Source organism: Nocardia sp. NPDC052001 (assembly GCF_040680615.1).
In the GTDB taxonomy this organism is placed as follows: Bacteria; Actinomycetota; Actinomycetes; order Mycobacteriales; family Mycobacteriaceae; genus Nocardia.
This window is the reverse complement of sequence record NZ_JBFAXC010000007.1, coordinates 226,767-342,109: the sequence shown is the minus strand read 5'-3', so window position 1 is coordinate 342,109 and position 115,343 is coordinate 226,767. Positions and strand designations below refer to the sequence as shown.

At 67.1% G+C, this 115,343-nt stretch carries 106 protein-coding genes (2 of these 106 cut by a window edge); 68 read left to right on the top strand and 38 right to left on the bottom strand.

All coding sequences use genetic code 11. The features are described from left to right. The 7 genes from AB0L82_RS30550 to AB0L82_RS30520 all read left to right on the top strand — a co-directional run. Positions 1 to 2, top strand: partial view of a glycosyltransferase family 4 protein gene (locus AB0L82_RS30550; protein WP_364643767.1) — a 2-nt sliver only. It extends 1,162 nt beyond the left edge of the window; a 2-nt sliver of its 1,164-nt coding sequence is all that appears in the window; its start codon lies beyond the left edge, outside the window; its stop codon straddles the left edge of the window (only 2 of its three bases are visible, at positions 1 to 2). Positions 3 to 68: 66 nt separating this feature from the next. Beyond that, positions 69 to 458 (top strand): polyketide cyclase / dehydrase and lipid transport, encoded by a 390-nt coding sequence (locus AB0L82_RS30545; protein WP_364643764.1) that lies wholly within the window; start codon positions 69 to 71, stop codon positions 456 to 458. Between the two features lie 44 nt (positions 459 to 502). Next, positions 503 to 940, top strand: coding sequence for an SRPBCC family protein (locus tag AB0L82_RS30540; RefSeq protein ID WP_364643761.1), 438 nt, complete (start codon positions 503 to 505; stop codon positions 938 to 940). Positions 941 to 972: 32 nt separating this feature from the next. Then, the gene (locus tag AB0L82_RS30535) at positions 973 to 2,235 is read left to right on the top strand and encodes an ArsA family ATPase (RefSeq protein ID WP_364643758.1); all 1,263 of its coding nucleotides are present in this window, start codon (positions 973 to 975) and stop codon (positions 2,233 to 2,235) included. After that, on the top strand, positions 2,232 to 3,209 hold the full coding sequence (locus AB0L82_RS30530; protein ID WP_364643755.1) for a hypothetical protein: 978 nt from the start codon (positions 2,232 to 2,234) through the stop codon (positions 3,207 to 3,209). The genes AB0L82_RS30535 and AB0L82_RS30530 overlap by 4 nt, the downstream gene beginning before the upstream one ends. Next, positions 3,206 to 4,210 carry an ROK family protein gene (locus tag AB0L82_RS30525; protein ID WP_364643752.1) on the top strand — a complete coding sequence of 335 codons (1,005 nt, stop codon included), beginning with the start codon at positions 3,206 to 3,208 and terminating at the stop codon, positions 4,208 to 4,210. Before AB0L82_RS30530 ends, AB0L82_RS30525 begins: the two co-directional genes overlap by 4 nt. Before the next feature lie 164 nt (positions 4,211 to 4,374). Then, entirely contained in the window at positions 4,375 to 5,100 is a 726-nt protein-coding gene (locus AB0L82_RS30520) for a lysophospholipid acyltransferase family protein (protein WP_364643749.1), read from the top strand. A gap of 86 nt (positions 5,101 to 5,186) precedes the next feature. Here the strand turns inward: AB0L82_RS30520 and AB0L82_RS30515 are convergent, their stop codons facing one another. Further along, positions 5,187 to 5,555, bottom strand: a complete 369-nt coding sequence (locus tag AB0L82_RS30515) for an Rv2175c family DNA-binding protein (RefSeq protein WP_364643746.1) — start codon at positions 5,553 to 5,555, stop codon at positions 5,187 to 5,189. A 106-nt stretch (positions 5,556 to 5,661) separates the two neighbouring features. Here AB0L82_RS30515 and pknB point away from each other — a divergent pair, with 106 nt between their 5' ends. Beyond that, positions 5,662 to 7,671, top strand: a complete 2,010-nt coding sequence (gene pknB, locus AB0L82_RS30510) for a Stk1 family PASTA domain-containing Ser/Thr kinase (protein ID WP_364643743.1) — start codon at positions 5,662 to 5,664, stop codon at positions 7,669 to 7,671. A gap of 91 nt (positions 7,672 to 7,762) precedes the next feature. On the opposite strand, the gene AB0L82_RS30505 is transcribed toward pknB, so the two are convergent. Continuing rightward, on the bottom strand, positions 7,763 to 9,151 hold the full coding sequence (locus tag AB0L82_RS30505) for a class II 3-deoxy-7-phosphoheptulonate synthase (protein ID WP_364643741.1): 1,389 nt from the start codon (positions 9,149 to 9,151) through the stop codon (positions 7,763 to 7,765). Between the two features lie 213 nt (positions 9,152 to 9,364). On the opposite strand from AB0L82_RS30505, the gene AB0L82_RS30500 reads away from it, so the two are divergent. Beyond that, entirely contained in the window at positions 9,365 to 9,877 is a 513-nt protein-coding gene (locus AB0L82_RS30500) for a polyadenylate-specific 3'-exoribonuclease AS (protein ID WP_364644225.1), read from the top strand. Between the two features lie 112 nt (positions 9,878 to 9,989). Further along, positions 9,990 to 10,274 carry a hypothetical protein gene (locus AB0L82_RS30495; protein ID WP_364643738.1) on the top strand — a complete coding sequence of 95 codons (285 nt, stop codon included), beginning with the start codon at positions 9,990 to 9,992 and terminating at the stop codon, positions 10,272 to 10,274. A 21-nt stretch (positions 10,275 to 10,295) separates the two neighbouring features. Here the strand turns inward: AB0L82_RS30495 and AB0L82_RS30490 are convergent, their stop codons facing one another. The 4 genes from AB0L82_RS30490 to AB0L82_RS30475 form a co-directional block, all read right to left on the bottom strand. Beyond that, positions 10,296 to 11,210: a phytoene/squalene synthase family protein gene (locus tag AB0L82_RS30490; RefSeq protein WP_364643735.1), complete on the bottom strand. Its 915-nt coding sequence runs from the start codon at positions 11,208 to 11,210 to the stop codon at positions 10,296 to 10,298. After that, positions 11,207 to 12,817 carry an alpha-(1->6)-mannopyranosyltransferase A gene (locus AB0L82_RS30485; RefSeq protein WP_364643732.1) on the bottom strand — a complete coding sequence of 537 codons (1,611 nt, stop codon included), beginning with the start codon at positions 12,815 to 12,817 and terminating at the stop codon, positions 11,207 to 11,209. Before AB0L82_RS30485 ends, AB0L82_RS30490 begins: the two co-directional genes overlap by 4 nt. A gap of 63 nt (positions 12,818 to 12,880) precedes the next feature. Further along, positions 12,881 to 14,494, bottom strand: coding sequence for a phytoene desaturase family protein (crtI, locus tag AB0L82_RS30480; protein WP_364643730.1), 1,614 nt, complete (start codon positions 14,492 to 14,494; stop codon positions 12,881 to 12,883). A gap of 47 nt (positions 14,495 to 14,541) precedes the next feature. Continuing rightward, on the bottom strand, positions 14,542 to 15,588 hold the full coding sequence (locus AB0L82_RS30475; protein ID WP_364643727.1) for a polyprenyl synthetase family protein: 1,047 nt from the start codon (positions 15,586 to 15,588) through the stop codon (positions 14,542 to 14,544). Between the two features lie 454 nt (positions 15,589 to 16,042). Here AB0L82_RS30475 and AB0L82_RS30470 point away from each other — a divergent pair, with 454 nt between their 5' ends. Beyond that, the gene (locus AB0L82_RS30470; RefSeq protein ID WP_364643724.1) at positions 16,043 to 17,041 is read left to right on the top strand and encodes a methylenetetrahydrofolate reductase; all 999 of its coding nucleotides are present in this window, start codon (positions 16,043 to 16,045) and stop codon (positions 17,039 to 17,041) included. A gap of 89 nt (positions 17,042 to 17,130) precedes the next feature. Then, positions 17,131 to 18,018, top strand: a complete 888-nt coding sequence (locus tag AB0L82_RS30465; RefSeq protein WP_364643721.1) for a hypothetical protein — start codon at positions 17,131 to 17,133, stop codon at positions 18,016 to 18,018. Between the two features lie 23 nt (positions 18,019 to 18,041). Here AB0L82_RS30465 and AB0L82_RS30460 read toward each other — a convergent pair whose 3' ends face one another. From AB0L82_RS30460 to AB0L82_RS30440, 5 genes are all read right to left on the bottom strand, one after another. Further along, positions 18,042 to 19,325, bottom strand: coding sequence for a glycosyltransferase (locus AB0L82_RS30460; protein WP_364643718.1), 1,284 nt, complete (start codon positions 19,323 to 19,325; stop codon positions 18,042 to 18,044). Continuing rightward, complete coding sequence (locus tag AB0L82_RS30455; protein WP_364644222.1) at positions 19,322 to 20,011, bottom strand: DUF3153 domain-containing protein; 690 nt, start codon at positions 20,009 to 20,011, stop codon at positions 19,322 to 19,324. The genes AB0L82_RS30460 and AB0L82_RS30455 overlap by 4 nt, the downstream gene beginning before the upstream one ends. An 87-nt stretch (positions 20,012 to 20,098) precedes the next feature. Continuing rightward, positions 20,099 to 20,917: a carotenoid biosynthesis protein gene (locus AB0L82_RS30450; RefSeq protein ID WP_364644219.1), complete on the bottom strand. Its 819-nt coding sequence runs from the start codon at positions 20,915 to 20,917 to the stop codon at positions 20,099 to 20,101. Between the two features lie 395 nt (positions 20,918 to 21,312). Further along, positions 21,313 to 22,881 (bottom strand): NAD(P)/FAD-dependent oxidoreductase, encoded by a 1,569-nt coding sequence (locus AB0L82_RS30445; protein ID WP_364643715.1) that lies wholly within the window; start codon positions 22,879 to 22,881, stop codon positions 21,313 to 21,315. After that, entirely contained in the window at positions 22,878 to 23,489 is a 612-nt protein-coding gene (locus AB0L82_RS30440) for a GNAT family N-acetyltransferase (protein ID WP_364643712.1), read from the bottom strand. Before AB0L82_RS30440 ends, AB0L82_RS30445 begins: the two co-directional genes overlap by 4 nt. A 217-nt stretch (positions 23,490 to 23,706) precedes the next feature. On the opposite strand from AB0L82_RS30440, the gene AB0L82_RS30435 reads away from it, so the two are divergent. From AB0L82_RS30435 to AB0L82_RS30320, 24 genes are all read left to right on the top strand, one after another. Further along, positions 23,707 to 24,147: an SAV_6107 family HEPN domain-containing protein gene (locus AB0L82_RS30435; protein ID WP_364643709.1), complete on the top strand. Its 441-nt coding sequence runs from the start codon at positions 23,707 to 23,709 to the stop codon at positions 24,145 to 24,147. A gap of 125 nt (positions 24,148 to 24,272) precedes the next feature. Beyond that, the gene (locus AB0L82_RS30430; protein ID WP_364643707.1) at positions 24,273 to 24,698 is read left to right on the top strand and encodes a DUF3040 domain-containing protein; all 426 of its coding nucleotides are present in this window, start codon (positions 24,273 to 24,275) and stop codon (positions 24,696 to 24,698) included. A gap of 438 nt (positions 24,699 to 25,136) precedes the next feature. Continuing rightward, positions 25,137 to 25,568, top strand: a complete 432-nt coding sequence (gene mraZ / locus AB0L82_RS30425; RefSeq protein ID WP_364643704.1) for a division/cell wall cluster transcriptional repressor MraZ — start codon at positions 25,137 to 25,139, stop codon at positions 25,566 to 25,568. A 162-nt stretch (positions 25,569 to 25,730) separates the two neighbouring features. Then, a complete protein-coding gene (rsmH, locus tag AB0L82_RS30420) occupies positions 25,731 to 26,732 on the top strand; it encodes a 16S rRNA (cytosine(1402)-N(4))-methyltransferase RsmH (protein WP_364643701.1) in 1,002 nt (333 codons plus the stop codon). 115 nt (positions 26,733 to 26,847) lie between these two features. Further along, positions 26,848 to 27,513, top strand: coding sequence for a hypothetical protein (locus AB0L82_RS30415; RefSeq protein WP_364643698.1), 666 nt, complete (start codon positions 26,848 to 26,850; stop codon positions 27,511 to 27,513). A 131-nt stretch (positions 27,514 to 27,644) separates the two neighbouring features. Beyond that, the gene (locus tag AB0L82_RS30410; RefSeq protein WP_364644216.1) at positions 27,645 to 29,444 is read left to right on the top strand and encodes a penicillin-binding protein 2; all 1,800 of its coding nucleotides are present in this window, start codon (positions 27,645 to 27,647) and stop codon (positions 29,442 to 29,444) included. Positions 29,445 to 29,596: 152 nt separating this feature from the next. Beyond that, positions 29,597 to 31,231: a UDP-N-acetylmuramoyl-L-alanyl-D-glutamate--2,6-diaminopimelate ligase gene (locus tag AB0L82_RS30405; RefSeq protein ID WP_364643695.1), complete on the top strand. Its 1,635-nt coding sequence runs from the start codon at positions 29,597 to 29,599 to the stop codon at positions 31,229 to 31,231. After that, positions 31,228 to 32,724, top strand: coding sequence for a UDP-N-acetylmuramoyl-tripeptide--D-alanyl-D-alanine ligase (murF, locus tag AB0L82_RS30400; protein WP_364643691.1), 1,497 nt, complete (start codon positions 31,228 to 31,230; stop codon positions 32,722 to 32,724). The genes AB0L82_RS30405 and murF overlap by 4 nt, the downstream gene beginning before the upstream one ends. Continuing rightward, the gene (gene mraY, locus AB0L82_RS30395; RefSeq protein WP_364643688.1) at positions 32,721 to 33,797 is read left to right on the top strand and encodes a phospho-N-acetylmuramoyl-pentapeptide-transferase; all 1,077 of its coding nucleotides are present in this window, start codon (positions 32,721 to 32,723) and stop codon (positions 33,795 to 33,797) included. The genes murF and mraY overlap by 4 nt, the downstream gene beginning before the upstream one ends. Before the next feature lie 49 nt (positions 33,798 to 33,846). Continuing rightward, positions 33,847 to 35,289 carry a UDP-N-acetylmuramoyl-L-alanine--D-glutamate ligase gene (gene murD, locus AB0L82_RS30390; protein WP_364643684.1) on the top strand — a complete coding sequence of 481 codons (1,443 nt, stop codon included), beginning with the start codon at positions 33,847 to 33,849 and terminating at the stop codon, positions 35,287 to 35,289. 26 nt (positions 35,290 to 35,315) lie between these two features. Next, the gene (gene ftsW / locus AB0L82_RS30385; RefSeq protein ID WP_364643681.1) at positions 35,316 to 36,857 is read left to right on the top strand and encodes a putative lipid II flippase FtsW; all 1,542 of its coding nucleotides are present in this window, start codon (positions 35,316 to 35,318) and stop codon (positions 36,855 to 36,857) included. Next, a complete protein-coding gene (murG, locus tag AB0L82_RS30380; protein WP_364643678.1) occupies positions 36,854 to 38,035 on the top strand; it encodes an undecaprenyldiphospho-muramoylpentapeptide beta-N-acetylglucosaminyltransferase in 1,182 nt (393 codons plus the stop codon). Before ftsW ends, murG begins: the two co-directional genes overlap by 4 nt. A 79-nt stretch (positions 38,036 to 38,114) precedes the next feature. Then, on the top strand, positions 38,115 to 39,554 hold the full coding sequence (murC, locus tag AB0L82_RS30375) for a UDP-N-acetylmuramate--L-alanine ligase (RefSeq protein WP_364644213.1): 1,440 nt from the start codon (positions 38,115 to 38,117) through the stop codon (positions 39,552 to 39,554). Positions 39,555 to 39,560: 6 nt separating this feature from the next. Beyond that, positions 39,561 to 40,409, top strand: coding sequence for an FtsQ-type POTRA domain-containing protein (locus AB0L82_RS30370; protein WP_364643675.1), 849 nt, complete (start codon positions 39,561 to 39,563; stop codon positions 40,407 to 40,409). Between the two features lie 317 nt (positions 40,410 to 40,726). Beyond that, complete coding sequence (ftsZ, locus tag AB0L82_RS30365) at positions 40,727 to 41,998, top strand: cell division protein FtsZ (protein WP_364643672.1); 1,272 nt, start codon at positions 40,727 to 40,729, stop codon at positions 41,996 to 41,998. A 134-nt stretch (positions 41,999 to 42,132) separates the two neighbouring features. Continuing rightward, positions 42,133 to 42,873 carry a peptidoglycan editing factor PgeF gene (pgeF, locus tag AB0L82_RS30360; RefSeq protein ID WP_364643669.1) on the top strand — a complete coding sequence of 247 codons (741 nt, stop codon included), beginning with the start codon at positions 42,133 to 42,135 and terminating at the stop codon, positions 42,871 to 42,873. Then, positions 42,870 to 43,652, top strand: a complete 783-nt coding sequence (locus AB0L82_RS30355) for a YggS family pyridoxal phosphate-dependent enzyme (RefSeq protein ID WP_364643666.1) — start codon at positions 42,870 to 42,872, stop codon at positions 43,650 to 43,652. The genes pgeF and AB0L82_RS30355 overlap by 4 nt, the downstream gene beginning before the upstream one ends. Before the next feature lie 104 nt (positions 43,653 to 43,756). Continuing rightward, positions 43,757 to 44,551: a cell division protein SepF gene (gene sepF, locus AB0L82_RS30350; RefSeq protein ID WP_364643663.1), complete on the top strand. Its 795-nt coding sequence runs from the start codon at positions 43,757 to 43,759 to the stop codon at positions 44,549 to 44,551. A 242-nt stretch (positions 44,552 to 44,793) separates the two neighbouring features. Then, on the top strand, positions 44,794 to 45,096 hold the full coding sequence (locus AB0L82_RS30345; protein ID WP_364643659.1) for a YggT family protein: 303 nt from the start codon (positions 44,794 to 44,796) through the stop codon (positions 45,094 to 45,096). A gap of 71 nt (positions 45,097 to 45,167) precedes the next feature. Beyond that, entirely contained in the window at positions 45,168 to 45,992 is an 825-nt protein-coding gene (locus AB0L82_RS30340) for a DivIVA domain-containing protein (RefSeq protein ID WP_364643656.1), read from the top strand. A 91-nt stretch (positions 45,993 to 46,083) separates the two neighbouring features. After that, a complete protein-coding gene (locus AB0L82_RS30335; RefSeq protein WP_364644210.1) occupies positions 46,084 to 46,287 on the top strand; it encodes a hypothetical protein in 204 nt (67 codons plus the stop codon). A 284-nt stretch (positions 46,288 to 46,571) separates the two neighbouring features. Beyond that, positions 46,572 to 49,727, top strand: a complete 3,156-nt coding sequence (gene ileS / locus AB0L82_RS30330) for an isoleucine--tRNA ligase (protein ID WP_364643653.1) — start codon at positions 46,572 to 46,574, stop codon at positions 49,725 to 49,727. Between the two features lie 172 nt (positions 49,728 to 49,899). After that, complete coding sequence (locus AB0L82_RS30325) at positions 49,900 to 50,706, top strand: carboxymuconolactone decarboxylase family protein (protein ID WP_364643650.1); 807 nt, start codon at positions 49,900 to 49,902, stop codon at positions 50,704 to 50,706. A gap of 229 nt (positions 50,707 to 50,935) precedes the next feature. Beyond that, positions 50,936 to 51,475 carry an NlpC/P60 family protein gene (locus AB0L82_RS30320; RefSeq protein WP_364643647.1) on the top strand — a complete coding sequence of 180 codons (540 nt, stop codon included), beginning with the start codon at positions 50,936 to 50,938 and terminating at the stop codon, positions 51,473 to 51,475. 6 nt (positions 51,476 to 51,481) lie between these two features. Here the strand turns inward: AB0L82_RS30320 and AB0L82_RS30315 are convergent, their stop codons facing one another. Beyond that, positions 51,482 to 51,895, bottom strand: a complete 414-nt coding sequence (locus AB0L82_RS30315; protein ID WP_364643643.1) for an organic hydroperoxide resistance protein — start codon at positions 51,893 to 51,895, stop codon at positions 51,482 to 51,484. A gap of 75 nt (positions 51,896 to 51,970) precedes the next feature. Here AB0L82_RS30315 and AB0L82_RS30310 point away from each other — a divergent pair, with 75 nt between their 5' ends. Continuing rightward, positions 51,971 to 52,513 carry a TetR/AcrR family transcriptional regulator gene (locus AB0L82_RS30310; protein ID WP_364643640.1) on the top strand — a complete coding sequence of 181 codons (543 nt, stop codon included), beginning with the start codon at positions 51,971 to 51,973 and terminating at the stop codon, positions 52,511 to 52,513. Between the two features lie 3 nt (positions 52,514 to 52,516). Here the strand turns inward: AB0L82_RS30310 and AB0L82_RS30305 are convergent, their stop codons facing one another. Then, positions 52,517 to 53,566, bottom strand: a complete 1,050-nt coding sequence (locus tag AB0L82_RS30305) for a hypothetical protein (protein ID WP_364643637.1) — start codon at positions 53,564 to 53,566, stop codon at positions 52,517 to 52,519. 53 nt (positions 53,567 to 53,619) lie between these two features. On the opposite strand from AB0L82_RS30305, the gene AB0L82_RS30300 reads away from it, so the two are divergent. Together AB0L82_RS30300 and AB0L82_RS30295 are read left to right on the top strand one after the other, a co-directional pair. Then, on the top strand, positions 53,620 to 54,084 hold the full coding sequence (locus AB0L82_RS30300) for a MarR family transcriptional regulator (protein ID WP_364643634.1): 465 nt from the start codon (positions 53,620 to 53,622) through the stop codon (positions 54,082 to 54,084). Positions 54,085 to 54,232: 148 nt separating this feature from the next. Next, a complete protein-coding gene (locus AB0L82_RS30295) occupies positions 54,233 to 55,192 on the top strand; it encodes an SMP-30/gluconolactonase/LRE family protein (RefSeq protein ID WP_364643631.1) in 960 nt (319 codons plus the stop codon). Between the two features lie 4 nt (positions 55,193 to 55,196). Here the strand turns inward: AB0L82_RS30295 and AB0L82_RS30290 are convergent, their stop codons facing one another. Together AB0L82_RS30290 and AB0L82_RS30285 are read right to left on the bottom strand one after the other, a co-directional pair. Further along, positions 55,197 to 56,249 (bottom strand): alpha/beta hydrolase family protein, encoded by a 1,053-nt coding sequence (locus AB0L82_RS30290; protein ID WP_364643628.1) that lies wholly within the window; start codon positions 56,247 to 56,249, stop codon positions 55,197 to 55,199. 131 nt (positions 56,250 to 56,380) lie between these two features. Continuing rightward, on the bottom strand, positions 56,381 to 57,259 hold the full coding sequence (locus tag AB0L82_RS30285; RefSeq protein ID WP_364643625.1) for a UTP--glucose-1-phosphate uridylyltransferase: 879 nt from the start codon (positions 57,257 to 57,259) through the stop codon (positions 56,381 to 56,383). A gap of 222 nt (positions 57,260 to 57,481) precedes the next feature. Between AB0L82_RS30285 and AB0L82_RS30280 the strand changes: the two genes are divergently transcribed. The 5 genes from AB0L82_RS30280 (at position 57,482) to AB0L82_RS30260 (ending at position 65,347) form a co-directional block, all read left to right on the top strand. Next, on the top strand, positions 57,482 to 58,822 hold the full coding sequence (locus AB0L82_RS30280) for a DNA polymerase IV (protein WP_364644207.1): 1,341 nt from the start codon (positions 57,482 to 57,484) through the stop codon (positions 58,820 to 58,822). Positions 58,823 to 59,025: 203 nt separating this feature from the next. Next, positions 59,026 to 59,526, top strand: a complete 501-nt coding sequence (locus AB0L82_RS30275) for a hypothetical protein (protein WP_364643622.1) — start codon at positions 59,026 to 59,028, stop codon at positions 59,524 to 59,526. A 223-nt stretch (positions 59,527 to 59,749) separates the two neighbouring features. After that, positions 59,750 to 60,070 (top strand): hypothetical protein, encoded by a 321-nt coding sequence (locus AB0L82_RS30270; protein ID WP_364643619.1) that lies wholly within the window; start codon positions 59,750 to 59,752, stop codon positions 60,068 to 60,070. Between the two features lie 5 nt (positions 60,071 to 60,075). Further along, positions 60,076 to 62,013: a hypothetical protein gene (locus AB0L82_RS30265; RefSeq protein ID WP_364643616.1), complete on the top strand. Its 1,938-nt coding sequence runs from the start codon at positions 60,076 to 60,078 to the stop codon at positions 62,011 to 62,013. A gap of 43 nt (positions 62,014 to 62,056) precedes the next feature. Next, the gene (locus AB0L82_RS30260; RefSeq protein ID WP_364643613.1) at positions 62,057 to 65,347 is read left to right on the top strand and encodes an arabinosyltransferase domain-containing protein; all 3,291 of its coding nucleotides are present in this window, start codon (positions 62,057 to 62,059) and stop codon (positions 65,345 to 65,347) included. Positions 65,348 to 65,394: 47 nt separating this feature from the next. On the opposite strand, the gene AB0L82_RS30255 is transcribed toward AB0L82_RS30260, so the two are convergent. Then, entirely contained in the window at positions 65,395 to 66,120 is a 726-nt protein-coding gene (locus tag AB0L82_RS30255; RefSeq protein ID WP_364643610.1) for a hypothetical protein, read from the bottom strand. 34 nt (positions 66,121 to 66,154) lie between these two features. Continuing rightward, complete coding sequence (locus AB0L82_RS30250) at positions 66,155 to 67,156, bottom strand: hypothetical protein (protein WP_364643607.1); 1,002 nt, start codon at positions 67,154 to 67,156, stop codon at positions 66,155 to 66,157. A gap of 89 nt (positions 67,157 to 67,245) precedes the next feature. Between AB0L82_RS30250 and lspA the strand changes: the two genes are divergently transcribed. The 7 genes from lspA (at position 67,246) to AB0L82_RS30215 (ending at position 72,098) form a co-directional block, all read left to right on the top strand. Beyond that, positions 67,246 to 67,980, top strand: a complete 735-nt coding sequence (lspA, locus tag AB0L82_RS30245; protein ID WP_364643604.1) for a signal peptidase II — start codon at positions 67,246 to 67,248, stop codon at positions 67,978 to 67,980. Next, positions 67,977 to 68,903: an RluA family pseudouridine synthase gene (locus AB0L82_RS30240; RefSeq protein WP_364643601.1), complete on the top strand. Its 927-nt coding sequence runs from the start codon at positions 67,977 to 67,979 to the stop codon at positions 68,901 to 68,903. The genes lspA and AB0L82_RS30240 overlap by 4 nt, the downstream gene beginning before the upstream one ends. 23 nt (positions 68,904 to 68,926) lie before the next feature. Continuing rightward, positions 68,927 to 69,619, top strand: coding sequence for a hypothetical protein (locus tag AB0L82_RS30235; RefSeq protein ID WP_364643598.1), 693 nt, complete (start codon positions 68,927 to 68,929; stop codon positions 69,617 to 69,619). A 268-nt stretch (positions 69,620 to 69,887) separates the two neighbouring features. Next, on the top strand, positions 69,888 to 70,280 hold the full coding sequence (locus AB0L82_RS30230; RefSeq protein WP_364643595.1) for a hypothetical protein: 393 nt from the start codon (positions 69,888 to 69,890) through the stop codon (positions 70,278 to 70,280). Continuing rightward, positions 70,270 to 71,157 carry a hypothetical protein gene (locus tag AB0L82_RS30225; RefSeq protein ID WP_364643592.1) on the top strand — a complete coding sequence of 296 codons (888 nt, stop codon included), beginning with the start codon at positions 70,270 to 70,272 and terminating at the stop codon, positions 71,155 to 71,157. Before AB0L82_RS30230 ends, AB0L82_RS30225 begins: the two co-directional genes overlap by 11 nt. Before the next feature lie 120 nt (positions 71,158 to 71,277). After that, complete coding sequence (locus AB0L82_RS30220; RefSeq protein ID WP_364643589.1) at positions 71,278 to 71,715, top strand: roadblock/LC7 domain-containing protein; 438 nt, start codon at positions 71,278 to 71,280, stop codon at positions 71,713 to 71,715. 11 nt (positions 71,716 to 71,726) lie between these two features. Then, positions 71,727 to 72,098, top strand: coding sequence for a hypothetical protein (locus AB0L82_RS30215; RefSeq protein WP_364643586.1), 372 nt, complete (start codon positions 71,727 to 71,729; stop codon positions 72,096 to 72,098). A 9-nt stretch (positions 72,099 to 72,107) separates the two neighbouring features. Here AB0L82_RS30215 and AB0L82_RS30210 read toward each other — a convergent pair whose 3' ends face one another. Next, positions 72,108 to 72,695 (bottom strand): hypothetical protein, encoded by a 588-nt coding sequence (locus tag AB0L82_RS30210; RefSeq protein ID WP_364643583.1) that lies wholly within the window; start codon positions 72,693 to 72,695, stop codon positions 72,108 to 72,110. A 312-nt stretch (positions 72,696 to 73,007) separates the two neighbouring features. On the opposite strand from AB0L82_RS30210, the gene AB0L82_RS30205 reads away from it, so the two are divergent. Beyond that, complete coding sequence (locus tag AB0L82_RS30205; protein WP_364643580.1) at positions 73,008 to 73,919, top strand: ADP-ribosylglycohydrolase family protein; 912 nt, start codon at positions 73,008 to 73,010, stop codon at positions 73,917 to 73,919. Positions 73,920 to 73,955: 36 nt separating this feature from the next. On the opposite strand, the gene AB0L82_RS30200 is transcribed toward AB0L82_RS30205, so the two are convergent. Together AB0L82_RS30200 and AB0L82_RS30195 are read right to left on the bottom strand one after the other, a co-directional pair. Further along, entirely contained in the window at positions 73,956 to 74,783 is an 828-nt protein-coding gene (locus tag AB0L82_RS30200) for a PhzF family phenazine biosynthesis protein (protein ID WP_364643577.1), read from the bottom strand. 147 nt (positions 74,784 to 74,930) lie between these two features. Next, the gene (locus AB0L82_RS30195; protein WP_364643574.1) at positions 74,931 to 77,387 is read right to left on the bottom strand and encodes an HAD-IC family P-type ATPase; all 2,457 of its coding nucleotides are present in this window, start codon (positions 77,385 to 77,387) and stop codon (positions 74,931 to 74,933) included. Positions 77,388 to 77,596: 209 nt separating this feature from the next. On the opposite strand from AB0L82_RS30195, the gene rarD reads away from it, so the two are divergent. Further along, positions 77,597 to 78,457, top strand: a complete 861-nt coding sequence (gene rarD / locus AB0L82_RS30190) for an EamA family transporter RarD (RefSeq protein WP_364644204.1) — start codon at positions 77,597 to 77,599, stop codon at positions 78,455 to 78,457. Here the strand turns inward: rarD and AB0L82_RS30185 are convergent. Then, a complete protein-coding gene (locus AB0L82_RS30185; protein ID WP_364643571.1) occupies positions 78,414 to 78,884 on the bottom strand; it encodes a GtrA family protein in 471 nt (156 codons plus the stop codon). The genes rarD and AB0L82_RS30185 overlap by 44 nt on opposite strands. A 96-nt stretch (positions 78,885 to 78,980) precedes the next feature. Here AB0L82_RS30185 and AB0L82_RS30180 point away from each other — a divergent pair, with 96 nt between their 5' ends. Both AB0L82_RS30180 and AB0L82_RS30175 read left to right on the top strand, forming a co-directional pair. Beyond that, positions 78,981 to 79,637, top strand: coding sequence for an SRPBCC family protein (locus AB0L82_RS30180; RefSeq protein ID WP_364643567.1), 657 nt, complete (start codon positions 78,981 to 78,983; stop codon positions 79,635 to 79,637). Further along, positions 79,637 to 80,041, top strand: a complete 405-nt coding sequence (locus tag AB0L82_RS30175) for a metalloregulator ArsR/SmtB family transcription factor (protein ID WP_364643564.1) — start codon at positions 79,637 to 79,639, stop codon at positions 80,039 to 80,041. The genes AB0L82_RS30180 and AB0L82_RS30175 overlap by 1 nt, the downstream gene beginning before the upstream one ends. Before the next feature lie 87 nt (positions 80,042 to 80,128). Here the strand turns inward: AB0L82_RS30175 and AB0L82_RS30170 are convergent, their stop codons facing one another. From AB0L82_RS30170 to AB0L82_RS30160, 3 genes are read right to left on the bottom strand one after another with little or no spacing between them, the layout of a single operon-like run. After that, positions 80,129 to 81,181, bottom strand: a complete 1,053-nt coding sequence (locus AB0L82_RS30170) for an ABC transporter substrate-binding protein (RefSeq protein WP_364643561.1) — start codon at positions 81,179 to 81,181, stop codon at positions 80,129 to 80,131. 2 nt (positions 81,182 to 81,183) lie between these two features. Beyond that, on the bottom strand, positions 81,184 to 82,068 hold the full coding sequence (locus AB0L82_RS30165; RefSeq protein WP_364643558.1) for an ABC transporter permease: 885 nt from the start codon (positions 82,066 to 82,068) through the stop codon (positions 81,184 to 81,186). Beyond that, positions 82,058 to 82,864 carry an ABC transporter ATP-binding protein gene (locus AB0L82_RS30160; protein ID WP_364643555.1) on the bottom strand — a complete coding sequence of 269 codons (807 nt, stop codon included), beginning with the start codon at positions 82,862 to 82,864 and terminating at the stop codon, positions 82,058 to 82,060. The genes AB0L82_RS30165 and AB0L82_RS30160 overlap by 11 nt, the downstream gene beginning before the upstream one ends. Positions 82,865 to 83,026: 162 nt before the next feature. Between AB0L82_RS30160 and AB0L82_RS30155 the strand changes: the two genes are divergently transcribed. From AB0L82_RS30155 to AB0L82_RS30140, 4 genes are all read left to right on the top strand, one after another. Further along, positions 83,027 to 84,808 (top strand): sensor histidine kinase, encoded by a 1,782-nt coding sequence (locus AB0L82_RS30155; RefSeq protein WP_364643552.1) that lies wholly within the window; start codon positions 83,027 to 83,029, stop codon positions 84,806 to 84,808. Next, on the top strand, positions 84,790 to 85,467 hold the full coding sequence (locus AB0L82_RS30150) for a response regulator (RefSeq protein WP_364643549.1): 678 nt from the start codon (positions 84,790 to 84,792) through the stop codon (positions 85,465 to 85,467). The genes AB0L82_RS30155 and AB0L82_RS30150 overlap by 19 nt, the downstream gene beginning before the upstream one ends. Before the next feature lie 30 nt (positions 85,468 to 85,497). Then, the gene (locus AB0L82_RS30145; protein WP_364643546.1) at positions 85,498 to 85,743 is read left to right on the top strand and encodes a hypothetical protein; all 246 of its coding nucleotides are present in this window, start codon (positions 85,498 to 85,500) and stop codon (positions 85,741 to 85,743) included. Positions 85,744 to 85,953: 210 nt separating this feature from the next. Further along, positions 85,954 to 86,355, top strand: a complete 402-nt coding sequence (locus AB0L82_RS30140; protein WP_364644201.1) for a VOC family protein — start codon at positions 85,954 to 85,956, stop codon at positions 86,353 to 86,355. Between the two features lie 25 nt (positions 86,356 to 86,380). On the opposite strand, the gene AB0L82_RS30135 is transcribed toward AB0L82_RS30140, so the two are convergent. Further along, positions 86,381 to 87,022 carry a methyltransferase domain-containing protein gene (locus AB0L82_RS30135; RefSeq protein WP_364644198.1) on the bottom strand — a complete coding sequence of 214 codons (642 nt, stop codon included), beginning with the start codon at positions 87,020 to 87,022 and terminating at the stop codon, positions 86,381 to 86,383. A 16-nt stretch (positions 87,023 to 87,038) separates the two neighbouring features. Next, the gene (locus tag AB0L82_RS30130) at positions 87,039 to 88,433 is read right to left on the bottom strand and encodes an alpha/beta fold hydrolase (protein WP_364643543.1); all 1,395 of its coding nucleotides are present in this window, start codon (positions 88,431 to 88,433) and stop codon (positions 87,039 to 87,041) included. 129 nt (positions 88,434 to 88,562) lie between these two features. Between AB0L82_RS30130 and AB0L82_RS30125 the strand changes: the two genes are divergently transcribed. Then, positions 88,563 to 89,813 carry a serine hydrolase domain-containing protein gene (locus AB0L82_RS30125; protein WP_364643540.1) on the top strand — a complete coding sequence of 417 codons (1,251 nt, stop codon included), beginning with the start codon at positions 88,563 to 88,565 and terminating at the stop codon, positions 89,811 to 89,813. 23 nt (positions 89,814 to 89,836) lie between these two features. Here the strand turns inward: AB0L82_RS30125 and AB0L82_RS30120 are convergent, their stop codons facing one another. Then, entirely contained in the window at positions 89,837 to 90,358 is a 522-nt protein-coding gene (locus tag AB0L82_RS30120) for an STM3941 family protein (RefSeq protein WP_364643537.1), read from the bottom strand. 96 nt (positions 90,359 to 90,454) lie between these two features. On the opposite strand from AB0L82_RS30120, the gene AB0L82_RS30115 reads away from it, so the two are divergent. From AB0L82_RS30115 to AB0L82_RS30105, 3 genes are all read left to right on the top strand, one after another. Then, complete coding sequence (locus AB0L82_RS30115; RefSeq protein WP_364643534.1) at positions 90,455 to 91,336, top strand: DMT family transporter; 882 nt, start codon at positions 90,455 to 90,457, stop codon at positions 91,334 to 91,336. 101 nt (positions 91,337 to 91,437) lie between these two features. Then, positions 91,438 to 94,986, top strand: a complete 3,549-nt coding sequence (dnaE, locus tag AB0L82_RS30110; RefSeq protein ID WP_364643531.1) for a DNA polymerase III subunit alpha — start codon at positions 91,438 to 91,440, stop codon at positions 94,984 to 94,986. A 79-nt stretch (positions 94,987 to 95,065) separates the two neighbouring features. Beyond that, the gene (locus AB0L82_RS30105; protein ID WP_364643528.1) at positions 95,066 to 96,238 is read left to right on the top strand and encodes a beta-mannosidase; all 1,173 of its coding nucleotides are present in this window, start codon (positions 95,066 to 95,068) and stop codon (positions 96,236 to 96,238) included. Here AB0L82_RS30105 and AB0L82_RS30100 read toward each other — a convergent pair whose 3' ends face one another. The 6 genes from AB0L82_RS30100 to AB0L82_RS30075 are packed head-to-tail and all read right to left on the bottom strand — an operon-like array spanning position 96,239 to position 103,780. Continuing rightward, complete coding sequence (locus tag AB0L82_RS30100) at positions 96,239 to 97,906, bottom strand: ABC transporter (protein ID WP_364643525.1); 1,668 nt, start codon at positions 97,904 to 97,906, stop codon at positions 96,239 to 96,241. Then, entirely contained in the window at positions 97,903 to 99,375 is a 1,473-nt protein-coding gene (locus AB0L82_RS30095) for a glycosyltransferase (protein WP_364643522.1), read from the bottom strand. Before AB0L82_RS30095 ends, AB0L82_RS30100 begins: the two co-directional genes overlap by 4 nt. Then, entirely contained in the window at positions 99,372 to 100,877 is a 1,506-nt protein-coding gene (locus AB0L82_RS30090; RefSeq protein ID WP_364643519.1) for a hypothetical protein, read from the bottom strand. Before AB0L82_RS30090 ends, AB0L82_RS30095 begins: the two co-directional genes overlap by 4 nt. A gap of 5 nt (positions 100,878 to 100,882) precedes the next feature. Then, complete coding sequence (locus tag AB0L82_RS30085) at positions 100,883 to 102,817, bottom strand: hypothetical protein (RefSeq protein ID WP_364643516.1); 1,935 nt, start codon at positions 102,815 to 102,817, stop codon at positions 100,883 to 100,885. Between the two features lie 36 nt (positions 102,818 to 102,853). After that, positions 102,854 to 103,480 carry an MspA family porin gene (locus AB0L82_RS30080; protein ID WP_364643512.1) on the bottom strand — a complete coding sequence of 209 codons (627 nt, stop codon included), beginning with the start codon at positions 103,478 to 103,480 and terminating at the stop codon, positions 102,854 to 102,856. Between the two features lie 60 nt (positions 103,481 to 103,540). Then, on the bottom strand, positions 103,541 to 103,780 hold the full coding sequence (locus AB0L82_RS30075) for a hypothetical protein (protein ID WP_364643510.1): 240 nt from the start codon (positions 103,778 to 103,780) through the stop codon (positions 103,541 to 103,543). Between the two features lie 86 nt (positions 103,781 to 103,866). Between AB0L82_RS30075 and AB0L82_RS30070 the strand changes: the two genes are divergently transcribed. Together AB0L82_RS30070 and ilvA are read left to right on the top strand one after the other, a co-directional pair. After that, the gene (locus AB0L82_RS30070) at positions 103,867 to 104,304 is read left to right on the top strand and encodes a nitroreductase family deazaflavin-dependent oxidoreductase (protein WP_364643507.1); all 438 of its coding nucleotides are present in this window, start codon (positions 103,867 to 103,869) and stop codon (positions 104,302 to 104,304) included. 75 nt (positions 104,305 to 104,379) lie between these two features. Further along, a complete protein-coding gene (gene ilvA / locus AB0L82_RS30065; protein WP_364643503.1) occupies positions 104,380 to 105,744 on the top strand; it encodes a threonine ammonia-lyase IlvA in 1,365 nt (454 codons plus the stop codon). Positions 105,745 to 105,828: 84 nt separating this feature from the next. On the opposite strand, the gene AB0L82_RS30060 is transcribed toward ilvA, so the two are convergent. Further along, entirely contained in the window at positions 105,829 to 106,506 is a 678-nt protein-coding gene (locus AB0L82_RS30060; RefSeq protein ID WP_364643500.1) for a response regulator, read from the bottom strand. Between the two features lie 147 nt (positions 106,507 to 106,653). On the opposite strand from AB0L82_RS30060, the gene AB0L82_RS30055 reads away from it, so the two are divergent. After that, positions 106,654 to 107,829 carry a DUF2235 domain-containing protein gene (locus AB0L82_RS30055; RefSeq protein WP_364643498.1) on the top strand — a complete coding sequence of 392 codons (1,176 nt, stop codon included), beginning with the start codon at positions 106,654 to 106,656 and terminating at the stop codon, positions 107,827 to 107,829. 97 nt (positions 107,830 to 107,926) lie between these two features. Further along, entirely contained in the window at positions 107,927 to 108,163 is a 237-nt protein-coding gene (locus AB0L82_RS30050) for a hypothetical protein (RefSeq protein ID WP_364643495.1), read from the top strand. 35 nt (positions 108,164 to 108,198) lie between these two features. Here AB0L82_RS30050 and treY read toward each other — a convergent pair whose 3' ends face one another. The 3 genes from treY to AB0L82_RS30035 are packed head-to-tail and all read right to left on the bottom strand — an operon-like array spanning position 108,199 to position 113,711. Then, complete coding sequence (gene treY, locus AB0L82_RS30045) at positions 108,199 to 110,607, bottom strand: malto-oligosyltrehalose synthase (protein ID WP_364643492.1); 2,409 nt, start codon at positions 110,605 to 110,607, stop codon at positions 108,199 to 108,201. 11 nt (positions 110,608 to 110,618) lie between these two features. After that, positions 110,619 to 112,736, bottom strand: coding sequence for a glycogen debranching protein GlgX (gene glgX / locus AB0L82_RS30040; RefSeq protein ID WP_364643489.1), 2,118 nt, complete (start codon positions 112,734 to 112,736; stop codon positions 110,619 to 110,621). A gap of 9 nt (positions 112,737 to 112,745) precedes the next feature. Next, on the bottom strand, positions 112,746 to 113,711 hold the full coding sequence (locus AB0L82_RS30035) for a bifunctional helix-turn-helix transcriptional regulator/GNAT family N-acetyltransferase (protein ID WP_364643486.1): 966 nt from the start codon (positions 113,709 to 113,711) through the stop codon (positions 112,746 to 112,748). 107 nt (positions 113,712 to 113,818) lie between these two features. On the opposite strand from AB0L82_RS30035, the gene AB0L82_RS30030 reads away from it, so the two are divergent. Then, positions 113,819 to 115,087 carry an adenosylmethionine--8-amino-7-oxononanoate transaminase gene (locus AB0L82_RS30030; RefSeq protein WP_364643483.1) on the top strand — a complete coding sequence of 423 codons (1,269 nt, stop codon included), beginning with the start codon at positions 113,819 to 113,821 and terminating at the stop codon, positions 115,085 to 115,087. A gap of 4 nt (positions 115,088 to 115,091) precedes the next feature. Here the strand turns inward: AB0L82_RS30030 and AB0L82_RS30025 are convergent, their stop codons facing one another. Further along, on the bottom strand, positions 115,092 to 115,343 hold the 3' portion of the coding sequence (locus tag AB0L82_RS30025) for a hypothetical protein (RefSeq protein WP_364643481.1). 60 nt of this gene lie beyond the right edge of the window; the window shows 252 of its 312 coding nt (coding positions 61-312); the start codon falls outside the window, past its right edge — the gene reads right to left on this strand; the stop codon is at positions 115,092 to 115,094.

Genomic DNA, 115,343 nt, shown 5'->3' with positions numbered 1-115,343 from the left:
GACCTCGGCCGAGCGATGACAGGCGGAGGCGAATCGAGCGTGGGCGGACTCTGGGTTAGGCTCACCGCGTGAGCAGTATCCAGGTTGCCGACCAGACCTTCATCGCCGCGCCCGGCACCGTCGTCGGCGAGATGCTGGCCGATCGCGGCCGGTGGCGGCAGTGGTGGCCGGATCTGCAGTTGCAGGTGCGGGAAGACCGGGCCGACAAGGGGATTCGCTGGACCATCAGCGGGGCGGCCACCGGCACCATGGAGGTGTGGCTGGAACCCATGCTGGACGGGGTGATCCTGCACTACTTCATGCACGCGGAACCGCAGCGCCTCGAAGGTTTGTCGCCGCGGGATCTGCTGGCGCTCAATCGCACCCATCGGGTTGCCGGAAAGAAGATGTCCTTCGAGGTCAAGGCCCGGCTCGAGGCCGGTCGCAAGGCCGGGGTCGCCCCCGCGGCCGCGCAGTAGACCACTCGTAGTTCCGCCCCCTCCGAAAGGAAGCGTTGCCACCCATGGCCGATCGCACTCAACGGTCGATCGTGATCGACGCCCCCACTGATCGGGTGCTGGCCGTCATCGCGGACCTGGAGTCGTATCCGGAATGGGTCGCCGCGGCCCGCTCGGTCGAGGTGCTCGACAAATTCCCGGACGGCCGCGCGCGCACCGCGCGTTTCGTACTGGACGCGGGCGTCGTGAAGGACACCTACACGCTGTCCTACAACTGGCGTCCCGACGGTAAAGCCGTCAGCTGGACCCTGGTCAGCGGTGATCTGCAGAAGGCGCAGGACGGCAGCTACGAGCTGATCACCCTGCCCGAGGGCGGCACCCAGGTGGTGTACGAACTCACCGTGGACCTGAACATCCCGATGATCGGCATGTTCAAACGCAAGGCCGAGAAGGTCATCACCGATACGGCGTTGAAAGAACTCAAGAAACGGGTCGAAGGCTGACCGCGAGCAGGCCCGAGCGACCTGCCACCCGTGTGGAACTGTTCGTCGGCAAGGGTGGGGTGGGAAAGACGACGCTGGCGTGCGCGACCGCACTCGCCTACGCGCGCGCCGGACAGCGAGTGCTGCTGGCATCCCTCGATCAGGCCCATTCCCTCGGTGACGCACTGGGATTCCGGTTCGCGCATCAGCCGGGCAGTGTGCCCGGAGTGGCGGCGGTACAGCCGGGCCTGGATGTGATCGAAGTGGATTCCCTTGCGCTGCTGGAGGATCGCTTCCGCACCGTGGTGCTCATGCTGTCCGGATCCGGGCACGACCACGGAATCGATATCGGCGCACTGGATCCCGCCGAACTCACCGGCCTGCCCGGCGTACAGGAACTGCTGGCACTGCTGGAGATCACCGAATTCAGCAAGACCCGGCAGTGGGATGTGATCATCCTGGATTGCCCGCCCTCGGCGGATATGCTGCGCATTCTCACCGCCCCCGACACCCTGCTCGGCTATCTCGAACGCGTCTGGCCAGCGCATTCGCGCACGCTCACCGCGGTCGGCGGGGATCTGCGGCGCGCGGTGCTCGCGGTCACCGTGGAGCAGATCGTGGCGTCGGTGACCGCGGCCCGCGATCTCATCGCCGATCCGGCCCGCACCAATGCCCGCCTGGTCACCGCGCCCGAACAGGTCGCCGTCGCCGAATCCGCGCGGGTGCGCTCGGCCGCGGTCCTGCTCGGCCTGCGCCTGATCGCGGTGCTGGTCAACAAAGTCCTCCCGGAGACCGCCGCGCCCGACTACGGCGCGAATATTCATCCCGCCGTGCAGTGGTATTTCAACCGTCGCGGGGAACAACTGGATGTGATCGCCGATCTACGCAAACGCATGGGTGGCATCCCCGTGCAGGTGGTGACCCACGCCGGATCCGAACCCGTGGGCCTGAGCTCGTTAACGGCACTGTCCTATGCGGTCGATCCGAGTGGTAACTGGGTGGGACCGGGTCCGGTCCCTATGCTTGGCTCAGATGTGGACGGGATGCCGTCCGTTTCGGCCGGGCCGGTAGTGCGGCTGGAAGCGGGAACGGGTGTGCATTCGGTGTTCGCCATGCGCATGCATCTACCCGTGGTCGATCCGTCGACCCTGCAGCTGGGACGAGTGGAGGACGATTTGATCGTGGGAGCGGACGGGGTCAGGCGCCGGCTGCGGCTGGCGCCGGTATTGCGGCGGTGCACGGTCGATGCCGCCGAACTCGACGGCGATCAACTGGTGATCCGTTTCCGTCCCGACCCCGAGGTCTGGCCGAAATGACCGCGACGCAGGGCCATCCGCGATCCGGCCACCCCGAGGACAATTTCAGCGAATTCGCCGAGGAACTCCGGTTGCTCGCCGAGGCCGTCCTCGAACGCGTCGAACCGGTATTGCGCCGCACCGCCGCCGACGGCCGCACCCAATGGTCCAGCTGCGCCTGGTGCCCGGTCTGCGCGGCGGCGGCCGTGGTGCGCGGTGAACACCATGACGTGGTGGCGGCCATCGCCGATCACGGCACCGCCATCGTGACGGTGCTGCGCGAAGCGCTCGCCGGTGTCCCCGTGGAACCGGTCCTGCCACCGGATCTGGATCCCGAATCACCGGAATACCAAGCCTGGCTACATCATTCCTTCGGTCACGGCAGCGACCCCGCGCATTCCGGCGGCGGCGCGACCGGCGGGCACCCGCGGGCCGGTGGTGTTGCGGGCGACGAATTCGGCACTGCCGCAGACGATTCCGCCGGAAATGACGAAGCTGTGCAACCTGATTCCACCGCATCGCGCGCCCACGCCGCCGGTGCGCACACCGGCGCGAGCGCCGCGCTGGCCACCCTCATCGCCCGCTTCGCCGCAGGCGCCCAAGGCATTCGGTCCGAGCGTGCCCGCGCCGGACATTCCGCCGCGCCGGAGGATCGGCCGGATGGCGATGTCACCGGCGGCGCGAGCGCCGAGACCGGCCCGGACACCGGATTCCGGGCATCCGGCGCCAACTCCGGTGCGGGCGTTGACGGTGGTGACCCCGGCGGGCGTGCGGACGGGACCGCCGGGCGCAGGGCGCGTGGCGATGATTCCGGCTCGGGCACACAGAGCGGGGTGAGCGCGGGTCGTCGCGAGCGTGAGACCGCGAGCGGCAGCCGATCTTTCGGACGCGGGCCGGATGCGGCCGGGCGACCGGGGGATGCGAGCGAGCCGGGTCGCGGGCGGGGGGCGACGCGGGCAGGGTATGTCCCCATCGACGTGACCATCAAGGCATGAGGGGCGGTGGACAGGTGCCGCTGACTGTCGGAATCGATGTGGGCGGCACCAATATTCGTGCGTCGGTCGTGGACGGGGCCGGTGAGGTGCTCGATACCGTGACCGCCTCCACACCGCAGTCCGCGCGGGCCCTGGAGGACGGGCTGGCGCGAGTGGTGCGCGAACTGTGCGGCCGCCATGCCATCGGCGCGGTCGGCCTGGCCGTCGCCGGGTTCGTCGACGAAGACCGTGCGACAGTGCGTTTCGCGCCCCATCTGCCCTGGGAGGACGCCCCGGTCGCGCGGCGGCTCACCGATCGGCTCGGGCTGCCCGTGGTGCTCGAACACGACGCCAATGCCGCGCTGTGGGCCGAATACCGATTCGGCGCGGCGGCGGGCGGGCGCAATGTGGTGCTGGTGGCCATCGGCACCGGTATAGGAGCCGCGCTGCTCATCGATGGGCGGCTGTATCGCGGAAGTTACGGCGTCGCACCGGAACTGGGTCATCTCCAGGTGGTGCCGAACGGTCGCGCCTGTGCCTGCGGTAAGCGCGGCTGCTGGGAAAGGTATTGCAGCGGAACGGCTCTGGTGGATACCGCGCTGGAGATGCTGGCCACCGATCCGGTCCGCTCCACCATGCTGGCGCGGGACGCGGGCCGCGATCCCGGTTCGCTCACCGGTCGCCGGGTGGCGGGCGCGGCACAGGACGGCGATCCGCTGGCCCTGGACGTGATGGCCGATTTCGCGCGCTGGCTGGGTCTGGGGCTGGCGTTCGTGAGTGACATCTTCGATCCGGATCTGATCGTGGTCGCCGGTGGCGTGAGCTCCTCGGCCCCGTTGTTCCTGGACGATGCGCGCGACCATTACGCGGCGTCGATCACCGGTGCCAGGCATCGCCGTCTGGCGCGCATCCGGACCGCGCAACTCGGTGAGGCGGCGGGCATGATCGGTGCGGCCGAACTCGCGCGGGCCGCGCTCGAGGCGCAGCGTGATGCGGTGCCCGCGGGTCCCTCGGGTCGGTGACACTCCCGGGCGAATCGCCGTCCTTGACGTAAATACTCGGTGAACCGGACACATCGGGCAGTAGGCGGTTGGTCACCGGCTTGTCTCGGCGGTAGAGTCGCCAAAGAGAGTGTGGTGCCCGCAACGAGGCCGGTCCCGGGTATCGAAACAGGGGAAAGGACGCAATGTTCTACTGGCTGCTGAAGTTCGTCTTGGTGGGACCATTCATCTCGCTCATCAATCGGCCCAAGGTCGAGGGCGTGGAGAATATCCCCCCGGATGGCGCCGCGATTCTGGCCGGTAACCACCTGTCGTTCACCGACTGGCTGTTCACCCCCCTCGCGAGCCCGCGCCGCATCACCTACTTGGCCAAGGCCGAGTACTTCACCACCCCCGGTCTCAAGGGTCGCCTGCAGAAGTTCTTCTTCTCCGGCACCGGGCAGTACCCGATCGACCGCTCCGGCGCCGATGCCGCCGAATCCGCCCTCAACACCGCGCGCAAGCTGCTCGACGAAGGCCGCCTGGTCGGCCTGTACCCCGAGGGCACCCGCTCCCCGGATGGCCGCCTGTACAAGGGCAAGACCGGTGTCGCGCGCCTCGCCCTGGAAACCGGCGTCCCGGTGATCCCGGTGGCCCTGATCGGCACCGACGAGGTCTGCCCGCCCGGACCGTTCCGCTGGCGTCCCCGCAAGGTCACCGTGAAATTCGGTAAGCCCATCGACTTCTCGCGCTACGAGGGCATGGGCGGCAACCGTTTCGTCGAGCGCGCCGTCACCGACGAGATCATGTACGAACTGATGCGCATGGGCGACCAGGAATACGTGGACGTCTACGCCGCCAGCCTCAAGAAGAACGTCCCCTCGGGCACCCGCCCCGACGCGGACCGCATCCCCCAGACCATGGCGGGCTGAGTCACCTCAGCCAGACACGGGCCCCGAGAGCAACTCTCGGGGCCCGAGCCATATCCGGGATGCGACTTCCAACTATTACCGGCGGCTCAGAACGGGTCGGCGGCGGCGCGGCGGATGACCTCGCGGGCCAGATCGCCGTGCAGGGCGTCGATGGGACGGCCCGGCAGCGAGGGATCCTCGGTGTAGATCCACTCGAGGATTTCCTCATTGGTGTATTTGCCGTCGCGCATGACGGTGATCAACCCGGTGAGATGCTTGGCGATTGCTCCGTGGGAGTCGAAGAACTCCTCGGGGACGGCGATAACGCCGTCGCGGCGAACCGCGATCAGCTGATGTTCGCGCAGCATCTGGTGTACGCGGGTGACCGACTCGCCGAGCAGCTCCGCCACGTCGGGGAGGGGGAGCACGGTGACCGATTCCGGCAGGACATCATTGCTGTAGGGGATGGCACTCACGGGGATTACGGTAGTCGGTCGCGCCGCGTCCGCCGCATCACACCCCGACCCGACTACCATCGGGTCACAGTCGCACCGGGCGGCACGGAAGTCGGAAGGGTTGCAGTTGATCGGCCAGATGCTGGAAGGGCGCTACCGCATCGACGCGCCGATCGCGCGCGGCGGTATGTCCATGGTGTTCCGGGGGGTGGACACCCGGCTGGACCGACCGGTCGCCATCAAGGTGATGGACCCCAAGTTCGCCGCCGACCCACAATTCCTCACCCGCTTCGAATTGGAGGCCCGCGCGGTCGCCAAACTCAAGCATCCGGGCCTGGTCGCGGTCTACGACCAGGGCGTGGACGGTGATCATCCGTTCCTGATCATGGAACTGGTCGAGGGCGGCACACTGCGCGAGTTGCTGCGCGAGCGCGGGCCCATGCCCCCGCACGCGGTGCGCGCGGTTGCCGAACCGGTGCTCGCGGCGATCGGCGTCGCGCACGCGGCGGGACTGGTGCATCGCGATATCAAGCCGGAGAATGTGCTCATCTCCGATTCCGGCGAAGTCAAGATCGCCGACTTCGGTCTGGTGCGCGCGGTCGCGGCCGCGAATATCACCTCCGACAGCGTGATTCTCGGCACGGCGGCGTACCTGTCGCCCGAACAGGTCACCAGCGGCAGCGCCGATTCGCGTAGTGATGTGTACTCCGCGGGCATTCTCATCTTCGAAATGCTCACCGGGCGTACGCCGTTCACCGGCGACACCTCCATTTCGGTTGCGCTGCAACGGGTCGAGAAGGATGTGCCGAGCCCGAGCCGCCTGATCGGCGGGGTGCCACCGGAATTCGACGAACTGGTCGCGCATGCCACCGCGCGCGAACCCGCGCACCGGTTCAGCGATGCCACCGAGATGGCGCGCGAACTACGCCGGATCGCCCGCGAATTGCAGCTACCGGACTACCGGGTGCCCTCGCCGACCGAATCGGCCGAACATCTCAGCGCGCGATACAAGGTCGCCACCCCGGCGGCGCCCGCGCGGCAGCCGCACACCCCGGCACCGGCCCGGCACGCACCGTACGGGGCCGCCGATCTCACCACGCGCATCCCGGCCGATCCGCCGACGCAGCACATTCCGCCGCCGCATCAGCAGACCCGGGTCATGACGGCCGCGCGTGAGATTCCACCGGACTACGCGCCGCCGACCACCCAGTACGACACGCGCGAACCCGAGCGCGCCAGACGCTCGGACCTGATCGAGGATCGCGGCAGATCCCGGCGCACCGTGATCATCTGGCTCAGCATCGTGGTCGCCCTGGCCCTGCTCCTGGGTATCGGCGGCTGGTGGGTGGGGGTGGGCAGATACTCGGCGGTGCCGTCGATCGCCGGGCTCGACACCCAACGGGCGATCACCACGCTCACCGACGCGGGCTTCAAGACCGAGACCAGACAGAAGGCGTCGGACATCATTCCGACGGGCAATGTGGTCGGCACCGATCCGGCCGCCGGGACCAAGGTCACCAAGGGTTCGACGGTCGCGGTGCTGGTCTCCAGCGGTAAGCCGAAGGTTCCGGACGTCAAGGCCGGACAGGATGTGAACAGCGTCAAACAGGCGATCAAGGATGCGGGGCTGACACCGGTCGATTCCGGCGAGATCGGCAGTACGGCCCCGAAAGGCTCACTCGCCAAGGTGGATCCGGCCCCCGGGACCGTGCTCCCGGCGGGGGCGAACGTGAAGGTCTATCGCAGTAAGGGTTCCGCGCCGATCAAACTGCCCGATGTGAGCGGCAAGACCGAGGACGAGGCCCGGGATGTGCTCACCAAGGCCGGAATCACGGTGCGGGACACCAGATCCGAGTTCAATACCAAGGTCAAGGGCGGTCAGGTGATCGGCACCGATCCGGCCGCCGGGGCCACCGTCGACGCCGGGGACGGGGTCACCCTGATCATCAACAGCGCCGTGGATGTCCCCAGTGTGCTGGGCTCCAATGTCGCCGCCGCCCGGGTCAAACTCGAGGGACTCGGGTTGAAGGTGACGGTGCGGCAGCTGGCTTCCAATGAGAGTTCGATCGTCATCTCGCAGAGCAGTCTGGGCAATGTGGAGGCGGGCTCCACGATCACCCTCGTCGCTATCCCTTAGGCAGATAACGCTGAACCCTGACGGACGAAAACGCGGCCCGGTCCACTGGACCGGGCCGCGTTCTATTTCGTTGTGAGCCCGAGCGGTTCGCTCAGCGCAGCATCTCCGCGACCAGGAAGGCCAGTTCGAGGGACTGCTGGGTGTTCAGGCGCGGATCGCACGCGGTCTCATAGCGATCCACCAGATCCAGATCCGAGATGTCCTGTGCGCCGCCGAGGCATTCGGTGACGTTCTCACCGGTGAGCTCGATGTGCAGGCCGCCCGGATGGGTGCCCAGCGCGTGGTGCACCTCGAAGAAACCCTGCACCTCGTCGACGATGCGGTCGAAGTGGCGGGTCTTGTAACCGTTCGAGGTCTCATGGGTGTTGCCGTGCATGGGATCGCACTGCCAGATCACCTGGTGGCCGGTGGCCTGCACCTTCTCGATGATCGCGGGCAGCACCTCGCGCACCTTCTGATTGCCCATGCGGGCGACCAGGGTCAGGCGGCCGGGCTCATTGTTGGGATCGAGACGCTCGACGTATTCCACGGCCATTTCGGGTGTGGTGGTCGGGCCGATTTTGAGGCCGATCGGGTTGGCGAGCAGTTCGGCGAAGGCGATATGCGCGCCGTCGAGCTGACGGGTGCGCTCACCGATCCACAGGAAGTGCGCGGACAGGTCGTAGAGGGTCGGCTCACCGGTGGTGGGGTGCGCGCTCAGGCGCAGCATGGCGCGCTCGTAATCGAGCACCAGGGCCTCGTGCGAGGCGTACAGGCGGGCCGAGGACAGGTTCGGGTCGTTGACGCGACAGGCCTTCATGAAGGCGAGCGCGCGATCGATCTCGGCGGCGAGGGCTTCGTAGCGGGCGCCGGCCGGGGACTGGGCGACGAATTCGCGGTTCCAGTCGTGCACCTTGTGCAGATCGGCCATACCGGCGGAGGTGAGGGCGCGCACCAGGTTCATGGCGGCGGAGGCATTGGCGTAGGCGCGCACCAGGCGGGACGGATCATGTACGCGCACAGCGGGATCGGCGACCAGGGAGTTCACCATATCGCCGCGGTAGGAGGTCAGGCCGAGGGAATCGGTATCGGAGGAGCGCGGCTTGGCGTACTGGCCCGCGATGCGCGCGACCTTCACGACCGGCAGGCTCGCGCCGTAGGTGAGCACCACGGCCATCTGCAGCAGGGTGCGGATATTGCCGCGGATATGCGGTTCGGTGTTGTCCGCGAAGGTCTCCGCGCAGTCACCGCCCTGCATGAGGAAGGCCTCGCCGCGCGCTACCTCGGCCAGGCGCGCCTTGAGTTCCTCCACCTCGGCGGGCACGCAGATGGGCGGCACCGATTCCAGCACGGTGCGCATCTTGGCGGCCTGCTCGGGATCCCAGGACGGCTGCTGCAATGCGGTGCGAGCCAGCGCGTCATCGAGTCGCCGGCGTAGCTCGGCGGGCAGCGGCGGAAGTTCCGGCAGGCGATCGATCGGTACGTCGACGGTCCAGTTCACGAGTTCAGAATACGGACCGCGACAAACCGCTCGGACTACACCCAGGGCTGGAATACCCAACACCATATGAACCGATCTTGACGTAACCCCAGACCCGGCCGGTGTGAACCGGGAACCTAGGCTGGAGGGGCGGAGGATCTGCCCGGATCGTCCCCAGTCCCCAGCGTCGAAGGCATAGGCCCCGGCCGCGAACCCGAGGAGAGACCGATCTCTCTGCGATATTTTTATGATTCGGAATTCATCGAGGATGGGACAACCATCGACCTCGTCTCCATCGCGGTGGTGTGCGAGGACGGACGCGAGTATTACGCGGTCTCAACCGAATTCGACGCGGACAAGGCCGGGCCGTTCGTGCGCCGCAATGTGCTGCCCAAGCTGCCGCCGCCCGCCTCACACCTGTGGCGCAGCCGCGAGAAGATCCGCGAGGACCTCTACAAATTCTTCGTCCCCCGCCCCGGCGTAGAACCGGAGTTGTGGGCCTGGGTCGGCGCGTACGACCACGTCGCCCTGTGCCAACTCTGGGGTTCCATGGTCGACCTCCCCAACGCCCTCCCGCGTTTCACCAATGAGCTCCGCCAGCACTGGAACCAGCACGGCCAGCCGCCGCTGCCGCCGATCCCGAAGGACGCACACGACGCCCTCGCCGACGCCCGCCACAATCTGGCGAAGTTCGAGGCCATCGAAGCGCACCGCCGGCAGACATCGGACGCTCGGCGGGTGCACTGAGGAATCGCCTGGCCCCCGCTTCGGGGGCAAGGTAATCACGGGCTGCCGGTGACGGGCTGAAGTTTGAAAACGTCTCGGGTTGGATTACTTCCCGAGTAGAGGACACAACTTGATGCGCGCACTTGTTCCCGCCCTGCGTACCGCCGTCGTGATGATCGCCCTTGCCGGGGCGGGGGCGGCCAGCTCCGCGATCGCCGCTGCGGCTCCCATCGTCGGCTCTCCCACCGAGGTCGCGGCACCGGCCACACTGGTACCCGTTGACAATCCATACGGCCCCAATACGGGTAGCGCGGCGCTCGATTGGGGGACTATCTTCCTCGGCCTGCCCACCGGGAGTCTGCAGAAGCCCTGTGTTCCGACAGGCAAGCCGTTCGGAAATTGCTCACTATTGGGCTGAGTTGAGTGGTACGCAGGGCTTTCACCGAGTCTCGGCGAACGCGAATTCCGTTGCGGCGACGCGTAGTCGGCGGTGCCGGGGGACCGTTGCCCGGCGGGTGAAGACGGCGTAGTCGGTGTGTTCGATTTCGTCGAGGATCGCGGCGTAGAGGGTGGCGGCGGTGCGGATGGCGGGGCGCACGCGCGGGGTGAGCAGGTCGATTCCGGGGGTGGCACGACGGTAGATGCCCCGGTTCACCGCTATGAGGTGGGCCAGGGCGCGGCGGACTCGGGGGTCGGTGCGGCCGGTGTCGTTGCAGTGCTTCAGGAGATCGTCGTCCACGCCGAAGGCCGCCAGTTCGTCGGCGGGCAGGTAGATGCGGCCGCGGTCCAGGTCTTCGGCGATATCGCGCAGGAAATTGGTGAGCTGGAAGGCTTCGCCGAGTGCGGCCGCGGCCGGTTCGGCCTCGGCGATGGGAACCACGGTGCCCAGCACCGGGAGCAGTTGCAGGCCGATGGCGGCGGCGGAGCCGCGCATGTATTCGCGCAGGGCGTCCATGCTGGGGTAGCGGTCGCGGTATTGCGGGCCGCCGGGGATATCCATGCGCATGGAGTCCAGGAACACCCAGAAGTGTTCGGGCGCAATGTCATAGCGCGCGATGGTATCCGAGACCGCGAGCAGGATGCGGTCCGCGCCGCCCAATCCCGGTGCGTGTGCGAGTCGTCCACGCAGTTCGTGCTCGATCCGATCCAGTTGTGCCGCCGAGTGTTCCGCGCGCATCGCGGCGGTGCTGTCGTCGACGATATCGTCGACCATGCGCGCGAACGCGTACAGCGCGTGCACGGCCGGTCTTCGTTCCGGCTCCAGCAGCCGGGTCGCGAGGAAATAGGTGCGACCGTGTTCGGCGGCGATGCGGCGGCAATCCCGGTATGCGAGTTGGAGTTCGGCCGAGCTCATGCCGCGCTGGGCGGCGCGCTCACGCTCGCCGGGGGATGGACGTGCGAACTCGCGCTCAACTTGAGCGGATCGATGGTGCGCAGCGATACCGCCGCCACCACGGCCGCGAAGGTCGCCAGTGCGACATGCCAGAAGCTGTACAGCCCGATCGAACCGTCCGGCTGGAAGACCAGCATCAGCCAGGTACACAATCCGACCAGCACCTGAAGTGTGGTGGTGGACAGCGCGAATCCGGCGGCCAGCGCCAGCGGCCACGAGTAGTACCAGGGCAGCGCGGCGGGGGACAGGATCACGATGGCCACGAACGCCACGGTGATACCGAAGACCGCTTCCCGCTCGGTATGCCGGAACCGCCACCACGCCCACACCAGAATCACGACAAGCGCTATCGCGCACAGGAATCGGGTCACCGACAGCACCGATTCCATCCGCAGCGGTGTCACCCAGGTGGTCATATGCGCCATGATGGTCGGCAGCGACAGCCAGTTGATGATCTTCTTCGAACCCGACAGCGCGGTCAGCCAGCCGATACCGACATCGGCCAGCGCCGACGCGGCGGCGAAGACGAGCCCGAAGACCGCCACACCCAATCCGGCGATCTTGGCGAACATCAGCGCGGGATGCGGCAGCTCGCCCTCACCCTGCGCGGCACGCCGCTCACGTTCGTGAATCATCCAGATCCACACCAGGAATGGCAGTGCGATACCGGCCGTGGCCTTCACGCCCACACCGACCGCCACGACCACGATTCCGGCCACGTGATGGTGTTCGAGCACCAGCGCGATACCCGCCGCCATCAATCCGACCATGAGCATTTCGTTGTGCACGCCGCCGATGAGATGAATCAGCACCAGCGGATTGAGCACCGCCAGCCACAGCGCGGTGGTCGGCCTGCCGCCGAGATGTTTGGTCAGATGCGGTACCGCCCACATCATCAGCGCCAGTCCGGGCAGCATGACTAGGCGCAGCGCGATCGTCCCCGCCACCACGTTATCGCCGGTGATGGAGGTGATGCCGCGCGCCAGCAGCAGGAAGATCGGCCCGTACGGGGCGGTGGTGGTGGTCCAGACCGGGCTCACATTGTCCAGCAGCACACCGGGATTCACCACCGGGCCGACCTGGTACGGATTGAAGCCGTCGCGCAGTAGCGCGCCCTGCGCCAGATACGAGTAGGCGTCGCGGGAGAACATGGGCACCGCGAACAGCAGCGGGAAGATCCAGATGCCCACGATGGCGCGCAATTCGTTCAGCGTCACCTTGGCATTGGGGATCGTGCCGAGCGTCGCGCGACCCAGCCGCACCCACGCGGTGATCATGGCGAGCACACCTATCCAGACGAACACCGTCGACAGCGCGTACCCGTGCCCGAAGCGCAGCCACGACAGGTGCGCGGCCTCGAGCAGTGGATCGTTGCGGCGCACACTGCCCGCCCCGAAACCGCCGAAGGTGATCATGACCGCGCCGAAGAAGCCGAGCAGTGCGGCTTTACCTTCGGGACTGCGCACGAAGTCGGCCCAGTTGCGCACCCAGCGATGCTCGGTGTTCGCGATGACGGCGGGTTGCGGGTCGAGAGTGGTAATGGTGACGTCCATATCGGGGGTCGGCATCGGTGGTCGTTCCCCCCGGAAAGGTCAGCGGCGCCCGCCGCAGTGGTTCAGGACGCGGTCAGTCTAGTGCTTGTGCGGCGGTGCCACCGCCCCGGCGGGGGAGGTTCCGGCCCGGGCATGTCGTAGATCACCTGTGATGCGGGTCGCGGCGAGTTTTCCGGACAGCAGCACGGTCGGCACGCCGACGCCGGGAACGGTGCCCGAACCCGCCAGCACGACGTTGTCGCGACCCGGAACCAGGTTCCTGGTCCGGAAGGGACCGGTCTGGCGGAACAGGTGCGCGGCGGAGAACGGGGTGCCCGCGAGCATGCCCCTGTTCTTCCAGGTCTGCGGGGTGTCCACGATATCGATGCGGAAGTGCCGCGAAATGCCTTGATAACCGCGCGCTTCCAAGGTTTGCAGCAGTTCGCGCAGGTAATAGGGGGCCAGCTGATCCCAATTCAGGGGTGCGGCATCGAGATTGGGGCAGGGTGCCAGCAGCGACAGCGGCTCGTACCGGGTGGTGTCGGACAGGTGCCCGGCCTGGTCGATATGCGGTTCGACCCGGTCGATGTACAGCGCCGGATCGGTGAGGGCGGGGCGGGTGAGCAGCAGCGATGGGTCCGTCATCAGCTTGCCCCGGCCCGGGCGGGCGGCGATCTCGGTGAAGGTGCGATCCCATTCCCCGCCGAAATCGATGGTGTGATGCGCTTGAATCGGCCAGGCGGCGGCGATATCGGCGGGAATGGTGCCGTGCGCGACCACGGCGGAGGGGGAGGCGCGCAGGCCGCGGCGGCGGCGCAGGCCGAAAGCGGGGAGTGCGCCGATATCCGCGGTGAGCACGACCGCGTCACACGGGATGGTGCGGCCGTCGGCGATTCGGACGGCCGTCGCCCGGCGGCCGGTGTAGTCGATACCGGCGGCCTCGGTATTGAATTCGAGCGTGCCGCCCGCGTCGGTGAAGGCTCGTGCGAGCGCTTCGGCGATGGCGCGCATTCCGCCTTCGGGATACGACACGCCCAGGCAGGTGTCCATATAGGGAATCGCGCCGTACACGGCGAGCGCCTGATTCGGCGCGGTACCCGCGAACAAAGCCTGAAAGCTGAACAGTCGCGACAGTTGCTCATCGCCCATGAGCTTGCGCACGCGCGGCCCGAGCCGTCCGAAAGCGCCCAGCCGCACCAGTTTCAACAGCGCGCCGCGCTTATCCGGGTACCGCACCATATCGAGCGGTGAATCGAAATTGGTGTCCATGAAATGCCCGAACTCGGACTCGTACACCCGTCGCAACCAGTCGCGCAGCCGCCGATACCGTTGTCCCGCAGCGGCATCGCGCACCCGGGTGACCTCGGCGGTCATCTCGTCCGGATCCGAATACACCCCGACGCTCGTCCTGTCCGCGAACCTGGCCTGATACGCCGGTGCGAGATCGATGATCCGCAGCCCGACCGACTCCCGGGTCCGGCCGACCGCCGCCAACGCCTCGTCGACCAGTCCGGGCACGGTCAAAATGGTTGCCCCGGAGTCGATCTCGTAATCGGGTCCGCGATACAACCCGACCCGCCCGCCCGGATGATCGGCCCGCTCGAGCACCGTCACCTGCCGCCCCGCACCCACCAGATGCAGCGCCGCCGCCAGCCCGGAGAGCCCCGCGCCCACCACGACGACCCGATCGGTAGGTCCCGCAACAGTTTTCATATCGGTACTGCTTCCTCGTCGGTATCTCATCCGCGCCAGGGGCAGGATCAGTAGGCGCGGGCGGTGGCCGCCAATGCCATGGATCGCAATTGCCGTTTGGCGTCGGCTGTGGCGGTGCTCGCGTCCAGGGCCTCGAGCGCCCGATCGGTGAGATCGGTGATGCGCGCCTCGACCGCGTCCACCGCGCCGAGATCGGTGAGTATGCCGCGCAATTCGGCGACCTGCTCGGGGGTGACATCGGTGCCCAGGCTGCTGCGCAGCAGTGCGGCGGCAGCGGGTGCGGTGACATCGGCGCGGCTCAGCGCCTCCGCGATGAGGACGGTGCGCTTACCTTCGCGCAGATCGTCGCCGGACGGCTTACCGGTCACGGCCGGATCGCCGAAGACGCCGAGCAGATCATCGCGCAGCTGGAAGGCGATGCCGATATCGGTGCCGAATTCCCGGTACGCGGCGATCAATTCATCGTTCGCGCCCGCGAGCGCCGCACCCAGGTGCAGCGGTCGTTCGATGGTGTACGCGGCGGTCTTGAATCGGTTGATCAGCAGTGCGGCCTCGACGGATTCATCCCCGCCCGCCTCGCCGTGGATATCCAGGATCTGCCCGCTGAGCACCTCGGTGCGCATGGCCGACCACACCGGTGCGAATCGATGCTCGGCGTCCGCGTCCAATCCGGCGCTGCGGGTCATGTCATCGGCCCAGGCCAGCGCCAGATCGCCGATGAGCACCGCGATACTCGCGCCGTAATGCGCGGAGTCGCCCGCCCACGCGCCACTCAAATGCCGGGTCTCGTAATCCACGTGCACGGTGGGGAATCCGCGCCGGGTGCGCGAGGAATCGATGATGTCATCGTGAATGAGCGCCGCGGCCTGCACCAATTCCAGTGCGGCGCAGGCGGTCAGCACCGCATCGGCCTGCGGGTCGGTGGCAGAACGCCCCGCGCCCAGCCAGCCGGTCCACGCGAACGCGGGCCGGGTGCGCTTCCCGCCGCGCAGTACGAAATCCTCCAGCGCCCGCGCGGCGTCGGCCACGATCGGCCCGAGCGGTGCGATGGTCTCCTGCCGGGTGACGAAGAAATGCGCGAGTCGTTCCTCCACGGCGGCGACGAGCGATCCCGCGCCGACCGGCTGACGTGTCGGGGTACCGGGTCCGGCGGACAGAGGATCCTCCTGTGGTGGGGCCGCACCCTCGGCGCGACGCGTGCACGTCCCCGCCCGGGGTTCGGCGACGATTTCCGAGGCGAGCGCGAACGCTCGAACTCAGCTGAGAAGTCGCCGACCACCGACGCCGCGAGACCTACAGTGGCCCGCTCGGGGGTTCGCCCCGACTCTACCGAGCCACCCGGCACACCGACCCAACCGGTCAGGCGGTCCGAACCGTCCGGGCCGGGGCGTCGCCAACCGCGGCGATGTGGTGTGCGTCGCTTCGGTACCGGGGCGAGGGCTTTGCGCTGGTCGTATTGTCCGCTTCGGCGCGGGAAATAGGTGTCGTCGCAGCGTGTGAGGCCGGGTCTCGGCAGGCCATCGGCTCGAATGCCCTTAAACTGGGGCCGTGAGTTTCGACAATGTACGGGGATATTCGACCCCTGGCCGAGTTTCCCGCACACCGCAAGGGTCCGGAACTCGCTCCATCATCCAGCAGCTCGGGCCGCGCCCGGACGGGTCGGTGCCGTTCTCCGTCGAATTCAATCCGCCGCGCGACGCGGCCGGTGAGGCGCGGTTGTGGCGGGCGGCACGGGAGTTCGAACGCCTGCATCCGGCCTTCGTGTCCATGACCTACGGTGCGGGCGGATCGACCCGCGATCGCACCATTCGGGTCACCGGTCAGCTGGCGCGCGAGACCACGCTGCTGACCGTCGCGCATCTGACCGCCGTGGATCACAGTGTCGGCGAACTGCGTTCGATCGTCGGGGCGTACGCGGATTCGGGTATCCGGAATCTGCTGGTGCTGCGCGGCGATCCGCCCGGTGATCCGCTGGGGGAGTGGGTCAAGCACCCCGAAGGCGTGGAGTACGCCGAGGAACTGGTGCGCATGGTGCGCGATCTCGGTGACTTCCACGTGGGCGTCGCCTCATTCCCGCAGGGGCATCCGCGGTCCACCGACCTGGATCAGGACACCGGGCATCTGATCGCGAAACTCCGTGCGGGCGCGGAATATTCGATCACCCAGATGTTCTTCGATCCGGAGCACTACTTCCGGCTGCGCGAACGCGTCGCCAAACTCGATCCGGTCGAGGGCGATAAGCCGATCATTCCCGAGCTCATGCCGATCACCTCGCTGCGCACGGTGGAGCGCGCGGTCGAACTCTCCGGACGTGAACTCCCCGCCGGGGTCCTCGAGCGCCTCCGCAAGGCCGCGGGTGACGGTCCGGAGGAGAACCGGGCGGCCGTGCGCGCCGCGGGTATCGAGATCGCCACCGAAATGGCCCAGCGGTTGATCGACGAGGGCGCACCCTGCCTGCACTTCATCACCCTGAACTTCGCCAAGGCCACCAGCGAAGTGCTGGCGAACCTCGGCTACACGGTCACCGCCGCTCCCGTGCACGCCTGATTGTCGTCCGGCATGCCGGGCGAAATGTCGGAATTGCACTGGTCAGCCGAGTAGCGTCCACCCTCGACCGCGATGTTGAGGAGCCCGCTATGCCCGTGTCACGCAATCTCGTCCGCATAGCAGGCGCGCTATCTGCCTGCGCACTGCTCGCCGCAGCCGGACCGGCAAACTCCGAGCCACCCCACCCCGTGCAGCCACCGGCCACGGCCGACGGCGGTGCGATATCGAACGGCGGTGCGGTCACGGCGAACGGGCAGGGCGGGGTGCCGGCGAGCGGGACCGCCGATCCGAGCGGTGAGGGGCTCGGTGCCGCGCTCGCGCGGGGTGCGGCCGCCGCCATGGCGCACGGACTGAGTCCGCGGGACACCGCCGCGGCGGTGAGCACCATCGCACGCGCGACCCGGATCGCCGGGCCCTCCGACTGGTTCGCCGCCTACGGCGAAACCCTGGACGGCCTACAGCAATTGGGGGTGCAGCCGTTCCTCTACCCGACCGCGGCCCCCTTCTGTCTCGGCGGCACCGCGCTCGGTATGGCCCCCGCCGTCGCGGGCGCGATTCCCGGCCCGTGGCCCAAATACGCCGTTTCGATTCCCGGCCTTGATCTTTCGGCCGTGAAGGCGGGGCAGACCATGTTCGCCTTCGTCCCCTACGGTATGAGCCCCGACGGTGCGGACACCTCCGGTATGCAGGTCGTCTGGTTCAATCTCACCTCGGGTAAAAGCGGTTTCGCCCCCATGGGCTCGCTCTCCCATGTCCTCAACGGCATGCTCCCGCCGCAGATCCCGAATGAACTGCGCCCCATGGTGGAACAGGCCGTCCACGACTTCTTCCTCAGCGCCCTCCCGGCGGGCGGCGTCCGGGCCGTCCCCGTCGACACCGGCTCCGGCACCGTCCTGGCCACCATGTTCGGCGTCGTCAACAACGCGGGCCGCTCCTGCTTCTTCCTCCCGACCATCGGCATCACCCCGGTCCCGTAGCCCGGGCCGAATACCGCGGTCCGTCAACGGCTGTCGTCGAGCCCCCGGCCCTTCCACACGAGCGCACCGGTCCGGTGTGCCCGATGCGACCGCACCGACAGGACCGAGTAGGCCGCCACCGACAACGGATGTGCCACCGCCGAAACGACATTCGCACCGGTAGGACCGGTGAGCCGCCCGCCGTCCTCGCCGGAACGAGCCAGCAGCCTGCCGGCGACGGCGGCGGCGTACCCGAGGAGACCTATTCGGCGAACCCGTCCTCGCCCCGTCAGCGCGGCCAGGGGAGGTATCCAGTAGGTGAGAGCGGCGTAACCGCCGACGGCGATGCTGCCCGCGACTCCGCCGTAGGCCGTCCACAGCCAGCGGCGGTAGCCCTCATCGAGTTCCCTTGCGTCCCGGTACATCCGGGTCGAGGCGATGTGACCGCCCGCCACCAGTGCGGTGCGATGACCGGTGCGGCGGAGTTCGCGCGCGATGGCGAGGTCCTCGGTGATTCGATCGGCCACCGAGGCGTGGCCACCGATCGATCGGTAGGCGGCGGCGTCGAACACCAGGAACTGGCCGCACGCCACCGCCATCGAGGGAAACGGCATCGCATTGCCCAGTGCGACAGGCAGTGTCGATGCCCAGGACCAGGCCAGCAGGGGCTGCACCAGTCGTTCGGCCGCCGTTTCGGCCCGCTGTGCGGGCCATGGGCAGACCAGACTCGACCCGGTTCGGCGCAATTGGTGAATGCCCGCCGCGAGTGCGCCGGGGCTCAGCCGCACGTCCGCGTCGAGGAAGATCAGGACTCCGGAATCGGTGCTGCCGTGCCCACTTTCGAACGGGCGGGGGGTATACCCGCCGTCGGGGCCGGGGCCGGGGCCGGGGCCGGGGCCGGGGCCGGGGCCGATCGGGTCGGCGACCCCGTCGAGATCGTCCGCGTTGGCGGCCAATAGCGCGCACGCGGCGTTCTTGCCGGTCCAGCCGGGCAGGGGTGGAATATCGTTGCGCAGCAGCGTGAATCGATCGTCTCCGCCGATCGCGTCGAGCGCCGCACGGTAGGTGTCATCACCGGAGTCGTCGTCCAGGATCAGCACCCTGAGCCGTGGAACCCCCTGCTGCGCACGCAGATCCGCGATCAGATCGGGCAGGCGATCGGCCTCGTCGCGGGCGGGAACGCATACCGTGACCGGTTCGGTCACCTCGCCATCCCCATCGCGCAACTGCCGCAGCGTGATTCGGTTCACCAGTGCGGTGCCCGCGCCCACGACGGCGAGCACCGTTCCGGCCCGCACCGCGAATTCCCAGGTGCGGTGGGCGTTCACACCCGGGTATCGGGCTTGTTGCGCAGCCAGCGCGCGGCGCGCACGTACTTCGGCGGATCCGGATTCCGGGTCATGTACGCCAGGACCGCGACGACCGCGGCCACCGCGAGGGTGATGCCGCCGACGATTCCGGCCCAACCGGCGAACGAGCGCGTATTCGGGTCGGAATAGCCGACTTCGGCGCGCAGGGTGGACACATCGCCCGCGGGCAGTTTCCACGTCACCACCGAATCACCCTCGCGGGTGCCGTTGGTGGTGGCCACGCGTGCCGGGAACGCCACGGTGAACTGCACATCCGAACCGTGCGGGGGCAGGCTCTTCAAATCCACCCGCCCGGTCAGGGTGACCAGATCGCCGACCCGGTTGAACTGCAGCGTGAACATGCCCTGCGTCTGATCGGACAGCGAGCCGAGCTGCTGCACCTCACCAAAGGTCAGATCGTCGAAATACACCTGGCTGCCGACGTACCCGTCCTGCGAGTAGCTGTCGACGCGCACCTTGCCGGACAGTGCGTCGGGCGCTTTGAGCTGCGGCCCTTTGTCCTTGTCGTTCTGCGGTACCGCGGCGGCCACGATGCGCCCGGATACGCGGTCATTGGAGGAGACGCCCATCGACACCTGTACGCGCAGGCATCCGGTCAGCATGACCGCGAGCGCCGCGAACAGCATGACGGCTGATATCCGCATCCATCGGCGCGGTCGCCGAGTCTCCGGTTCCGGCGTCGCGGATTCGAGCGGGTCGTCTGCTGTGGAGGTGATCGGACTCGGCACGGCTCACATCGTGCCATGGCCCAGGGGCCGCAGTGTGATTCGACGGGCCATCAGCCCCCGAACCAGCGGAATCCCGAGCACCCCGAGCCCCGCGAACCCGTATATCGCCGATATTGGTAGCGCCAGGAACACCGCGTGCGCCAGCGCCGACCCGAGCCAGGTCCACAGGAATACCGCCACCGGCACCACCCGCGCCGCACCGGTGTCGATCGCGGTGCGATCCCACACCTCCAGCAGCACCGCCATCAACGCGGCCACCGCCAGCCACCCCAGATAATTCGTCAGCGGAATCTGCCCCAGCCCCGGTAACCCGACCGCCCCGGACTTCCACTCCCACTGCCCATCCGCCACCATTTGCGGATCCAGAAACAGATCCCATCCCACCGCTCCGAGCATCGTGAGCCACACCCGCAGCATCATCAGCCGAACTTGTGGCACCGTGCGCGAAACCTGCTCGCCCACAGCCGAACTCAGTAGCCCCGACACGATCCACACCGGATAGATTCCGCCGGTCCAGGCCAGGGGAACCACCAGCGGCACCCCCGCGAACTCCGGACCCAGCCGTCCCACCGCGTATTCATAGGCCCCGAACGGCACCCCCGTAGCCGTCCCCACCACCTCCGCCGCCAGGCCGATTCCGGAAACGATCACCAGAAAACCCGCGGCCCAGCGCACCCCGCGCGTCAACCCGGCATGCACCAGCGCCGTCACCGCCGACAACCCGACCACCGCGACGGTCACCCGATCCCGAGCCACGCCGCCCGTCAGCGGATAGGCGATCTGCACCAGCACCAGCAGCACGGCGGGCACCGCCGCCACCACAGCCGTGCGACTGGCCCGTTTGTGCGCGAACAGCTGCCCGTATCGCGCCCCCACGCGTGCCGCCTCCCGCAGTCGACGTACCCGGTTCCCCGAGCCCCGCCGCGTCGTTCCAGGCTCGCTACGCACGGCAATTCGCGAATCCCGCTCCACGCCAACCGCTTCGATGTCCGACACCGTTGTCGAGCGGCTGCCGTGCCGGGCAGGCGAGGTGGATCGCCCGCCCGGGCCGCCTTCGATTCCAGGGCCGTCCGGACCGGTCTCATGTCCGTCGAGCCGATATGCCATCCTTTTCGAAGGTGTGGCAATGGAAGTGGCGGCAGGTCGTTCGTGGTCCGGTTCATCGGCACCGGTGGTGGTCCGGCTGGAACCCGTGCGTGCCGGGGATAGGTCGCCGCTCATCGGCGGGGCAGGCGCAGCCGTGCGGGTCGGATGTCGCGCTGGACCACGCGGGCGACGCTGCGGCCGCTCGCGCCGGACACTCCGCCGCCGGGGTGGGTGGACGCGCCGGTGAGGTACAGGCCCGGCGCGCCCGGGACTTTGTGATGCGAGAGTTCGGGGAGGGGGCGCCACATGAACATCTGGTCCAGGGACATTTCGACGTGCATGACGTTGCCGCCGAGCAGTCCCATTTCGCGTTCCAGGTCGGCGGGGGTCTGCACGAAGCGGTCGCGGACGGTGGCGGCGAAACCCGGTGCGTGCGCGTCGACTTCGGCGATGATGCGGTCGCCTTCGCGGTCGGCGTGGTCGCTCCAGGAGCTGCCGTCGGCCAAGGCGTAGGGATGCCATTGCGCCCAGAGCGAGAGTTGATGTTCGCCGGGCGGGGCGATACTCGGGTCCAGGGCGCTGAAGCTCATGGCGAGCACGACCGGGCGCGGTGGGAGGTCACCGGCGAGTGCCGCACCGTGGGCGCGGCGCAGGTGACCGCGATCGGTCACGAGAAGTTGCAGGCCGTGGGCGGATTCACCGGATTTCGCGCCCGGATACTCGGGCAGTGCGGTGGTGGCGGCGCGCACGACCATGCCGATGCCCGGCCCGACCCGGATCCGGCGTCGCCAGTCGTCGAGGGTGTCGGCGTCGAAGCCGCCCTGCTCCAACAGGTTCAGCGTGGTGAGAATGTGCGATCCGGCGATCACGGTGTCCGCGTACAGATTTCGCCCGTTCGCGGTCTCCACCCGCCAGCCCTTACCGGACCGCGCCAGCGAAATCGCGGCATCTCCGGGACTGATCACTCCGCCATCGGCCCGCAATCGCGCGGCTAGTGCGGTCGTCAAGGCCCCACTACCGCCGACCGCCCGTCCGGGCGGCAGCGTATGCATGAGCGCCGCGAACCCGACCATGGGCGCGGACCCCGGCTCGGACATGGGCGGCCCGGATTGCGCACCCCACCACGCGAGCGCCGCTTTGAGCCGCTCATCGTCGAAATAACTGTCCAGCAGTGCGTCTCCGCTCTGCAGGAACTCCCGCGACAGCGCGCTCCCGCCGCCTTTCGCGTCCAGCCCCCAGAACGACTTCAATAATCGTCCCGGAGTGGGCGCACCGGAAAAACTCCGCATGACCCGCGCGGTCCGCGGTCCCCACACCCGGACGAATTCTCGATAGGCGGCGGCATCGCGCGCCCCGCACGCGGCCGCGATGGACGCGCAGGTCGCCTCCACATCGCGATGGAACACGATCGGCGGCACGTCGGCCCCGGGCGGCGCGGGCGCGAAAGCCCAAGGATCACAGTCGATATACCGCAGCCCGAACCGCGCCAGCTCCAGCTCCTCGATGATCCCGGTATGCCGGATCATGATGTGCGCCGACGACCCGCGATCCACCTGATGTCCGGGAAACCGCTCCACCGTCGACACGGCCCCGCCGAGCACGGTATCGCGCTCGAGCACCTCCACCCGATGCCCGTCCCGCGCCAGATAACAGGCCGCGACCAGTGCGTTGTGCCCCGACCCGATGATCAGCACACTCACAGCGGCAGCCGCCGCCCGAGCACCGCGAACTTGCGCGTGTCACCCGAGAAGATGAAATGCCTGACGACGTCCCCGAATCCCTGCCGGCGATACAGCTTCCACGCCCGGTTCGCCTCGGCGTCGACCTCCGGGGTGGACAGCAGCACCATGCGCTCGGGCCGGTTCTGCAGCAGCCGGGTGAGCAATATCTCCCCGACGCCGCGCCCCTGCGCGGCCGGATGCACATGCAGTTCGGTCAATTCGAAGTAGTTCGAAAGCAGTTCGCGCGCAGCGTGTTCCGGCCATCCGGTGCGCCGCATGCCGCTGTACACCTGCTGATGCCACCACTGGTGCGCGGCACCGTGATATCCGTAGGCGATGGCCACGATCGGCGCGGTGCGCAGGTCCAGGCGCCCGTCGTCATCGGGTAGCACCGCCGCCACGGCCTGCCAGCCGGGCCGGGTGGTGTGCTCGGTCCACATGGGCGCGCGCTGATGTTCGGTACCGCGAGGATAGTCCATGGCCGCGACGTATACCGAGAGGGCGTCATGCAGCCGGACGCGCATGGTCGCCGCCGACAGATCGACGACGACGGGTGCGGGCGTGGTGTTGGGGGTGACGGCGGTCATCGGGCAGGCGCAGCTCTCGTTGGCGCGGACGGATGGTCCGACGATAGCGCCGTTCTCGCCGGGCGTTGCCGCGTGGTCGAGCGCCGGAACTTGTCGGTGGGTGTCTTTAGAGTCAGACTCAATTGAAACCTTCGAATACCTGTTCGATCTTTCTGGAGGCTCTTCTCGCCCTGAGGGGGTCCCGTGGAGTCGGGGTATGCGAGTGGGGAGGTACCCGATGTCCGGTAGAAACCAACGTCCGGCCCATCCCGGGCGCGCCGGTGAACTGCTACGGCGTGCGGACGGCCTGTTGATGCAGGCCGCGGGGGAACAGGATCCGGCCGAGCGCTTCCGAACGGCCTATCTGGCGGCATTGCGCGGGGCGGGCGCGGTGCTGGCGCTCACGGGCGCGGATCGCGCGCCCCGGGCGCGTTCCCGCAATGCCTGGGTCATGATGCAGGCCGCCGCACCGGAATTCGTCATGTGGGCCGACTACTTCAGCGCGCAGTCCGAAACGCGGGCCGCTTTGGAGGCCGGATTGCCTCGTCCGGTCGATGATCGGCGCGCCGACGAGTTCTCTTCGCGGGTAGGCGCATTCCTGCACGATGTGGAAGATCTGCTGGCCCAGGCATCACGATTGGGTCCCGGTACGGGCTGGGTTGCCGGAATGCTGGCATGACTATCGGCGAGTAGGTGGTAGGTACCTGATCGAACTCGTATTATTGGTGGCAGACAGCCGCCAACGCCGGCTATCTGTCGCTTACCCGGAGGCGACCGCCACCACCTAGTGCCGGGGGAGGTACCGTGCCACTCTCCGAGCACGAGCAGCGCATGCTCGAACAAATCGAGAGCGCGCTCTATGCTGAGGACCCCAAGTTCGCCTCGACGGTTCGGGGCGGACGCTTACGATCCGCCACCGGCCGGCGCAGACTTCAGTCGGCGGCTTTGTTCGTCCTTGGTCTGTTCCTGCTCGTGGCAGGCATCGCCGCGCCCATCAAGCTGGGCGACTTCCCGATCATCAGTTTGATCGGATTCATCGTCATGTTCGGCGCGGGTGTGCTGTTGCTGACCGGTGGCCCTGGGATGAAGTCCCAGGGTGGCCGCGGCAGTGATGGTCATCCGTCGTCGGGCAACGGTCCTGGCGGCGGCCAGGGCCGGCCGAAGAAGTCGGGCGGGTTCTCATCTCGTATGGAAGACCGGTTCCGCCGCCGGTTCGAGCAGGACAACTGATCGGTCCGCTCCTTACTAATAGGGGCGGCTGTTCGGCTAACTGAAACAAGAGCGACACGCCGTGGCGCCACACCGATTTGAGGTGTGGCGCCACGGCGTTTCTTGTGGAAGTTGAACGGCGTGTCGATGCCCTCCCGGCCTTCCCCACCTCCCCCCACGGGTTTCCCCCACGCTCACCCACACTCGCCGGAAATGCGCGCTATCTGCGGGTTTGCTGACTGTTGTCGGGTCCTGCCCGCCGCGTGCCGCGCGTGTCGGGGGAACTGCGGGGAAAGTTCCCCACCCGTGTGATAGCTGGTGTGACCTGCGAAGTTCGCCAAGCGGGGACCGAGATCACCGCCGCTTTCGATTGAAAGTGGGGGAAAGTGGGGTAATGTGGAGCGCGCACTACAGGAGGCCGAACAGTCGAGAGGGTGATCCGGTAGGAGGTGCTGGGACTTGTTCCTCGGTACCTATACCCCTCGACTGGACGACAAAGGGCGACTCACGTTGCCTGCGAAGTTCCGGGACGATTTGGCGGGAGGGTTGATGGTCACGAAGGGTCAAGACCACAGCCTTGCCGTGTATCCGAAGGAAGAGTTCACCGCGCTCGCGCGGCGAGCCGCCGCCGCGTCCCGAAGCAATCCGCAGGCCCGCGCGTTCGTCCGGAACCTGGCCGCCTCCTCGGATGAACAGCGTCCGGACGCACAGGGACGCATCATGTTGTCGGCTGAGCATCGTCGCTACGCGAACCTCTCGAAGGATTGCGTGGTGATCGGCTCGGTCGACTTCCTCGAAATTTGGGACAAGACGGCGTGGGAGAGCTACCTCGCCGAGCATGAGGAGGATTACTCGCAGGCCAGAGACGAGTCGCTGGGCGGAATTTTCTAGCCCACAGCGAGGCGAGTGCCCTGCGGCCTCTGCCCGACGCGGACCCTGACGTACTTCCCCAACGCCAGGTGCCGCGCTTCGGTCAGAGACCCTGGGGCATTGGCCATCGATTCAGTGCTTAGTCCGAATCGCAAGCGACCCGTCAGCGGCCGTGCGACGAATGTGAGGTCCGGGAGGTCGAAGGTGCACCCAGGCAATGACGGCCCCCGCCATGTCCCGGTTCTCCTCGATCGCGCCGACGAAATCCTCGGTCCCGCTTTGGGTCTCGACGGAGCCGTCTATGTGGACTGCACGCTGGGCCTCGGTGGTCATGCCGAACACTTCCTGCGCACCTACCCCAATATCCGCCTGGTCGGACTCGATAGAGATACCGAGGCGCTGAAACTGGCGGGGGAGCGACTAAGCCCGTTCCAGGACCGAATCACACTGGTGCACACCAGGTATGACGGTATCGCCGACGCCCTCGAAGAGGCCGGGCTGCCGCCTACCGGTTCCGTGCGCGCGATTCTGATGGACCTCGGCGTGTCCTCCATGCAATTGGATGAGGCCGATCGCGGTTTCGCCTATTCGATCGACGCCCCGCTGGATATGCGGATGGATTCCAGCACCGGCCCCACCGCGGCCGATGTGCTCAATACCTACAGCCACGGCGATCTGGCCCGGGTGCTGAAGGTCTACGGTGAGGAACGCTTCGCGGGCAAGATCGCCTCGGAAGTGTTGCGCCGCAGGCAGAAAACACCGTTCACCACCAGTGCGCAGCTGGTGGAGGTGCTGTACGCCACCATTCCGGCCGCGGCCCGCCGCACCGGCGGTCATCCCGCCAAGCGCACGTTCCAGGCGCTGCGCGTCGAGGTGAATCGCGAGCTGGAATCCCTCGAAGCCGCGGTGCCCGCCGCGCTGGACGCGCTCGCGCCCGGCGGCCGGATCGTGTTCATGAGCTACCAGTCCCTGGAGGATCGGGTGGTCAAGGCGGAGCTGGCCAAGCGCACGGCTTCGCGCACCCCCATTGACCTGCCGGTCGAATTGCCCGGAATGGGACCGGAATTCAAGCTGCTGACCCGGGGCGCGGAAAAAGCCACCGAGCAGGAGATCGAAGACAATCCGCGGGCCGCTCCGGTGCGCATGCGGGCGGCGGAGCGTATCGCAGGGGAGGTTGCGCAATGAGCGGGCAAGTGCGGAATCGGCGAGCGGACACGGCCGGGGAGTGGCGGGCAACGCCCGTCCGGGAATACCGGACTCGGAGGTGGCACGCACGCCCGTCGTGGAACGGGGCCGCCCTATGACCATCAAGACGCAGAGCACCGGCCGGGGGGCGCGCCGGGCACAGGCCGCCGAACACGTGAAATCGGGTGCGGCACAACGCGCCTATGCCCGTCGTAAGAGCCGGGAGCGCGCGGAATTGCCGCCGGTGCTGCGGCGGATGGGCGGTGCGGACGCACCGCGCGGACGCATGTCGTTCGTGGCCACCATTATCGCGCTGCTGGGCTGCGGGCTGGCGCTGACGCTGCTGCTCACCACCCGCGCCACCGAGGACAGCTATCAGCTGGGCGCGGCCCGGCGCGGCAATGAGCAACTCTCCGATGAGAAGGCGGCCTTGCAGCGCGAGGTGGAAGCGGCCGATTCGGCCCCCGAATTGGCCCAGCGCGCAGCCGAACTCGGCATGATCCCGGCCAAGGATCCGGCCCGCCTGGTGGTGGGGCCCGATGGTCAGGTCATCGTGATCGGTGAGCCCAAGCCCGCACAGGGTGGTCCGGTGCCGCCGTTGAACACCACACCTTCGGCCCCGCCCCCGACCGCGCCGCGTGCGGTGCAGACCCAGGGTGAGCGTCCGGTGCCGGTGACCACGACACCGCCGACCACCGCGCCCAATCCGGCTACCGCGCCGCAGAATCCGGCGTCGCAGTCCCCGGCGCTGCAGGCCGCGCCGAATGGAACGCCTCGATGAGTTCTTCCCGCGCGGTGCGCGGCGGTCGTGATTCCGGCCGGGGACGGGCGGCCGCCGCACGCAGCCGATCCGGCTCCGGCCGTGCGGGTTCCGGGCCGGGGCGCAGCGCCAGACCGCGCACCGCCGCGGGTATGGACGGCTCCACGCGGTTCCGGTTCGGGGTGGGCCGGGTGCTCATGCTGCTGGCCCTGCTGGTGACCGCGGGCCAATTGCTCTGGATCCAAAGCTTTTCCGCGCCCATGCTGTCGGCGCAGGCGGCCAGTCAGCGCACCGTGAAGCTGCCGGATCCGGCCAAGCGCGGTCCGATCACCGATCGCTACGGCAATTCGCTCGCCTTCACCATCGCCGCGAAGGCGCTGACCTTCCAGCCGGTGAAGGTGCGCAAGGATCTGGCCGAGGCGCATGACAAGGATCCGAAGAAGCCCGAACCGGATGATCGCCTGCAGGCGATCGCGAAATACATTCACGACAAGCTCGGCAACGCGGCGCAGGAGAAGGATCTGCTGACCAAGCTGCGCAGTGATGAGCCATTCGCGTATCTGGTGCGCAATGTGGATCCGCGCATCGCTGCCGATATCAATCTCCAGTTCCCGGAGGTCGGCACCGAGCGCCAGGATATGCGTGAGTATCCCGGTGGTTCGCTGGCCGCCAATATGATCGGCGCGACCGGCTGGGACGGGCACGGGCAGATCGGCCTGGAATCGGCGATGGACGCGATCCTCGCCGGTTCGGACGGTTCCATGACCTACGACCGCGGTTCGGACGGCGCGGTCATTCCGGGCAGTTGGCGTGATCAGGTGCCCGCGGTGAACGGTTACGGCGTCGAGCTCACCCTGGATCAGGATCTGCAGTACTACGTGCAGCAGCAGGTGCAGCAGGCCAAGGATATGTCCGGTGCGCAGGCCGCGTCGGCGGTGGTGCTGGACGCGCATACCGGCCAGGTGCTGGCGATGGCCAATGACAACACCTTCAATCCCGCGATGGGCCCGCAGTCCTGGGCGCAATCGGATCTGGGCAATCCCTCGGTGGCCGAGGTGTACGAACCCGGTTCGGTGAACAAGATCGTCACCGCGGCCGCCGCCATCGAATACGGACTCACCAATCCCGATGAGGTGCACGAGGTTCCGGGCGCGATCAGCCTGGGCGGCGTCACCGTGCACGATGCCTGGGAGCACGGGGTGGCCCCGTATACGACGACCGGCATCTTCGGTAAGTCCTCCAATGTGGGCACGCTCATGCTGGCGCAGCGCGTGGGTGAGGACCGCTATTTCGACATGCTCAAGAAGTTCGGCCTCGGTCAGCGCACCGGTGTCGGCCTGCCCGGTGAGAGCGCCGGCGTACTGCCGCCGCGTGATCAGTGGTCCGGTTCGACCTTCGCGAATCTCCCCATCGGCCAGGGTCTTTCGATGACGACGCTGCAGATGACGGCCATGTACCAGGCCATCGCCAATGACGGCGTGCGGATTCCGCCACGCATCGTCAAGGCCAAGATCGCTCCGGACGGTCGTCGCACCGAGGAGGAGCAGCCGGACGGGGTCAAGGTGGTGAGCCCGCAGACCGCGCAGACGCTGCGGCAGATGTTCCAGTCCGTGGTGCAGAAGGATCCGCGCGGAATCCAGTCGGGTACCGGCAGTCCGGCGGCCATCGAGGGCTATCAGGTGGCGGGCAAGACCGGTACCGCGCAGCAGATCGATCAGAAGTGCCGGTGCTATTCGACCGACCGCTACTGGATCACGTTCGCCGGTATGGCCCCCGCCGACAATCCGCGCTATGTGATCGGCATGATGCTCGACGCACCCGTGCGCAGCTCCGACGGCAGCGGTGGCGGATCGGCCGCGCCGCTGTTCCACGCCATCGCGTCCTGGGCGCTGCAGCGCGATCGGGTGCCGCCGTCACCACCGGCCAAACAGCTGATTCTGCAGGCGAGTTAGAGCGGATAGGCGATGGACGTGACGTACACCGCGCCCGGCTCATGCCGGGGCGGGTGACCGAACTCCGGCGTGCCGATCGCACGGTGACCGAACACAGGTAACCTGACACGTCGATCCGAGTCCGAGTACCGGATTCGCACCTATGACCTTCGATGAACACCGTCCCGGAGAGGAGCTTCGTGCCCGCGCAAGACAGTCCGCAGGTACTTCGGCCCGCCGCACCGCCGGTGACCGCCCTGCGCACGGTCGCCGAGCTCACGAACGCCCGTCCGGCCGGTGCGGCCGGAATTCCGGCGGATGTGCAGATCACCGGTATCGAGCAGCGTTCGAACGCGGTCCGGCCGGGTGATCTGTTCACCGGGCTGGCCGGTGCGCAGGCGCACGGCGCGCGTTTCGCGCACGATGCGGTCGAGCGTGGCGCGGTCGCCGTGTTCACCGATCCGGCGGGCGCGGAACTGATCGGCGAGATCGGCGTGCCGGTGCTGGTGCACGATGCCCCGCGCTCGGTGCTCGGCGAATTGTCCTCGGCCCTTTACGGTGATCCGTCTCGCACGTTGCGCATCATCGGCATCACCGGCACCTCGGGCAAGACCACCACCTCGTATCTGGTGGAGGCGGGACTGGCCGCGGCCGGATTCCGCACCGCGCTGATCGGCACCATCGAAACGCGTATCGGCGGGCAGCGGGTGCCGTCGGCGCTGACCACCCCCGAGGCCCCGCAATTGCACGCCATGTTCGCCGTCATGGTGGAGCAGGGTGTGCAGGCGGTCGTCATGGAGGTCTCCAGTCACGCGCTGGCGCTGGGCCGGGTGGACGGGGTGGCGTTCGCGGTCGGCGCGTTCACCAATCTCTCCCAGGATCACCTCGACTTCCACGCCGATTTCGAGGATTACTTCGCCGCCAAGCGCCGCCTGTTCGTATCCGGTGATTCGGCCGTCGTGCCCGCCGCGACAGCGGTGCTGTGCATCGATGACGAATGGGGCGTCCGGCTGGCCGGTGACGTGACCGTGGCCGCGCTCGCGGACGGCCGCCCGGAACTGGTGACGGTGACGACAACCCCTGGCGTACAAGCGGATTGGGTGGCCGGTGCGGCCGTCCCGGGCGCGGCGAGCCAGCGGTTCGAGGCATCCGGCCCGGGCGTGAAAGCCGATGTGAGCCTGCGACTTCCGGGCGCGTACAACATCGCCAACGGGCTGCTCGCACTCGGCGTCTGCGCCGCCGCCGGAGCCGAAGTCGGCACCGCCGCAGCGGCTTTGGGCGAAGTCGATGTGCCCGGCCGGATGCAGCGGGTGGAGCGCGGACAGGATTTCCTGGCCGTGGTCGACTACGCGCACAAGCCCGCGGCCATCGAATCGGTGGTGGCGACCCTGCGTGCGCTGCTGGCCGAACAGGGACACGGACGCCTGGCCGTGGTGGTCGGCGCGGGCGGTGATCGCGATGCCGGTAAGCGACCCCTCATGGGTGCGGCCGGAGCGCGCGGCGCCGATCTGCTCATCATCACCGATGACAATCCACGCAGTGAGGAGCCTGCGGCCATCCGCGCCGCGGTCCGTGCCGGAGCCGATGCGGTTGCGCCGGATGAACGCGGAGAGGTCCGGGAGGTCGGGGACCGGGCGCAGGCCATTGCCGCCGCCGTCGACTGGGCGCGGCCCGGTGATGTGCTGCTGGTCGCGGGCAAGGGACATGAAACAGGGCAGGAGATTTCGGGAGTGAAGTATCCGTTCGACGACCGCGAGGTGCTCGCGGCGGCCTTGTCGCGAAGGACGAGGGACCTGACACATTCATGATCGAGATGACTTTGCGGGAGATCGCGGACATTGTCGGCGGCACGCTGCACGACGTCCCCGACCCCGATGCGACGGTTACCGGAGCGGTCGAATTCGATTCGCGCCGAATCACTTCCGGTGACCTGTTCCTGGCGCTGCCGGGTGAGAAGGCCGACGGTCACGATTTCGCCGAACGCGCGGTGGCGGCCGGAGCGGTGGCCGTGCTGGCCGCGCGCCCGGTCGGTGTTCCCGCCATCGTGGTGACGCCGCAACCGCATGCCAGCCGCGCCATCGCGCTGGCGTACGACACCGACGGTTCCGGTGCGGCGGTGCTCGGCGCGCTGGCCAAGCTGGCGCGCGCCAGCGTCGATCGGCTCGCGGCGGCGGGCACGCTCACCGTGGTGGGTGTGACCGGTTCGGCGGGCAAGACCTCCACCAAGGATCTGCTGGCGGCCGTGCTGGCCCCGCTCGGCGAGGTCGTCGCCCCGCCCGGATCGTTCAACAATGAGCTCGGCCACCCGTGGACCGCGCTGCGCGCCGATGCGAACACCCGCTATCTGGTGCTGGAGCTCTCCGCGCGCGGACCCGGACATATCAAGGCGCTCACCGAGATCGCGCCGCCCGCGGTCGGCGCGGTGCTCAATGTCGGCACCGCGCACCTGGGCGAATTCGGCAGTCAGGAAGTCATCGCCCAGACCAAAGGCGAACTGGTCGAAGCCCTTCCGGCCGACGGCCTCGCCGTGCTGAACCTCGACGACCACCTCGTCGCCAAGATGGCCGCACGCACACAGGCCCGCGTGGTGACCGTCGGCATGGCCGCGAACGCCGATGTGCGCGCCACCGACGTCCAGATGGACGAGCAGGCGCGGGCGCGATTCACGCTGCACCACAACGGCGAATCCATCGAGATCCAACTCGCCGTGCACGGTGAGCACCAGGTCGGCAATGCGCTGACCGCCGCCGCGGTGGCCCTGAACCAGGGCGCGTCGCTGGAGACGGTGGCGCAGGCGCTCTCCGGTGCCAGCGCGGCCTCGGCCCGCCGCATGGATGTGCGCACCCGCGCCGACGGTGTGACCGTCATCAACGACTCCTACAACGCCAATCCGGATTCGGTGCGCGCCGCGCTCAAGGCGCTGGTCACCATGTCCCGCGCGGCCGGTGCGGACGGGCAGGGCCGTGAGATCGGCCGCCGCCGCAGCTGGGCCGTCCTCGGCGAAATGGGTGAACTGGGCGACGATTCGGTGATCGAGCACGATCGCATCGGCCGTCTCGTCGTGCGCTTGGACGTGGACCGGCTCATAGTGGTCGGGACCGGGCGGCCCTCGCACGGTATGCATCAGGGGGCGGTGATGGAGGGTTCCTGGGGTGAAGAGTCGATACTGGTGCCCGACCTGCGAGCCGCGATCGAGATTCTCGACGCCGAACTGGAACCGGGTGATGTGGTGCTGGTGAAGGCGTCGAAGTCGGTGGGGCTCTGGACCGTTGCCGAGCATCTGCTGGAGGCCGCGCGATGACTCAGATTCTCTTGTCGGCGGCCATCGCGCTCGCCGTCTCGATTCTGCTCACCCCCGCGGTGATCAGCTGGTTCGCCAAACAGGGCTTCGGCCAGGAGATTCGGGTCGACGGCCCGGAGAGTCACAAGGCCAAGCGCGGCACCCCCACCATGGGCGGCGTGGCGATCCTGGCCGGTATGTGGGCGGGTTACCTTGGCTCACACCTGATTTCGATGAGCTACGGCGAACCCGGCCCGTCGGCGTCCGGTCTGCTGGTCATGGGCCTGGCCACCGCGCTGGGCGCGGTCGGCTTCCTGGACGACATGATCAAACTGCGCAAGCAGCGCAACCTCGGGCTCACCGCGGCGGGCAAATACATCGGACAGCTGGCCTCGGCGGTCATCTTCGGTGTGCTGGCACTGCAATTCAAGGGCGCGAACGGGTTGACCCCGGCCAGCCGGCATCTGTCGTACACCCGCGATATCGCCACCGTGTCGATGAGCGTGGTGGTCTTCCTGCTGTTCGTCAGCCTGGTGGTGGTGGCCTGGTCCAACGCGGTCAATCTGACCGACGGCCTGGACGGTCTCGCGGCCGGTTCCATCTCGCTGGTGCTGGGCGCGTACATGATCATCACCTTCTGGCAGTGGCGCAATGCCTGCACCACGCATCCCGAGGCGGGCTGCTACAACGTGCGCGATCCGCTGGATCTGGCGCTGGTCTGCGCCGCCGGCGGTGCCGCGTGCATCGGCTTCCTCTGGTGGAATGCCGCGCCCGCCAAGATCTTCATGGGTGATACCGGTTCGCTGGCGCTGGGCGGTCTGCTCGCGGGCCTATCGGTGACCACCCGCACCGAACTATTGATGATCGTGATCGGCGCGCTCTTCGTCGCCGAGGCCGCCTCGGTGATTCTCCAGGTGGCGGTATTCCGCACCACGCGGAACCGATTGTTCAAGATGGCGCCGTTCCACCACCACTTCGAATTATCAGGGTGGGCGGAAACCACGGTGATCATCCGGTTCTGGTTGCTGGCCGGCATGGCGTCGGCGATCGGTCTGGGCCTGTTCTACAGCGATTACCTCTCCGCGGTCGGGTGAACATCTGATGGTCGAACATTCTCCGAGGGTCCTGCGTTCGCCAGGCCCCATGCTCGAATTCCTGCGCGGTCGTGACGTGCTCGTCGCCGGTTGGGGGGTGTCCGGGCGCTCCCTGGTGGAGCCGCTACAGGACATCGGCGCCCGCCCGGTGGTGACCGACGGCGGCGGTAAGGCCCTGGCCGAGGCCGCCGAACTGGGCTTGCAGACCGCGACCACCGCGGATCTGCTGGAACCCGATGCGCTGCAACGGTTCGCGCTGGTCATCACCAGCCCGGGCTGGCGGCCCGATTCCCCGATACTGGTCTCGGCTGTCACCGAGGGCATTCCGGTCTGGGGCGATGTCGAATTCGCCTGGTGGGTCGATCAGGCGCGCATCTACGGTCCGGTGCGCAAATGGCTGGTCATCACCGGCACCAACGGTAAGACCACCACCACGCAGATGACGCATTCGATTCTGCGGGCCGCCGGGATCCCCAGCGTGGCCTGCGGCAACATCGGACTGCCGATTCTCGACGCGCTGCGCCGCAATCCGGGACCGCAGGTGCTGGCGGTGGAACTGTCCTCGTTCCAATTGCATTGGGCCCCTTCGGTGCGACCCGAAGCCGGTGTGGTGCTGAACGTCGCCGAGGATCACCTGGACTGGCACGGCGGGCTCGACGCCTACGCCGCGGCCAAGGCGCGTGCGCTCACCGGCCGCGTCGGTGTGGTCGGCCTGGATGATCAGGTCGCGGCCGCGCTGGCGCGAAAGTCCAAGGCGCGCCGCACCGTCGGGTTCCGCATCGGCGTGCCCGCCGACGGTGAACTCGGTGTGGTGGACGGCAAACTGCTCGATCGCGCCTTCACCAAGGCCGCGATTCTGGCCGAGACGAGCGATATCAGCCCGCAGGGTCCGGCCGGTGTGGCCGATGCGCTCGCCGCCGCCGCGCTCACCCGATCCATCGATGTGGCACCGCAATTCGTGAAAGAGGGATTGCAGGAGCACAAGGTCGGCCCGCATCGCGCCGCGCATGTGCGGGAGTTGTGCGGTGTCGATTTCGTGGACGATTCCAAGGCCACCAATCCGCATGCCGCGCGCTCCTCGATCCTGGCGCACCAGTCGGTGATCTGGGTGGCCGGTGGTCAGCTCAAGGGCGCGAGCGTGGAGGACCTGGTCGAAGAGGTCCGCGAACACCTCGTGGCGGCCGTGCTCTTCGGCGTCGACGCCCCGGTGATCGCCGCCGCACTGGCGCGACACGCGCCGGATGTCCCCGTGGTGGAGCTGAATTCGGGGGACGATGCAGGGATGGGTGACCCCTTCACCGAAATCGAACCCGAAGCGGTGATGGCTCGCGCGGTCCGCGTGGCCGCGGGCTATGCCACCCGAGGCGACACCGTGCTGCTGGCTCCGGCCGCGGCATCCCTGGACATGTTCGCCGACTACACCCACCGGGGGCGGAGCTTCGCCACCGCGGTGCAGGCCCTGGACGAGAAGGACATCGGGAGATCGGAATGACGGGGCCGCGCCGCGCCGGAGACAGGATGCCGTCCCGAACGGCGCAGACCCCGGCGCGTGCGGCCACCGATTCCGGTCGCACGGCCAAGGATTCGGCGGCGACCGCGCGGTTCCGCAACACCTGGTTCGCGGCCTGGCTGGCGCGGCCGCTGGCCTCGTTCCATCTCGTGGTCGCCATCGCGGTGCTGCTCACCGTGCTCGGCCTGGTGATGGTGCTGTCCGCGTCCAGCGTGGAATCGTATGCCGTTGGCAAATCGGCGTATTCGCTGTTCATCCAGCAGGCCATGATGGCGTTGTTCGGTGCGGTGCTGTTCTATATCGCGCTGCGGATTCCCATGCGTGTGATGCGCCAGCTCTCGTTCCCGGTGTTCGCGCTCTCGGTGGTGCTGCTGGTGCTGGTGCTGATTCCGGGCATCGGCCTGGAGGTGCAGGGTTCGCGGCGCTGGTTCGACCTCGGCTTCGTCTCGGTGCAGCCGTCCGAGATCGCCAAGGTGACCCTGGTGGTGTGGGGCGCGCACCTGCTGGCCTCGCGGCAGACCGAAAGGGCCGGGTACAAGGACATTCTCATGCCACTGGTGCCCGCCGGGCTGCTGGTGTGCTTCCTGGTCGTGCTCGAACCGAACCTGTCCACCACCATCGCGCTGGGCATCGTGCTGTCCGCGCTGCTGTGGTTCGGTGGGCTGCCGCTGCGCATGTTCGTCACCATCGCGGTATCGGGTGCGGTGGCGGCGGGCATTCTGGCGCTGTCGGCCGGATATCGCTCGGACCGCATGCGCGCGTTCTTCAGCCCCGGCGATGATCCGCAGGGCATCGGCTATCAGGCCCGCCAGGCGCTGTATTCGCTTGCGGACGGCGGGATCTGGGGTCGCGGGCTCGGACAGTCCCGGGCCAAGTGGAGCTATCTGCCCAACGCGCACAACGACTTCATCTTCGCGATCATCGGCGAGGAGCTCGGTTTTCTCGGATGTGCGCTGGTGCTGGGGCTTTTCGCATTGTTCGTGTATGCCGGTCTGCGCATCGCCACCCGGTCGGTGGATCCGTTCATCCGGCTGCTGACCGCCTCGGCGACCACCTGGATCACCGCGCAGGCGCTCATCAATGTCGGCTACGTGGTGGGACTGCTGCCCGTGACCGGTCTGCAGCTGCCGCTGGTGTCGGCGGGCGGTTCCTCGCTCGCCATCACCCTGCTCATGTTCGGCATCATCGCCAATGCCGCCCGGCACGAACCCGAGGCGGTGGCGGCGCTGCACGCCGGACAGGACGGCCGCTTCAGCCGTCTGCTGCGGCTGCCGGTGCCCGAAATGTATTCGCCCGCACGGGCACAGGCCGCCCGCGCGCGCAGCACCGCCAAAGCCAAGCCCAAGCCGAAATCCGGTGTGAAACCCGCACCGCAGCGCCGCGCGCTACCGCCATCGGGCCGGGGCCGCTCCGAACCGCCGCGCCGCCGGTCCGTAGATTCCGATACCGCCCGGCGCACCAGCCGCTCCACCGAATCGTGGCGCAGCACCCGGGCCTGGGAACCCAGCTATCCGACGAAACACGATAGGGACAGGGGACATTCGAGGTGACAGTGGAGCGGCCGCTCTCGGTGATCGTGGCGGGCGGTGGCACCGCGGGACATATCGAACCCGCCCTGGCGGTGGCCGACGCGCTGCGCCGCCACGACCCGGCCATCCGGATCACCGCACTGGGCACCCAGCGCGGCCTGGAAACCGAACTGGTGCCCGAACGCGGGTACACCCTCGAGTTGATTCCCCCGGTGCCCCTACCGCGAAAGCCCACCGCGGACCTGCTCCGCCTGCCGGGCCGAGTGCTGGCCTCGATGCGCCGCACCCGCGAAATCATCGACGCGGTCGACGCCGACGTCATCGTGGGCTTCGGCGGCTATGTCGCGCTGCCCGCCTATCTGGCTGCCGGACGCGGACTTTCGCCGTTGGCGTACCTGCCGGGGCGCGGTCGCCCATCGGGCAGCCGAGCACGCGGGCGGCGTCAGGTACCCGTGGTCGTGCACGAGGCCAACGCCATGGCCGGTATCTCCAACAAGATCGGCGCGCGCGTGGCCGCCAGAGTGCTGGCCGCGGCGGCGAATTCGGGCGTGCACGCGCGCGGTCGGGGCGATGCCGAGGTTGTCGGTATCCCGGTGCGGTCGGCGATCACCACACTGAACCGTCCCGCGCTGCGGGCGCGGGCGCGCGAGCACTTCGGCCTGCCCGCCGAGGGGCCGGTGCTGCTGGTGTTCGGCGGGTCGCAGGGGGCGCGCAGTCTCAATGAGGCCGTATCGGCCGCCGCGCCGCAGTTGACCGCGGCCGGGATCTCGGTGCTGCACGCGCACGGGCCGAAGCACAGCCTCACCCTGGACGGGCTGCACGAGCCCGCGAAATACATTGCGGTGCCGTATCTATCGCAGATGGCGCTGGCCTATGCCGCCGCCGACGCGGTGGTGTGCCGTTCGGGTGCGATGACCGTCGCCGAGGTGTCGGCGGTGGGACTGCCCGCGTTCTATGTTCCGCTACCGCATGGCAATGGCGAGCAGGAGCTCAACGCGCGGCCCGTTGTCGCCGCCGGCGGTGGCAGAATCGTGGCGGACGCGGAGCTGACTCCGAAATACGTGATCGACGAGGTGATACCGCTGCTCAGGGATATGGATCGGCTGACAGCCATGGGTCGCGCGGCGGCGGACGCCGGACATCGCGACGCCGCGGACGAGGTAGCGCGAATTGTGCTGGAGGTGGCAGGTCGTGACTGAAGCAGCCGATACCCAACAGGCCGTGAATACGCCCGTTGAGCAGCAGACGGACCTACCGGAGCTGCTGCGCCGGGTGCATATGATCGGCATCGGCGGGGCCGGAATGTCGGGTATCGCCCGAATTCTGCTGTCCCGCGGCGGTATGGTGTCCGGCTCCGACGCCAAGGAAAGCCGCGGTGTGCTGGCACTGCGGGCCCGCGGCGCACAGGTGCGCATCGGCCATGACGCGAGCGCCCTGGACCTGCTGCCCGGCGGCCCGACCGCCGTGGTGACCACCTTCGCCGCCATCCCCAAGACCAATCCCGAACTGGTGGAGGCACATCGGCGCGGTCTGCCCGTCCTGCTGCGCCCCGCCGTACTGGCCGAACTCATGCAGGGCCATAAGACACTGCTGGTCTCGGGCACGCACGGTAAGACCTCCACCACCTCCATGCTGGTGGTGGCGCTGCAGCACTGCGGTGCGGATCCGTCCTTCGCGGTCGGCGGTGAGCTGAACGAATCGGGCACCAACGCCCACCACGGCACCGGCGGCATCTTCGTGGCCGAGGCCGATGAGAGCGATGCCTCACTGCTGCAGTACGCGCCGGATGTGGCCGTGGTGACCAATATCGAATCCGATCACCTGGACTTCTTCGGCACCGATGACGCGTACACCAAGGTCTTCGACGATTTCGTCGATCGCCTGCAACCGGGCGGCCGCCTGGTGGTGTGCCTGGACGATCCCGGCTCGCTCGGCCTGGCCGAACGCTCGGTGGCCAGGCTCGCCGATGATCCGCGCGGTATCGAGGTAATCGGTTACGGTTCCGGCGATTTCGCGGGTGTGCCGATCGGCGCGCACCTGCTGTCCTGGGAACCCCGCGATGTCGGCGGCGTCGCGATCTTCCAGCTGTCGGAGGAGCCCGCGCCGCGCACCCTGCGGCTCTCGGTGCCCGGCCGTCATATGGCCCTGAACGCGCTCGGCGCACTGCTGGCCGCCCGCGCCGCCGGAGCCGATATGGGCGAAATCATCCAGGGCCTGGAGGGTTTCGGCGGTGTGCACCGCCGCTTCCAGCTCACCGGCCGGGAGAACGGCGTGCGCGTCTTCGACGATTACGCGCACCATCCGACCGAGGTGCGCGCGGTGCTCAGCGCCGCCGCCGAACTGGTGGCGCAGGAGGCCCGCGATGGCGCGCGCTCGCGCCCGGGCCGGGTGATCGTGGTCTTCCAGCCGCATTTGTACAGTCGCACCGCCACTTTCGCGACCGAGTTCGGCACCGCCCTCTCGCTCGCCGACGAGGTCGTGGTGCTGGACGTGTACGGCGCGCGCGAGGAACCGCTGCCGGGGGTGAACGGTGCGCTGGTGGCCAATTCGGTCACCAAACCCGTGCACTATCAGCCGGATATGTCCCGGGTGGGCCGTCAGGTGGCCGCGCTCGCGCGTCCCGGCGATGTGGTGATCACCATGGGCGCGGGCGATGTCACCATGCTGGGCAGCCAGATTCTGGACGGTCTGCGCGCGCGACCCTCGCACGGGCGGTGAGCGGAGATGAGCCCGGGTGGGGGAGCGAAGAACTCGGCTGACGGCTCCGGCCGCACGCGGGGTGCGGCGGACGCGGCGCACGACGCGGACGACCGGGCGGACGAGCCTGCCGCCGAAGACGATTCGGCGGTGCGCGCGGCCCGGCGCGCCCGGCTGCGCCGCGGCCGGTCCCGGGACGATTCGACGCTGCTGAACTCGTGGCGCTCACCGCGGGTGCGAATCGGCGCGGCGATCGCTCTGGTGCTGATCCTGGCGCTCGGGATCGCGGCCTGGTTCACGCCGGTGCTGTCGGTGCGCACCGTGCGCGTCGACGGACTGTCCGTGGTGCCGCAGGAGCAAGTGCTGGACGCACTCCAGGTGCCGGACGGGCTGTCCATGATCCGCCTGGACACCACCGCCATGGCCGAACGGGTGGCGCAGTTACCCAAGGTCCGCAGCGTGCGGGTGCGGCGCGAATTCCCGTCCACCGTGCAGGTGACCGTGGTCGAGCGCACCCCCGTGCTCTACTACGACGCCCCGGACGGCCCGCATCTGCTCGATTGCGACAGCGTGGAATTCGCGATCGAACAGCCCCCGGGCACCGCGCCCAAACTCGTCACCGACCATCCCGGCGGCAATGATCCGGCCACCCGGGCGGCCGTCGCGGTGATGGCGCTGGTGCCGCCGAGCCTGGGCGTGGGAGAGGTTGTGGCCAGATCGGTTTCGGATATTGCTCTCGAGTTGCGAGATGGGCGTACCGTGCTGTGGGGTGGGACCGGTGATTCACAGAAGAAGGCGGCGGTGGTGGGACCTCTACTCACCCAGCCCGGCAAGGTGTTCGACGTTTCGAGTCCGAATCTCGTCACGGTAAAGTGAGCGATACCCATTGGGCCACCGAAAGTTTCGGTGGCCTGCAGGAACGCTCCAGCGCCGTCCCGGCACCGGAGGGCAACCGTCCACGATACGATGCCAGGTGGACCGGACGAGGTGGATCACACAAGATTCTGATTCTCGTCTCGGCGCGCCTGCGCCCGTAACGCGGTGGCTGCGAATACCGTTCCGCACCAGTCGGATACTTGACATAAGGCTAAACCTATGGTTGAGGGTTCATCGAACTGAGACCATCCGGAACTGGCATACGGCGAGCATCCGTTAGACGACAAGCTTTTTGGATCTAAGGAAGGCGAGAGCCCATGACGCCCCCGCACAACTACCTTGCTGTGATCAAGGTCGTCGGCATCGGCGGCGGCGGCGTGAATGCCGTCAACCGGATGATCGAACAGGGACTCAAGGGAGTCGAGTTCATCGCGGTCAACACCGACGCGCAGGCGCTGCTGATGAGTGATGCGGACGTCAAGCTCGATGTCGGTCGTGAACTGACCCGTGGCCTCGGCGCCGGCGCCGATCCGGAAGTCGGCCGCAAAGCCGCCGAGGACCACAAGGACGAGATCGAAGAGGTGCTCAAGGGCGCCGATATGGTCTTCGTGACCGCGGGCGAGGGCGGTGGCACCGGTACCGGTGGCGCCCCGGTCGTGGCCAGCATCGCGCGCAAGCTCGGCGCGCTCACCATCGGTGTTGTGACGCGGCCCTTCTCGTTCGAGGGCAAGCGCCGCAGCAATCAGGCCGAGGCGGGCATCCAGGCGCTGCGCGAATCCTGCGACACCCTCATCGTCATCCCGAACGACCGCCTGCTGCAGCTCGGCGACGCGGCCGTGAGCCTGATGGACGCGTTCCGCTCCGCGGATGAGGTGCTGCTCAACGGTGTTCAGGGCATTACCGACCTGATCACCACCCCGGGTCTGATCAACGTCGACTTCGCGGACGTCAAGTCCGTCATGTCCGGCGCGGGCAGCGCCCTCATGGGCATCGGCTCGGCCCGCGGTGAGGGCCGCTCGGTGAAAGCCGCCGAGTCCGCCATCAATTCACCACTGCTGGAAGCGTCCATGGACGGCGCGCACGGGGTACTGCTCTCGATCGCGGGCGGTTCGGATCTCGGCCTCTTCGAGATCAACGAGGCAGCCTCGCTGGTGCAGGAAGCAGCCCATATCGAAGCGAACATCATCTTCGGTACCGTCATCGACGATTCCCTCGGCGATGAGGTCCGAGTGACGGTGATCGCGGCGGGTTTTGACGGAAGCGGCCCCGCCCGACGCATCGAGCCCGCCGTAGGCCGCACGGGCGCCACCACCACCTCCAGCTTCAATACCGCCCGCGCCGGTGAGGTGGCCCGCACCCCGGACTACACCACCGCCCGCGCGCCCGAACCGGCCCCGGTCCGGCAGGAACCCGCCCCGGCCCCGGTGGCGCAGAACCCGCCGCCGTCCTCGGGTCGCGGCCCGGCCCCCTCCTACGAATCCCCGCGCCCGGCAATGGAACCCACCGTGGCGAACAATTCCCGCAGCCATATCCAGCCCCCGGATGCCGACGATGATGACGTCGACGTCCCCTCCTTCATGCGCCGCTGACCCGGCGCCGCAAGGCGATAACGCGCCCGTCTCCCTCCGGAGGCGGGCGCGTTCGTCTGCCCGGGCCGCGCGGGTGGTGATGGCCACGCCGTCTCCGGATGGGTTGCGGGGAATTGGCCACTACTCTCGGAGGTATGACTTCTGCGGGCACGACGTATCGGACAAGACGAGTTGTCACGGCTCGGGCGGGCGGCTTCTCCCAGGCCCCCTATGACTCGTTCAATCTGGGCGACCACGTCGGGGATGATCCGGAAGCCGTGCGCCGCAATCGGGTTCGGCTCGCCGAGAGCATCGGGCTCCCGCCGGAGCGGCTGGTGTGGATGGAACAGATCCACAGCCGCAATGTGACGGTGGTCGACGGCCCGCGGGCCGAGGCCGTTCCCGCCACCGATGCGCTGGTGACCACTCAGCGCGATCTGGCGCTGGTCACGCTGAGCGCGGACTGTGTTCCGGTGCTGCTCTCCGATGACGAGGCCGGTGTGATCGCGGCCGTGCACGCGGGCCGGATCGGCGCGCGGATCGGGATCGTGCCCAAGGCGATCGAGGCCATGGTCGAGCTCGGCGCGCGGGTGGAGCGGATCGGCGCGTTCCTGGGACCGGCGGCCAGCGGCCGCCAGTACGAGGTGCCCGCCGCCATGCGCGCCGATGTCGAGAAACATCTGCCGGGCAGTGCGACCACCACCGTGCGGGGTACCCCGGGTCTGGATCTGCGCGCGGGCATCCGGCGGCAGCTGGAAACCGCCGGCGTGAGCGCCGTTGCCGTGGACCCGCGCTGCACGATCGAGGACAAAGCGCTCTTCAGTCACCGCCGCGGCGCGCCGACCGGCAGACTCGCCGGTGTGATTTGGATGGCATCGGAGGGGATTGCAGAATGACCGAGAATCCCGCCGCCGCAACCGGTTCCGCAGTGGCGCAGGAGGCGGAGCTCACTTCCGCGCCCGGTCGTGTCGCGCAGTTGTCGGCGGCGCTCGAGGGCCTGACCGAGCGCATCGCCGCAGCGTGCCGGGCCGCGGGCCGTGCACCGGACAGTGTGCGACTACTGCCGGTGACCAAGTTCCACCCGGCCTCGGATATCGAGATCCTCTATGGCCTCGGCCTGCGTGAGTTCGGTGAATCGCGCGAGCAGGAGGCATCGGACAAAGTGGCGCAACTGCGCCACCTGTCGCAAATACGCTGGGAATTCATCGGCAGATTGCAGCGCAACAAGGCGAAACATGTTGCACGCTGGGCGGATACCGTCTATTCGGTGGACAGTGACCGGTTGGCGAGCGCCCTGGATTCGGCGGTCCACACGGCCCTGGACGCGGGGGAGCGGACGACCCCCTTGCGGGTCCTGCTGCAAGTGAGTCTCGATGCCGATCCGGCGCGCGGAGGTGTCTCGGACAATGCCATGCTCGCCCTCGCGAATCAGGTCGCCCAATCGGCATCGTTGCAGCTCGCGGGCCTGATGGCGATCCCGCCGCTGGACGCCGACCCAGACGCCGCATTCGAGCGACTCGCCCATATGCACGACTCACTTTTGGCGGAACATCCCCAGGCCAGAGAGCTGTCCGCGGGCATGTCAAGTGATTTGGAGGCCGCGATACGCCACGGATCCACCTGCGTGCGTGTCGGTACCGCTTTGATGGGCGCTCGACCGATAACCTCGGCGTAGCAAAGAAACCTCATCAGTCACATATGAAACATATGCTTGGTGGCAGACGAGGACTGAGCAGGACAACACCCCAGGCCAACCGGGGCCGAAGGAAGGTCGACCAGATGAGCACGCTGCACAAGTTCAAGGCGTACTTCGGCATGGTTCCGCTCGAGGACTACGAAGACGACTATGTCGAGGACCGCGGCCCCCGTCCGGCCGTCGACGAACGTGCCCCGCGCCGGTCCCGGGCCTACACCGAGCGTGACTACGACCGGTATGAGCACGAGCGCTACGACGACGAGCCCGGTTATGCCGAGCCGCCGCCGTACAAGGCGCCCTACAAGCCCGCGTACGGCACCTCGCGCCGCGACGAGTACGCGGACGAATACGCGGATGACCGTGAGCGCGAACGTGATCGCTACGACGCGCCGCGTCGCCCCACCCGTATCGACACCGCCCCGTCCAGCCGTACTCGTTCCATGGGTTCCGGCGGCGCCTCGATGGTGCGCGGCACCACGCGCGGCGCGCTCGCGGTGGACCCGGAGGCCGAGCGGCGCATGGAAGAGTTGCGGATGGAGGAGCGCCGGCTGGAACAGCAGCCGCCGCGCCGTTCCGCGATCTTCGAGGACGGAGGCCCCTTGTCCAAGATCACGACGCTACGCCCGCGCACCTATGCCGAAGCCGCCATCATCGGCGAGCGTTTCCGGGACGGCACCCCGGTGATCATGGATCTGGTCGAGATGAGCAACAGCGATGCCCGCCGCCTGGTGGATTTCGCCGCCGGTCTGGCGTTCGCGCTGCGTGGTTCATTCGACAAGGTCGCCACGAAGGTGTTCCTGCTCTCGCCCGCCGATGTGGATGTCTCCGCCGAGGAGCGCCGCAAGCTGGCCGAGAACGGTTACTACAACCAGAAGTAAGCTGTCACACCGGCTTTGTGATGATCAGCGCCGGTGTGACAGTCGTTAACGGGGGTTGCGAAGCGGTCGCCAGAGCCCGCCCAGTCCATTCACGGCCTATCCGCGGCCGGTCGGTGACGGGTGTGAGCGTGCGGCCGCGCGCGGGGGAAGATCCGGCGGAACTACGCCGAAAACCACACTGTGACCGGCGCGATCGGTGATCCTATTTTGCGCGGCACTGTTTCTGAGGCAGAGTGAACACTGTGGCCTTGTTCCAGGTGTTGAACCTCCTGCTGTTCCTCTTCTGGCTGCTGCTCATCAGCCGAGTCATCGTCGAGTTCATTCGCAGCTTCGCGCGGGACTGGCGGCCCACCGGGTTCGTCGTGATCATCCTCGAGGCGATCTTCACCATCACGGACCCGCCCGTGAAACTCCTGAGGCGTTTGATACCCCCAGTGAATCTTGGGGGAATTAGGCTGGATCTGTCGATAATGGTCCTGCTTTTCATCGTGTTCATCCTCATGACGATCACGGGCCAGCAGGGGCAGCCGTTAGCTCATGTGTGACAGAATGAGCGGAAAGAATGCTTACCCAGATCTACCGCTAGATCTCCAACGAAGCGTGAAGGGATCGTTCCATGCCGCTGACCCCTGCCGATGTGCACAACGTCGCGTTCAGCAAACCACCGATCGGGAAGCGCGGCTACAACGAGGATGAAGTCGACGCCTTCCTCGACCTGGTCGAGCAGGAGCTCTCACGCCTCATCGAAGAAAACGCAGATCTTCGCCAGCGCGTTGCCGAATTGGACGCGGAACTGGCTGATGCCAAGAAGAATCGCGGTCCTGTCCAGGCTGTGAAGCAGCCGCCCGCGCCGGAGCCCGTCAAGGCCGCTCCGATTCCGCCGCCGGCGCCCATGCCCGTCGCCGCGCCGGTCCCGGTCAAGGCCGAGGCTCCCAGCGCGGACGCGAATCTACAGGCCGCCAAGGTGCTTTCGCTGGCCCAGGAGATGGCCGATCGCCTCACCTCCGATGCCAAGACCGAGGCCGAGCAGCTGCTCGCCAATGCCAGAGCGAACTCCGAGCGACTGGTGGGCGATGCCCGCACCCGTTCCGAGGCGATGATCGCCGATGCCCGTCAGAAGTCCGAGGCCATGCTGTCGGACGCGCAGACCCGCAGCGATTCCCAGCTCCGCCAGGCCAAGGAGAAGGCCGACGCCCTCCAGGCCGATGCCGAGCGCAAGCACACCGAGATCATGGCCACCATCACCCAGCAGCGCAGCGTGCTGGAGAGCCGGATCGAGCAGCTCAAGACCTTCGAGCGCGAGTACCGGGTGCGCCTGAAGTCCTACCTGGAATCGCAGCTGGAAGAGCTGGAGAACCGCGGTTCCGCGGTCCCGGTCGACGGCGGCGAGTTCGGCGAGGGCGCTTCGGGCAACGGCGCACTCCTCAAGGGCGGCAAGTAGAGTCGTAATCACGGCCATTGGTGTCGCGCTCCCCGTTCGGTGAAACGGGAGGTGCGGCGCCGCCACCGTTTCCATAAGAGGGGTGGTGACCATGCTCGTGATGACGCTGGCTCTGGCAGCGGTGGGCTTCGGCCTGCTGGTGACAGCCCTGACCACCGGTTCGGTGATCTGGGCCTGGGGCTGCATCATTGTGTGCGTGTTAGGCGCGGTGTTACTGCTGGTCAGTGCGCTGTCGCTACGTGAACCGGAGGAAGATTCGCAGTCCCGCCCCGGCGGGCGGCACGCGAGGCATTAGACGGGCCGGAAATATCCATTGGACCTGCCCGGTTAGAATTGACACAGTATTGCGGCGTTGATCCGGCCATCACCGGGGAGTCTTCGGAAGAACAGTGTGAGCAGCCGTTTCGGGTGCGAGCGCCCAGTAGAACCGAACGGGTGAGCCCGTCACAGCTCATAACGAGAGGTCCGGTCCACAGCCGGACAAGCGGGGTGGTACCGCGGTATCGGCGCACCGGCGCCGTATCGTCCCCGTGCCCACCGGGTCCCCGAGACCCACTGGCACGAGGAGCTGACGCCGAGATGTCCGGCGAGACCCCGACCCCCAACTCCTACCCTCGCGTCGAGCTCAGCTCCGTGACCGGGCAGGTATCGTTCCCCGAGCTCGAGCAGCGCGTGCTGGACTACTGGGCCGCCGATGACACCTTCCGCGCCAGCATCGAGAACCGTTCCGATGCAGAGGAATTCGTCTTCTACGACGGTCCGCCCTTCGCCAATGGGTTGCCGCATTACGGTCATCTGCTGACCGGATATGTCAAGGATTTGATCCCACGTTTTCAGACGATGCGCGGTAAGAAGGTCGAGCGGCGCTTCGGTTGGGACACTCATGGGCTGCCCGCGGAAATCGAAGCGGAGAAGCAGCTCGGTATCACGGACAAATCACAGATCGATGCGATGGGTATCGCGGAATTCAATGCCGCGTGCAAATCCTCGGTTCTTCGCTACACGAACGAGTGGCGTAACTATGTGACGCGACAGGCACGTTGGGTCGACTTCGACAACGACTACAAAACCCTCGACCTCGACTTCATGGAATCGGTCATGTGGGCGTTCAAGTCGCTCCATGACAAGGGTTTGATCTATCAGGGTTTCCGGGTGCTGCCGTACAGCTGGTACGAGCAGACGCCGCTGTCGAATCAGGAGGCGCGCCTCGATGATTCGTACCGCATGCGCCAGGACCCGGCGGTCACCGTCGATATGGTGCTGTCGGTTCCGGCCGAGCATCCGCTCGCACAGCTGGACGGCGCGAACGCGCTGATCTGGACCACCACGCCGTGGACCCTGCCGTCCAACCTCGCCATCGCGGTGCATCCCGATGTCACCTACGTGCATGTGCGCGCGCAGGACGGTAAGCGATACCTGCTTGCCGCCGAACGTGTTTCGCACTACACCCGGGAGTTCGGCGAGGAGCCCGAGGTGCTGTCCGAGCACTCCGGCGCGGCGCTGGCCGATCTGCGGTACCAGCCGCCGTTCGACTTCTTCGTGGGTCATCCGAACGCGCATCGCGTGCTCAACGCCGACTACGTGACCACCGACTCCGGTACCGGCATCGTGCATCTCGCGCCCGCCTTCGGTGAGGAGGATATGGATGTCTCCACCGCCAATGGAATCGAGATCGTGCAGCCCCTGGACGCGGGCGGCAAGTTCACCTCGATGGTGCCGCCGTATCAGGGTCTGATGGTGTTCGACGCCAACCCGGTCATCATCAAGGACCTCAAGGCCGCCGGAAAGCTGTTGCGGCACGAGACGATCGAGCACTCGTACCCGCACAGCTGGCGTTCGGGCCAGCCGCTGATCTACATGGCGGTGCCGTCCTGGTTCGTGGCGGTCACCAAGTTCCGCGATCGCGCGCTGGAGTTGAACCAGCAGATCAACTGGACCCCGGAACATCTGCGGGACGGTCAGTTCGGCAAGTGGCTGGAGAACGCGCGCGACTGGAACATCAGCCGTAATCGCTTCTGGGGCGCGCCGATCCCGGTGTGGGTGTCGGACGATCCGCAGTACCCACGCGTGGATGTCTACGGTTCGCTCGACGCGCTGGAGCAGGACTTCGGCGTGCGCCCGGCCGATCTGCACCGGCCCGGTATCGATGATCTGGTGCGCCCGAATCCCGATGACCCGACCGGTAAGTCGATGATGCGGCGCGTGCCCGAGGTGCTGGACTGCTGGTTCGAATCGGGTTCCATGCCGTACGCGCAGGTGCACTACCCGTTCGAGAACAAGGAGTGGTTCGAGGGCTCCGGCGATCAGGCCGCGCACAGCCCGGGCGATTTCATCGTCGAGTACAACGGCCAGACCAAGGGCTGGTTCTACAACCTGCATGTGCTGTCCACCGCGCTTTTCGATCGCCCGGCGTTCAAATCGGTTGTGGCGCACGGCATCGTGCTGGGCGATGACGGCCTCAAGATGTCCAAGTCCAAGGGCAACTACCCGGATGTCTTCGAGGTCTTCGACCGCGACGGCGCCGATGCCATGCGCTGGTTCCTGATGGCCTCGCCCATCCTGCGCGGCGGCAACCTCATCGTCACCGAGCGCGGTATCCGCGAAGGTGTCAGCCATGCGCTGCGCCCGCTGTGGAACGCGTGGACCTTCCTGCAGCTGTACGCCTCGACACCCGGTGTGTGGCGCACGGATTCGCAGAACGTGCTGGATCGCTACATCCTGGCCAAACTGGCCGCGACCCGCGATGTGATGACCGATGCCCTGGAAGGGCTCGATATCGCCACCGCGGCAGAGGAATTGCGGTCCTTCGCCGACGCGCTCACCAATTGGTATGTGCGCCGGTCGCGTTCGCGGTTCTGGGAAGAGGATCGCGATGCCATCGACACCCTGCACACCGTGCTGGAGGTCATCACCCGGCTGGCCGCGCCGCTGCTGCCGTTGATCACCGAGGTGATCTGGCGGGGGCTCACCGGCGGTCGCTCGGTGCACCTGACCGATTGGCCGAGCGCGTCCGAGCTGCCTGGCGATCCGGAACTGGTCGCGGCCATGGATGAGGTGCGCGTGGTCTGCTCCACGGTGCTCGGTCAGCGCAAGGCGCAGAATCTGCGTGTGCGCCTGCCGCTTTCGGAGCTCACCGTGGCGGCCGAGGATGCCGAGCGGCTGCGCCCGTTCGCCGATCTCATCGCCGATGAGGTGAACGTCAAGAGGGTCGATCTCACCACCGATGTGGCCTCGCACGGCCGTTTCGAACTGGTGGTGAACGCCCGTGCCGCCGGACCGCGCCTGGGCAAGCAGGTGCAGACGGTGATCAAGGCGGTCAAGGCCGGGGAGTGGAGCGAGGCCGCCGATGGCACCGTCACCGCCGCCGGTATCGCGCTGCTGCCCGAGGAGTACACCCAGCGCCTGGTGGCCGCCGAACCCGAATCCACCGCCGCGCTGCCCGGCAATGCCGGTCTGGTGGTGCTGAATTCGGTCGTCACCGAGGAACTCGAGGCCGAGGGCTGGGCCCGCGACCTCATCCGCGACCTCCAGGAAACCCGCAAATCCCAGGGCCTGGACGTCTCGGACCGGATCACCGTGATCCTCGAGGTCCCCGCCGACCGCAAGGGCTGGGCCGAAACCCACCGCGACCTCATCGCCGGTGAAATCCTCGCCACCACCCTGACTTTCGGGGACGCGGGCGCGGAGGCCGCCGAGATCGTCGGCGGCGTCAAGGTTTCCGTCACCAAGGTCTGACAGCCGGACAGATCGCAAGGGGCGCAGCCATCGCGGCTGCGCCCCTTCGCCATCTCGGGACAGGCCGGAATGTCGCGCGCGGGATGGAGGTTGCGGAGTTGAGGATGGGTTGGGCCGTCACCTGGCCCGCCACGTCAACTCAGGTATGTCACCTCAGGGAAGGAAGTCCCGCATGAGCTCCAGCCCCACCGCCGATGATCGTTTCCAGCGTGGTTTGGAGGTGCTCGACCAGGTCGGTGGCCCGAACGGTCGGGCCGTGGTGAACAGTCTGGCCGATATCGCGCCCGACCTGGGCAGGTTCGTGGTCGAGTTCGGCTACGGGGATATCTATTCGCGGCCCGGGCTGACGCTGAAGCAGCGGCAGATCATCACCATCGCGGCGCTCACCGCGCTGGGGCACGCCGCACCGCAGCTGCGCTGGCATATCGACGGCGGGCTCACGGTGGGACTGACTCCGGCCGAGGTGGTCGAGACGATCATCCAGGTCGGGGTGTACGCGGGTTTCCCGGCGGCGCTCAATGCCATCACGGTGGCGCGGGCCGCCTTCGCGGATCGGCCGGAGGCCGGAAATCCGGTGTCGGAGTCCGATATTCGGCCCGAGGAGACCGGGGAGGAGCGTTACCAGCGCGGTCTGGCCAAGCTCGATGAGGTGGATGGCGATGCGGCCGAGCACATTTTCGCCGCGCTCGCGGACACCGCGCCCGACCTGGCGCGCTACATCGTCGAATTCGCCTTCGGCGATGTGTATTCGCGCACCGGCCTGGATCTGAAGACGCGCGAGCTGGCGACCGTCGCCGCGTGCACCGCGCTCGGCACCGCCGGTCCGCAGCTGCGCGTGCACCTGCACGGCCTGCTCAATGTCGGCGGCACGCGCGAGGAGGCCATCGAGGCGATCATCCAGCTCGGCGGCTACGCGGGTTTCCCGGCGGCGCTCAATGCCATCACCGCCGCTCGGGAGGTGTTCGCCGCCCGCGAGTGAGGTGACTCTCGAGACTCGCCCGCCGGATACCCCTTGTGAAGCATGTGACTGATGAGATAGAACAGCAACTGTAGAGCTAACGTTTAGCTTTATGGTGTTTTCGAGATGTATCGCTAGTTCCAGTCGTACGCGCTGAATCTCACGTCACACCGGGCAGCGTGGCCCGTTTGCAGGTTGATTGCTTGCTGAGTGTCGTGCCTTCGGCGTGGTTGAGCTGAAGGGCGAGTGCATGACACGAAGACTGCTGTGCCGGACCGCATCGTTTCTGACGACTGCCGCGGCCTTGACTCTCACCGGCGCGCTCTGGGCGGGCGCGGCGCACGCCGATACCGGATCCGCCGCCTCGGGCTCCTCCTCCGGCAGCGGTAGCGGTTCCGCCTCCGGAAGTGCCAGTGGCTCGGCGCAATTGCCGATCACCAGTCCGCGCGCCATGATCGCGCTGGGACTGGCGCAGACCCAGACCGGCAAGCCCTACCGCTGGGGCGGGGTGGGCCCGGACGCCTGGGACTGCTCCGGTCTGGTGCAGTGGGCGTTCCGCAGCGTCGGCATCGATATGCCGCGCACCACCTGGCAGCAGGCCGAGGTGGGCCTGGAAGTCCCGGTCGGGGCCGTGCAGCCAGGTGACGTGGTGATTCTGAACGGCGATGCCTCACACGTGGGCATCTATGCCGGCGGCGGGAATGTGCTCAACGCCTATGACTGGGGTGTCCCGGTCGGGCTGAGCCCGCTCTCGCAGTTCGAGATCTACGATATCCGCCGCTTCTACTGAGAGTCGTTACTCCACAACCAGTTCCACCGGGATATTGCCCCGGGTGGCATTGGAGTACGGGCAGACCTGATGGGTGGCCTCGATGAGCGCCTGTCCCTGCTCGTTGTGCAGGTGTTCGGGCAGTTCCACGCGCAGTACGACGGACAGGCCGAAAGCGCCGCCCTCGATGGCGTTCAGGCCGACCTCGGCGGTGACCGAGGCATCCTCGGCGTCGAGCTTCATACGCTTGGAGACCAGCTGCAGCGCGCTGGCGAAACACGCGGAATAACCGGCCGCGAAGAGCTGCTCGGGATTGGTCCCCGCGCCGTCGCCGCCCATTTCCTTGGGGCGGGCCAGGGTGAGATCGAGAATGCCGTCATCGGTGTACGAGCGGCCGTCGCGACCTACCGAGGTGGCGACTGCGGTGTAGAGGGGTGCCATGACTGCCTCCTAGACAGACTAGTCTGTTCACGTGCTCCTTCAGAGTAGACAGGTCTGTCTGCTATCGTCAAGGGTATGAGTGCAGCCCGCGAGAGATTGTTGGAGACCGCCACCCGGCTCTTCTATGCCGAGGGCATCCACACCGTGGGCATCGACCGCATCATCGCCGAGGCGGGCATCGCCAAGGCCACCTTCTACCGCCACTTCCGGACCAAGGACGACCTGGTCGTGGCCTATCTGGTGCGCGAATACGACCGGCAGCGCGAGGTTTTGGAGTCGGTGCCCGGTGACGGCGCGGACGGTATCGTCACCATTTTCGAGAAGCTCGGCGAACTCAGTTGCGGTCCGGGTTTCCGGGGCTGCCCGTTTCTCAACGCGGCCGTGGAGTTCCCGAATCCGGAGCACGCGGTGCGCGAGGTGGTGCGGGACTATCGCGGCTGGTTCCGCGAACTCATGGCCGAACGGCTGCGCGCCGCCGGTCACCATGAGGTGGACCAGGCGGCGCGCGCATTGCTCCTGACTCGGGACGGCGTGGCCGTCAGCGGGGGAGTGGGCGATACCGAGACCGTGCGGGCCGGGGTGCGAACGGCCTTGGCGCAGCTCGATATTCGCCGCTGAGCATCAGACCCCCACTGTTTCCTCCATCTCCTCCTCGGCCTCCTCCCGGGCTTCGGTCGCCGGTTCGGCCACCGCCGCATGTTTGGGAGCCGTTGCCGTCTGGCGCTTTTCGGCATAGGCGGCCGCGATCATGAGCACCAGGCCCGCGCCGAACCAGGCGAACAGGCTCAGCAGTCGCGAGTCGAAGCCCGCGCTGTCGAAGTACAGCAGGCTGCGCGCGCCCTCCACGAAGCCCGCACCGTTCCAGAAGGAGTGCAGCGCTCCGAAGAAGTCGTTCTGCAACCACGGGGTGTAGACGCCGCCCGAGGTGGTGAAGTTGAGCATCACGAACACCACCATCATGGCGAGGGTGGTCCAGCGCTTCAGGAAGGTGTGCGCGCCGATGCCTACCGCGAGAATGCCCGCGGAGTAGAGCCAGGACATGGCCCAGATGGCGGCGCTGTCGTGATCGACGACGTGGAAGACCGGGCCCGCGAGCGCCAGTCCGATCAGGCTCACCAGCAGCGAAGTCACCAGTCCGATAAGACCTTTGATCCACATGGACAGTCCCGCGCCCGCCGCGCCGATGGCCGCGACACTGCCGTACGAGCCGATGCTCAATGCCACCAGTAGGAAGAAGATGCCCTGTCCGGTGGGGTCGCCGGAGGCGGCGGTGGTGACATCGGTGATGGTCAGCGGCACACCCTGTTTCGCGGTGACCTGACCGAAGACCGCTTCGGCGGCCATGGCGGTGGTATCGGATCCGGCCTTGGCGACCAGCACTTCGGGATGCTGTGCGTCGGGCACGAACGCGCCCGCCAGATCGCGATTGCGCAGCTGCGCCACCGCATCGTCGCGGCTGGGCACGGTGATGACGTCGAGCGCGCTGCCGCCGGTGTCCTTCAGTGTCTGTGCGAGCACCTTGACCTGTGCGCTGTCGCCGACCACGGCCACGGCCAGGTGATTGGGTTCGGGCTGGTGGAACGCGCCCAGATACGCGAGTCCCATGCCCAGGCACATGAGCAGCGGGGTGAGCAGATGGGTGGCGACGTGCCGGATCTGATGCGTGACCATGGAATCTCCGAACGGTTGGTAAATGCAACTATATGAGGTTGTACTATACAACTATGGAGACCGAGCCGGAATTCCCGGGTGCCGCGACCGCCGATACCGCCCGTGCGGACGCCATCGAGGTGATCCAGCGCGAACTCACCGCCTTCGCGCGCCGCGCCCGCGGTCGCGCCGCCGAACTGCATCCGGAGCTCTCGCTGGTGGCGTCGAGCATTCTGGATCTGGTCATCGAACGGGACGGTTGCCTGGCCAGTGAGCTGGCCGGACATTTCCATCTCGACAAATCCACCATGAGCCGTCAGGTCGCGACCCTGGAGCGGCTCGGCTATCTGGAGCGGGAGGTGGATCCGGCCAATCGGCGCAACCACATCCTGCACGCGACCCCTGAAGGCCGCCGGGTGGCGACCGCGGCGGCGCGCACCCGGGCGGCGGCGTTCGAGGAACGCCTCCGGGATTGGGATGATGCCGACATAGCTCGCATGGCGGACTATCTGGTCCGCTACAACGCCACCGACGAGTAGTTGATGAGTAAACGAAACCGATTGGAGTTCAATTGATTTCGGCTCTCTCGCGGACCCGCGCTGGCTAGACTGACCCCCGTCTCGCCGGTCGGGGCGAGATCTTCCGTCGGAGGGTGGGCTCATGTCCCATGGGTCGAACGGTCTCGCGATGACCAGCGGTCGCAGGGTGGCGACCACCTGCGCCGGGGTGCTGCTGCTCACCGCCGCTACCGGCTGCGGCGCATCCGATGACACAGCGGCGGCGCGCACCACCGGCGCGCACGCCGCTTCCGGCACCGTCGCCAAACCTGGTTCCCTGGAAGGCTTCTCGACGCCCGAGAGTGTGCTGTTCGCCGGGGACCGGTGGTTCATCTCCAATGTCGGAGCGAGGGCGGATGCCACCGGCAAGGATGGCGACGGCTATCTGACCGAGCTGAATTCGGCCGGTACCGTGACCGCGCGGCGGGCCATGCCGCGGCCCGGCGATCCACCGCTGAACGCGCCGAAAGGCTTGGCGCGCACGGACAATCGGGTATTCGTCGCCGATATCGATCGGGTCGTCGGCTACGACGTCGATACGCACGGGCAGGTGTTCGAGGCCGCGCTCGGCGGGGAACCGGCGCTGCTCAATGATCTGGCGCTGCTGGATTCCCGAACGCTGCTGGTCACCGATACCGTGCGCGGCAGCGTGTTCCGGCTCGACCTGGAGACGAAGCGGTTCGATCCGATCGCCACCGGGCTGCCCGGGGCCAATGGCATCGCCCTCGACGCGACCGGCAAGGTCGCCTATGTGGCCGGCGTCGGCGCGGATTTCGGCGGCGGTGACGTATGGCGTCTGGATCTCGTGCGGAACCCGGTGGTACCGCAGCGCATCGGCGCGATTCACGGTGTGCTGGACGGGCTCGCCGTACTCTCCGACGGCACCCTGATCGTCTCCGATTGGGTGGTGAGCGGGGGCGATCAGCCCGGCCGGATCACCACCTACCATCCGGACGGCGCCGAGGCCGCCGCGGTGCGACTGCCCGAGAACCTGCACGGCCCAGCCGATTTCACCGTCGACGCGGCGGGCCGAAATCTATGGGTGCCCGCCATGCCGGACAATCGCGTGGTGATAGTCCCACTGCCGTAGGGATTTACAGCTCCAGCCCCTTGGCCAGCACCGGCCAGGAGGCGCGCAACGCGTCCTCCCAGTAACCCCACGAATGCGTGCCCGCCTGGCTGATCTCGAAGGTCGCCGGAATATCCAGTTCATCGAGTTTGACCTGCAGGTTCCGGGCGCACCAGTCGCTGGCCGCCTCCAGAATGCCGCCGACCAGCAGCTGCTGCATGATGCCGCCGTCGGCCGGGCCGAGGCTGCGCACATCGGACAGATTGTCGTGCCGTCCGGGCAGTCCGCTGCCATTGGAGATGTAGAGCTCGAGTCCGCGCAGATCCTCGGCGTGCACGTACGGATCGTTCTCCGCCCATTCCGGATCGGTATCGGGCCCATACATATTGGCCGGATTGCCGCCGCCGATGGACACCACCAGCTCGGCGAATTTACGCCCGATGGGATCGCTGATCTGCGCGCATCCGCTGTACGCCGCGACCGCGCGGTACAGTCCGGGCTTGGCGATCGGCAATTGCAGCACCGAGGTGCCGGACATGGACATGCCGACGATGGCGCGTAAACCGTTGGTGCCCAAGGCCCCGTCGATGAGCGGTGGCAGCTCCTCGGTGAGGAAGGTCTTCCACATGTTCACGCCGAGCTTGGGATCGGTTGCGCGCCAGTCGGTGTAGTAGCTGAACGCGCCGCCGATCGGCATCACCACGTTCACGTTCTTATCGGCGAAGAACTGGGTGGAGTCGGTATTGCGCTTCCAATTGGCCGTATCCTGGCCGCCCCCAGCGCCATTGAGCAGGTACAGCACCGGTCGCGGCGCCGAGGCGTCGGCGGGACGCTGCACCTCCACCGTGTACTCGGCGTTCATGGCCTCCGAGTACACGTGCAGGGTGAGGTTGTGCGCGTCCCGGATCTCGAAGCGGGTGATGCGTGAGCCGTCCTCGGAAACCGGTGTGGCAGCGAGGGTCGCGTGGCTCGTGATCGGATCGGGTGGGGCCGCGTCAGCCGTTCCCGCGCTGAGCGCGGTGGTGATGACACAGGTCACGGCGGCCAGCGCCGCCATCCGGATACCTGTTCCGAACATGAGCGTACTGCCGCAACGCAAAACCGAACTCCCACACTAGCCCAGCAAGATCCAGTGGGGATGATCGTGGTTTGTTGCCCCTATGTTTCACGTTTTGACCAATTGGACGCTGGCGTGTTTGTGACGCGCGCCTACTCCTTGACGAGCTGACGCAACAGCGGACCGTACTCGGGATGCGCCAGCGCGGAGGCGAATTGGGCCACCAGATAGTCGGCCGGATTGCCGGTGTCGTACCAGGTACCGCGAATGACCTGGCCGTACACCGGATTCGAGGCCGCGAAGATATTGATGGCGTCGGTGAGGTAGACCTCGCCGGTGCGGTGCGTGTACCAGTTGTCCACCTGGCGGCGCAGTTCCGCGATGATGCCGGGCGTCACCACGTATCCGCCGATGGCGGCGAAGCCGGACGGTGCGTCCGCGGGCTTGGGCTTCTCGATCAGGCCGCTGATCCGCATGAGCCCGTCGGCCTGGGTCTCCTCCACCACCGGGACGCCGTAGCGCTGTGATTCGGCGGGGTCCATCGGCACCAGTGCCAGTACGGGCGCGCCGGTCTTCTCGTAGGCGTCGATGAGCTGCTGGGCGCGCGGCACCCCGGCGACGAACACGTCATCGGGCCACAGCACCAGCATGGGTTCATCGCCGAGGGTGCGGGCGGCGTTCAGGACGGGCGTGCCATTGCCGTACGGGCCGTGCTGATCGAGGTAGGTGATGTGGCCCTGGCGGCTCAGCTCGCCGACCTCCTCCACCGCGTCGGCGTAGGCGGCCTTACCGTCGGCGCGCAGCTGTGCCACCAATTGCGGGTTGGGCCGGAAGTGGTCCTGGATCAATGACTTTCCGCTGCTCACCACGATGGTGATATCGGTGATGCCGGAGTCCACCAGCTCACGCACCGTATGTTCGATGACCGGCTTATCGCCGACCGCGAGCATTTCCTTGGGGATCGCCTTGGTCAGGGGCAGCAGGCGGGAGCCGATGCCCGCCGCGGGAATCACGGCCTTGCGAATCGTCATGACATCCATCCTCACACACCGCCTTGGCCGTACCTGTCGGTAGTGGCGCGTAGATTCCCGAGCGTGAACACCTCTGCCCATCCCGCGCCCGAGCGCATCGTGCCTGGTCGTGGCGCGCTCACGGGTGCGGACGGGGCCGGTGCGCCGGGTACGGGTGGCCGGGCGGATTCGCAGCAACCCGGGAGCGGCCGCACAGCGAACGATCAGCGCGGGCGGCGCTGGGTGCTGCATATGGATATGGACGCCTTCTTCGCCTCGGTCGAACAGTTGACCAGGCCGACGCTGCGCGGGCGGCCGGTGCTGGTCGGCGGTATGGGCGGGCGCGGTGTGGTGGCGGGCGCGAGCTATGAGGCGCGGGTGTTCGGGGCGCGCTCGGCCATGCCCATGCATCAGGCGCGGCGGCTGGTGGGTGCGAACGCGGTGGTGGTGCCGCCGCGCGGGGCGGTGTACGGCGAGCTCAGCGGGCAGGTGTTCGAAACCATGCGGTCGCGGATTCCGGTGCTGGAGACGCTGTCCTTCGATGAGGCGTTCGGTGAGCCCGCCGAATTGGCCGGGGCCACCGCGGGCGAGGTGCTCGAATTCTGTGAGGAGTTGCGCGCGCTGGTGCGCGAGCGCACCGGTCTGGTGGCGTCGGTGGGCGCGGGCAGCGGTAAGCAGCTGGCCAAGATCGCCTCCGATATGGCCAAACCCGATGGGGTGCGGGTCATTTCACCGGGGGAGCAGCAGCGCTTCCTGGCCGCGCTGCCGGTGCGGCGCCTATGGGGCATCGGTCCGGTCGCCGAAAGTCGTTTGCGCACTTTGGGAATCGAGACCGTGGGCGCGCTGGCGGCGCTGCCGGAGACCGAGGCGTCCTCGATTCTGGGCGGCGCCATGGGGATCGCGCTGCATCGGCTGGCGCGCGGTATCGATGATCGCCCGGTGGCCGAGCGCGCCGAGGCCAAGCAGATCAGCGCCGAGACCACCTATGAGACCGATATCGTCACGCTGCCGCAGCTGCGCCCGGCCATCGACGCCATGGCGGTGTCCGCGCATCGGCGGCTCACCGCGGACGGGCGGGCCGCGCGCACGGTGGTGCTCAAACTCAAGCGCCGGGATATGAGCATCGTGACACGGTCCTTCACACTGCCGTACGCCACCGAGGATTTGGCCACGCTCACCGCGGCGGCGCAGCGCTCGGCCATCGATCCGGTGGAGTTGGGGCCGATTCGCCTGGTGGGTGTGGGTTTCGCGGGGCTGTCGGAGATTCGGCAGGAATCGCTGTTCCCGGAGTTGGATCAGGCGGTGGACAGTGGTGAATCGGTCTCGGAGGAGCCGACTTTGGGTATTGCCGCGGGCCCGGTGCCCGAGGTGCCGCCCGCGACGCGCTCGTACGCCAAGGAGAGCTGGTATCCGGGATTGGATGTGGCACATCCGGACTTCGGGCACGGCTGGGTGCAGGGCGCGGGCCACGGGGTGGTGACGGTGCGCTTCGAGACCCGGTCCACCGGTCCCGGCGCGGCGCGCACCTTTTCGGCCGAGGACCCGGCGCTGACACGGGCCGACCCGCTGCGCAGCCTGGAGTGAACCACACTTCCGCTGGTGGGCCGTGTTTAAGGGACGAATGCGCCAATTATGAGGATTCGGACTGAAAGTGCGTCGCAGCGTGTTCGGAGGCCGATTCTCACGGATCGCGTTGGTAGCCTCTGTGTCGTCGTGCAGCGTCGCCGATGGGGTTGCCACGCTGTCACGTAGTCGAACGGACCTACTCGAACGCAAAGGACGAGCAGTTGAAGTTTCAGAAGACTGGACGTATCGCGGTCGCCACCTTGGCTGTCGTGACGGTACTCGGGCTGTCGGCGTGTGGCGACGGTGACAAGAAGGAGTCCACCAAGCCCACCAAGACCTCCACCTCGCAGACCACCGCCGCCCAGAACTACCCGCCCGCTCCCACGGCCGCGGACCTGAACGCCCAGCTGCAGAAGGCCCTGGACCCGGCGATTCCCGATGCCGAGAAGCTGGACATGATGCAGGGCGTGCAGGCCGATCCGAGCCTGCCCTCGCGCATGATCGAGGCGTACAAGCAGAACCAGGCCACCATCACCGTCACCGGTGTGACCGATCTGGGCAATGGCACGCTGACCGCCGACGCACAGGTCGCCGTCGCCGGTGGTGCGCCGCAGAACGCCGTGGTGCCCTTCGTCGCCGAGGACGGCAAGTGGAAGGTCCAGAAGGAATGGATCTGCAACATGCTGTCGCTGGCCAACCAGACCTCCCCGGCCTGCGCGTAGTTCTTCCCGAAGCGAGCCCGTCGTCCCGTCCGGACGGCGGGCTCGTTCGCTGTGCGGGACAGGCGATTCGCGCACGGTTCGCGCGTCAATAACCCGTCAACGCGGGATGTATTGGGCCGCAACAGATGTCAGTTTCGCGTTAATTCCGGCTCGGGCGTCTGTTCGATTCCGTTCACGCCGTGCGATCGTCCTACTCCGGTCGAATGTGTGTGAAGGAGTAGCGGTGGCAGCCAAGGTCGGGGCGAGTGCGAGCCGATTGCGCGGGGCCGCGGGGCAGATGGATGAACTGAACCTGCGCATCACCGGAATCCTGAACAGGCTCGAGAACTCGTTGTCCGCCAAGGGTTCCGCGTGGGGGAACGACGGCTACGGTGCCACCTTCGCCGAGGGGGATCGGGGCTACAACGCCGCGCACGCGAACCTGAAATCCGGATTCGCCCAGCTGGCAGGCACATTCAAGTCCTGTGCCGACGGACAGCGGGACGCCGCCACCCTGCTGGAGAAGAACGACCACCGCGGGGCCCGCGGTCTCGGCGGGGCGTAACGGCCTTGGGTTTCGACCTCCCCGATGTACTGGGCTGGGTCGCCGGATCGGACTGGCCCGAAGGCGATGAAGACCGGATGTGGGCCATCGGCGCCGATTGGCGAACCGCCGCAGCGGAAATCCGCGATCTGCTCGATGCGGTGGCGACGGCCAAGTACGCCACCCTCGCCGCCTACCCCTGGGGTGAAGGCATCGAGGCGATCGCCAAATCCCTCGACCAGCTCGAACACGGCCCACGCTCACTCGAGGAATTCGCCAGGATCCTCGACACGGTCGCCGACGGGGCCGATGCCCTCGGCACCGAGATCGAGTACACCAAGATCCTGGTCATCAGCTCCCTGGCCATGCTCGCCATCGAAATCGCCGCCGCGTGGGTGTTCCCGCCCACCGCCCCCGCCGTGGAAGCGGTCGCCGTCGCCACCACCCGCGTGGCCATCCGCCGGCTGGCAGGGCGCGCGATCAGCGAAATCGCCCGCGAGACACTGAAATTGGCCGTCGCCGCCCTCACCAGATTCACCATGAAACACGTAGCGATCAGCACGGCCCTCGGCGCGGGCCAGGACCTGGCGATCCAACTCGGCCAGAAGGCCGCCGGTCACCGCAAAGAGGTCGACTGGACCCGACTAGGGGACACCGCCCTCACCGCCGCGGCCGCGGGAGCCATCGGTGGCCCCGCGGGCGACCTGCTCGGCAAAGGCGCGAAACACCTCCCCCTCCCGAATACCCGAATCCCCAACATGTTCCGTGGCGCGGCCGTCGGCGCGGGCGCGGGCATGATCGGCGCGGTAGGCGCCTGTGGTGTCGGCGGTGTCTTCAACGGTTTCACCTGGGACCCCCGCCTCCTCACCAATGGCGCGGCCTTCGGCGCCCTCACCGGCGGCACCAAGGGGCTGCGCCACCCCACCCCCGGAGTCCATCCGCTCGGCGCTCCCCGGTTCGACACCCCCGACACCGCCAATCTCGGCGGCCCTGACGCCTCCACACCCCACCCGGCCCCCGAAATCCCCACTCCGCCAGCGGAACACCAATCCCGGCCGGAACCGGCAAAGGAAACCGAACCCGCCCCGAAACCCACCGAGCCGGTGAAGGAGCAGAAGCCTCAGCCCGAACAGCTCGGTCTCGATTTCGACGACTCCCATCGACCGCCATCACCATTACCCGCACCTGTCTCGGCCGCGACGCCCGCTGCTCCGCAATCGGCCACCGGTGCCTCGCCGCACACCCAGCTCGCGCCGTCCGGTGAATCCCGGCACCAGCCGGCCACGCCGAAACCGGTCGAACGTATGAATTCGCCGCGCCCATCGACTCCCGAAGGGGGATCCCCGCCTCGGCAGTCGCGGGCGGGTATACCTGATAATCGATTCGCCCTGGACGAGCACGAGTACGACACGACGTCGAAGATCCCTTACACCCCAAGGGATTTCGGCCTGTCGCCGATTGCGGACTACGCGGCCCCCGATGCTCCCGACCGTAGCTTTTGGGTGCCGGGTTCGGATGCCGAGTCGCCGCCCGAACCTGTCCCGGTGCCGGACCCCGAGCCCGCCCCGGCCCCCGCACCCCGGCCGGATCCCGGGTTTCCATCTCTGCCTGAACCTGGGGAGGGAGATCCCGGGCCCGGTTGTGAGTTTCCGCCGGTGCCGGAGCCCGGGTTGCCTCGGCCGTGGGATGGGCTCGGTGTCGGTTCGTTGATCGGTGAGCTGGGTGGCGTGGCGGCGGAGGTGTGCCGGGATGGGGACGGGTTGGTGCTGCGGGTGGGGGATGCGGTGATCGGGTTGGGGGAGGAGGCGGTGGTGGAGTGGGCGCGGGATGGTGGGTTTGTGCGGTTTGCGGTGGTTGTGGCGGGTGTGACTGCGTTCGAGGTGCGGTATCCAGGAGGTGCGGACGGGGTGGATATGGGGTTGTTCGTGCAGGATGTGGTGCGGGTCGCGCGGGGTGCACGGTGACTGTGGAGCGGGTTATCAGGAACGCCCCTTAATATCTGCGATCGTGACCGACGTGATGGAGAAGGCGGGGCAGGATTCCGCCGGTAGTGCTGGACCCGATTCCGATCGACGAAGATACGGGGGTTGGGAACGGCCGGTCGCTCTGATCGCGGGGTTGATCGCCGTGCTGGCCGCCATCGCGGTGCCGGTATTGCCGGTCAAGGTGGATGCCGCGACACTGTCCTGGCCGCAGGGGGATTCGGCCAAGAGTGTGGAAGCGCCGCTCATCTCCTACGCGCCCTTGACCTTCGACGCGACCATCCCGTGTTCGGCTGCGGCGCAACTCGGTTCGCAGGGCGGGACCCTGCTCGCCACGGGGCCGAACGGAGCGCCGAATCGCGATCGATACGGGTTCGCGGCGCATGTGACCGCTGCCACCACCGATGCCGAAGGCGTCGTCACACCCGGCAAATTCGAAGCGGTACTGCAGGATCAGACCCTGGTGAGCGTCCCGATGGACCAGCTCCCGGCCAACTGCGTACTGACCGTGCACACCGAAATGGCCCGGGCCACCGCGATTCTCGCGGGTTCGAATGTGTCTCCCGTCACACTCGACGGAGACTATCGCCCGCAGTTGGTCGGTTTCTTCACCGAGTTGCCCGCCCCGGACGGCGTCACCGCCACCGCGAAACTCGACAGCCGCTTCTCCGCGCATCCGACGCTGATCAAGCGCATCGCCCTGTGGACCGCCGTACTGGCGACCCTGCTGGCCCTGTTCGCGCTGCACCGCCTGGATCGCCTGGACGGCCGTCGCGCCCGCCGTTTCCTGCCGCAGCGCTGGTGGTCGTTCTCCGCCGTGGACGCGTTCGTGCTGGGCACGCTGCTGCTGTGGCATTTCATCGGTTCGACGACCTCCGATGACGGCTACCAGTTCGGTATGGGCCGCACCTCGATTCACGCGGGCTATATGGCGAACTACTTCGCGTACTTCGGTGTCCCCGAAAACCCGGTCGGCACACCGTATTACGACCTGATCGGCCGGCTCGCCGAGATCAGCGTGGCGAGCCCGTTCGTGCGCCTGCCCGCGCTGCTGGCCGGTTTCATCTGCTGGCTGGTGATCAGCCGCGAGGTGATTCCGCGCCTGGGCGCGCGGATTCGCCGGAATCGGGTCGCGGTGTGGACCGGTGCGCTGGGTTTCCTGACCATTTGGCTGCCGTACAACAACGGCCTGCGCCCGGAGGCCATGGTGGCGATGGGCGTACTGCTCACCTGGGTGTCGGTGGAGCGCGCCATCGCCACCCGCCACTTGCTGCCGTTCGGCATCGCGATCGCCATCGGCGCGTTCAGCTGTACGGTCGGCCCGTCGGGTGTCATCTGCTTCGCTCCGCTGCTGGCCGGTATCCGCCCGATGTGGCGGGTGCTGGATGACCGCGCGCGGGCGTTGAGCAAGCCGGTTCCGGAGGGTGCGAGCGCGCTGCGAGTCCTGCGCACTCGTTTCGTCGCCTATCTCACCCTGGCGACCCCGCTGGTGGCCGCCGGAACCGTGGTGCTGGTGGCAATGTTCGGCGTGGAAACCCTCGCCGCCATGTTCGAGATGAAGCGCGTGCACAATATCGTCGGCCCGAATGTGAAGTGGCCGGACGAATATCTGCGCTACCAGTACCTTTTCATGGTCTCCATCGATGGTTCGGTGGCGCGCCGGTTCGGCATGTTCATGCTGTGGCTGGGCATGGCCGCGTGCGCGTTCGTGCTGCTGCGCAAGGGCGGCCGGATTCCGACGGTGGCCTCCGGTCCGGCGCGGCGGGTGCTTGGCAGCACCGTCGGCGTGATTCTGCTGATGATGACGACCCCCACCAAGTGGACGCACCACAATGGCGTCTACGCCGGTCTGGCGGGCGTGATCGGGGTGCTCGCAGCGGTTGCGCTGGGCCCCAAGGTAATGCGTTCACCGCGCAACCGGGCGCTGTTCGCCTCGGTGGTGGCTTTCGCGCTGGCGCTGACGTTCTCCAGCATGAACGGCTGGTGGTACGTCTCGAATTTCGGCATCCCGTTCAATGACAAGCCGCCGCTGATCGCCGGTATCGGGGTGAACAAGCTGTTCCTGGTGCTCGCGCTGCTGTTCCTGGCGCTGGCCGGGTGGTGGCATGTGCGGGCCCCGGAACCCGCTGCCCCGCATCGTATTTCCCCGCGCGCCTGGCGGCTGGCGGCATTGTCGCCGCTGACCATCGCCGCGGCGCTGATGGTGCTGGTCGAGGTGGGCTCGTTCGCGAAGGCGGCGTATTCGCAGTATCCGGCGTTCTCGCTGGCGCGCTCGAATACCGCCGCGGTGCTGGGTCAGCCGTGCGGTATGGCGCGAGATGTGCTGGTGGAGACCGATCCCAACGACGGCATGCTGACGCCGGTGAACGGTGACGTCTTCGGCACCTTCACCGCGGATGCCAAGGGCTTCAGCCCATCGGGCGTGGCCTCGGATATGCGCGCCGACGATGAGGTCGACACCAGCGCCATCACCACCACGCTGACCAACAAGTCCAGTGACAGCGAATCCGGAACCACCACCACCGCACTGCCTTTCGGTTTGAATCCGGCCAAGGTGCCGGTGCTGGGCAGCAATGGCACGAGTGAGTCGGTCGCCGAGCTCACCACGGGCTGGTACCGGTTGCCCGCCGCGGCCGATCGCAAGGGCATTGTCGCGATCACGGCGGCCGGGCGAATTCGCTCGGTGGATCAGTACGGGGTGGTCACCCCCGGTCAATCCGTCGAAATCGAGTACGGCACAGCCGATCTGGAGCCGCGGGGCCGGATCACGCCGATCGATATCGGTCCCACGCCGACCTGGCGCAATCTGCGGATCCCGTTCACCGAGATCCCGCCCGATGCGACGGTGATCCGCATTGTCGCCACCGATCGCGATCGGGACGGTAAGCAGTGGGTCGCGCTGACCCCGCCGCGGGTGCCGCAGACCCGCATTCTGCAGGATCTCATCGGCTCACAGCAGCCCGTACTGCTGGATTGGGCTGTGGGCCTGCAATTCCCGTGCCAGCGCCCGTTCGATCATCACGTCGGTATCGCCGAGGTGCCGGGCTATCGCATCCTGCCTGACCGCGGCGGTGCGCATGACACGAACCTGTGGGAGAACCACGACGGCGGCGGCCCGCTGGGCTGGAGCACCATGCTGCTGCGCCCGCACACCCTGGCCACCTACCTGAACCAGGATTGGCGACGCGATTGGGGTGAGCTGCAACAGTTCTCCCGCATCGACGACACCGCGATCACGGGCCGCCCGGTCATCACCCCCGAAACCCATTCGGGACTCTGGACTCCGGGCCCGATCAATGTGAACGGCTGGAAGTAGAACAGTCCGCCCCCGCTGAATCAGCGGGGGCGGAAGTTATTTCGGGGTCAAGGCGCGGGCTGTCCGCGCAGTTTGTTCACCTGCGCCACGGTCAGCGCGGTGAGCTGTTGCGGGTCCGGCTCTTTCGCACCGGACATGGAGAACTGCACGACGGTCGCGCCGACCAGTGACACGGTCACCGCGGAGTACAGCGTCAGGCCCTGGCTGGTGGTGTGCACCCGGAATGCGAAGGAGGCGTCGCCGGAGGTCGGCTGATCGAGTCCGCCGACCTGGTATTCGACCTTGGTGCCGTCCGGATCGGTGCTGGAGTAGCTGGAGCAGGCCCGCAACAGCGCCTGCACCGTCGAGAAAGCCTGTGCCGCCCCACCGTTGGCATAGGCGGCGGCGTCGATATCGATGCTCTCGAAATCCGGCCCGCCGTACTGCGCGGCGGCCCGGGTGGCGGCATTGGTGGCCTGTTCGGCGATGGGCGCGAGCACCTTCGCGCACTGCACCGGATTGGTGCCCGCCCCGGCCCCGGTGCTACTGCCGGTCGGCGGATCCCCGAGCGAGGTGTATCCGGACGGCAGCTGGGTGGCGTCCAGCAGCCCGTTGCGCAGCCCTGTCACATCCGGCACCGGTGCGTTGCTGGGCACGGTCGGCTGTACCACCGGGCCGAGCGTGGGCAGTGCGGGCGCGGAATCATGTGAGCCGCAGGCGGACAGCGCCACGGCGCTCACGCCGAGCAGCGCCGCCACCGCGGTGCGTCCGCGTGGCCGATTACGGAGGTTCACGCCGCCATCATGCCCGGCCGCCGGCCCGGGCGTGTCAGGCGCCCCACTGCACCTGCGTGCGCAGCGTCTGGCGCAGGGTGACCGCGCTGTGCGGGTCGCGGTAGGCCTGGTTGCCGCCGACTTCGACCGAGCCCGACACCGGCAGCGGCATACCGAGATCCACGGTGATCACGCCGGTGCCGCGCATGAGGTAGTCGATGATCTCTAGTTGACCGGCCTCATTGGGCAGATGCCAGACCGTCGATTTCGGCGTCTGGGTCACATCGAGGTGGATGGTGAGCAGACTGCCCTCGCGGTGCGTGAGCGTCGCGGTGGTGACCTGTTCCAGGGGCACACTGCCGGAAACCTGTTGCCGCACCGTCCATACCGCGCCTTCGCCGACGGCATCGTCCGGGAACGCGATGGATTGGTAGACGGCCTGATAGAACGCCTGCTCGAGCGCGGCGCGCGCGGCATCGGAGGTGGCGGCCTTGGGTGCGAGGCGCAGCGCGGTGATCGCGCCGAGTTCACTCATATCGAGTCCGGCGCGCGAACCGTCAGCGGGCAGTAGCGCTTTGGCCAGCGCGGGATCGGGTGAGGTGACCGTGCCGAGGGTGAGCTCCACCCCGTCGGTCCCGGCCTCGGCGGTGAGTGGAATGGTCACCGCGGGCGGGGAGAAATCGCGCACGGCCTGCGTGTCGATCTGCTGTTCGATGTGATGGTCGGTGCGCAGCGTGACCTGCTGGGTGGTGCCCGGCGGCAGCGTGGGCCGCAGCGCCGAGCGCGGTTCGGCGCCGGGATCGAGCACCGTGGTGGTCACCGCCGCGATGGGCATGGTGACCTCCTTACCGATGCCGAGCGGCTCCGCGCTGTCGGATTCGGTGGTGGTCTCGGAGCGGTCGCTGCAGCCGACCCCGAAGGCCGACAGGGTGACCGCGAGCACGATGAGAAGGACGCCGGATCGGGTGGCGCGCTGTCCCGGCCGGGCGCGGCCGGGGGTACGGGTACAGCGTGCGGTGGCGTTCGCCGAACCGGGGGATGAAGACAACACCGTCACGTCGAACAGGTTACGGCCACTTCCTGATAATCAGCTTGGGATGCGGGCGCGCCGTCCGGCCATCGGGCACGGAATGGCCATAGGGAATGATGTCAAGGGTGAGTACCGACCGGCCGCGCGAATCCGGCGCAGACGAACCAGACGAGTCGCCAGCAGATAGCGCACCCCTCGGCACCCCGGCAACGCCGAATCCGGACGCCGCCATCGAGCCCGCGCCTCCCGCCGCCGCTGAAACCGGCACGGACGCCGGACGGCCCGCGGTCGGCGCGACCCCGGCAACCGAACCCGCCGCCGATGCGGCCCAGCCGCTGCGCTTGCGCACGCTGTTGCTCGTGGCCGCGGTACTGCTCGGCCTGGACCTGCTGACCAAATGCCTCGTGGTCGCCAAGATGACCCCGGGCCGCCCGATCCACATCATCGACGATGTGGTGCGCCTGACCCTGGTGCGCAATCCGGGCGCGGCGTTCTCGATGGCGACCGGTATGACCTGGCTGCTGACCCTGGTCGCCGCGGCCGTGGTGATCGGTGTGGTGCGGATCGGCCGCACCATGCGCTCGCTGCCGTGGGCGATCGGCCTGGGCATGGTGCTCGGTGGCGCACTGGGCAATCTGATCGATCGCCTGTTCCGCGCGCCCGGCCCGCTGCAGGGTCACGTGGTGGATTTCGTGGCGGTCGGCTGGTGGCCGGTGTTCAATGTCGCCGATTCGGCGATTGTCTGCGGCGCCGCACTACTGGTGGCGTTGACGGTGTTCGGTTTCGAACCCGATGGCACGCGTGCGCATCGGCACGAGGAGGACGAGAGCGCGGAGGAGAAGACCGTATGAGGGAAACCCGCAGTATGCCGGTGCCGGATGGTTTGGACGGTATGCGTGTCGATGCCGGACTGTCCCGTTTGCTGGGCCTGTCGCGCACGGCGGTCGCCAGTATGGCCGAAGAGGGTTCGGTGCAGTTGGACGGTGTGGCGGCGGGCAAGTCCGACCGGTTGAACGCGGGCTCCTGGCTGGAGGTCGAATTTCCGGAGCCCAAGCGCGAACTCGTCGTCGAGGCCACCCCCGTCGACGGTATGAAGATCCTCTACGCCGATGACGATATCGTCGCCGTCGACAAGCCGGTCGGCGTCGCCGCGCACACCGGTGTCGGCTGGTCCGGCCCGACGGTGGTCGGCGGTCTGGCCGCGATGGGCTACCGCATCTCCACTTCCGGCGCGCATGAGCGCCAGGGCATCGTGCACCGACTGGATGTCGGCACCTCCGGCGTCATGGTGGTCGCGCAGTCCGAGCACGCGTACACCGTGCTCAAGCGGGCGTTCAAACAGCGCACCGTGGACAAGCGCTATCACGCTCTGGTGCAGGGTCATCCGGATCCGAGCAGCGGCACCATCGACGCCCCGATCGGCCGCGCGCGCGGTAACGACTGGAAGTTCGCGGTCACCGCGGACGGCCGTCCCAGCGTCACGCACTACGACACGGTCGAGGCCTTCCAGTCGGCGAGTCTGCTCGATATCCATCTGGAAACCGGTCGCACACACCAGATTCGCGTGCATTTCTCCGCCGTCCGGCATCCCTGCTGCGGTGATCTCACCTATGGCGCGGATCCCCGCCTGGCCGAACGCCTGGGCCTGGAACGTCAGTGGCTGCACGCCCGTCAGCTCGGGTTCAACCATCCGGCGGACGGCCGCTGGATCGAGATCACCAGCGAATACCCCGCCGATCTGGAACACGCTCTGGAAGTCTTGCGCACGCACTGAGTCACGAGCACAAGGAGTTACGCGTGCAGATCGGCCGGGCGGTCAGCGCCCTCACCGATGATGTCCGGGCGCGGCGGATCGCGGGCTGGTCGGCGGCGGTGCTGCTGGTGATCCTGATCGTGCTGCTGGGCTGGGCGATTCCGCCGCGCAAGGGCATTGTCGCCACCGACCGCCTGGGACCGGAGCACAGCGAACCGGTCGACCGGTATCTGGCGCGGGCCCGGGACACCTTGGGCGGCGGTGATACCGCCGAGCATTGGGCGCTGATCTCCTTCACCGCGGGTATTTCGGCCGATCACATTCCCGAATACAGTGGCGGCCTGCGCATTTCGAACGCGATCTACCATGTGGCGATCGACCGGGTGGCGACCCCGGTGCTGGATATTCCGCTGCCCGCGGGCGAAGCCGCCGCGCTGGGGTCCCAGCGTTCGGCCGCGGCCGCGGTGGCTGTGGCGCAGGCTTACAACGACCGCGACGTCCGCACCAATGCCGTGGTCGCGGCCCGCCTGCGCGCCGATTGCCCCTGCCTGGTGAGCCTGGTCGTGCACGGCAACCTCGAACAGCTCCGAAACCTGGCTGCCCGCCCCGGAGTTCGCGCGGTGGAGGCGCTGCCCGCCGATGCCTCCGCGGCCGTTTTCGCCATCGCCCCGCTGCTTCCCGAACAGCGGGACCTCGCCGATGCCGGTCCCAATGACGGCCCCGTCCCCGACAACTGAGATCGCCCCTGCCGGTCGGTAGGTGAGTGCGGTTAATGATCAGCATAGGGTTTGCTGGACCGGGGATTCCAGCAAACAATTCGAGTGAATATTTCATTTCGAATCTTGTTGGTACTGCTAGGTATTGAGTACCGAGGGGTATTCTTCAGAGGTTTACTGGGGGAATGCTTTGGGTACGCGTAATTCTCGCGCAAACGGGGGACAGCTCGCGCGGCGCGTGTGTAGCGTCTGGATCGCCAAATGGCTTATCAGACAAAGCGGTGACGCGGTGATCGGTATAGACGGCTGCCTGCAGCGCATCATGGATATTCCAGGTGCGCGCAGTGTGACGCTGGTAGATGGTGCGAGTGGGCTCGCGGTAGCGGGGGCGGGACGACAGGACCCCCTCGATCAGCACGAGGATGCCGCTGCTAGCACCGATGTGGTGCGTGCGGTGCTCGGCTGCCCGGCGCTGGCGAGTGGCTCGGACGGTGATGACATCTCGGAGATCATCGTCTGCGGCACTCGCGGGTACCACCTGTTGAATCTGATCAAGGGGGACTTCGACGGACGACTGTTCGTCCATGTGCTCTTCGACGACGAAACGGGAAATCTCGGTATGGCCCGTTTCCGCCTGCGCGGAATTCTGGCCGAATTCACCGAGGGCGGTCATGAGCGCTGAACTCGCAAGTGAATTGCGGAGATTGGCTGCGGAAGGTTCGACGGGAGTACTGCACGCGGGGGATGGCGCATTCCATCTGGCCGAAGGTACGATCGCCTGCGCCGATTGCCGCCGGACTACTGGGCTCGATCGCCTGGTGGTCGAAGCGGGTGTGGCGACCCCCGAGGAGTGGCGGCGGGCCGAGGCCGGAGATCTCGGTCCGCTGCTGCATCGGCCGCAACTCGAAACCCTGGCGCTGCTCTCGGTTTTCGATGCCGCCTACTTCCTGCTGGCCGCTCCCGCCCCCGCGGAATTCCAGCCCGCGCCCGCGCATTGGCTGGCTCCGGTCTGCAAGGTGGCACCGCCCGCCCTCGTCGAAGAGTGCTCCCGTCGTGGCGATCCCGAGGCCGGGCCGTGGCCGGTGACGCTGGTCGATCGCGCCCCCGTGGTTCCGGCCCGCCGCATTCCGAAACGCCGCGTCATGCTCACCGGCGGTCAGGCCGAAATGCTCGCCGCCGCCGACGCGCGCCGCAGCATCACCACCCTGGCCGAGTATCTGGGCCGCACCACCTACGGCTGTCTCACCGCCGTCCGCGAACTCACCGAGGCCGGGCTGATCGAACCGCCCGTGCGCCTCACCGCCCCGCGCCATGCCGCCGACGCACAGGTCGCGCCGTTGATCGCGCTGAACGCGCGCCGGGCGGCGGCGGATCGCCTGCCGCCGCTGGCACTCGGCGGACCCGGATCGGATCCGGAACCGGCGGCCTCGCAGCCGCCCGCACAGCTTCCCCGCCGCCGTGCGCGTTCCGGGGCAACGACTCCCGCTCCGGAACGCTGGAAACCCATCGACCGTGAAGTGCTCGTCCGCGTCCGGGCGGCGCTGGAGGAGCTGGCATGACCGCACAGCGGCCGCGTTCGATCAAACGGATCAGGCCCGGCGGACGGAATGGGAGGCGGCCTTGGAGGAGCTGGTGTGACCGCGCGCAGGAGGCGGCTCGGCGAAATGATGGGAAGAAGGATGACAAAGGTGGCGATCTCGCGACCCGAACCGAACACGGTGCTGCTGGCACAGCTGAAGTTGTTGCGCGACAGCGTACCTCGGCTGACCGGCACCCTGGTGGCCTCCACCGACGGGCTGCTTATCGCACACGATCTGCCGCCGCATATCGAACCCACCGGCATGGCCGCGCTCACCGCCTCCCAGCTGTCGCTCTCGCACCGGCTGGCCACCACCGCGCACGGCGGTGGCTTTCACGAGGTCGTGGTGCACGGCTCCGGCGGATACGTGGTCATCTATGCGGCCGGTTGGACGGCCTCACTGACGGTTTTGGCGGGTCCGGAGGTGAATGTGGGCCGCCTGCATCTGGAATCGCGTCCGGTGGCCCGCGCCATCGCCGATCAGCTGACCGAATTGGCGAACAACGTCAAGAAAACCCCGAAGAGAAACACCGATTGAAAGGAACTGCCATGTCCAACATGGATATCGCACTGAAGGACATGATGGTGATCGACGGTGCCGTCGGCGCCTGCGTGGTCGATTACAACAGCGGGATGGCGCTCGGCATGCTCGGCAGCTCCAAAGCCCTGGATCTGCAGGTCGCCGCCGCCGGCAATACCGAGGTGGTGCGCGCCAAGATGCGCACCATCGATCAACTCGGCATCAATGAGGATATCGAGGACATTCTGATCACCCTCGGCGCGCAGTATCACATCATCCGGCCCATGACCGGGCGAAAGTCCAAGGGCCTGTTCCTGTATCTCGCCCTGGACCGGGGCCGCGCCAATCTCGCGATGGCGCGGCATCGCCTGCGGGGCATCGAGGAGGAGCTGGAGGTATAGCGCCGCCCGCTATTTCGACGCGCTCGTGGTCGCCGGTTCGGTGGTGGCGGGTGTGCTCGCCGCCGGTGCCGTCGTGGCCGGCGCGGGGCTCGTGGTGGTCGTAACCGCCGGGGGCGCAACGGTTGTCGTCGCCGCGACAGTGGACGGCGCGGCCGAGGGGGCGGACGTTATCGGGGCGGGGCAATCACCGCCGTGTCGTTCACCCTCGAGATTGATCTCGGCATTGGAGCGCGGGTCACCCGCGTAATTGATCTTGTCCGTACATTTCACGTAATGGTCGGTGCCGAGCGGGGTGCCCGGGCCCGGATCGGGCGCGGGGCCCGGCTCGTCGATCGGCGCGCCGCCCGGCTGCTGTTGCGCCTGCGGTCCCGCACCGCCCGGCTGTCCGCCGCCCGGTTGCGCCGCACCCGGATTCGCGCCAGTGGTGGTGCTGGTGGCCGCGGCCGCGCTCGTGGTGGTGAGCGCCGGCGAACCCTTGACCGTGATCGGCCCCGAGGTCGGATCACTCGAACATCCCACGATGAGGCCGAACGCCGCGGTGGTCGCGAACAGCGTGACCGTCCGGCGGATCGTGCGCGGGCGGCTGGTGTGCGTCATGGGGTGGTCCTCTGCTTCCGCCGCGCACGCCACTCCGCCCGACCGGAAGTGCGCGGCAACATCTTTCGCTGATTCCGGCATGGGGGCGGGCACGGACAGACCCGGCGGTACACCCCCGGTCTCGACACTATGGGCGGCCGCGTCCGGGCACCATCGGACATTTGCCCTAATCCTTGACGGGCGCGCACCCGTCAAGGAAGCGCAACCATTCCCGGCCGCGGCACGAGCGCTGTCGCGTGAGAGCTACCGTGGCAGCAGAGCTGTCCGTGCGAGAGTGAGGGCAGCGAGCTCATCGAGAGGGGCTGGGAACTGATGGAACTGACCGCGGAGCAGGCGGACCGGGCGGCCGGGGTGCTGCTGGGTACGGCGGCGGGTGATGCGCTGGGCGCGGGTTACGAGTTCACCCATCCCGGACCCGAGGTGGTCATCGAGATGAAGGGCGGCGGCAGTTTCAACTGGGCGCCGGGCGAGTGGACCGATGACACCTCGATGGCGATCGCCATCGCCCGGGCGGCGGCGCGCGTGCCGAATCTGCACGAGGAGGCCGGACTCGACGCGGTCGCGGCCGAATTCCTGATCTGGTGGGATTCCAAGCCCGCCGATATCGGCATGCAGACCAGGCAGGTCCTGCAGTGGCGCAGCCCGACCGGGCGCGAGATGCAGGTGCGTGCGCACGATCTGGAGGGTTTGAAGGCGGGCAACGGTTCGCTCATGCGCACCGCGCCGGTGGCGCTGGCCTACCTCGACGACGAAGAGCACTGCGCCAAGGGCGCGGCCGTGGTCAGCTCGCTCACGCACTACGACATGCAGGCCATGCAGGCGTGCAAACTGTGGACCTGCGCCATCCGGCACGCGGTGCTGTACGGCACCTATGACGGTGTGCGCGAATCACTTTCGAAGGTGGACGCGGGGTTCTGGGGACCGCTGCTGGACAAGGCCGAATGCGGTGCGCCCGCGGACTTCCCCAAGAACGGCTGGGTGGTGCACGCCCTGCAGACCGCGTGGTGGGCCATCACCCACGCCGACACCCTGCCCGCCGCACTGGAACTCGCGGTGCGCGCGGGCGGCGATACCGATACCACCGCCGCCATCGCGGGTGGGCTGCTGGGCGCGCGCTGGGGCGCGTCGGCGATTCCGGCGCAGTGGCGCACCATGCTGCACGGGTACCCGGGCTACCGGGAAGCCGATCTACTGGCTCTCACCGACGCCATCGTCAATCGATAACGCAGCGGTGCATACCGGCTCGGCGGGCTGAATCCCTCAGTCCGCCAGGCGGACTACGCCGTCCAGGTAGCGGCGGCAGCGGCCTGCCAGACGGACTCGGTCGCCGCTGAGGGTGCAGCGCAGCGCGCCGCCGCGGGCGGAGAGCTGGCGCGCGGACAGGGTGGTGCGGCCGAGTTCGCGACTCCAGAGCGGGGTGAGCTGGGCGTGCGCGGAGCCGGTGACCGGATCCTCCGGGATGCCCTGTCCGGGTGCGAAGAAGCGGGAGACGAAATCGGATTCGGCCCCGGCGGCGGTGATGATCGCCCCGCGCGGCATCTTCGGAAATGCCGCGAAGTCCGGATGTGCCTGGCGCACTTCCTCTTCCGAGGTGACCAGCAGCACCACATCGGTGCCGTCGTAGGCGCGCAACGGCTTGACGCCCAAGGCCGCGGCGAGTGCGCGCGGAATGTCTTCGCGCACATCGATCTCCACCGAGGACACCGTCGGCAGATCCAGCACCAGATCATCGCGATCGCGGTCGACGCGGAGCCAGCCGCTGCGGGTGTAGAAGTGCACGCGATCCGCGCCGGGATGCATATCGTCCAGAATCTGCGCCGCGGCGGCGAGCGTGGCATGCCCGCACAGGTCGACCTCGGTGGCGGGGGTGAACCAGCGCAGATGGAAGGCGGGCGAGTTGTCCGGTGCCGCACCGGCCTCCGCGGGTAGCGCCGAAGTGTAGAAGGCGGTCTCGGCGAGATTGTTCTCCTCGGCGAGATGTTGCAGCAGTTCATCGGGCAGCCAGCACAGCAGCGGCATGACCGCGGCGGGATTGCCCGAGAACGGTGCGTCGGCGAACGCGTCGATCTGATGCAGCAGGACCTCCATGGGGCACAAGGTACCCCGCTGGTCAAAAAAGGTCCGGGACAAGGCAGTTCACCGGCGAGCCAAACCATGCGACCAGTTTGGATGTTTAACGGAACGGCGGCGCACCGTATCGGTGCGCCGCCGCCGTGACTCGGAATGCGGTGAAGATCAGTCGTTTTCGCCGGGGGAGCCGGGCAGCAGATGTGGTGTCTCGCCCTGCAATTTGGCGCTCACCCACCACGCCACCTCCACCAGTACGATGCCGATCGCACCGCAGATGATCGCCGATGTGGTGAGCGCGATATTGCTCGGATCCAGTTTGAAGAAGTGCCGGGTGAACGGCACCGCGAACAGAATCAGGTATCCGGCAACGGAACCCGCGATGAGCAGCATCTTCCACCCGTTCCACGGCCGCGCCACGATGGCAAGCACCCATACCGCGATGATCAGCAGCGTGATGAGCGCGGTGGTGCCCGCCTGCACCTTCGCGGTCTCGCCCGCATCGGGTCCCTGGTAGGCGATCAGGTACGCGATGAAGGTCATCACGCCGATCACCAGACCGGACGGAATCGCCAATCGCATGACGCGCCCGACGAATCCGGTGCGCGCGCGTTCGTTGTTCGGTGCGAGCGAGAGGATGAACGCCGGAATGCCGATGGTGAACCAGGCCGCGATCGTCACGTGCCGGGGCAGGAACGGATAGCCGATCGCCTTGTAGTGGAAGATCTGCGAACCGATGCCCGCGATGCCGACCAGGAAGGCCAGCACCACCGAGTAGACGGTCTTGGTGAGGAACAGATTCGAGACGCGCTCGATATTGCCGATCACCCGGCGGCCCTCGCCGACCACGTACGGCAGCGTCGCGAATCTGTTGTCCAGCAACACGATCTGCGCCACCGAACGGGTGGCCGGGCTGCCCGAACCCATGGCGACGCCGATATCGGCGTCCTTGAGCGCGAGTACGTCGTTCACGCCGTCACCGGTCATGGCGACGGTATGCCCGCGCGATTGCAGCGCGGAAACCATGGCGCGCTTCTGATCCGGGCGCACCCGGCCGAAGACGGTCTTGTGATCGAGCATGTCGGCGAGTTCGTTCTGATCGGTCGGCAGCTTGCGCGCGTCGACCGGATCGTCACCGCCCGCCAGGCCGAGCGAGGCAGCCACCGCGCCGACCGAGACGGCATTGTCACCGGAGATGACCTTGGTCGCCACATGCTGTGATTCGAAGTATTCGAGGGTCTCCTTGGCATCGGGCCGCACCCGCTGCTCCAGCACCACCAGCGCGGCGGCTGTCACGTGACCTGGCGCGTCGGCCGCGTCCACCGGGCGGTCGCTGCTGGCCAGCAGCAGTACGCGCAACCCCTTGGCCCCGATTTCCTGTGCGACGGCGGCGGTTTCGGAATCGGAGTCCAACAGCACATCCGGCGCGCCGAGCAGCCAGTTGCCGTGCTCCCCGTAGGAGAACCCACTCCATTTCTTGGCCGAGGAGAACGGCGCGATCCCGGTCGGCTGCCATCCGGGCTTCTCCGGCAGCGCCTCGGCGATGGCCGCCACGCTCGCGTTCGGGCGCGGATCGTCACCGGCCATGGCGGCGAGCACCTGCCGCAATTCCTCGGAGGCGGTGGATGATTCGCCCTCGGGCGCGGATCCGTCCGCGGCGATGGCCCGAATCTCGCTGAGCCGCATACCGTTCTCGGTGAGTGTGCCGGTCTTGTCCGCGCACACCACGTCCACGCGCGCCAGACCCTCGATGGCGGGCAGTTCCTGCACCAGGCACTGCCGCCGCCCGAGCCGGACCACGCCGACCGCGAAGGCGATGGAGGTCATCAGCACCAGGCCCTCGGGCACCATCGGCACCAGCGCCGCGACCATGCCGTTGACAGCGGGCCGCCAGGATTCCTTACTGGAGACCAGCTGGTTGTAGATGGACAGCAGGCCCGCCGGGATCAGCAGGTAGGTGATGACCTTGAGAATGGTGTCGATGCCGTTGCGCAGTTCGGATTTGACCAGGGTGAATTTGCTGGCCTCATCGGCGAGTTTGGCGGCGTAGGCGTCCTTGCCGACCTTGGTGGCCCGGTACGCGCCGCTGCCCGAGACCACGAAGCTGCCCGACATGACCGGGGCCGCAACGGTTTTGTCGATCGGATCGGCTTCACCGGTGAGCAGTGATTCGTCGACCTCGAGCAGTTCGGCTTCGATGACCTCGCCGTCGACCACGATCTGATCGCCGGGTCCGAGCTCGATGATGTCGTCGAGCACGATCTCCTGCGGTGCGACCGCGGTGGCCTTGCCCTCACGCCGCACCACCGGTTGTGCCTGGCCGACGATGGCCAGTTCGTCCAGGGTCTTCTTGGCGCGCAGCTCCTGAATGATGCCGACCGCGCTGTTCGCGACGATGAGCAGTCCGAACATGCCGTCGATGATCGATCCGGTCGCGATCACCAAGACGAAAAGCACGCTGAGGATGGCGTTGATGCGCGTGAAGATATTGGCCTTGACGATATCTCGCACCGAGCGGGAGGCCCGCTCGGGAACATCATTGGTGAGCCCGTCGCGCCGTCTTTGCTCCACCTCCGCTGAGGTGAGCCCGGTCGCGGGCGTCGCTGCCTGTGCGGTGATCGACATGATTCACAGCCTAGAGGTTTGCGTGCGGTTAGCCGGGTTTGCCCAGGTGAGCCGGAAGCGCGTCGGCAAGCGGGACTTATAAGGCGAATATCCGATAGTCGCCTGGTCGTTGCACAGGCTAACGTTGATGGGTGCCAGACAGACCCGCCGCCGCCGAGGCGGATGCCGCACGATCCAGCCGTGTCAGCACCGGGCGTTCGGCGGGTCAGGTGGGCGTCGCCTTCGGATTCGGCGCGTACTTCATGTGGGGCCTGTTTCCCGCGTTCTTCGGCCTGCTGAAATTCGCGAGCCCCGTCGAGGTGCTGGCCGAGCGGATTCTGTGGACCCTGGGCGTGGCGCTGCTACTCCTGCTGATCTCCGGCCGGCTGCGCGAGTTGCGCGGTATCGATGCCCGCACCTGGTGGCTGGCGGCGGCGGCTTCGCTTGCGCTGTCCATCAATTGGGGCGTGTATGTCTACGGCGTCATGTCCGCACAGGTCGTGCAGTGCGCGCTCGGCTATTTCATCAATCCGCTGGTGACGGTCGCGTTCGGCGTCATCATCTTTCGGGAGCGGCTGCGCCGGGTGCAGTGGCTCGCACTGGCTCTGGGCGCGACCGCGGTGATCGTGCTGACCATCGACTACGGCCGCCCGCCGTGGATCGCGTTGATCCTGGCCTGTTCCTTCGCCACCTACGGCCTGATCAAGAAGGTGATCCGGCTCGATGCCCTGCCCGGCCTTGCCGCGGAAGGCATTTCGGCCGCGCCGTTCGCCGTTATCGCCGTGGTGGTGCTCGCCGTCACCGGTAACGCCACTTTCGGTTCCAGCGTCTCGCATTCGGCGCTGCTGATGATCTCCGGCCCGGTCACCCTGATACCGCTGCTGTGCTTCGCACTGGCAGCGCCGCGAGTCCCCTTGTCCACCATGGGAATCCTGCAGTATCTGACCCCGGCGCTACAGCTGACCTGGGGTGTGGCGATCGGTCACGAGGATATGCCCGCCTCGCGCTGGGCCGGGTTCGCGCTCATCTGGCTGGCCCTGGCCATCTTCACGGTCGATGCATTGCGCCGCGGAAGACGAGCCAGCGCATAGCCGCGTACATATAGATGCCCTCGCCGATGCCGCCCGCCACCCGGGCGAGCTGATAGTCGACGCCCACGGTGGCCAATCCGCTGGTGACGCCGAGGATGAAGACCAGATAGTTCACCACCACGACCACGACGTACACCGTCAGTTGCGGTCCGACCGCGGCGTGCGAGGAGAAGTTCAGCGTGCGGTTCAGCACATAGCTCAGACCGAACGCGGTGATGTAGCCCGTGGTGACCGCGACCGGCAGCGGTGCGCCGAGGGTGCCGTGCAACAGAGTGAGCGCGATCATGTCTGCCGTGAAGCACACCGCGCTGATCAGCAGATACCCCACGACGGTCGGTGGCGCGAAGCGTTCGAGCCCGAACGGCAGGCGGTCGGAGATGCCCGCGCACAGGCGGTGGAACCAGGTATCGGGCAGAACCTTGTGCACGAGATCAAGATGCCATCGCGAGATGGCGGCCAGGTTAGCGGCGAGCCAACTCGACGCCGGGTAGTATAAGTTCGAACTTATATAAAGGAGGATGATATGGCCCTGCTCGACGACCCCATCGCCGTCGCCGGACTGGTCGTGCGCGAGGTGCGCACCGGTGTGCGGGACGGTAAGCCGACCCGCACCGCCGTCGCCCGCCGCGTCTACGCAACCGATCAGGCCGATCTCTGGGACGCGCTCACCAATCCGGAACGGCTGCCGCGCTGGTTCCTGCCGGTGACCGGTGAGCTGAAGCCCGGCGGCCGCTATCAGACCCAGGGCAATGCGGGCGGGCTCATCGAGGAGTGCGAGGCTCCGGAGCGCTTCGCGGTGACCTGGGAAATGGGCCCGGCCATGTCCTGGCTGACCATCGGCCTCACCCCGGACGGCGACGGCACCGCATTGGAACTGGTGCACGAGGCACTGGTGGATCCGGGATTCTGGACGCAGTACGGCCCGGGCGCGGTCGGTGTCGGCTGGGATCTGGCGCTGATGGCCCTGGGGCTGCACATCGACTCCGGCGAATCGGTGGATCCGGCTGCGGGACTGGCCTTTCCGACCACCCCGCCCGGCATCGAATTCGTGAGCGCGGCCGCCGAGGGCTGGGCGGCGGCCGCTATCGCCGACGGTGACGATCCCGCCGTCGCCCGCGCGGCGCGGGACAATACGATTACCTTCTACACGGTCGAGCCGGAGGGCAGCGCGGAATCCTGATGGCGATATCCCCGGCGAGAATCTTCGACGCCCTCGGCGATCCGGTGCGCCGCTTCATCCTGGAACTGGTGGGTGCGGGCGAACTGCCCGCCGGGGCGATTGTCGCCGCGGCGCAACGGTTCACCTCGATTTCGCAGCCCGGGGTCTCCCAGCATCTCAAGGTATTGCGCGAGGCCGGACTGCTCACCGTGCGCGCCGAGGGCACCCGCCGGATCTACGCCATCGATCCCGAGGCCACCCGGGCGGCCCGCGAGTGGCTCGCGGCGCTGACCGTGCAGCCGTTCGCGCAACCGCTGGACGCGCTCGCCACCGAGATCGCGCGCGGGCAGCGGGAGCGCCGGAATCAGCATCCGGGCAAGAGCATTCGCGATGAACCTCCCGGCCGGGACGCCCGCTACGGCTGACCGGCGTCCGAACATCGAAGTGCCCCGTGCGAATCCCGCATCCCCCTCATCGGATGCGCGTTCGCACGGGGCTTTTCGGATCGGGCGCTACTGCGCGGTGGGCCGCAGCGCCTGTTCCACGAACCGATTGGTGTAGGTGGCATCGAGATCGATGCGATCCCGCACCGGCTTCACATTGCGCGAGTACTGCCCCAGAATCCGCAGCACGTTCTGCGCGCCTTCGCGTTTCATCAGCCCGTCACCGTTGAACATGCTGATCGAATCGCTGACCGATTTCACATACAGCGCGGGATCACCGCCCGCGTACTGCGATGGCATCTTCGCCGCGATCTCCTGCGGTGAATGCGCCTTGATCCACTGCAGGGTCTGCACGAACGAGGTGACCAGCTGCTGCACGATCTCCGGATGGCTGTCCACGGTCTCGCAGCGCATATACAGCGAGGCCGCCGGATACAGTCCGCCCAGCGCGGCCCGGGTGCCCTGTTCATTGCGCATATCGATGAGCACCTGGGCATCACCCGAGCTGACCATCTTGGCGACGGTCGGATCGGTGGTCATGCCCGCGTCGATGCCATTGTGGTTCATACCCGCGATGAAAGTCTGTCCCGCACCGACTTTCACCCGCGTGTAGTCCGAGGTGCTCAACCCCTCCTGCCCGGCCAGCGCCTGGGTGAGGAAATCGGTGGAGGATCCCAGCGAGGTGACGCCGAGGTTGCGGCCCGCGAAGTCCTTGGGGGAGCGGATGGTTCCCGCGTCCGCGGTGGACACCAGCTCCACTTCGCCCGGCACATCGGCGAATTGGACCACGGTGCGCAGGCATTGATCCTTGGCCTGCAGATCGATGGTGTGATCGTAGAATCCGACCACGGCCTGCACATCGCCGGTGAGCAGCGCGGTTTCGGCGGTCGCGCCGGACTGTTCGCCGAGCAGTTTCACATCGATGTCATTGCGTTCGAAATTGCCGAGCTGCTGGGTCAGCATGGCGGGCAGGTAGATCACCTTCTCCAGGCCGCCGACCATGATGGTGAGCTGCGGTCGCCCGTTCGCGGTCGGAATGGTGCGCGAGTCACGACAGCCGGTCGCCAGCAGCAGCGAGGAGACGGCGAGCAGAATGAGCGCCAGGCTCTTGCGGTAGCGCATGCTCACATCCCGCCGTGGCCCGCGGCCGCCTGCGATGGACGCCATTTCAGCAGGCGTCCCTCGGCCAGGCCGATGATCCATTCCGCGACCAGCGCCACCACGGTGATGACGATCATGCCCGCGTAGATGCCCGCCGCGTCGAAGGTGCCCTGCGCGTTCGAGATGAGCAGGCCCAAACCCTTGCTGGCACCGGCGTATTCACCGACCACCGCGCCGATGAGCGCGAAACCGAAGGCGGTGTGCAGGCTGGACAGAATCCAGGTGGTGGCGCTCGGCAGCACGATCGAGGTGAGCACCTGGCGCTTGGACGCGCCCAGGATGCGGGCATTGTTGATCACATTGCCGTCCACCTCGCGAGCACCGGTGAAGGCGTTGAAGAACACCGCGAAGAACACCAGCACCACGACGGTCGCCACCTTGGAACTCAGGCCCAGGCCGAACCAGATGATGAACAGCGATGCCAGCACGATGCGCGGAACGGCGTTGAGCGCCTTGATGAACGGCGCGAGCACATCGGCCCAGTACCGGCTACGGCCCAGCAGCACACCCAGCACCACACCGGCTACGGTGCCGATGACGAAGCCCAGCACGGCTTCCTGCACGGTGGTGTAGAGCTGCAACCAAATGGAGCCGAATTGCGTGCCCTCGGTGAACCATTCGACGAGCCGGTCCCAGATGAGCGAGGGCTTGGAGTAGAAGAACGGATCGATCCACAGCGAGGCGGTCAGCTCCCAGGACCCCAGCCACAGCACGACCAGCAGGGCGCGCAGGCTCCACGTGCGAATCTTGTTCTTGCGTGCCTGATTACGCACCCGGGTGAGGATCTGCTCCTCGGATTCGAAAACCGGTGTGGCGGCGACATTCTGCGGTAGGACATCAAGCGACACGGGAGGCTCCCTCACTACGCGCCGCCTCGACCTGATCGCGCAGCGTTTCCCAGATTTCCTTGTAGAGATCGCGGAACTCCTCGGTGAGCCGCACCTCCTCGACATCACGCGGCCGCTCCAGGCTCACCGTGAAATCACCGCATACCGTTGCGGGAGAAGCGGTCATGACGACCACGCGATCGGCGAGGGCGATGGCCTCCTCCAGATCGTGCGTCACGAAGATGACCGCCGCGTTCGTCCCGGACCACACCCGCAGCAGTTCGTCCTGCATGAGCTGGCGGGTCTGCACGTCCAGCGCGCTGAACGGCTCATCCATGAGAATGATCTCGGGATCGTTCACCAGGGTCTGCGCCAGCGACACCCGTTTGCGCATACCGCCGGACAGTTGATGCGGGTAGTACCCCTCGAATCCGGCGAGACCGACCGTGCGCACCCAGGCGGCGGCGCGTTCGCGGGCGGCCTTCTTGGGCACACCCCGGAAGGCCGGGCCCAGGGCCACGTTGTCCAGCACCGTCTTCCACGGCAGCACCGCGTCCTGCTGGAACATGTAGCCGACGCCGTCCGGGATGCCGCGCACATCCGCGCCGCGCACCAGTGTCCTTCCGGCCGAGGCGGGTTCGAGTCCGGAGACCAGCGACAGCGTGGTGGACTTGCCGCAGCCGGTCGGGCCGACCACGGCGACGAACTCGCCGGGTGCGACGGTGAAGTTCAGGTCGCGCACCGCGGTGTGAATGCCACCGTTCGTCCCCGGGAAGCGCTTGGTCGCGCCCCTGAGCTCAATCAGCGGATCTGTCATTGCCACTCCTGTATTCCTGCCGCGTCCCTGCGGCGTTGGACAGAAGTTACGTGTCCCCGGTCACACCGGACCCGGTTGTGCGCGCTACCCGCACAAGCAGCGATTCGGACGTTTCGCGCATTCTGCTCATGCGTTTGCCGGGGGTTCTCTACACTGTCGCCCGTGTTCTCGCTCGGCCCCCGCTCGGTTCGTCTCCGAACCCAGATCGTGCTGTTGCAGGTCGCGGTGGTCGGATTGACGCTGGGCCTGGCATTCGGCGTATTCGCGTACGTCAGCGGACAGCGGCTGTCGGGGGAGTACGGCGAAAGGGCGCTTGCCATCGCGCGCACGGTCGCCTCGGATCAGGTGGTGCGGACCGAGGTCGCGCGCTATAGCAATTCCGCATTGCCAACCGGACCGCAACTCGAGGACGAGCTCGCCGACGGCGAACTGGCGCATATCGCCGATGACGCTCGGCTGCGCACCGGAGCGTTGTTCGTGGTCATCACCGATGACGCGGGCCTGCGGCTGGCGCATCCGGATCGCACCCGGCTCGGCGAGATGGTCAGCACCGACCCGTCCAAGGCACTCGCCGGCGGTGAGGTGGTGATTCGCGAACACGGCACGCTCGGTGAATCGGTGCGCGCGAAAGTGCCTGTGCTCGAACGCGGTACCGGCCGGGTGGTCGGTGAGGTGAGCGTGGGCATCTCCACCACCGCCGTGCGCGAACAGCTGCTGCGCGATCTGCGCCGGGCCGGACTGCTGATCGGCGGCGCACTGCTGGCGGGTATCGCCGGATCGGTATTGCTGGCTCGTCGCTGGCACGGGCTGACCCTGGGCCTGGAACCGTCGGAACTCGCCGAACTGGTCCGCGAACAGGACGCCGTGCTGCACGGCATCGGTGAAGGCGTGGTCGCCGCCGATGCCGCCTGGCGCGTCACCGTCATCAATGACGAGGCCCGCCGCCTGCTCGGCATCACCGCCGCACCCGGCGCGGATATCGACGCCATCGGCCTGACTCCCCGTGTGCTGCAAGCCTTCCGGTCCGCCGACGGCCAACCCATGCAGGCCGCGGTGGGGGAGCGCATCGTCGTCGTCACCGCCCGCGCGGTCACCCGGGACGGGCGTCCGCTCGGTGCGGTCCTGAGCGTGCGCGACCGCACCGATGTGGAATCCCTTACCCGCCAACTGGATGCGGTCCGTTCCATGAGCACCGTGCTGCGCGCCCAGCGCCACGAATTCGCCAACCGCCTGCACCTGCTCAGCGGGCTACTGCACACCGGCCGCTCCGGCGAAGCGGCGAACTACCTCGACGAACTCCTCGGCTCCGGTCCCCTCGGTGCGGCCCTGCCCGGTATCGACGCCGTCGCCGACCCCTACCTGCAAGCCTTCCTCTCCGCCAAAGCGGCCCACGCCCGCGAGAAGGGCGTCCACCTCCGCCTCGGCCCCAACACCTGGGTGACCGCGAATCTCGCTGCGCCCGTAGATGTCACGACCGTTCTGGGGAATCTGCTCGACAACGCCATCGAGGCCGCGCGTGAGCGGGCCGACGGCGAATCCGGTACGGAGATGGACCTCTCGGCGGCCGTGGTCGCCGACGAGCCGCCGACGGTGGAGGTCGAACTGATGCAGGAGGGGGAGACCCTGCACATCGCGGTGGCCGACAATGGTGGTGGCGTCCCGGCCGAGCTGGTGGAATCGGTTTTCGCCGAGGGCGTTTCGACTCGTACGGGTGCCGAGGTGCCGGGCGGGCGCGGGGTGGGGCTGGCGCTGTCCCGTCAGGTGGCGCGGGCGCGCGGGGGCGAGGTTCGGCTCGCGCATCCGGGTGGCGTCGCCGCGAGTACCGGGGAATCCGGTGCGGGGGAGTCGACGGAGTCCGAAAGACCGCTGCGGGGAGCGGAGTTCATTGCCCGGTTACCGGGTGTGCTGATCGAGGGAGAACCGGCGTGGGCCGCGGAGAACTGAAGGTCCTGGTGGTCGATGATGACTTCCGGGTGGCGAATATGCATGCCGGAATCGTCTCGGCGCTACCGGGATTCACTGTCGGGGCGGTCGTGAACACCTTGGCCGCCGCGCGGGCTGAGATCGAGCGGGCCGCTTTCGATCTGGCGCTGGTCGACGTCTATCTGCCCGATGGTTCCGGGGTGGAGCTGGTGCGCGAGATTCGGTTCGACGCCATGATGCTCACGGCCGCAACCGAATCCGAGACGGTGCGCGGGGCGCTGGCGGCGGGTGCGCTCGGCTATCTGGTGAAACCGTTCGATCATGCCGCGCTGGCTGCCCGGCTGGCGGGTTACGCCCGCTACCGCCGCATCCTGTCGGCCCCGGAGATCGGGGCGGCCGATGTCGATGCGGCGCTGCTGGCGCTGCGGCCCAGTGCGCTGCCGAGCAGTGCCGCGTCCCAGGCGGCGGCGGTCGCCTCGCCGACGAAAGACCTTGTCCTGCAAGCCGTCCAGCGTGCCACCGCGCCCATGTCCGCCGCACAGGTATCGGCCGCCATCGGAATTTCCCGCGCCACCGCGCAGCGGTATCTCGCTACCCTGGTGGCTACGGGGGGCCTGCGCATGCAGTTGCGCTACGGCAGCACCGGGCGTCCCGAACAGGAGTATTCCGCCCCTGTCTGAAATGTCCACATATCACTATCCTGCAAACGGGTGGTGCACCCCGTCACCGTCCTGGAAGGAAATATCCTCATGCGCAATCGTTTCCGTGCCGGAGTCCTGGCGAGCGCCCTGCTGCTCGCGCCGCTGACCGCCGTCGCCACCGCCTCGGCCGTACCGCTCGACGAGGCTCCCGCGCAGAATGCCGATGTCGCGGGGCAGGTCTGCATCCAGCAGTTCCCGCAGAGCGTGATCTGCCTGCTCAGCACCTTCTCGGCCTCAGCATCCGCGCAGAAATAGTAGCTGTATTTTCCCAGGGGCTCTGCCCCCGGACCCCCGGAATCGGGGGCCTGCCCCCGGCCCCCGCCGGGGGCTGCGCCCCCGAACCCCCGGAAAAGAAATTTTGCGGATTGGCTGTTTATTGGTTAGTTTCGAGGGTGTGGCGGTGCTCCTGTCGGCCGACTTGCACCGGTCCAGGGTCGGGATCGCCACGGACACAGGAGAATTCCGATAACTATTCAGTTCAACCACACCATTGTCGCGAGCAAGGACAATCGGGAGACCGCCGAATTCTGGGCGGATATCCTCGGGTTGGAAGTCGGGGCGGAGTGGGGTCCGTTCATCGCGCTGCCCGTACACAATGGCGTCACCTTCGATTTCGCCAAGAGCCCGCCGGATATCCCGGGCGGCATCCACCCCACGCACTACGCCTTCCTGGTCTCGGAGGACGAATTCGATTCGGCCTACAAGAAGATTCAGGAGCGCGGACTCACCTACTGGGCGGATCCGCGCATGCAGGCCGAGAACGAGATCAACCACAATGACGGTGGCCGCGGTATCTACTTCACCGATCCCAACGGCCACTACATGGAGTTGATCACCGTTCCGTACGGCGGCTGGCCCCAGACGTAGTACCGGGCGCGGGGCGTCGGCGAGCTCACACCGAGATCGCCACGCCCCGTGACAGCGCGCCCATGAATTTCGGGGCCATCTTCTCGTAGAAGCGATCCACTTCGCGAATCTCGAAACCCGAATCCTCGATCATCGCGCGAATATCGCGATTCAGATTGCAGCCGCCGAACAGCGTCCGCTGTACCGGGTTCAGGCGATGCTGCCATTTCTGGACACCGGCATCCGGTGCGAGTCCGTGTTCGACGAAATGCAGTGTCCCGCCGGGCGTCAACACCCGCCGCAATTCCGCCAGCGCGGCCTGTGCGTCGGGAATGGTGCACAGCGTCCAGGTGGACAGCGCCGAATCGAAACTGTTGTCCGCGAACGGCAGTGACTGTCCATCCAGTCCGGCCCGCTCGACGGGGACGTTCGCGGCGGCAACCCGCTTGCTCGCCATTTGCCAGCCGCGATCCACCGGCTCCACCGCGGTCACCGAATCCACCGCGCCCGGATAGAACGGCACATTGCGTCCCGATCCGAACCCGATCTCGACCACCCGCCCGTGCAGGCCCTCACAGGTCTGCTCGCGCACCGGATCGAGCATCGCCGATCCGCACGACAGATCGATGATCCGGGGGAGAACCTGGTTCTCGTAGATGCCCATACGCTCACTCTTCCAAGGAAATATCCGGTGCGCCAGGGCGCTAGCGCTTGGGCGGGAAGCGCTGGGTCAGCCAGGCGGTGTACATATCCAGCACCGCCGGATCGATGGTCGTCTCGATGGTCCCGTACTCGGAGACCAAACCGGTCTTGGTCGGCTGCATCAAATGGTTGAGGCCGTCGAAGACGTGCACGGTGGCATCGGGATCGGCGGCCAGCGCGGTGCGCGCCGGACCTTCGTTCTGGGCCGACGGCACCTGGAGATCCTTGCCGCCGTATACCGCGAGCACCGGGATCCGCAGCGCCGAAAGCGCCGGGGCGGGATCGTAATTCACCAGTGCCAGCATGCTCGGTGTGATGGTGCTGTCCAGCACGTCATCCTTGCTGCGCTGATCGGCGGGCAGTGAATCATTGTGCGCGTGCGCGTATTTCCGCGCGGCTTCCACATCGCCGCCGCGCATCACCTCGGTGAGTCCGGTGATGTAGGCGACCTGCGCGTCGACCTGTTCCTGGGTCGCGCCGCCCGCGGCCAGGATGAGCCGGTTCTGTTCGATCAGCACCTCGGATCCGCGCACCGACGGCCCCGCCATGAGAATCGCGAAGGCGATACCGCTGTCCGGCTTGGCCGCGGCCAGTGGTGCGAGGTAGCCGCCCTCGCTGTGGCCCAGCACACCGATGCGTTTGCCGTCGATCTCCGAACGGCCGCGCAGGAAGCTCACTCCGGCGGCCACGTCATCGGCGAGCTGATCGTAATTCGCCTGGTCGATCTTGCCCCCGGTACCGCCGACACCCCGGTCATCGGTGCGCAGCACGGCATATCCCGCGCGTGTCAACGTGTCCGCGATCAGCAGGAACGGTTTGTGCCCGGCGATTTCCTCATTGCGATCCTGCGGTCCGCTGCCGGTGATCAGCACGACGGCGGGATGCAGTCCGGCGCTTCGCGGTTCGGTGAGTGTGCCCGCGATGGTGATATCGCCGCTGCGATAGCTGACATCCTCGGAGTTGTACGGGAACGGCGGTTTCGGCTCCTGCGGGCGATTCAATCCGGCGATCTTGCCGCGCGTCATATTCAGCGGGAACGTAGCACCGGACTGGCTGAACTCGCCCTTGATGGTGTCCGACCCCTTGTCGAACTTGCCCTTGAACGATGGCGTGCCCGGGAATCCGGTGATGGTCCACGCCACCTGATCCGGATCGGTCTTCACCGCACCCAATTCCTGCGCCGTCACTCCCTGCAGCGGAATGTCGATGGTGGCCTTGCCATCCGCGGTGAAGGTGACCCCGACCGGCAATGGCTGATCCGGGATCTCGATATTTCCGTGCCAGTCCCCGGGGACCCCGGCGGGCGTCGCGGGCGCGTCGTTCTTCGACGCGCAGCCCGCCACCGCCACGGCGACCACGACCAGCACACTCAGTGAAAGAGACCGCAGGGCTCGCATGCCGCCCAGCGTACGCGGGGGTCACACCCGCATTACCGATTCGACACCCCGCATAACCACTGGGCACTCGCGGGTAACTCTCGCTGTCATCCCATTGCCCGGCGCGCCGCGCGCTTCTACCGTGGATCGATGAGCAACGTCGCCATCGCCCTCGATCTCGCGGATCTACCCACCGGCATGGGCGGTTACGCGACCCCCGAATTCGGTCCGCTGGTACGGACTTTCGCCCGTTTCATGGGCGGGGTGCCCGGTGCGGGCGGTGCGCTCACCGTGCATCTGCGCGGTGTCCCGCTGGTGGACATCCAGATCGGCGAATCCGCGCCCGGCACCGCCTGGGACGCCGATACCGGCGCGATCGTGTTCTCCGCCACCAAAGGCATTGCGGCGACGGTCATCCACCGCCTCGCCGATCGCGGCCTCATCGACTACGACACCCCGGTCGCCTACTACTGGCCCGAATTCGCCGCCAATGGCAAAGAGCGAATCACCGTGCGCCAGCTGCTCTCCCATCGCGCGGGGCTGTCCGGCCTGCCGGATATCGCCGCCGGGCTGGACGACATCCTCGATCACCGGCTGATGGAACAGCGCCTGGCCGCCGCCAAACCCGATCATCTGCGGGGCACCCCCACCTACCACGCGCTCACCTACGGCTGGCTGCTCGCCGGTCTGGCCCGCGCCGTCACCGGCCGCGGTATGGCCGAACTCTTCCGCACCGAGGTCGCGGAACCCCTGGGCACCACCGGCATCCACCTCGGCAGGCCACCGGCGGGTTCGGCCACCACCGCCGCCACCATGCACGGCGGCCGCCTGGCGTTCGTCGGCACCACCTATATCTCGCTGGTCCTGGGCCGCGCCTATTCGTTCCCGGGCGCACTCGGCGCGGCCTCGCGGGCCCTGTTCCTCCCCGGCCTGGAGGACTTCCTCGAGGGCGACACCCCGCCCATTCTCGACACCGAACTCCCCGCCGGAAACGGCGTCTGCACCGCCACCGGCCTGGCGACCCTGTACGGCGCACTCGCCAATGGCGGCATGTACAACGGCCGCCGCTTCCTGTCACCGCAGACGATCAAAACCATGCGCCACATCGAGACCTACTCCCTCGATCACGCCCTGTTCTACATCCCCATGCTCTGGCATATGGGCTACCACTCCCTGCCGATCCCCGGAGCCCGAGCCGGTTTCGGCCATATCGGCCTCGGCGGCTCCTTCGGCTGGGCCGACCCCAACACCGGCCTCTCGGTCGGCTTCACCCATAACCGTCTCTCCCTGACCGCCCTCTACACGGACCAACTGGCCTCGGCATGGGTGCTGCCGCTGGCGGTGCGGGGCGCTCGATCAACGCGCCGCACCGCCCAGACCCCGGCCCGCCGAGCCGCCTGAGAGCCCTTGCCGAACAAGGGAGTTCAGCCGCGGAGATCCTCGATCCGCAGCGTCGGGCAGTAGCGGCGGATGGTGAGGGCGATATCGTCGACCGAGACCGAGAGGGTCTGCGCGGTGATGGTGAGGGGGCTGTAGCCCAGCGCGGTATTGCTCTGGGCGAGGAGCCGGCCCGCCGGGGACAGCCCGGCGGTGTGGTTCTCGATGTGGTGCGGGAGCACCTCCAGGGCGTGCTGACGGCCCGTGTGGCGCAGCCGGATTCGTTCGATCTCATGCCAGCCGAGGCTGCGATTGCGGAAGGCCAGCCCCTGGAAGGAGATCGTCAACTGCGGGCTGCGGCGCACGAATTGAACTCCGAGCAGCACGGCGCAGAACCCGAAGAACAGCACCGCGAGCGCACCCCAGATGACCGCCTTCACCCCGCCGAACGCCACCATCGCGATCCCGGTGATCACCAGCGCCACCGCACACAGCAGCGGAACCAGCAGGCGCGATTGCGAGATGTAGTAGACGGTCGAACCGTCCGTGCTGCGGTCGGACGGCGACATACGAATTCCCTTTGCTCGAACGAGTTCAGTGCGTGATCATCCGCCACCGAGCGCGCCGGTTCAAACGGGGAAAGCCGGGCGCGGCAGACTGGGGGCGTGCAGCTTCCTGTCGGTGCGGTGATTTGCGCGTTTATCGCGGCCCTGTTGTTCGCGGTGTCGGCGGTGGCGCAGCAGAGCGCCGCCGCCGAGGTGCCCGAGGGCGAAGGGCTGATGCGGGCGCTGGTCCGGAATCCGCGATGGTGGGCCGGGATGATCGGGGACGGTGGGGGATTCGCGTTCCAGGTCGCGGCGCTGGCGCTGGGATCGGTGCTCATCGTGCAGCCGATTCTGGTCAGTGCGCTGGTGTTCGCGTTGCCGATGGCGGCGCGCTACAGCGGGCGCAAGACCACGCCGAGCATGTGGGCCAACGCCCTGGCGCTCTCGGTGGCGCTGGCGGTGTTCCTGATCGTCGGCGATCCGACCGAGGGGCTGGACAACGCACCCTGGCATCGCTGGCTGTGGCCGCTGGGACTGGTGTTCGGGGTGGTGGCGGCGGGGGTCATCGGCGCGCGGGTGGTGAAAACGCCTGCGTTGCGGGCGCTTCTGCTCGGCGGTGCGGGCGGCACGCTGGTGGGTGTGTCGGCGGCCTTGACCGCCAATGTGACCCGGTTGTTCGGGGAGTCGATCAGCTCGGCGCTGACCAGCTGGGAGATCTATGTGCTGGTGCTCACCGGAGTCGGGGGCGTGTATCTCCAACAGCGCGGATATCAGGCCGGATCGCTCGCCGCCTGCCTTCCGGCCTTCACGATCGCCGAACCGCTGGTCGCCGCGTTCGTCGGGATCACCGTGCTGGATGAGCGTTTGCGCAGCGGTCCGGTCGGCACCGCGTTCGTGATCGTGGCCGTCCTCGTCATGTGCGTCGCGACCGTCGCGCTCTCGCGGGCGCAGGCGGGCGCACCGCTCGAAGTGTCCGATTCCGCACCGGTTTCGCAGCCCTGAGAGTGACCTCGAGCACGACACGCGCAAGGCGAAACGCCGTACGCGCAAGTCACGTCCGCGTGCCTTCGAAACCAGTCGGTGGGGGCGCTTAGTATGTCTGCGTGTCAGCCTCGTCGGGATCATTCGTCCATCTCCACAACCACACCGAGTACTCGATGCTCGACGGCGCGGCGAAGATCACGCCTCTGTTCAAGGAGGCCAAACGGCTGGGCATGACCGCCGTCGGCATGTCCGACCACGGAAACATGTACGGCGCCTCGGAGTTCTACAACTCCGCCAAGGCACAGGGCGTCAAGCCGATCATCGGCATCGAGGCGTACATCGCCCCCGAATCCCGCTTCAACACCAAGCGCGTGCAGTGGGGCGATCCGTCGCAGAAGAGCGATGACGTCTCCGGCTCGGGCGCGTACACCCATATGACCATGGTCGCGGAGAACGCGCAGGGGCTGCGGAACCTGTTCAAGCTCTCCAGCCTCGCCTCCATCGAGGGCCAGCTCGGCAAGTGGGCGCGTATGGACGCCGACATCATCGCCGAGCACGCGGCGGGCATCATCGCCACCACCGGCTGCCCCTCCGGCGAGGTGCAGACCCGACTGCGCCTGGGCCAGGAGCGCGAAGCCCTCGAGGCCGCCGCCAAATGGCAGGAGATCTTTGGTCCGGAGAACTTCTTCCTGGAGATCATGGACCACGGCCTGTCCATCGAACGCCGCGTGCGCGAGGGCCTGCTCATGGTCGGCCGCGAGCTGGGCATCCCGCCGCTGGCCACCAATGACTGCCACTACGTGCACGAGTCCGATGCGAGCAATCACGAAGCGCTGCTGTGCATTCAGACCGGCAAGACGCTCTCGGACCCCACTCGCTTCAAGTTCGACGGCTCGGGCTACTACCTCAAGTCCGCCGAGGAAATGCGCGCCATCTGGGATGACGAGGTCCCCGGCGCCTGCGATAACACCGTCCTCATCGGCGAGCGCGTGCAGTCGTACGACGAGGTGTGGGCCCCGCGCGACCGCATGCCGATCTTCCCGGTGCCCGAGGGCGAGACCCAGGGCAGCTGGCTGCGGCACGAGGTCATGACCGGTCTGCATCGCAGGTTCCCCAATGGCATTCCGCCGGAATACCTGCCGCGCGCGGAATTCGAACTCGACGTGATCATCGAAATGGGCTTCCCGGCCTACTTCCTCATCGTCGCCGACCTCATCACCTACGCGCGCTCGGTCGGCATCCACGTCGGCCCGGGTCGTGGTTCGGCCGCCGGCTCGCTGGTCGCCTGGTCCATGGGCATCACCAATATCGATCCGATCCCGCACGGGCTGCTCTTCGAGCGCTTCCTCAATCCCGAGCGCGTATCCATGCCCGATATCGATATCGACTTCGACGATCGCCGCCGCGGTGAAATGGTCCGCTATGCCACCGAGAAGTGGGGCAGTGACCGCGTCGCGCAGGTGATCACCTTCGGTACCATTAAAACCAAAGCGGCGCTGAAGGATTCGGCCCGCGTCCAGTTCGGCCAGCCCGGTTTCGCCATCGCCGACCAGATCACCAAGGCGCTGCCGCCGCCGATCATGGCCAAGGACATCTCGGTCTCGGGCATCATGGATCCCGAGCACGAGCGGTACAAAGAGGCCGCCGAGGTCCGCGAACTCATCAACAACAATCCGGACGTCGCCAAGATCTACGAGACCGCACGCGGGCTCGAGGGCCTGATCCGCAATGCCGGTGTGCACGCCTGCGCGGTCATCATGTCGTCCGAACCGCTCACCGACGCCATCCCGGTGTGGAAGCGCGCCCAGGACGGCGCGATCATCACCGGCTGGGACTATCCGTCGTGCGAGGCCATCGGCCTGTTGAAGATGGACTTCCTGGGTCTGCGCAACCTGACCGTCATCGGCGACGCGCTGGTGAACATGAAGGCCAACCGCGGTATCGACCTGGACCTGGACACGCTGCCGCTGGAAGACGCCCCCACCTACGAATTGCTCGCTCGCGGTGACACTCTCGGGGTATTCCAGCTCGACGGCGGCGCCATGCGCGATCTGCTGCGACGCATGCAGCCGACCGGCTTCGAGGACATCGTCGCCGTGCTCGCGCTGTACCGCCCCGGCCCCATGGGCATGAACGCCCACAATGACTACGCCGACCGCAAGAACGGGCGGCAAGAGGTCAAACCGATTCACCCGGAGCTCGAAGAGCCCCTGAAGGACATTCTGCGTGATACCTACGGCCTGATCGTGTATCAGGAGCAGATCATGCAGATCGCGCAGAAGGTCGCCGGCTACTCCCTCGGCCGAGCCGATATCCTGCGCCGCGCCATGGGTAAGAAGAAGGCCTCGGTCCTGGAAGCCGAGTTCGAGGGCTTCGAAGCGGGCATGGTCGAGAACGGTTTCTCCAAACCGGCCGTGAAGGCCCTGTGGGACACCATTCTTCCGTTCGCCGGATACGCGTTCAACAAATCGCACGCCGCCGGCTACGGCCTGGTGTCGTTCTGGACCGCGTACCTCAAGGCCAACTATCCCGCCGAATACATGGCCGGTCTGCTCACCTCCGTCGGTGACGACAAGGACAAGGCCGCGGTCTATCTGGCCGACTGCCGTCGCCTGGGCATTCAGGTGCTGCCGCCGGACGTCAATGAATCCGAGCTCGAATTCGCCTCGGTCGGCGGCGATATCCGCTTCGGTCTGGGCGCGGTCCGCAATGTGGGCGCGAACGTGGTGGCCTCGATCATCGCCGCGCGCAAGGAGAAGTCGAAGTTCACCGACTTCTCCGACTATCTGAACAAGGTCGACGCCGCCGCCTGCTCCAAGAAGGTCATCGAATCCCTCATCAAGGCGGGCGCTTTCGATTCGCTCGGGCATCCGCGCAAGGGTCTGCTGCTGGTGCACTCCGATGCCATCGACGCGGTCATGTCGACCAAGAAGGCCGAGGCCATCGGCCAGTTCGACCTGTTCGGCGGGCTGGACGACGATGATTCGATGGCGAGCGTGTTCAATGTGAAGGTCCCCGACGAGGAGTGGGAGACCAAGCACAAACTCGCCCTGGAGCGAGAGATGCTGGGCCTGTACGTATCCGGGCATCCGCTCAACGGCGTCGAACATGTACTCGCGGCCCAGTCCGATACCCAGATCCCGACCATTCTCGACGGTGACGTCAAGGACGGTCAGCAGGTCACCATCGGCGGCATCTTCGCCAGTGTCACCCGCCGCGTCAACAAGAACGGCCTGGCCTGGGCGTCGGCGCAATTGGAAGACCTCAGCGGTGGTATCGAGGTGCTGTTCTTCCCGCAGTCCTATTCGGTCTACGGTATGGATGTCACCGAGGACGCCATCGTGCTGGTGAAGGCGCGCGTCTCGGCCCGCGACGATCGCATCTCGCTGATCGCCAATGACCTTGTGGTGCCGGATCTCTCATCCATCGGCGTGGACAAGCCGATGTCGGTGGTGATCCCGACCCGGCTGTGCACCCCGGATAAGATCAGCGCCCTCAAGCGGGTGCTCAGCAGTCATCCCGGCACCGCGGACGTGCATATCCGCCACGTCGGCTCGCGCGAGCGCACCACCGTGCTGAAAGTCGCTGACAACCTGCGGGTTTCACCGTCCTCGGCGCTCATGGGCGACCTCAAGGCACTGCTCGGCCCCGGCTGCCTGGCGGGCTGAGCCTCCCCGGTTTCACCTGATCACGGCAGTAGGGTGCCGGTAGGCACAGCCGTGATCAGGACCGGAGAGGATGTCCCAGGTGGCTTTTCCGCGCGCTCGACTACTGGCCGCGCTCGCGGCCACCGGCCTGCTCGTCGCCTGCGGGCACAGCGGCCCGCATTCGGTGGTGACCACCTCGCAACCCCGTGCGGCCCGCGGCATTCCGCAACCCCAGGGCGCGCCGTCGGCACCCAATGCGGTCACCGCCACCCCCGACGGGCTGCGCTTGCGCGGCCAGCCGTGGTGGCCCAGCGGTTTCAACGGCCCGCAGCTGGCCACCGATTACGCCGTCAATTTCGGCTGCGGGGCCGAGGTCGATCTGGACGCCTTCTTCCGCGCCCTGCCGCCCAACAGCCTCACCCGCTTCGCACTCTTCCAGGCTTTCGTGGTGAACAAGGACACCGGCGAGCTCGATTTCAAACCCGCCGATGTGGTGTTCGCGGCGGCGGAGAAGTACGGGCAGATGGTGCTTCCAGTCCTGGCCGCGCAGACCGGCGATTGCGGTGACGAGGTCTACAAACAGCGTCAGTGGTACGTGGACGGCTGGACCGAACTCATCGAGGTGCCCGGACGTTCGGTCATGAGCTATCGGGATTGGGTGAATACCGCGGTGGGCCGCTGGCGCAGCTCCCCGGTGCTGGCGGGCTGGGAACTGGTCGGCGAACCCGAACCGAGCAATTGCGACCGCAACCGCTGCGATCTGCGGCATCGCACCTGCCCCGCGGACGCCGCCCAGGTCCTGCGCAAGTTCATGGACGACGCCGGGGATATCGTGCGCACCCTGGATCCTCAGCGCCTGCTCTTCGCCGGATACGTCGGCGGCAGTCAATGCGGTATCGCCGGGGACGCGTTCAGCGTGGCCAGCGGATCGCGCAATGTGGACGTGACCGAATTCCACGACTACACCGAGGACGGCAACCCGCTCCCCGGTGACGCGGCCAATGGTCTGGCCCGTCGCATCGCGCAGTCCCGGGAACTCGGAAAACCCTTGCTGGTGGGGGAGATCGGCGAATACGCCGGTTCCTGCGACACCTTGGACAAGCGCGCCGAGATCATGGTGCGGCGCATGGACGGTCAGCGCCGGGCCGGTACCGCGGGCGCGCTCATCTGGGCTTTCGTCCCCGACCCCCGGCGTGACGAGTGCACCTACGATGTCGGTCCGGATGATCCGCTCTGGCCGGTGGTCGCCCAGCACACCACCCTGGGCCAGTAGTCAGCTGCCGATCACCCGGTACAGCCGCCAATCCGGCTGTCCCGCACCGTCATTGGGGATCTCCAGTTCCAAAGTGGCGATCTGCGCGCCGTTCTCGTACATGCTCGGATAGCGCCGGTTCACCGCGTCGGAGGTGCCGCGACCGGTATTCGGCACCGCCAGAATGTATTTCACCCCGCGATCCAGCGGCCGGTTCAGTACCCGCACGAAATCGCGATCCGAGGGGATGACGAACCGATCCGGCTTCTCCGAGGCGACCAGTACCGCGAATCCGTACACGGTGTCCATCACCACCGCACCGCGCGGCAGGTCCAGTGCGTCGAGGTATTCGGCCAGCCGCCGCTCGGTGCGGAAGGTCGCGGCGATCCGCACCTCATCGTTGTATTTGGCGGACACATTGTCCGGGTTCGGGAACAGCACCGCCTCGAGCGAATACTCCTGCACGGCCATCAGCTGATTGTTCATGCCCAGCACCGTGACCGGCACCGTCGCGATCAACAGCATGGCCGCCAGCGCCGCGCCCGCCAGTGGTCGCCAGGCGCGAGTGGCGATCAGCGGTGCGGCAGGCTCGCGGTCCTCGTACTGTCCGGCCCGCTTGGTCGGCGGGAAACCGTGCGCGGGCGCGATCAGCAGGGCCAGAATCGCCGCCAGCGGAATCGCCGCGATATAGAACCGCAGGAACGCGAACGTGGAACCCGTTGCGTAACTGAGCATCTGAAACGCCAGCACCGACCCGAACAGCAGCATCGGCACCGCCACCTGCCAATCCCGCCGCCGAATGCCCAGCGCGCCCGTGATCGGAATCAGCAGTGGCAGCAACGGAGCCAGGATCAGCGTGGCCCCGAGCGAATACTGCATCGCCGCGATCGGATTCCCGGGCCCGCCCGCACCCGACTGCGCCAGAATCGCGGAATTGCCGTACTGCGAGGTGAATTGCTGAAACGCCTGCCCGGTGATCAGCCAGCTGGTCCCCGCCCACACCAGGAAGGCCAGCACCACCGGGGCCGTCACCAGCACCAGATCCATTGCGGCCCCGGCGAATCGATGGTCGGCCGCGCGCCGCCGGTAATAGCTGAGCCCGAACACCAGCACCGCCGCGCCCATCGCCGGGGCGAGTGCGTCGTATCGGGTCAGATATCCCAGCCCCAGCGCGATACCGGTGGCCACCAGATCGTGCACCCCGTCGGTGCGCACCCAGCGCATCAGCCGCCGCGCCGCCCAGCACAGGCAGAACAGGAACAGCGCCTCGCTCATCCCATTGCCGCCGTAGCACACCACCATCGGATTGAGCGCGAACACCAGCGTGATGACGATGCGAAGCCAGTGCGGCGCACCGCGATCCCCGCCGATACCCCACACCATGGTCACCGCACCCGCCATGAACAGCGATGTCATCAGCACCGCGGACAGACCCCACCGGGTGATCCCCACCGACCACTGCGCGAATGCCACGAACGGCAACTGCGACAGCGCGGTGAGCGGTGTGAACACGAATCCGATGGCCGACAGGTGGGGATCCCGGCTCAGAATCGCCGCCTGGGTGGCCGCCACCCGGCTCAGCGCGTCACCGGCCAGATAACCTCGTCCGGCGGTGAGCAGCCCGCCCACGCACAGATACAGCACCGCCGATACCGCGAAGATCATCCGGGCCGTGCGCACCGCGGTCATTCGGCCGTCTCCTTCGCGGTGCCCAAACCGTGAAAAGTCTTCTCCCAGTACGACGGATTGCGCACCAGCTGCCAGCACCCCTTGGTCGCGGCCACCGCCATGAGCACCCAGTAGGCCGGAGACAACAGGCACGCCCAGAGCAGATCCGGCCGATCGTTCTCCCGGCACGCGATGAGATTCATGTACACCGTCGCCGCATTGCCCAGCACCAGCGCGATCAGCGCCGGGAAGTACACCGCCGCCGGGAACAGCTTCTCGATGAGCCAGGGCTGTCCGAAAATCCAGGTGAGCGTGATGAACCAGAACAGCAGATTCAGGCACGCGATGATCGGCGTCCCGGCCAGAATCAGGGTGAACCGCAGGAAGCTGACCGGGCCGATCTTGCGCCACAGCTGGACCGGCCGCCGCGCATGCACCAGCCAGCTCTGCAAATAGCCCTTGTACCAGCGTGAGCGCTGCCGAATCCAGTTGATGGGATCCGGATTCGCCTCTTCCAGGGTGGTGGAATCGATGACGGCCGTGGAGTATCCGCGCGCCGCGATCCGCACCCCGAGATCGGCGTCCTCGGTGACGTTGTACGGATCCCACGCCCCGATATCGATGAGCACATTGCGCCGGAAGTGATTCGAGGTGCCGCCCAGCGGAATCGGCGCGGCACTGCGCATCAGCCCGGGCAGCAGGAAGCCGAACCACAGCCCGTAATCCATGGTGAACCAGGCGGTCAGCAGATTCTGCCGGGCATTGTGGAACGCCAGCTTGGCCTGTACGCACACCACCGAGCGCGGCAGACCCCGGAACGCCGCCACCACCCGCCGCAATTGCAGCGGATCGGGAATGTCCTCGGCGTCGTAGATGGTGACGATATCGCCGGTGGCGGCGTGCAATCCGTAGTTGCAGGCCTTGGGTTTGGTGCGCGGATCGGCGGCGGGCACCAGCACGATGGTGATGTGTTCGCTTCCGGCCGTGCCGATTCCGGCCGCGCGGGCGGCATCGATGGTCGGCGCGTCATCCTCTTCGAGCAGTAGCAGCGCCTGCATCCGATCGCGCGGATAGTCCAGACCGTTCAGCGCGGCGATGAGATCACCGACCACCTCGGGTTCGCCGTAGGCGGGCACCAGGATCGTGTACGGCGGCAGCTGATCATCCGAAAGCGCCAGCGCCTCTTCATCACTCACGGTGAGAATGGCATCGCGCGCCATACCCCGGGTGAAGATCAGCACCCGATCCACGATCACCGCGATATACCCCAGTGTGCACACCGCGACCAGCACGGTCAGGGTGGTCAGCGGTGCCAGGACCGCGCACACCAGTACGATCGCCACCGCCACCAGCACCGTATTGCGTTGCCACGGCAGAAAAGCCACCGAGGCCGAGGCCATGGGATCGTTCTCCCGCAACCCCTGTACCGCCGTGCGCAGCGCGTGCTCACGTTCCTCGGGGGTCGCCAGGCCGGGTAGTTCGCCGCTCATCCGCCCGCCCCGATCCGCACCATCTCACGACCGACCGAGATCAGCATCTCGCCGTCCTTGAGCTCGAGATCGACATGCTGCAGATCCGAATCGGGGTCGACATTGACCGCGTTCCCGCGCAGGAACTGATGCAGCAGATTGTTCAGATTGCTCAGCGCCCACGGTTCGGGCCGGGGGAAATCCGCGTCGGGCAGATGATTATCGGCCGCGATCAGGCTGACCCGCTCCGCTCCGCCCTCGCCCTGCCAGTTCCAGCTCAGAAAGCTCCAGCTCAGCAGTCGCTGATCATCGAGAACGGTATTGAGCCGCGCGATCACCCCGTGCCCGAGATCGACCTGCGTACCGCCTGTCACCCGTGGCTGATGCAGCTCGTACATGGTGAACTGCGGATACCGGTCTACATTGTGCGGACTGTCCGAGCGCAGCACATCGACCACGATCCGCCGGCGGCGGGATTCCTTGTCCCACTCCGGATTACCGCGATCGGCCCGAATCCGCTGTCGCACCCAGGTGGTGTGCGGACCGTAAAACTGTGAGGCCCAGGGGTATTGGCGCTCACCCAGCAGCGTCCAGCCGCCCGGTATGGCGGGGGCGTGCGCGATGACCAATCCCGGAACGACCGGACTGGGCACCTTGTATTCCTCGGGCACCGGGATCATAGCGAACAGTGCCGCCGCCACCACCGCGGTCACCGCCGCGCTGCGCGACTGCGCCGCGGTGAGCGGCCGTACCGGCCGATTCAACGGGCGCACATGCGACCAGCCGCGCTGGTCCAGATACATGATCGCCGACACCGCGAACACCGCCACCACCGGCGGAACCAGCTGGTAGACAAGCTGATGCGCGTGCGGGAACCAGATAGCGAGTACCGCCAGCACCAGCGCGCCGACCCCGACCGCCCCGGCCGCCGCCGCCAACGCCCGCCGCCAGGTGCGCCCGGCCGCGACGGCCGCCGCGATGGATGCGAACATCAGTGCCGCTACGCCTTCGGCGAGCTTGGTCGCACCGAACAGCACCACCGTGCCCCGGTAGAACCACGGGAATCCGGCCAGAAACAGCAGCCAGGCGGGCCAGAACCGGAATACCGGCCGCAACCCGAACATCAGAATGCTCACGCTCATCAGGAACAGCGGCGCGGCGAGCAGATCCAGGTGCAGCACCTCGTACTCGTACCGGTACCGCAGCACCAGCAGCCCCTCCAGCGCCGCGGTCAGCGCCAGCCCGAGCAAGCCGACGATGATGTCGGATTGCCGGTCGTAGATGGGCAATTCATCCTGATGCCGAAGTGCGATGCCGATGGCCGCGAACAATGCCAGCACCGGCAGCGCGAAGACGAAACCGATATCCGAACCCTGCCGCACATCCTCGATGAGCTCGGCCCACAGGTTCCAGAACGCTCCCACGGTGCAGGCGAGCACCAGCAGGAATCGCGCTATCGTGCGCCACGGCACGGTCCGCCACCAGTGGGCGGATCGCGCGGGAGCATCGAGGGTGGCCGTCATCGAGGTCAGCGCGTGCGACGACGCCGCAGCAGAATGACGATTCCGGCGAGTACGCCGACTCCCAGCAACACGCCACCCGTGATGGCCAGCGTGCGAGCCAAGGGAATTCCGGAATCCTCGGCCGCGGCCGCCGCGGCCGCTTCGGGCGAGGAGGCCAGCGGATCGAAGAATTCCGGTTCCCGGTCACCCGCCTGCAACAGCACCGGACCCGACAGCCGGAAGGACCGCTCCGGATCGGCCACCAGCCAGTTCAACAGCCGATCGAGATGTTCCGGCGCGTCGGTCGAGGTGGCGACGATGACGGTGCGCCGCCCACTCCAGACCGCCTGGAGCGATCCGAAGGTGAGCGGTGGCGCCAAATCGATTCGCGACCTCAGATAGGCGTCGTCGCCGTAGACGATGAGCGTGTCGCCATTGCGGCTGAGCGGCAGGGTGGGCACTTCGGGACCCTTGCCGCTCGGAACCACCAGCACCGCGGGCAGTGAGCTGCGCTCGACATCCGCGATCGATACCAGTTCGGGCCGCATCGGCACCGCGGTCAGGCGCTGCATGGCGATGAGAATCTGTGCGGCCCTGACGGTATCGGCGAATCCGGGGGTCTCCAGCCCGACCTGCACGCGGGGCAGCAACGCCTGCGGCACCGCACCCAGGCCCGGCGGGACGGGCGGCTGGGCGAGCTCACCGCGCACCTCACCGTCGGGATCGATGGTGAGCGTGACCGGCTGCTCCAATCCGCAGCCGTGGGTCAGACCCGCCTGCTGCAGGGTCACCGACACCGTGGTGAACCGCGCCAGCAGATCATCGGGGATGGTGACCCATTGATTGAACGCACCCGACGGCTGCACCGGCCACGCCGCGATCTGCCGATTGCCGATGGTCACCGCGAGCTGTCCGTTCAAGGTGTCCGGCAGCGGAGTGTGGTTGCCGTGCAGGTGAACTCGCACACCCTTGGACGGGCGGCCGAGCCGCGTCTGATCGATCGCGAAATCCACCCGCACGTATCCGATGGCGGTGGCGCTCAACGCGCCCTGCCCGAGTTCCTGCAACGTCGTGGCGTCCGGGGCCAGCTGCGGTGCCGCGGGCAATCCCACCGCCGTGGCGGCCGATGCCATCGCCGCTTTCGCCAGATCACTGGTGAGCAAACGGATCTGGATCGGCAGCGACTTCTCATCACCCGATACGGTCAGCACCGGCGCGGGGCCACCGCTCAACCGCACACCCGCGTCCGAACCCTCCCGCACCACGATCTGCCGTTCCAGGAAGGCGGGCGGATGATCGGGAAGCGCTGTGCCGGAATCGATTCGGCGGATATCCACCGCCACCGGCTGCCGGGTGTACCGCGCGGTCACCGCCGTACTCAGCGCCAGCACCGCGGCGCTCTCGGTAGTGCTCGGGTTCGCGGGCACATACAGGGTCAGTCGTTGCAGCGCGGGCGGCAGGAACTCCGCCACCGTGGTGGGCTGCGCTTCCTCGCCGAAGTAGACCACCGACGCATCGGACAGCGTCGCGGGCCTGCCCATCCAATCGTCGACGCAGATGCCGGGCTCCGGTATCAGCGACGAGGTCAGCGTCACGGTCACCGCGTTGTTCTCCACCTCGGCCCCGAGCAGTGAAATGCGCACCGGCGCACGGGGATCCGGTGGCAACGTGACTCGATCCAGGAATTTGTCACCGGATCGCGCGTCCAGGGTCGCCCGCGTCACATTCGGCGGCAGCTGCACCGTTCCGGTGATCGCGGTCGGCGCGAGACCGGGCAGCAGCGGCAGGGTCAGCGTGACCTCGTGCTCGCGCCCGGGGAACTCCAGCGATTTGCCCATACCCAGGCCGGGTAGCGCGATCGGGCGGTCCGCCGGTTCGGCGTGGACCACCACCGGCGCCGCCGTCACCGCGACAACCGCTGTCAGCAAGGCGAACGCAGCGCTCGCCGCACGCAAACTCATGAAATGGTCTCCTGTGTGGGTTCGCGCGCGGCGCGCTTACAGCCAGGTCGGATCGCCGAAAACGCCGCCGCTGTCATCGACTTCGGCGGATTTGGCGTAGAGATAGGTGTACTGCCGGATCGACACCGGTCCGGTGCACTGATTGACCGCGATATGGAAATCGCGAATCACGATCTGCACCTCTTTGCCCGGCAGCAGATCCTTGTCCGCGACCGGAATATCCTTCACCTCACCGGGGCTCAGGTTGACGCTCATCGGGACCTGGATATTGGGTCCGATCACCGCGAGCCCGAGGCCCGGATCCGGCACGATGGGGATATTCGCGGTGGGTGCGTAGACCTGCGGAATCGCGCCGAGGTTGCCATTGAGCAGGTTCACCGAACAACCCACGTGATATCCGGTCTTGAGCTGTCCGCCCGCGACCCCGTCGACCCGCCCGTACGCCACATTGCTGACCAGCGCCTCACGCGTGGTGCCGACCTGATTCAGCGGTGCGATCCGATTGACCGATTCGGTGCGATTGCCGACGGTGAAGCTGCCGAAGGGTGAGGGATAGGTCCGCTCATGCGCGGGCATGGTGATGACATCGGCCTGGGCGGTGGGTGAGGAGCACAGCGCGATCCCACTGGCGAGTAAAAACATCCCGAACGGTTTCGACCGCATGAAAATTACGGTAATAGATGAACCGCATGACCGACCCGCAAGACACGGGCAACCAACCGCTCAGTTCGTGTCGGGCAGACCCTTCCGCACGATCGCGACAACCCAGCGAATCGCCATCACGGTCGCCCCGGCCAGTACCGCGGTCTGCGCGGAACCGGTGACGAGCAGCAGAACCAGGGCGATGACCAGCCCGGCCGCGAGGGCCTCGAGCTTGAAGAGCGGCCAGGCCGTGCCCGCGATATTCACGGTCGCGACGCGCACGGGGGTGCGATGCATCTGCGTTGGGTGAACCACTGCCATGTTCAAAGGCTACCCGCAGACTGAAAGTTCGGGCAAACGAACTTTCTGTCGGGAACATAACAACATCGGGAGGTGTTACCTGCGTCATGCCACTCACTGGAGAATACGAACCCAGCACCTCGGATTGGGCCCGCGAGCAGGCCGATCTCTACGAAAGCTCGAACGGCGCCGAAGGCGGCACCCTGCAGGGCAAGCCGATCATCCTGCTCACCACACGCGGCGCCAAGAGCGGCAAGCTGCGCAAGACCGCTCTCATGCGTGTCGAACACGAAGGGGAGTACGCGGTCGTCGCCTCGCTCGGCGGCGCGCCCAAGCACCCCGTCTGGTACTGGAATATCAAGGCCGATCCGCACGTCGACCTGCGCGACGGCGCGGTGGTCAAGGATTACACCGCCCGCGAGGTCACCGGCGAGGAACGCGACCTGTGGTGGAAGCGCGCGGCGGAGGTGTGGCCCGATTACGACAACTACACCAAGAAGACCGACCGTGTGATCCCCGTCTTCGTGCTCACCGAGCGCGACTGAGTTTCCTCCCATTCACCCGATACGCCGACCGGCATCCCCCGGTCGGCGTATTGCCGTCCGGCCCGCGTCAGTAACATGTGCCGGGTGTCGGATCCGCTTGTAGTCGCAGAGAAAGTATCCAGTCACGTGCCCGAGTTGAGCGCGGACGAAATCGATGCTGCCGCGAAGCGAATTTCCGAGATTATCGAGCCGACCCCGCTGCAGCGAATCGCGCGGCTGTCGGCGGACAAGGATGCCGAGGTCTATCTCAAGCGTGAGGACCTCACCGCCGTGCGCTCCTACAAGCTGCGCGGGGCCTACAACCTGATCGTCCAGCTCAATGCCGCCGAACGCGCCGCCGGCGTGGTCGCGGCCAGTGCCGGAAACCATGCCCAGGGTGTGGCTTTCGCGTGCAAGGCGATGGGCATCCACGGCCGCATCTACGTCCCCACCACCACCCCCAAACAGAAGCGTGATCGAATCCGCGTGCACGGCGGCGAATTCGTGCAGCTCATCGCCATCGGCGATACCTACGACGCGGCCGCCGCGGCCGCCGTCGACGATGTGGCGCGCACCGGCGCGACCATGGTCCCGCCCTTCGATGATCCGCGCACCGCGGCCGGACAGGGCACCATCGCCGCGGAGATCCTGGAACAGCTCGACCGCGCACCCGATCTGGTGGTGGTTCCGGTGGGCGGTGGCGGCTGCCTGGCCGGAATCAGCACCTATATGCGAGAACGCGCACCGCACACCGCGATTCTGGGTGTGGAACCGGCGGGCGCGGCCTCCATGACCGCCGCCCTGGTGGCCGGCGGCCCGGTCACGCTCCCCGAAATCGATCCGTTCGTGGACGGTGCGGCCGTACGCCGCATCGGCGGCGTGCCCTACACCGCGGTGTCCCGGCTGGGCGGGGGAGTGCGCTCGCACGCCTCGCTGCCTTTACTGACCACTACTGAAACCCGGGGCGGCACAAGCGCTTTCCGCATGATGACGGTCGACGAGGGCGCCATCTGCACCGCCATGCTCGAGCTCTACCAGAACGAGGGCATCGTCGCCGAACCCGCGGGCGCGCTCGCCACCGCGGCCCTGCGCGAAATCGATCTCGCACCGGGCTCGACCGTGGTGTGCCTGCTGTCCGGCGGCAATAACGATGTCTCGCGCTACGGTGAGGTCATCGAGCGGTCGCTGGTGCATCGGGGCCTGAAACACTATTTCCTGGTGGACTTTCCGCAGGAGCCGGGCGCGCTGCGGCGCTTCCTGGACGAGGTGCTCGGGCCGGACGATGACATCACCCTGTTCGAATACGTCAAGCGCAATAACCGGGAGACCGGTGCGGCGCTGGTCGGCATCGAATTGGGTTCGCCGGACGGACTCGAACCGCTGCAGAAGCGCATGGACGAATCCCCGATTCGCGGCGAACGCCTCGAACCGGGCTCGTCCGCCTACCGCTATCTGACCTGATCGACGCGATCCCGGGCAGAGCGGGGAAGAGCCCTGCCCGGGACGGTCGTGCGCGATCCACCCCACGGGATCGCGAGTCCGGAATCAGATATGCATCAGATAGCCGGTACCGGACGCGTGAATGAGCTGCGGCTCACCCAGCTTCCGGGCCAGCTGTCGAATGACATCCTCGACATTCGCCGATGACGCTGTGCCACAGCAGTATTCGGCGATCTCACGAACGCTGACCGGGGTGCCCGCGCGTGCGGTCAGCAGTTCGAGGGCATTGAACTCGCGTGAGGTCACGGTCAGCAGCACGCCACCGCGCCGCACCCGGCGGCGCAGCCGATCCACCACCAGATCGCCCACCGCCAGCACCTGCGCGGGGGAGCGCTGCCGCGATCCGCACAGTGTCCGCACCCGCGTGGCCAGCTCGCTGAGCGAGAACGGTTTGGCCAGGTAGTCATCCGCGCCACTGGCGTACCCCTCGGCGCGCTCGCGCGGACCGTCCCGGGCGGTGATGACCAGCGCGGGCGTGCGCCGCCCCGATTCCCGTTGTCCCCGAATCAAATCCAGCCCATCGCCATCGGGTAGCCCCCGATCGACGATCAGGCAGTCATAGCTGCGCGTACCGCAGCTCTGCCCGGCCTCGGAGAGATTCCGGGTCAGATCGACGGTGTACCCGGCCCCGCGCAGCCCGCTCGCGACCCGTTCGCCCAACTCGTCGTCGTCCTCGCACACCAGGATCCATAGGTCGCGGGGCGTCATCCGATCGTCGGGCATGCGGTCAACGGTGCCAGGTCGATCATGAACGAATCATGATCGGACGGATTTACGAAGTCGGGGTTAACGCGCAGCCGCGGTATCTACGATGAACCCGAGTAGTCGACTACGCGTGAATATCGAATGCCTGGGCGGGAGCATCAATTCATGAAGAGACTTGTGGTGTGTTGTGACGGCACCTGGAAGGCCGAGTCTTCCACCACGGTGTCGAACATTGTGAAAATCGCACAAACGGTATGTCATGCCGGTGCGGATCGGGAAGGCCATCCCATCGGCCAGCGGGTCTATTACATTTCCGGTCCGGGGGCGCGCGGCTTCACCACCGATCGCCTGCTCGGCGGGGCATTCGGCCTGGGCCTGGAGGCGAATCTGTCGGCCGCCTACTGGCAGCTCGCGTTGAACTGGGAACCGGGCGACGAAATCTTCATCTTCGGTTTCAGCCGGGGCGCGTACACCGCGCGCAGCCTGGCCGGAATGATCAATCGTCTGGGCATCTTGACGTATAAAGCCATGATCGACGGCAAATATCCCGACGCGCTGAAGATCTACCACACCAGAAAGGCCAATCCGGACGATCCGGACCCGCCGGAATGGGCCGAATTCCGCCGCGCCAATTGCCATCCGGATCCGGTGGTAATCAACTTCCTCGGCGTCTTCGACACCGTCGGCGCGATGGGCATCCCCGGCATCACCGCCTGGCGGCACCGCTTCCACGACGTCCGCCTCTCCCGCACGGTCCGCTGCGCCCGGCAGGCCCTGGCCCTCAACGAACGCCGCCGTGCCTTCGAACCCTGCCTCTGGGAAGTCCCCGTCGAAATAGACGAAAAATACCGCCGCACCGACCGCGTCAAACAGGTCTGGTTCGAGGGCGTGCACAGCGATATCGGCGGCGGCTACCCCGAATGCGCCCTCTCCGACATCACCCTGCACTGGATGATCCGCGAAGCCGAAGCCGAGGGCCTGGTCTTCGACCACGACCGGCTCACCGTCCTGCGCGAACACTGCCCCCACCCGCCGAAAAAGCATCTTCTACTGCACAGTTCCCTCGACACCGGCTTCAAGATCCTCAATTTTCTCCGCTTCCTGCGCCACCCCCGCAGCCCGCGTTTCTACTGGGATTCCTGGCGGCGCATCCTCACCGCCGCGGACCAGGCCGGCTATCTCGCTTCATCGGTCCAGCACGCCCACCAATACCTGCCCGCCAATCTCGTGCGCTGGCGCGAAACCCTCGACGGCTCAATGCCATCGAGTCTGATCGAACCCACCGAACTCGGCCCCCTGGACGCCCCGGAACCGGAATCCGAATCGGCGTCCGCCGCCTGAAGTCGGTGGACATTGACCCGTGCCCTATACCCACTCAACCCGCCGATCAACCCCGGATACACCGAATTGCCTTGCCACGCCGGTATCGTCGCCATACATGACGGAAAAGAAGCTCATCGGCCTGCTCGTCGGTGCGTTTGTTTGCGCCTCGATATTCACCATGAACCCGTCCGCGGCCTGGGCATCCGGTGATACCGGAGTGGCTCCTGCGGGCCCCGGCCCCGGCGATAAGTCACTCCCCGCGGGCGCGGCTCCCGAACGCGTCGTTCCCGCCCCGGAACGCATCATCCCCGCGCCGCCGCCGGGCGCCGGTGCCTGGTGCCCGACGCTCTGACCTGCGGAATCCCTCAGAACCGACAGTCCTCTAATCTATCGAACCAAAAGTGCGACGGGTAGCCGGGCGAACAGCTTCTCCAATCGCGATCGCCCGGAGAAGGTATGGCCGGTCAAACGATCGGTCCAATGGCCCTGGGGTAGATCCAGTACGGTATCGCCCCAGCCGCCGGCTTCATCGAGTCGAATACTGTGCCGGGTGACAGCGACAATGACCTCCGGTGTTTCACCATTGCGCCCGCGGGCGTAGGACACCAGATGTTTGGCATGGTCACCGGATGCGAACAGCGGCGTATATGTCCCGCCGACAAAGCATTCGGGTCGCTCCCGGCGCAGCCAGAGCGCATATGCCACGATCCACATTTTCACCGCACCGGTGGGCTCCAGATCCGGTGTCCCGGTGAGTGATTGCAAGAGCAGCGAGCGGTGGGTGAAGTCGACGGGCCGGCGATTGTCCGGGTCGACGAGCGAGTCCTCCCAGAGTTCGCAGCCCTGATAGATATCCGGGATTCCCGGGCCGCACAGTTGCAGCAGTTTCTGCGCCAGCGCGTCGGTCCAGGCGTGTGCCGCGAGATCGGTGACGAATTCCCCCAATTCGACGCCGACGGGTCCGTCGACAATGGCGTCGATCCAGCGGTGCACCGCATTCTCGAATTCGAGATCCGGTTCCTCCCAGGAGGATTGGGTCCCTGCCTCGCGAACGGCCTTCTCCGCGAACTGATGTATGCGTTCCCGGAATCCGGGCACGGCCGCGGCGGCACGGCCGTCGGCGGGCCAAACGCCATACATGTTCTGCAGCAGGAACAGTGCCGTCGCCCCGTCCGGACCGGGTGCGATCTCATTCCACGCGCTCACCGATCGCGCCCACACATCGGGCACCTGCGACAGCATGCCGATGCGCGCCCGGGTGTCCTCACCGCGTTTGGTGTCATGGGTGGACAGCGTGGTCATGGTGGCGGGCCAGCGGGCCGCCCGTTCGGCGTTGGACAGATGGAATTCGATCACCGACGCCCCGAAGCGGGCCGGGTCCGCGCCCATCTCCTGCAGCGAGACCAGCCGGGCGGCGCGATAGAACATGGTGTCCTCCACGGCTTTCGCCGTGACGGCCCCGCACACCTGATGGAATCGGGTGGCGGCCTCACCGCGAATGGACAGCGCGGTCACCAGCACCTGCAGCGGTGCGGTGAGTTCGCTGTTGCGCCCCGCCACTTCGGCGACCACCCTGCCGATGGTGCCGGACAGCGGCGCGTAATCACCGCGCGCGACCGGCATATACGACAGCACCTCGATGGTGGCGTTGGTCAGTGCCATGGTGTCGAAGGCGTCCGCGCGCGCATCGCGCTTGATCGCCGCGACCAGCCGCCGCACCTCCGGCACCAGCATGGTCTCGGCGACCGCGCGCTTGATCCGATGCTCGTGCTCGGTGAACCAGGCGCGATCACTGCCGTGCCCGGTGAACTGCCGGGACAGTTCGGTGAGGGTCTTCTCACCGTCCGGATCGATGAGCACCCCGCCGATATCGGCGAGCGCGTCATAGCCGGTGGTGCCGTCGATCGGCAGTCCGGAATCGAGCGTCTCGCCGTGCGCGAGCACCTTCTCCACCAGCAGCAGGCGCTGCGGTCCGATGAGTTTGCGCAGGCGCGTGAGATATTCGCCGGGATCGGACAGCCCGTCCGGATGATCGACCCGCACCCCGTCGATCAGATCGTGCTCACACCACGCCGCGAGTTCGCGATGCGTGGCGTCGAAGACGACCGGATCCTCCTGCCGCAGCGCCGCCAAACCGCCGACGGTGAAGTAGCGCCGGTATCCGCACAGTCCGGACTTCCAGTTCACCAGCCGATAGTGCTGCTTATCGTGAATGCGCAGCGCGTTCTCGCCATCGGTGCCGGGCGCGATGGGGAAGCGCATATCGCGCAGCGCCAGCATGGGTTCGAGCCCGCCGCGATCCACCGACAGTGCGGCGGGATCGTTCTCATTGGCCAGCACCGGCAGCGCGAGCCGCCCGCCCGCACCGTTCGCCGGACTCCAGTCGATATCGAAGTAGTGCGCGTACTTCGACTCCTTGCCGTGCGTGAGCACATCCCACCACCACGGGTTCTGCCGTGGATCGGCGACGCCGACATGGTTGGGCACCAGATCCACGATCAGGCCCATACCGCGCCCGCGCACCTCGTCCGAGAGCGCTTTGAGCCCGGTGGGCCCGCCCAGCGCCGAGGACACGGTGGTCGGATCGGTGATGTCGTAGCCGTGCGTGGAGCCGCGGGTCGCGGTCAGTACGGGGGACAGGTACAGATGCGAAATACCGAGCTGCTGCAGGTATTCGGCGATCGTGCGGGCATCGGCGAAGGTCAGTGCGTCCGGGCGCAATTGCAACCGATAGGTGCTGCGCACGGGCGTCTGCCGCGTGATGGGGCCGGTGTGATGTTCGGGCGTGCTGGTCATGGCCTTCTGAATCATGCCGTACGGCGCAGTACGAGTAGGCAGCGTGCGGGCACTGCCATGGTGGACGAGGCGTTATGGGGTTGATCGTCGGCGGCGGCACCGGTGGGTGTCGAGCAGTCCAGCTCCACCTTCCAGACCGCACCGTGTTCGGCGGGCGGGAGGGTGAAATCGATTCCGGCGTCATGGGCATTGAAGCAGAGCAGGAACGAATCATCGGAAATGCGCTCGCCACGGGGCCCGGGTTCGCGGATGCCGTCACCGTTGAGGAATACGGTCAGGGTGCGGCCGAAGCCGGTTTCCCAATCGGCATCGGTCATTTCGGTGCCCGCGGGGGTGAACCAGGCGATGTCATCGGGATGGTCATGGGTGGTCGCGGGCCGTCCGTCGAAGAACCGCCGCCGCCGGAACACCGGATGCGCGGTGCGGATCGCCACCACGCGCCGGGTGAAGTCGAGCAGATCGGCATTGGTGCGCATGAGGGACCAGTCCATCCACGACAGCGGTGAGTCCTGACAGTAGGCATTGTTGTTGCCGTGCTGGGTGCGGCCCAATTCGTCACCGTGCAGCAGCATCGGGGTGCCCTGGGACAGCAGCAGGGTGGCGAGCAGATTGCGAGATTGCCTGGCGCGCAAGGCGATTATCTCCGGATCGTCGCTGGGGCCCTCGACGCCGCAGTTCCAGGAGCGGTTGTAGTTCTCGCCGTCGTTATTGCCCTCGCCATTGGCGTCATTGTGTTTGTCGTTGTAGGACACCAGATCCGCGAGTGTGAAGCCGTCGTGCGCGGTGACGAAATTGATGCTGGCGCTGGGTCTGCGCCCGGTCGCCTCGTACAGATCCGAGGAACCGGTGAGCCGGGATGCGAACTCGCCCAATGTCGCCGGTTGTCCGCGCCAGTAATCCCGCACGGTGTCACGGTATTTCCCGTTCCATTCGGTCCAGGCGACCGGGAAATTGCCGACCTGATAGCCGCCTTCGCCGACATCCCACGGCTCGGCGATGAGTTTCACCTGGCTCACCACCGGATCCTGGTGCACCAGATCGAAGAACGTGGCCAGCCGGTCCACATCGTGCAGCTCCCGTGCGAGGGTCGCGGCGAGATCGAAGCGGAAACCGTCCACGTGCATATCGAGCACCCAGTACCGCAGCGAATCCATGATCAGCTGCAGGGTGTGCGGATGCCGCACGTTCAGGCTGTTGCCGGTGCCGGTGTAATCCATATAGTGCTGCGGATCATCGTCCACCAGACGGTAATACGCGGCATTGTCGATACCCCGGAACGACAGCGTGGGCCCGAATTCATTGCCCTCGGCGGTGTGGTTGTAGACCACATCCAGGATCACCTCGATGCCCGCCGCGTGCAGCGCCCGCACCATGGCCTTGAATTCGGTGACGGCCGCGCCCGGCGTCTTGCTCGACGCGTATTCCAGGTGCGGGGCGAAGTAGCCGAAACTGTTGTAGCCCCAGTAGTTTCGCAGTCCGCGATCCAGCAGCAGCCGATCGTGCAGGAATTGGTGCACCGGCATGAGTTCCACCGCGGTGATGCCCAGGCTCAGCAGATGCGCCACGATCGCCGGATGCGCCATGCCCGCGTAGGTGCCGCGCAATTCCGGCGGTACGTCCGGATGGGTGATGGTCATACCCTTCACGTGGGTCTCGTAGATGACCGTCTCGTGGTACGGGCGTTTGGGCGCGCGATCATCGGCCCAGTCGAAGAACGGGTTGATCACGACCCCGGTCATGGTGTGCCCGAGGGTGTTCTGCCCGTGGTTGTAGGGCGCGGCGTCGGCCCCGAAATCGCCCTCGAACGCCTTGCCGTACGGGTCCAGCAGCAGTTTGCTGGGATCGCAGCGCAGTCCGCGCGCGGGATCGAACGGGCCGTGCACCCGGAACCCGTAGCGCTGACCGGGGGCGATACCGGGCAGATAGGCGTGCCAGACGTAACCGTCGACCTCGTCCAGGGGTACGCGTGTCTCGCGATTGTCGTCGCCGAGCAGGCATAACTCGACGCGCTTGGCGGCCTCGGAGAACACCGAGAAATTGGTGCCTGCTCCGTCGTAGGTGGCGCCCAGCGGGTAGGCGGTTCCCGGCCAGACACCCGCGGGTGCCGTGTCGGTAGTCGCGCGAGCCATGCCCAGACCCTATCGGTCCGGATCGACCCCCGAATCAAGTGCCCTCCGCCAGGTCTGGCCGATCAGATCGGCGCCGAAGCTGTGATGCGGATTCGATTCCACCAGTTCGAATCCGGCGCGCTGGTAGATGTGCCGCGCGGAGGTGAGTACGTCATTGGTCCACAGCACCAGTTCGCGGTAACCGGCGGCGGTGGCGAAGCGCAGGCATTCCTCGACCAGTGCGCTGCCGACGCCGAGGCCGCGGGCGGTCGGTTCCACCAGCAGCAGCCGCAGCCGCGCGGTGTCGTCGTCCTCGCGCATGCAGTAGACGCAGCCGACCGGATTGCCCTGGTATTCGGCGATCCAGGCCCGTTCCCGTTGCGGGTCATGGGAATTCAGGAAGTCGGCGACGATCCGCGCGACGAGCGCTTCGTAGTCGCCGTTCCAGCCGTACTCCCGGCTGTAGAGCACGGCATTGCGTTCGATCACCCACCCGTGGTCGCCGGGGCGGGGTGCGCGCACCAGCACGGCCGCGGGATCGGGTTCGGAGTCGGCGTCCAGAATCTGCTCGATGGTGTGCATCGCGCCGATCAGCCGCCCGCGGGTGCCGGGGGAGTGCGATTCCAGCAGTTCGCCGATCTGTCGCTGGGTCAGACCGTCGAGCTCGGCGAAGGCCGCGTGGCCTTTATCGGTCAGTTCGACCACCTGTTTGCGCCCGTCGCTGTCCGAACGTCGGCGCGCGATCAATCCCTTGTCCTGGAAACGGGTCAGGATGCGGCTCAGATAGCCCGCGTCCAGATCCAGTTCGCGGCGCAGGTCGACTACTTCGGCCGCACCGAAATTGGCCAGTTCGAACAGGATTCGCGCTTCGGTGAGGGAATGCTCGGTGCCGAGCAGTCCGCCCTGCAGCACCCCGATGACGCGGGTGTAGCGCCGGTTGAAGGACCGGACGGCGGTGATGTGGTCGGCGGTCACAGAGCGTTCGGCGGTCGCCATGATGTCCCCAATCCTTTGACTGCGTCAAAGAATATGCCGCCGCTGCTAGTCACGGGCCGGTTCTGGTAACTTGAACGGTGTTCAAGCCGCCTCGTGAAGGATTCCCTGTGGCACTGACACCCGACCAGATCACCGCGATCGACAGCGCGCATGTCTGGCATCCGTACGGCGGATTCCCGGCGACCACCGAACCGCTGATCGTCGCCTCCGCGTCCGGCACCCGGCTCACCCTGGCCGACGGCCGCGAACTCGTCGACGGGATGAGTTCGTGGTGGGCGGCGGTGCACGGGTATCAGCATCCGGTGCTGGACGCGGCACTGCTCGCGCAATCGCGGCGGATGAGTCATGTGATGTTCGGCGGGCTGACCCATGAGCCCGCGGCGCGGCTGACCCAGCTGCTGGTCGAGCTCACGCCCGAGGGGTTGGACAAGGTCTTCCTGTGCGACTCCGGCTCGGTATCGGTCGAGGTCGCGGTGAAGATGTGCCTGCAATATCAGCGCGCGCTGGGACGTCCGGAGAAATCCCGGCTGCTCACCTGGCGCGGCGGGTACCACGGCGATACCTTCACACCCATGAGCGTGTGCGATCCCGAGGGCGGTATGCACGCGCTCTGGACCGATGTGCTCGCCCAGCAGATCTTCGCGCCCGCACCGCCGAGCGACTATGTGCCGGAATACGTTTCGGAACTGGAGCGGCTGATCCGCACGCACGCCGCCGAATTGGCCGCGGTGATCGTGGAACCGGTGGTGCAGGGCGCGGGCGGTATGCGCTTCCACGATCCGCGCTATCTCGCCGATCTGCGCCGGCTCTGCGACGCGCACGGCGTCCTGCTGGTCTTCGATGAGATCGCCACCGGATTCGGCCGCACCGGAACGCTTTTCGCCGCCGAGGCGGCCGGGGTGCGGCCCGATGTGATGTGCGTGGGTAAGGCGCTCACCGGCGGATACATGACACTCGCGGCCGCACTGTGCACCTCGGAGATCGCCGAGACCATCAGCCGGTCGCACGGCGGGCTCATGCACGGGCCGACCTTCATGGGCAATCCGCTGGCGTGCGCGGTAGCGGTGGCCTCCATCGAGCTGCTGCTGTCCCGGGACTGGCAGGGTGAGGTGCGCGCGATCGAGGCCGGACTGAGATCGGGTTTGACTCCCGCCCTTGACATCTCGGGGGTCGCGGACGTTCGCGTGCACGGCGCCATCGGCGTTGTCGAACTCGACCATGATGTGGACATGCGAAAAGCGACGCATGCCGCGGTCGAGTCCGGCGTGTGGTTGCGGCCGTTCCGCAACCTGATCTACACCATGCCGCCCTTCATCAGTTCGACTCGGGACGTGGAGCGCATCACCACCGCGGTGCTCGCCGCCGCGGCGGTGTGAGCGCTCAGCGACTGGCGCGTTTCTCCCGGACTCGTTCGGGATTCTCGGTGTCCGACAGCACTTCCCAGACGCGGAAGACGCAGTGGTAGTCGTCGGACCAACCGCGTGCGATCAACATGAAGGTGTCGCCGTCGCGCAGGATCGTGCGGCGGCTGATCAATTTCGGATGATCGGGAATGAATTTCTGTACTAGATCGGGCAGCTTGGCGAGAGCTTGCTCGCGGGTGCCGACCACTTCGGTGATGACCTTCGGCGA

Excerpts from the sequence above, each read along its gene's own strand:
- AB0L82_RS30540 (WP_364643761.1), top strand. The coding sequence starts at position 503 with ATGGCCGATCGCACTCAACGGTCGATCGTGATCGACGCCCCCACTGAT.
- AB0L82_RS30530 (WP_364643755.1), top strand. The coding sequence starts at position 2,232 with ATGACCGCGACGCAGGGCCATCCGCGATCCGGCCACCCCGAGGACAAT.
- AB0L82_RS30525 (WP_364643752.1), top strand. The coding sequence starts at position 3,206 with ATGAGGGGCGGTGGACAGGTGCCGCTGACTGTCGGAATCGATGTGGGC.
- AB0L82_RS30520 (WP_364643749.1), top strand. The coding sequence starts at position 4,375 with ATGTTCTACTGGCTGCTGAAGTTCGTCTTGGTGGGACCATTCATCTCG.
- AB0L82_RS30495 (WP_364643738.1), top strand. The coding sequence starts at position 9,990 with ATGCGCGCACTTGTTCCCGCCCTGCGTACCGCCGTCGTGATGATCGCC.
- AB0L82_RS30490 (WP_364643735.1), bottom strand. The coding sequence starts at position 11,210 with ATGAGCTCGGCCGAACTCCAACTCGCATACCGGGATTGCCGCCGCATC.
- AB0L82_RS30485 (WP_364643732.1), bottom strand. The coding sequence starts at position 12,817 with ATGCCGACCCCCGATATGGACGTCACCATTACCACTCTCGACCCGCAA.
- crtI (WP_364643730.1), bottom strand. The coding sequence starts at position 14,494 with ATGAAAACTGTTGCGGGACCTACCGATCGGGTCGTCGTGGTGGGCGCG.
- AB0L82_RS30465 (WP_364643721.1), top strand. The coding sequence starts at position 17,131 with ATGCCCGTGTCACGCAATCTCGTCCGCATAGCAGGCGCGCTATCTGCC.
- AB0L82_RS30455 (WP_364644222.1), bottom strand. The coding sequence starts at position 20,011 with ATGCGGATATCAGCCGTCATGCTGTTCGCGGCGCTCGCGGTCATGCTG.
- AB0L82_RS30440 (WP_364643712.1), bottom strand. The coding sequence starts at position 23,489 with ATGACCGCCGTCACCCCCAACACCACGCCCGCACCCGTCGTCGTCGAT.
- AB0L82_RS30435 (WP_364643709.1), top strand. The coding sequence starts at position 23,707 with ATGTCCGGTAGAAACCAACGTCCGGCCCATCCCGGGCGCGCCGGTGAA.
- AB0L82_RS30415 (WP_364643698.1), top strand. The coding sequence starts at position 26,848 with ATGACCATCAAGACGCAGAGCACCGGCCGGGGGGCGCGCCGGGCACAG.
- AB0L82_RS30410 (WP_364644216.1), top strand. The coding sequence starts at position 27,645 with ATGGACGGCTCCACGCGGTTCCGGTTCGGGGTGGGCCGGGTGCTCATG.
- AB0L82_RS30405 (WP_364643695.1), top strand. The coding sequence starts at position 29,597 with ATGAACACCGTCCCGGAGAGGAGCTTCGTGCCCGCGCAAGACAGTCCG.
- murF (WP_364643691.1), top strand. The coding sequence starts at position 31,228 with ATGATCGAGATGACTTTGCGGGAGATCGCGGACATTGTCGGCGGCACG.
- mraY (WP_364643688.1), top strand. The coding sequence starts at position 32,721 with ATGACTCAGATTCTCTTGTCGGCGGCCATCGCGCTCGCCGTCTCGATT.
- murD (WP_364643684.1), top strand. The coding sequence starts at position 33,847 with ATGCTCGAATTCCTGCGCGGTCGTGACGTGCTCGTCGCCGGTTGGGGG.
- ftsW (WP_364643681.1), top strand. The coding sequence starts at position 35,316 with ATGCCGTCCCGAACGGCGCAGACCCCGGCGCGTGCGGCCACCGATTCC.
- murC (WP_364644213.1), top strand. The coding sequence starts at position 38,115 with ATGATCGGCATCGGCGGGGCCGGAATGTCGGGTATCGCCCGAATTCTG.
- AB0L82_RS30370 (WP_364643675.1), top strand. The coding sequence starts at position 39,561 with ATGAGCCCGGGTGGGGGAGCGAAGAACTCGGCTGACGGCTCCGGCCGC.
- ftsZ (WP_364643672.1), top strand. The coding sequence starts at position 40,727 with ATGACGCCCCCGCACAACTACCTTGCTGTGATCAAGGTCGTCGGCATC.
- pgeF (WP_364643669.1), top strand. The coding sequence starts at position 42,133 with ATGACTTCTGCGGGCACGACGTATCGGACAAGACGAGTTGTCACGGCT.
- AB0L82_RS30355 (WP_364643666.1), top strand. The coding sequence starts at position 42,870 with ATGACCGAGAATCCCGCCGCCGCAACCGGTTCCGCAGTGGCGCAGGAG.
- sepF (WP_364643663.1), top strand. The coding sequence starts at position 43,757 with ATGAGCACGCTGCACAAGTTCAAGGCGTACTTCGGCATGGTTCCGCTC.
- AB0L82_RS30340 (WP_364643656.1), top strand. The coding sequence starts at position 45,168 with ATGCCGCTGACCCCTGCCGATGTGCACAACGTCGCGTTCAGCAAACCA.
- AB0L82_RS30335 (WP_364644210.1), top strand. The coding sequence starts at position 46,084 with ATGCTCGTGATGACGCTGGCTCTGGCAGCGGTGGGCTTCGGCCTGCTG.
- ileS (WP_364643653.1), top strand. The coding sequence starts at position 46,572 with ATGTCCGGCGAGACCCCGACCCCCAACTCCTACCCTCGCGTCGAGCTC.
- AB0L82_RS30325 (WP_364643650.1), top strand. The coding sequence starts at position 49,900 with ATGAGCTCCAGCCCCACCGCCGATGATCGTTTCCAGCGTGGTTTGGAG.
- AB0L82_RS30320 (WP_364643647.1), top strand. The coding sequence starts at position 50,936 with ATGACACGAAGACTGCTGTGCCGGACCGCATCGTTTCTGACGACTGCC.
- AB0L82_RS30315 (WP_364643643.1), bottom strand. The coding sequence starts at position 51,895 with ATGGCACCCCTCTACACCGCAGTCGCCACCTCGGTAGGTCGCGACGGC.
- AB0L82_RS30310 (WP_364643640.1), top strand. The coding sequence starts at position 51,971 with ATGAGTGCAGCCCGCGAGAGATTGTTGGAGACCGCCACCCGGCTCTTC.
- AB0L82_RS30305 (WP_364643637.1), bottom strand. The coding sequence starts at position 53,566 with ATGGTCACGCATCAGATCCGGCACGTCGCCACCCATCTGCTCACCCCG.
- AB0L82_RS30300 (WP_364643634.1), top strand. The coding sequence starts at position 53,620 with ATGGAGACCGAGCCGGAATTCCCGGGTGCCGCGACCGCCGATACCGCC.
- AB0L82_RS30295 (WP_364643631.1), top strand. The coding sequence starts at position 54,233 with ATGACCAGCGGTCGCAGGGTGGCGACCACCTGCGCCGGGGTGCTGCTG.
- AB0L82_RS30290 (WP_364643628.1), bottom strand. The coding sequence starts at position 56,249 with ATGTTCGGAACAGGTATCCGGATGGCGGCGCTGGCCGCCGTGACCTGT.
- AB0L82_RS30285 (WP_364643625.1), bottom strand. The coding sequence starts at position 57,259 with ATGACGATTCGCAAGGCCGTGATTCCCGCGGCGGGCATCGGCTCCCGC.
- lspA (WP_364643604.1), top strand. The coding sequence starts at position 67,246 with ATGTCAAGGGTGAGTACCGACCGGCCGCGCGAATCCGGCGCAGACGAA.
- AB0L82_RS30240 (WP_364643601.1), top strand. The coding sequence starts at position 67,977 with ATGAGGGAAACCCGCAGTATGCCGGTGCCGGATGGTTTGGACGGTATG.
- AB0L82_RS30225 (WP_364643592.1), top strand. The coding sequence starts at position 70,270 with ATGAGCGCTGAACTCGCAAGTGAATTGCGGAGATTGGCTGCGGAAGGT.
- AB0L82_RS30220 (WP_364643589.1), top strand. The coding sequence starts at position 71,278 with ATGACAAAGGTGGCGATCTCGCGACCCGAACCGAACACGGTGCTGCTG.
- AB0L82_RS30215 (WP_364643586.1), top strand. The coding sequence starts at position 71,727 with ATGTCCAACATGGATATCGCACTGAAGGACATGATGGTGATCGACGGT.
- AB0L82_RS30210 (WP_364643583.1), bottom strand. The coding sequence starts at position 72,695 with ATGACGCACACCAGCCGCCCGCGCACGATCCGCCGGACGGTCACGCTG.
- AB0L82_RS30205 (WP_364643580.1), top strand. The coding sequence starts at position 73,008 with ATGGAACTGACCGCGGAGCAGGCGGACCGGGCGGCCGGGGTGCTGCTG.
- AB0L82_RS30200 (WP_364643577.1), bottom strand. The coding sequence starts at position 74,783 with ATGGAGGTCCTGCTGCATCAGATCGACGCGTTCGCCGACGCACCGTTC.
- AB0L82_RS30195 (WP_364643574.1), bottom strand. The coding sequence starts at position 77,387 with ATGTCGATCACCGCACAGGCAGCGACGCCCGCGACCGGGCTCACCTCA.
- AB0L82_RS30180 (WP_364643567.1), top strand. The coding sequence starts at position 78,981 with ATGGCCCTGCTCGACGACCCCATCGCCGTCGCCGGACTGGTCGTGCGC.
- AB0L82_RS30175 (WP_364643564.1), top strand. The coding sequence starts at position 79,637 with ATGGCGATATCCCCGGCGAGAATCTTCGACGCCCTCGGCGATCCGGTG.
- AB0L82_RS30170 (WP_364643561.1), bottom strand. The coding sequence starts at position 81,181 with ATGCGCTACCGCAAGAGCCTGGCGCTCATTCTGCTCGCCGTCTCCTCG.
- AB0L82_RS30160 (WP_364643555.1), bottom strand. The coding sequence starts at position 82,864 with ATGACAGATCCGCTGATTGAGCTCAGGGGCGCGACCAAGCGCTTCCCG.
- AB0L82_RS30130 (WP_364643543.1), bottom strand. The coding sequence starts at position 88,433 with ATGCGAGCCCTGCGGTCTCTTTCACTGAGTGTGCTGGTCGTGGTCGCC.
- AB0L82_RS30125 (WP_364643540.1), top strand. The coding sequence starts at position 88,563 with ATGAGCAACGTCGCCATCGCCCTCGATCTCGCGGATCTACCCACCGGC.
- AB0L82_RS30120 (WP_364643537.1), bottom strand. The coding sequence starts at position 90,358 with ATGTCGCCGTCCGACCGCAGCACGGACGGTTCGACCGTCTACTACATC.
- AB0L82_RS30100 (WP_364643525.1), bottom strand. The coding sequence starts at position 97,906 with ATGACCGCGGTGCGCACGGCCCGGATGATCTTCGCGGTATCGGCGGTG.
- AB0L82_RS30095 (WP_364643522.1), bottom strand. The coding sequence starts at position 99,375 with ATGAGCGGCGAACTACCCGGCCTGGCGACCCCCGAGGAACGTGAGCAC.
- AB0L82_RS30090 (WP_364643519.1), bottom strand. The coding sequence starts at position 100,877 with ATGACGGCCACCCTCGATGCTCCCGCGCGATCCGCCCACTGGTGGCGG.
- AB0L82_RS30085 (WP_364643516.1), bottom strand. The coding sequence starts at position 102,817 with ATGAGTTTGCGTGCGGCGAGCGCTGCGTTCGCCTTGCTGACAGCGGTT.
- AB0L82_RS30080 (WP_364643512.1), bottom strand. The coding sequence starts at position 103,480 with ATGCGGTCGAAACCGTTCGGGATGTTTTTACTCGCCAGTGGGATCGCG.
- AB0L82_RS30075 (WP_364643510.1), bottom strand. The coding sequence starts at position 103,780 with ATGGCAGTGGTTCACCCAACGCAGATGCATCGCACCCCCGTGCGCGTC.
- AB0L82_RS30070 (WP_364643507.1), top strand. The coding sequence starts at position 103,867 with ATGCCACTCACTGGAGAATACGAACCCAGCACCTCGGATTGGGCCCGC.
- ilvA (WP_364643503.1), top strand. The coding sequence starts at position 104,380 with ATGTGCCGGGTGTCGGATCCGCTTGTAGTCGCAGAGAAAGTATCCAGT.
- AB0L82_RS30060 (WP_364643500.1), bottom strand. The coding sequence starts at position 106,506 with ATGCCCGACGATCGGATGACGCCCCGCGACCTATGGATCCTGGTGTGC.
- AB0L82_RS30055 (WP_364643498.1), top strand. The coding sequence starts at position 106,654 with ATGAAGAGACTTGTGGTGTGTTGTGACGGCACCTGGAAGGCCGAGTCT.
- AB0L82_RS30050 (WP_364643495.1), top strand. The coding sequence starts at position 107,927 with ATGACGGAAAAGAAGCTCATCGGCCTGCTCGTCGGTGCGTTTGTTTGC.
- treY (WP_364643492.1), bottom strand. The coding sequence starts at position 110,607 with ATGACCAGCACGCCCGAACATCACACCGGCCCCATCACGCGGCAGACG.
- glgX (WP_364643489.1), bottom strand. The coding sequence starts at position 112,736 with ATGGCTCGCGCGACTACCGACACGGCACCCGCGGGTGTCTGGCCGGGA.
- AB0L82_RS30035 (WP_364643486.1), bottom strand. The coding sequence starts at position 113,711 with ATGGCGACCGCCGAACGCTCTGTGACCGCCGACCACATCACCGCCGTC.